95 protein-coding genes and 1 riboswitch (2 of these 96 only partly in view) are annotated in these 115,343 nt (G+C 62.2%); of the genes, 41 read left to right on the top strand and 54 right to left on the bottom strand.

Annotation, left to right across the window (positions count from 1 at the left end):
• Nucleotides 1-2,129, top strand: the 3' portion of a protein-coding gene (locus EP837_RS15355) for a hypothetical protein (RefSeq protein ID WP_066530522.1). Its footprint begins 316 nt before the window's first position; only the last 2,129 of its 2,445 coding nucleotides appear in the window; the start codon falls outside the window, past its left edge; its stop codon occupies nt 2,127-2,129.
• Nucleotides 2,130-2,191: 62 nt separating this feature from the next.
• Here the strand turns inward: EP837_RS15355 and nhaA are convergent, their stop codons facing one another.
• Complete coding sequence (gene nhaA, locus EP837_RS15350; protein ID WP_066530513.1) at nt 2,192-3,379, bottom strand: Na+/H+ antiporter NhaA; 1,188 nt, start codon at nt 3,377-3,379, stop codon at nt 2,192-2,194.
• Nucleotides 3,380-3,475: 96 nt separating this feature from the next.
• Here nhaA and EP837_RS21890 point away from each other — a divergent pair, with 96 nt between their 5' ends.
• Nucleotides 3,476-3,607: a hypothetical protein gene (locus EP837_RS21890; RefSeq protein WP_257784379.1), complete on the top strand. Its 132-nt coding sequence runs from the start codon at nt 3,476-3,478 to the stop codon at nt 3,605-3,607.
• Between the two features lie 25 nt (nt 3,608-3,632).
• Here the strand turns inward: EP837_RS21890 and EP837_RS15345 are convergent, their stop codons facing one another.
• The 7 genes from EP837_RS15345 to EP837_RS15315 all read right to left on the bottom strand — a co-directional run bounded on the left by EP837_RS15345 (nt 3,633) and on the right by EP837_RS15315 (nt 10,534).
• Nucleotides 3,633-4,520 carry a mechanosensitive ion channel family protein gene (locus EP837_RS15345; protein ID WP_066530511.1) on the bottom strand — a complete coding sequence of 296 codons (888 nt, stop codon included), beginning with the start codon at nt 4,518-4,520 and terminating at the stop codon, nt 3,633-3,635.
• A 94-nt stretch (nt 4,521-4,614) separates the two neighbouring features.
• A complete protein-coding gene (locus EP837_RS15340; protein WP_066530509.1) occupies nt 4,615-5,511 on the bottom strand; it encodes a hypothetical protein in 897 nt (298 codons plus the stop codon).
• Complete coding sequence (locus EP837_RS15335; protein ID WP_066530502.1) at nt 5,508-8,042, bottom strand: fimbria/pilus outer membrane usher protein; 2,535 nt, start codon at nt 8,040-8,042, stop codon at nt 5,508-5,510. The genes EP837_RS15340 and EP837_RS15335 overlap by 4 nt, the downstream gene beginning before the upstream one ends.
• Nucleotides 8,026-8,793 (bottom strand): fimbria/pilus periplasmic chaperone, encoded by a 768-nt coding sequence (locus EP837_RS15330; protein WP_066530493.1) that lies wholly within the window; start codon nt 8,791-8,793, stop codon nt 8,026-8,028. The genes EP837_RS15335 and EP837_RS15330 overlap by 17 nt, the downstream gene beginning before the upstream one ends.
• 25 nt (nt 8,794-8,818) lie before the next feature.
• Entirely contained in the window at nt 8,819-9,382 is a 564-nt protein-coding gene (locus EP837_RS15325; RefSeq protein WP_066530490.1) for a hypothetical protein, read from the bottom strand.
• A gap of 26 nt (nt 9,383-9,408) precedes the next feature.
• A complete protein-coding gene (locus EP837_RS15320) occupies nt 9,409-9,891 on the bottom strand; it encodes a hypothetical protein (RefSeq protein ID WP_066530488.1) in 483 nt (160 codons plus the stop codon).
• A 103-nt stretch (nt 9,892-9,994) separates the two neighbouring features.
• On the bottom strand, nt 9,995-10,534 hold the full coding sequence (locus EP837_RS15315; protein ID WP_156518629.1) for a hypothetical protein: 540 nt from the start codon (nt 10,532-10,534) through the stop codon (nt 9,995-9,997).
• A 955-nt stretch (nt 10,535-11,489) separates the two neighbouring features.
• On the opposite strand from EP837_RS15315, the gene EP837_RS15310 reads away from it, so the two are divergent.
• Nucleotides 11,490-12,356 (top strand): OmpA family protein, encoded by an 867-nt coding sequence (locus tag EP837_RS15310; RefSeq protein WP_066530484.1) that lies wholly within the window; start codon nt 11,490-11,492, stop codon nt 12,354-12,356.
• Between the two features lie 137 nt (nt 12,357-12,493).
• Here EP837_RS15310 and EP837_RS15305 read toward each other — a convergent pair whose 3' ends face one another.
• The 4 genes from EP837_RS15305 to EP837_RS15290 all read right to left on the bottom strand — a co-directional run bounded on the left by EP837_RS15305 (nt 12,494) and on the right by EP837_RS15290 (nt 17,809).
• The gene (locus EP837_RS15305; protein ID WP_066531659.1) at nt 12,494-13,384 is read right to left on the bottom strand and encodes a Coq4 family protein; all 891 of its coding nucleotides are present in this window, start codon (nt 13,382-13,384) and stop codon (nt 12,494-12,496) included.
• 25 nt (nt 13,385-13,409) lie between these two features.
• Nucleotides 13,410-15,878, bottom strand: coding sequence for a TonB-dependent receptor (locus EP837_RS15300; RefSeq protein WP_066530481.1), 2,469 nt, complete (start codon nt 15,876-15,878; stop codon nt 13,410-13,412).
• A gap of 293 nt (nt 15,879-16,171) precedes the next feature.
• Nucleotides 16,172-16,921, bottom strand: a complete 750-nt coding sequence (locus tag EP837_RS15295) for a helix-turn-helix domain-containing protein (protein ID WP_066530479.1) — start codon at nt 16,919-16,921, stop codon at nt 16,172-16,174.
• Nucleotides 16,922-17,182: 261 nt separating this feature from the next.
• Nucleotides 17,183-17,809 (bottom strand): TetR/AcrR family transcriptional regulator, encoded by a 627-nt coding sequence (locus EP837_RS15290; protein ID WP_066530477.1) that lies wholly within the window; start codon nt 17,807-17,809, stop codon nt 17,183-17,185.
• A gap of 174 nt (nt 17,810-17,983) precedes the next feature.
• Between EP837_RS15290 and EP837_RS15285 the strand changes: the two genes are divergently transcribed.
• From EP837_RS15285 to EP837_RS21420, 12 genes are all read left to right on the top strand, one after another.
• Nucleotides 17,984-20,143 carry a TonB-dependent receptor gene (locus EP837_RS15285; RefSeq protein ID WP_225870666.1) on the top strand — a complete coding sequence of 720 codons (2,160 nt, stop codon included), beginning with the start codon at nt 17,984-17,986 and terminating at the stop codon, nt 20,141-20,143.
• Nucleotides 20,144-20,155: 12 nt separating this feature from the next.
• A complete protein-coding gene (locus EP837_RS20665; protein ID WP_082919738.1) occupies nt 20,156-21,178 on the top strand; it encodes a metallophosphoesterase family protein in 1,023 nt (340 codons plus the stop codon).
• Between the two features lie 22 nt (nt 21,179-21,200).
• Nucleotides 21,201-21,977: an SDR family NAD(P)-dependent oxidoreductase gene (locus tag EP837_RS15275; protein ID WP_066530472.1), complete on the top strand. Its 777-nt coding sequence runs from the start codon at nt 21,201-21,203 to the stop codon at nt 21,975-21,977.
• A gap of 2 nt (nt 21,978-21,979) precedes the next feature.
• Entirely contained in the window at nt 21,980-23,113 is a 1,134-nt protein-coding gene (locus tag EP837_RS15270) for a tyrosine-protein phosphatase (protein WP_066530469.1), read from the top strand.
• Between the two features lie 80 nt (nt 23,114-23,193).
• Nucleotides 23,194-23,646: a MaoC family dehydratase gene (locus EP837_RS15265; protein WP_066530466.1), complete on the top strand. Its 453-nt coding sequence runs from the start codon at nt 23,194-23,196 to the stop codon at nt 23,644-23,646.
• 55 nt (nt 23,647-23,701) lie between these two features.
• Nucleotides 23,702-25,996, top strand: a complete 2,295-nt coding sequence (locus EP837_RS15260; protein WP_066530464.1) for an FdhF/YdeP family oxidoreductase — start codon at nt 23,702-23,704, stop codon at nt 25,994-25,996.
• Nucleotides 25,997-26,011: 15 nt separating this feature from the next.
• Complete coding sequence (locus EP837_RS21430) at nt 26,012-26,434, top strand: hypothetical protein (RefSeq protein WP_066530461.1); 423 nt, start codon at nt 26,012-26,014, stop codon at nt 26,432-26,434.
• On the top strand, nt 26,431-27,390 hold the full coding sequence (locus EP837_RS15250; RefSeq protein ID WP_066530458.1) for a cytochrome c oxidase subunit II: 960 nt from the start codon (nt 26,431-26,433) through the stop codon (nt 27,388-27,390). The genes EP837_RS21430 and EP837_RS15250 overlap by 4 nt, the downstream gene beginning before the upstream one ends.
• Complete coding sequence (locus tag EP837_RS15245; protein WP_066530456.1) at nt 27,387-29,261, top strand: cbb3-type cytochrome c oxidase subunit I; 1,875 nt, start codon at nt 27,387-27,389, stop codon at nt 29,259-29,261. The genes EP837_RS15250 and EP837_RS15245 overlap by 4 nt, the downstream gene beginning before the upstream one ends.
• The gene (locus tag EP837_RS15240; protein ID WP_066530453.1) at nt 29,258-29,872 is read left to right on the top strand and encodes a cytochrome c oxidase subunit 3; all 615 of its coding nucleotides are present in this window, start codon (nt 29,258-29,260) and stop codon (nt 29,870-29,872) included. Before EP837_RS15245 ends, EP837_RS15240 begins: the two co-directional genes overlap by 4 nt.
• On the top strand, nt 29,869-30,153 hold the full coding sequence (locus EP837_RS21425; RefSeq protein WP_066530449.1) for a hypothetical protein: 285 nt from the start codon (nt 29,869-29,871) through the stop codon (nt 30,151-30,153). The genes EP837_RS15240 and EP837_RS21425 overlap by 4 nt, the downstream gene beginning before the upstream one ends.
• Complete coding sequence (locus EP837_RS21420; RefSeq protein WP_066530445.1) at nt 30,150-30,578, top strand: c-type cytochrome; 429 nt, start codon at nt 30,150-30,152, stop codon at nt 30,576-30,578. The genes EP837_RS21425 and EP837_RS21420 overlap by 4 nt, the downstream gene beginning before the upstream one ends.
• Here EP837_RS21420 and EP837_RS15225 read toward each other — a convergent pair.
• The 6 genes from EP837_RS15225 to EP837_RS15200 form a co-directional block, all read right to left on the bottom strand.
• On the bottom strand, nt 30,551-31,297 hold the full coding sequence (locus EP837_RS15225) for a cytochrome c oxidase assembly protein (protein WP_066530442.1): 747 nt from the start codon (nt 31,295-31,297) through the stop codon (nt 30,551-30,553). The genes EP837_RS21420 and EP837_RS15225 overlap by 28 nt on opposite strands.
• A 69-nt stretch (nt 31,298-31,366) precedes the next feature.
• Entirely contained in the window at nt 31,367-32,548 is a 1,182-nt protein-coding gene (locus tag EP837_RS15220) for an acetyl-CoA C-acyltransferase (protein ID WP_066530437.1), read from the bottom strand.
• Between the two features lie 165 nt (nt 32,549-32,713).
• Nucleotides 32,714-32,956: a hypothetical protein gene (locus EP837_RS15215; protein WP_066530435.1), complete on the bottom strand. Its 243-nt coding sequence runs from the start codon at nt 32,954-32,956 to the stop codon at nt 32,714-32,716.
• Nucleotides 32,957-33,189: 233 nt separating this feature from the next.
• Nucleotides 33,190-35,211 (bottom strand): TonB-dependent receptor, encoded by a 2,022-nt coding sequence (locus EP837_RS15210; protein WP_066530433.1) that lies wholly within the window; start codon nt 35,209-35,211, stop codon nt 33,190-33,192.
• A 181-nt stretch (nt 35,212-35,392) separates the two neighbouring features.
• Nucleotides 35,393-35,638: riboswitch (cobalamin riboswitch) on the bottom strand.
• A 278-nt stretch (nt 35,639-35,916) separates the two neighbouring features.
• Nucleotides 35,917-36,096 (bottom strand): hypothetical protein, encoded by a 180-nt coding sequence (locus tag EP837_RS15205; RefSeq protein WP_066530430.1) that lies wholly within the window; start codon nt 36,094-36,096, stop codon nt 35,917-35,919.
• 117 nt (nt 36,097-36,213) lie between these two features.
• Nucleotides 36,214-37,119, bottom strand: coding sequence for a LysR family transcriptional regulator (locus tag EP837_RS15200; protein ID WP_066531652.1), 906 nt, complete (start codon nt 37,117-37,119; stop codon nt 36,214-36,216).
• Between the two features lie 105 nt (nt 37,120-37,224).
• Between EP837_RS15200 and EP837_RS15195 the strand changes: the two genes are divergently transcribed.
• Nucleotides 37,225-39,327, top strand: a complete 2,103-nt coding sequence (locus tag EP837_RS15195; RefSeq protein WP_066530423.1) for a malate synthase G — start codon at nt 37,225-37,227, stop codon at nt 39,325-39,327.
• A gap of 129 nt (nt 39,328-39,456) precedes the next feature.
• Here the strand turns inward: EP837_RS15195 and chrA are convergent, their stop codons facing one another.
• The 5 genes from chrA to EP837_RS21885 form a co-directional block, all read right to left on the bottom strand.
• The gene (chrA, locus tag EP837_RS15190) at nt 39,457-40,857 is read right to left on the bottom strand and encodes a chromate efflux transporter (protein WP_066530420.1); all 1,401 of its coding nucleotides are present in this window, start codon (nt 40,855-40,857) and stop codon (nt 39,457-39,459) included.
• Nucleotides 40,854-41,795 carry a chromate resistance protein ChrB domain-containing protein gene (locus tag EP837_RS15185; RefSeq protein WP_066530417.1) on the bottom strand — a complete coding sequence of 314 codons (942 nt, stop codon included), beginning with the start codon at nt 41,793-41,795 and terminating at the stop codon, nt 40,854-40,856. Before EP837_RS15185 ends, chrA begins: the two co-directional genes overlap by 4 nt.
• 153 nt (nt 41,796-41,948) lie before the next feature.
• Nucleotides 41,949-42,416 carry a low molecular weight protein-tyrosine-phosphatase gene (locus tag EP837_RS15180; RefSeq protein WP_066530415.1) on the bottom strand — a complete coding sequence of 156 codons (468 nt, stop codon included), beginning with the start codon at nt 42,414-42,416 and terminating at the stop codon, nt 41,949-41,951.
• Nucleotides 42,413-43,867 carry an ATP-binding protein gene (locus EP837_RS15175; protein WP_066531650.1) on the bottom strand — a complete coding sequence of 485 codons (1,455 nt, stop codon included), beginning with the start codon at nt 43,865-43,867 and terminating at the stop codon, nt 42,413-42,415. The genes EP837_RS15180 and EP837_RS15175 overlap by 4 nt, the downstream gene beginning before the upstream one ends.
• Nucleotides 43,868-43,916: 49 nt before the next feature.
• Nucleotides 43,917-44,039, bottom strand: a complete 123-nt coding sequence (locus EP837_RS21885; protein ID WP_257784378.1) for a hypothetical protein — start codon at nt 44,037-44,039, stop codon at nt 43,917-43,919.
• On the opposite strand from EP837_RS21885, the gene ppc reads away from it, so the two are divergent.
• From ppc to EP837_RS15160, 3 genes are all read left to right on the top strand, one after another.
• Nucleotides 44,038-46,734, top strand: a complete 2,697-nt coding sequence (gene ppc, locus EP837_RS15170; protein ID WP_066531649.1) for a phosphoenolpyruvate carboxylase — start codon at nt 44,038-44,040, stop codon at nt 46,732-46,734. The genes EP837_RS21885 and ppc overlap by 2 nt on opposite strands.
• A gap of 241 nt (nt 46,735-46,975) precedes the next feature.
• Nucleotides 46,976-47,551: a hypothetical protein gene (locus tag EP837_RS20655; RefSeq protein WP_082919735.1), complete on the top strand. Its 576-nt coding sequence runs from the start codon at nt 46,976-46,978 to the stop codon at nt 47,549-47,551.
• Entirely contained in the window at nt 47,551-48,207 is a 657-nt protein-coding gene (locus EP837_RS15160) for a hypothetical protein (RefSeq protein WP_066530413.1), read from the top strand. The genes EP837_RS20655 and EP837_RS15160 overlap by 1 nt, the downstream gene beginning before the upstream one ends.
• Nucleotides 48,208-48,324: 117 nt before the next feature.
• Here the strand turns inward: EP837_RS15160 and EP837_RS15155 are convergent, their stop codons facing one another.
• Nucleotides 48,325-48,777: a peptidylprolyl isomerase gene (locus EP837_RS15155; protein ID WP_066530411.1), complete on the bottom strand. Its 453-nt coding sequence runs from the start codon at nt 48,775-48,777 to the stop codon at nt 48,325-48,327.
• Nucleotides 48,778-48,934: 157 nt separating this feature from the next.
• Here EP837_RS15155 and mgtE point away from each other — a divergent pair, with 157 nt between their 5' ends.
• A complete protein-coding gene (gene mgtE, locus EP837_RS15150) occupies nt 48,935-50,368 on the top strand; it encodes a magnesium transporter (RefSeq protein WP_066530409.1) in 1,434 nt (477 codons plus the stop codon).
• 47 nt (nt 50,369-50,415) lie between these two features.
• Nucleotides 50,416-50,814: a DUF1489 family protein gene (locus EP837_RS15145; RefSeq protein WP_066530407.1), complete on the top strand. Its 399-nt coding sequence runs from the start codon at nt 50,416-50,418 to the stop codon at nt 50,812-50,814.
• Nucleotides 50,815-50,941: 127 nt separating this feature from the next.
• Here the strand turns inward: EP837_RS15145 and rpoN are convergent, their stop codons facing one another.
• The gene (gene rpoN, locus EP837_RS15140; protein ID WP_066530404.1) at nt 50,942-52,447 is read right to left on the bottom strand and encodes an RNA polymerase factor sigma-54; all 1,506 of its coding nucleotides are present in this window, start codon (nt 52,445-52,447) and stop codon (nt 50,942-50,944) included.
• A 49-nt stretch (nt 52,448-52,496) separates the two neighbouring features.
• Complete coding sequence (gene lptB, locus EP837_RS15135) at nt 52,497-53,282, bottom strand: LPS export ABC transporter ATP-binding protein (protein ID WP_066530401.1); 786 nt, start codon at nt 53,280-53,282, stop codon at nt 52,497-52,499.
• 245 nt (nt 53,283-53,527) lie between these two features.
• Here lptB and cofH point away from each other — a divergent pair, with 245 nt between their 5' ends.
• From cofH to EP837_RS15090, 9 genes are all read left to right on the top strand, one after another.
• Nucleotides 53,528-55,831 carry a 5-amino-6-(D-ribitylamino)uracil--L-tyrosine 4-hydroxyphenyl transferase CofH gene (gene cofH, locus EP837_RS15130; protein ID WP_066530399.1) on the top strand — a complete coding sequence of 768 codons (2,304 nt, stop codon included), beginning with the start codon at nt 53,528-53,530 and terminating at the stop codon, nt 55,829-55,831.
• The gene (locus EP837_RS15125; protein ID WP_066530398.1) at nt 55,831-57,033 is read left to right on the top strand and encodes a CoA transferase; all 1,203 of its coding nucleotides are present in this window, start codon (nt 55,831-55,833) and stop codon (nt 57,031-57,033) included. Before cofH ends, EP837_RS15125 begins: the two co-directional genes overlap by 1 nt.
• Nucleotides 57,030-57,848 (top strand): hypothetical protein, encoded by an 819-nt coding sequence (locus EP837_RS15120; protein ID WP_066530397.1) that lies wholly within the window; start codon nt 57,030-57,032, stop codon nt 57,846-57,848. Before EP837_RS15125 ends, EP837_RS15120 begins: the two co-directional genes overlap by 4 nt.
• The gene (locus EP837_RS15115; protein WP_066530394.1) at nt 57,845-58,699 is read left to right on the top strand and encodes an HpcH/HpaI aldolase/citrate lyase family protein; all 855 of its coding nucleotides are present in this window, start codon (nt 57,845-57,847) and stop codon (nt 58,697-58,699) included. The genes EP837_RS15120 and EP837_RS15115 overlap by 4 nt, the downstream gene beginning before the upstream one ends.
• A gap of 44 nt (nt 58,700-58,743) precedes the next feature.
• Nucleotides 58,744-59,856: a helix-turn-helix transcriptional regulator gene (locus EP837_RS15110; protein WP_066530390.1), complete on the top strand. Its 1,113-nt coding sequence runs from the start codon at nt 58,744-58,746 to the stop codon at nt 59,854-59,856.
• A gap of 155 nt (nt 59,857-60,011) precedes the next feature.
• Nucleotides 60,012-61,253 carry a CaiB/BaiF CoA transferase family protein gene (locus EP837_RS15105; protein ID WP_066530387.1) on the top strand — a complete coding sequence of 414 codons (1,242 nt, stop codon included), beginning with the start codon at nt 60,012-60,014 and terminating at the stop codon, nt 61,251-61,253.
• A gap of 176 nt (nt 61,254-61,429) precedes the next feature.
• On the top strand, nt 61,430-61,945 hold the full coding sequence (locus EP837_RS22080; RefSeq protein WP_082919734.1) for a sugar phosphate isomerase/epimerase family protein: 516 nt from the start codon (nt 61,430-61,432) through the stop codon (nt 61,943-61,945).
• A gap of 235 nt (nt 61,946-62,180) precedes the next feature.
• On the top strand, nt 62,181-62,663 hold the full coding sequence (locus EP837_RS15095) for an Lrp/AsnC family transcriptional regulator (RefSeq protein ID WP_066530382.1): 483 nt from the start codon (nt 62,181-62,183) through the stop codon (nt 62,661-62,663).
• A complete protein-coding gene (locus tag EP837_RS15090) occupies nt 62,660-63,148 on the top strand; it encodes an Lrp/AsnC family transcriptional regulator (RefSeq protein WP_082919732.1) in 489 nt (162 codons plus the stop codon). Before EP837_RS15095 ends, EP837_RS15090 begins: the two co-directional genes overlap by 4 nt.
• A 183-nt stretch (nt 63,149-63,331) precedes the next feature.
• Here EP837_RS15090 and EP837_RS15085 read toward each other — a convergent pair whose 3' ends face one another.
• The 17 genes from EP837_RS15085 to EP837_RS15005 form a co-directional block, all read right to left on the bottom strand.
• Entirely contained in the window at nt 63,332-64,555 is a 1,224-nt protein-coding gene (locus EP837_RS15085) for a dicarboxylate/amino acid:cation symporter (protein ID WP_197486423.1), read from the bottom strand.
• A complete protein-coding gene (locus EP837_RS15080; protein WP_066530380.1) occupies nt 64,552-65,523 on the bottom strand; it encodes a methyltransferase in 972 nt (323 codons plus the stop codon). The genes EP837_RS15085 and EP837_RS15080 overlap by 4 nt, the downstream gene beginning before the upstream one ends.
• Nucleotides 65,524-65,731: 208 nt before the next feature.
• A complete protein-coding gene (locus EP837_RS15075; RefSeq protein ID WP_066530378.1) occupies nt 65,732-69,064 on the bottom strand; it encodes a glycosyl hydrolase in 3,333 nt (1,110 codons plus the stop codon).
• Nucleotides 69,065-69,081: 17 nt separating this feature from the next.
• Complete coding sequence (locus tag EP837_RS15070) at nt 69,082-69,996, bottom strand: alpha/beta hydrolase (RefSeq protein WP_066530376.1); 915 nt, start codon at nt 69,994-69,996, stop codon at nt 69,082-69,084.
• 31 nt (nt 69,997-70,027) lie between these two features.
• On the bottom strand, nt 70,028-71,338 hold the full coding sequence (locus tag EP837_RS15065; RefSeq protein WP_066530374.1) for a family 1 glycosylhydrolase: 1,311 nt from the start codon (nt 71,336-71,338) through the stop codon (nt 70,028-70,030).
• A 21-nt stretch (nt 71,339-71,359) separates the two neighbouring features.
• On the bottom strand, nt 71,360-72,199 hold the full coding sequence (locus EP837_RS15060; protein ID WP_066530372.1) for an alpha/beta hydrolase: 840 nt from the start codon (nt 72,197-72,199) through the stop codon (nt 71,360-71,362).
• 65 nt (nt 72,200-72,264) lie between these two features.
• Nucleotides 72,265-74,613, bottom strand: a complete 2,349-nt coding sequence (locus EP837_RS15055; protein ID WP_066530368.1) for a TonB-dependent receptor — start codon at nt 74,611-74,613, stop codon at nt 72,265-72,267.
• A 23-nt stretch (nt 74,614-74,636) separates the two neighbouring features.
• Nucleotides 74,637-75,461, bottom strand: coding sequence for a fumarylacetoacetate hydrolase family protein (locus tag EP837_RS15050; RefSeq protein WP_066530365.1), 825 nt, complete (start codon nt 75,459-75,461; stop codon nt 74,637-74,639).
• Nucleotides 75,461-76,360, bottom strand: coding sequence for a VOC family protein (locus EP837_RS15045; RefSeq protein ID WP_066530363.1), 900 nt, complete (start codon nt 76,358-76,360; stop codon nt 75,461-75,463). Before EP837_RS15045 ends, EP837_RS15050 begins: the two co-directional genes overlap by 1 nt.
• On the bottom strand, nt 76,357-76,788 hold the full coding sequence (locus EP837_RS15040; protein ID WP_066530361.1) for a GlcG/HbpS family heme-binding protein: 432 nt from the start codon (nt 76,786-76,788) through the stop codon (nt 76,357-76,359). The genes EP837_RS15045 and EP837_RS15040 overlap by 4 nt, the downstream gene beginning before the upstream one ends.
• Nucleotides 76,785-78,251: a bifunctional 3-(3-hydroxy-phenyl)propionate/3-hydroxycinnamic acid hydroxylase gene (locus EP837_RS15035; protein ID WP_066530358.1), complete on the bottom strand. Its 1,467-nt coding sequence runs from the start codon at nt 78,249-78,251 to the stop codon at nt 76,785-76,787. Before EP837_RS15035 ends, EP837_RS15040 begins: the two co-directional genes overlap by 4 nt.
• Before the next feature lie 16 nt (nt 78,252-78,267).
• Nucleotides 78,268-79,503: an amidohydrolase family protein gene (locus tag EP837_RS15030; protein WP_066530356.1), complete on the bottom strand. Its 1,236-nt coding sequence runs from the start codon at nt 79,501-79,503 to the stop codon at nt 78,268-78,270.
• A gap of 88 nt (nt 79,504-79,591) precedes the next feature.
• Nucleotides 79,592-80,482: a LysR family transcriptional regulator gene (locus EP837_RS15025; protein ID WP_066530352.1), complete on the bottom strand. Its 891-nt coding sequence runs from the start codon at nt 80,480-80,482 to the stop codon at nt 79,592-79,594.
• 260 nt (nt 80,483-80,742) lie between these two features.
• Nucleotides 80,743-81,627, bottom strand: coding sequence for a 3-hydroxyisobutyrate dehydrogenase (gene mmsB, locus EP837_RS15020; RefSeq protein ID WP_066530350.1), 885 nt, complete (start codon nt 81,625-81,627; stop codon nt 80,743-80,745).
• A 22-nt stretch (nt 81,628-81,649) separates the two neighbouring features.
• Entirely contained in the window at nt 81,650-82,732 is a 1,083-nt protein-coding gene (locus EP837_RS15015) for an enoyl-CoA hydratase/isomerase family protein (protein WP_066531646.1), read from the bottom strand.
• Nucleotides 82,733-82,742: 10 nt separating this feature from the next.
• A complete protein-coding gene (locus tag EP837_RS15010) occupies nt 82,743-83,885 on the bottom strand; it encodes an acyl-CoA dehydrogenase family protein (protein WP_066530348.1) in 1,143 nt (380 codons plus the stop codon).
• Nucleotides 83,886-84,000: 115 nt separating this feature from the next.
• Nucleotides 84,001-85,497, bottom strand: coding sequence for a CoA-acylating methylmalonate-semialdehyde dehydrogenase (locus EP837_RS15005; RefSeq protein WP_066530343.1), 1,497 nt, complete (start codon nt 85,495-85,497; stop codon nt 84,001-84,003).
• A 102-nt stretch (nt 85,498-85,599) separates the two neighbouring features.
• Between EP837_RS15005 and EP837_RS15000 the strand changes: the two genes are divergently transcribed.
• The 3 genes from EP837_RS15000 (at nt 85,600) to EP837_RS14990 (ending at nt 88,661) form a co-directional block, all read left to right on the top strand.
• Nucleotides 85,600-86,484, top strand: coding sequence for a LysR family transcriptional regulator (locus EP837_RS15000; protein WP_066530342.1), 885 nt, complete (start codon nt 85,600-85,602; stop codon nt 86,482-86,484).
• A 1,163-nt stretch (nt 86,485-87,647) separates the two neighbouring features.
• Nucleotides 87,648-87,998 (top strand): hypothetical protein, encoded by a 351-nt coding sequence (locus EP837_RS21415; protein WP_082919805.1) that lies wholly within the window; start codon nt 87,648-87,650, stop codon nt 87,996-87,998.
• A gap of 330 nt (nt 87,999-88,328) precedes the next feature.
• Nucleotides 88,329-88,661 (top strand): hypothetical protein, encoded by a 333-nt coding sequence (locus tag EP837_RS14990; protein WP_225870665.1) that lies wholly within the window; start codon nt 88,329-88,331, stop codon nt 88,659-88,661.
• A 317-nt stretch (nt 88,662-88,978) separates the two neighbouring features.
• On the opposite strand, the gene EP837_RS21410 is transcribed toward EP837_RS14990, so the two are convergent.
• From EP837_RS21410 to EP837_RS14980, 3 genes are all read right to left on the bottom strand, one after another.
• Complete coding sequence (locus EP837_RS21410) at nt 88,979-89,152, bottom strand: hypothetical protein (protein ID WP_197486405.1); 174 nt, start codon at nt 89,150-89,152, stop codon at nt 88,979-88,981.
• Nucleotides 89,153-89,611: 459 nt separating this feature from the next.
• A complete protein-coding gene (locus EP837_RS21080; protein ID WP_156518625.1) occupies nt 89,612-89,788 on the bottom strand; it encodes a hypothetical protein in 177 nt (58 codons plus the stop codon).
• A gap of 120 nt (nt 89,789-89,908) precedes the next feature.
• A complete protein-coding gene (locus EP837_RS14980) occupies nt 89,909-90,202 on the bottom strand; it encodes a hypothetical protein (RefSeq protein ID WP_066530334.1) in 294 nt (97 codons plus the stop codon).
• Nucleotides 90,203-90,375: 173 nt separating this feature from the next.
• Here EP837_RS14980 and EP837_RS14975 point away from each other — a divergent pair, with 173 nt between their 5' ends.
• The gene (locus EP837_RS14975; RefSeq protein ID WP_066530332.1) at nt 90,376-91,098 is read left to right on the top strand and encodes a Crp/Fnr family transcriptional regulator; all 723 of its coding nucleotides are present in this window, start codon (nt 90,376-90,378) and stop codon (nt 91,096-91,098) included.
• Nucleotides 91,099-91,615: 517 nt separating this feature from the next.
• Here EP837_RS14975 and EP837_RS14970 read toward each other — a convergent pair.
• From EP837_RS14970 to EP837_RS21900, 3 genes are all read right to left on the bottom strand, one after another.
• Nucleotides 91,616-93,712, bottom strand: a complete 2,097-nt coding sequence (locus tag EP837_RS14970) for a response regulator (RefSeq protein ID WP_066530327.1) — start codon at nt 93,710-93,712, stop codon at nt 91,616-91,618.
• A complete protein-coding gene (locus EP837_RS14965; RefSeq protein ID WP_066530324.1) occupies nt 93,709-99,102 on the bottom strand; it encodes a HAMP domain-containing protein in 5,394 nt (1,797 codons plus the stop codon). The genes EP837_RS14970 and EP837_RS14965 overlap by 4 nt, the downstream gene beginning before the upstream one ends.
• 437 nt (nt 99,103-99,539) lie before the next feature.
• A complete protein-coding gene (locus EP837_RS21900) occupies nt 99,540-102,476 on the bottom strand; it encodes a M10 family metallopeptidase C-terminal domain-containing protein (protein WP_066530322.1) in 2,937 nt (978 codons plus the stop codon).
• A gap of 157 nt (nt 102,477-102,633) precedes the next feature.
• Between EP837_RS21900 and EP837_RS14955 the strand changes: the two genes are divergently transcribed.
• Nucleotides 102,634-103,746: an App1 family protein gene (locus EP837_RS14955; RefSeq protein ID WP_066530316.1), complete on the top strand. Its 1,113-nt coding sequence runs from the start codon at nt 102,634-102,636 to the stop codon at nt 103,744-103,746.
• A 231-nt stretch (nt 103,747-103,977) separates the two neighbouring features.
• Nucleotides 103,978-105,432: a cell envelope integrity protein CreD gene (creD, locus tag EP837_RS14950; protein ID WP_225870664.1), complete on the top strand. Its 1,455-nt coding sequence runs from the start codon at nt 103,978-103,980 to the stop codon at nt 105,430-105,432.
• Nucleotides 105,433-105,538: 106 nt separating this feature from the next.
• Here creD and EP837_RS14945 read toward each other — a convergent pair whose 3' ends face one another.
• Nucleotides 105,539-106,240, bottom strand: coding sequence for an arylesterase (locus EP837_RS14945; protein ID WP_066530314.1), 702 nt, complete (start codon nt 106,238-106,240; stop codon nt 105,539-105,541).
• Between the two features lie 18 nt (nt 106,241-106,258).
• Between EP837_RS14945 and EP837_RS14940 the strand changes: the two genes are divergently transcribed.
• Both EP837_RS14940 and EP837_RS14935 read left to right on the top strand, forming a co-directional pair.
• Nucleotides 106,259-106,948, top strand: a complete 690-nt coding sequence (locus tag EP837_RS14940) for an ABC transporter ATP-binding protein (RefSeq protein ID WP_066530312.1) — start codon at nt 106,259-106,261, stop codon at nt 106,946-106,948.
• A complete protein-coding gene (locus tag EP837_RS14935) occupies nt 106,945-109,485 on the top strand; it encodes an ABC transporter permease (protein WP_066530309.1) in 2,541 nt (846 codons plus the stop codon). Before EP837_RS14940 ends, EP837_RS14935 begins: the two co-directional genes overlap by 4 nt.
• A gap of 274 nt (nt 109,486-109,759) precedes the next feature.
• On the opposite strand, the gene EP837_RS14930 is transcribed toward EP837_RS14935, so the two are convergent.
• Together EP837_RS14930 and EP837_RS14925 are read right to left on the bottom strand one after the other, a co-directional pair.
• Nucleotides 109,760-110,263 carry an Hsp20/alpha crystallin family protein gene (locus tag EP837_RS14930; RefSeq protein ID WP_066530306.1) on the bottom strand — a complete coding sequence of 168 codons (504 nt, stop codon included), beginning with the start codon at nt 110,261-110,263 and terminating at the stop codon, nt 109,760-109,762.
• A gap of 57 nt (nt 110,264-110,320) precedes the next feature.
• Nucleotides 110,321-110,818, bottom strand: a complete 498-nt coding sequence (locus tag EP837_RS14925) for an Hsp20 family protein (protein ID WP_066531644.1) — start codon at nt 110,816-110,818, stop codon at nt 110,321-110,323.
• 965 nt (nt 110,819-111,783) lie between these two features.
• Between EP837_RS14925 and EP837_RS14920 the strand changes: the two genes are divergently transcribed.
• The 3 genes from EP837_RS14920 to EP837_RS21400 all read left to right on the top strand — a co-directional run bounded on the left by EP837_RS14920 (nt 111,784) and on the right by EP837_RS21400 (nt 112,713).
• Complete coding sequence (locus EP837_RS14920) at nt 111,784-112,017, top strand: hypothetical protein (protein WP_066530304.1); 234 nt, start codon at nt 111,784-111,786, stop codon at nt 112,015-112,017.
• 145 nt (nt 112,018-112,162) lie between these two features.
• Nucleotides 112,163-112,426: a type II toxin-antitoxin system Phd/YefM family antitoxin gene (locus EP837_RS14915; protein ID WP_066530302.1), complete on the top strand. Its 264-nt coding sequence runs from the start codon at nt 112,163-112,165 to the stop codon at nt 112,424-112,426.
• A gap of 143 nt (nt 112,427-112,569) precedes the next feature.
• Complete coding sequence (locus EP837_RS21400; RefSeq protein WP_197486404.1) at nt 112,570-112,713, top strand: hypothetical protein; 144 nt, start codon at nt 112,570-112,572, stop codon at nt 112,711-112,713.
• A gap of 1,189 nt (nt 112,714-113,902) precedes the next feature.
• Here the strand turns inward: EP837_RS21400 and EP837_RS20635 are convergent.
• Together EP837_RS20635 and EP837_RS14900 are read right to left on the bottom strand one after the other, a co-directional pair.
• The gene (locus tag EP837_RS20635; protein WP_082919730.1) at nt 113,903-115,102 is read right to left on the bottom strand and encodes an META domain-containing protein; all 1,200 of its coding nucleotides are present in this window, start codon (nt 115,100-115,102) and stop codon (nt 113,903-113,905) included.
• A 48-nt stretch (nt 115,103-115,150) separates the two neighbouring features.
• A protein-coding gene (locus EP837_RS14900; RefSeq protein ID WP_197486403.1) for a hypothetical protein crosses the window boundary here: on the bottom strand, nt 115,151-115,343 show its 3' portion. Its footprint extends 95 nt past the window's final position; only the last 193 of its 288 coding nucleotides appear in the window; its start codon lies off the right edge, out of view — the gene reads right to left on this strand; it ends in the stop codon at nt 115,151-115,153.

Genomic DNA, 115,343 nt, shown 5'->3' with positions numbered 1-115,343 from the left:
CTCTTACCGGGATTACGACACTCGCTGGCGAAAGCCTTTACGTCCATGTCGATGTCACTGGAAATTATGCGACATTGTGGACGACCTCGGACAATAGCGGCCGCATCGTCGGCGCATTGGCGCTGACGGGCGAGACGATTGACAACGTCACCACCCATATCGCGAGCGCCGGGGTGCAGATGCTGTTCTTTGAGGCCATCAAGCACACGAACACGGCGAGCGCCGATGAAACATTGTCGCTAAGCGATGTGCTCCAGGTCGGCGTCGATACGGCAGTGTCGTTTGATTTCGATCAGTTGGATGCAGGCAATTTCCTGTGGGCCGCGGTCGGCACTGCTGGCGCGGCCATGCTGATTACGGGTCAGGACCTGAACGTGAAGGACAGTGGAAAGCCTTCTGCGATCGGCACGATCGAAAAGGGTGGAACTGATCCGAGCGATGCGGTGAATACAAGCAAGGCGACGGACACCACCATCGGTATCAATGCCCAGCATTTCGCGCCTACGAACAGCGCAGACGGCGCTACGGGCGTGTTCACTTTCGTGACCGGATATAAGCCGATCTCCGCCGCAACGCCGACCTTTACCGGGCAAAATGTCAAGCAAATCGACTATGACGATTATATCAACGTCAGCAGCGCGTCCGTCTTCATATCGCAGCTGACCGGCGGATCATCGGCCAAGATCCACTTCTCCTTCTTCGAAGCAGGCGGCGGGGGCGTCGATAAGGCTCCGGCCGACCTGTTGCCGGAGGAAGGCTATGCCGACGTTCCGGGCGCATCCTACAGCTACATCGGCAATCAGGACAATGATACGCACCTGACCGACGATACCGACGTTGCGATTGCAAGCGTCGTGATCGGCGGGTTCACCTGGAATTTCAATGACGCCAGCAACGGAACGGCCCAAGGTGGGATAACGGTCACGATCACCGGCAACGATGTGATCGTCGATGGTGCGAAGGCCAATGACCTCATCACCTTTACGGCGTTCAATGGCGCAAGCGCTGTAGATGGCACCTTCAATCGCATCGACATCCAGGCCCTGCAGGGCAGCGCGTCATTCGATATCGGCCATATCGATCTGACTTCGGGTGGCCTGACGGGCTTTGGCCTGGGTTCCCATCTTTTCGTCGATGACGACGGCCCTTCGCTGACGCCGCAAGCAGTGATTGGCGCAAACGATCTGAAGGTGGATAACGACCTCAGCGGTGGCGATCCATCGGTCGCCTCGAGTTCCTACGGGCTGTTGCCGGGCACGGACGGGCTGGCCAGCTATACGATCCTGGGACCCGAAGATAATGTCGGCGCCTTCCAATGGACCTATGACGACACATCGCACATGTCGATTACCGGCACCTATCTGGGCAAAGACCTTTATACTTTGGTGCTCAACAGCTCGACAGGCGGTTATACTTTCACCATGATCGATGAACTGCCGGGTTCGACATTGGATCTCAGCCCGGCCGAAGTTATCAAGGCAGGTTCGCCGGACAATCCCATTCTCGAGATCGGAGCCGCACAGAATGATGATTTCGTGCGGATGACTGCTGACAGTAGTGTTTCAGGCGCGAACGGCAATATCAACGAAAGCCACGGGTTCGTCGGCGTGGACAACGGCAATCTGGATGCCGGAGAGTCCTTGACCTTCACGCTGCACGAGGCAGACGGCACGCTAATCACCTTTGAGGGGATACAGATCGGCACCAAGTCGGCGCAGGGCGGCACCTATAGCTGGGTGGCGACGATAGCGGGAGGCGGCACCATTTCCAGTAGCGACCCCGGCCACACCGCGGAAGTCGTTGGGAAGAACGGAACGATCGATATTTCCGCCACCGATCTGGAGGGCGCGACGATAGAGTCGATCACGATCACCAAAATAAGCGGACCCGCCACAAAGATAGGAGTAGGCGACATTCACATCATCGTGCCCCCTGATGACGTGCAGCTGGGCTTTACCGTCGAATTGAAGGACGGCGATGGTGACGCGGCGACGCAGAGCTTCGTCGTGGATATCGACGCCAATAATGACGGCGTCTATGACGCGACAGTCAATGCCGCTCTGGCGCCCTTGGAACTGCTTGGGGTGCAGTCATTCAACCTGCAGTCACCATGGCTGACTTTTGTTTGAACATATGAGGAAGCTAGGCGGCGTTCATCCCTCAGCTGGACGCCGCCTTGTTTCTCGCCCGCTTAATGCGCCGCCTTCACGCCCGGTACTATTCGCAGCACGGCGTAGCCGGCGATTGCCGATGTCAGTGAACCGAGCAATATGCCGAGCTTGGCCGCATCACTCTCATGGGCATGCCCAGCGAAGGCGAGGCCGCTGATGAAGAGGCTCATCGTAAAACCGATGCCGCACAGCAGCGCCACGCCATAGACCTGCGGCCAGGTAGAATGGCTCGGCCGCTCCGCCCATCCCAGGCGGGACAGCAGCCAGATCGTGCTGAATATGCCCAGCTGCTTGCCCGCAAATAGCCCAAGCGCGATCCCCAGCGGCACGGGTGCGGCAAGGTCAGGCAACGCAAATCCGCTCAGCGACACGCCTGCATTCGCAAAGCCGAAGAGGGGAACGATCGCATAAGCAATCCAGGGGTGAAGGCCATGTTCCAGCCGGTATAGCGGGGAATGCCTGTCGTCCGGCGTGCCCGGCGTTTTCCTCAGCGGCACGGTCATCGCAACCGCAACGCCAGCCAAAGTCGCGTGTATCCCGGACTGCAACACGCAGAACCAGATGAAAAGGCCAATCAGCAAATAGGGCCAGAGGCTGTTAACGCCCGCACGATTGCAAAGCGCCAGTCCCACAAGCCCGCCCCCTGCAAGGGCGAGCGGCAGCATGTTGAGTTGCGCGCTGTAAAATAAAGCGATGATGAGCACCGCGATCAGGTCATCAATGATCGCCACTGCCGTCAGCAATATCTTGAGCGACCCCGGTATCCGCCGCCCCAGCAAAGCCAGAACGCCCAATGCGAAGGCGATGTCAGTGGCCGCCGGGATCGCCCAGCCGCGCAGCCCGGTCGCGTCTCCTCGATTGACCGCAATATAGATGAGCGCGGGCAGCACCACGCCCGCACCGGCCGCTACGCCCGGCAGCAGGCGGTCCGGCCATCGGGAGAGTTGCCCGTCCAACAGCTCGCGCTTCACCTCCAGCCCCACGATCAGAAAGAACAGGGCCATCAAACCATCATTGATCCAGTGCAGGATGCTGAGCCCCCCCGCCTCCACATGCAACATATGGAAATAACCGCCCGCCAGTGCCGAGTTGGCGACAAGCATTCCCGCCGCCGCCGCCGCCATCAGGATGATGCCGCCCGCAGCTTCGGCCGCAAGAAAGGCGCGCATCATCGAAAATGGGCGGCTGATCAGTGGCGTAACGCTCATGCAGCGGTCCTAACCGCCGAACAAGCTGCCCGCCACCCAGGGAAGCGCTAAAATATCATCTCACCGCGCTCTCCGCCAATTCCGCTCGCCTATCGCGTGATTTATGCGGCCATCGCGCGCTATCTGGGCTTCGGTTCGGCCACCGGCGCCGCGTGGGAAGGCGATTGGGAGGAGCTGAAACAGGATCTGGGCGCCATGTGCGCCGCCTTTCTGCTGTCGGCCGACTGAAGGGCGGCCCGCTAAGCGAGCGTGATCAGGCGCTCTCTTCGCCCTTGCTAGGCCCGTTGGGCACAGGCTGTATCGGCATGGGTTCCTTGAATATGTTCGTGACATAGGGATAGGGAATTTCGATGCCCGCGTCGTCGAGCGCGCGCTTGATGGCCCGGATTACGGCGTCGCGGCTCGCATGCATGTCGGAAGGTTTGGAACCCGCCCACCAGCGCACGGTGAAATCGACCGAGCTGGCGCTGAATTCCTGCGCGAAGATGTCGACAGGCCGTTCCTTGCTGACCTGTTCGACCCCCTCGACCGCCTTTCGCAAGACAGCGGCGGCCAGGTCCAGATCCGCATCATAGGCGATGCCGACCACGATCTCATGCCGCCGCTCTGCGCCGTCGGTCAGTATCTCCACCGGATTTTTGAACAGGGTGGAATTGGGCACGATGGTCAGTTCATTGGACAGCTTGCGCAAATGCGTTTCGCGCAGCGAGATATGCTCGACCCGGCCGATGATCCCTTCGCATTCGATCACATCGCCGATGCGCATCTTCTTGCGCACCATGATGATGATCCCGGACAGAAAATTCTGGAAGAAATCCTGAAAGGCAAAGCCGATTGCAATGGTCCCTATGCCGAGGCCCGCGACAAGGCTGGCGGGCGTCAGCCCCGGCAGCACGACCGTCGCCGCGATCAGCAACCCCACGATCCAGATCGCGATGGAAACGATCGTGTCGATCAGTTCCTTTAGGCTGGGACGCAAATTGACCTGAGCGGTCAGACGGTCGGCAATCCGCTTGGCATAGCGCGCGGCCAGCCAGGTGAGCATGATGATCGCCAAAGCGATGATGATGCTCGGTATCGCCGCGACAAAGCCTTGCCACATTCGGACAAGCTGCCGCAGCAATATATTGACCGTGTCCATCCGGAAGAAACGCGCTGCGGACCGCTTGGTTCGCAGTATGGCGCGGGTCAGGGGGCGTACTAATCAGAACGCCTCCGGCAGGGGGGCAAGCTCCTCAGGTCCCCGGCGTCAGCGTCAAGGTGATGGTGTCTGAGTAAGTGCCAGCAATCTTGCCGGAGGGCAGACCGCCGGTCAGATTGAGGATCAGCGGCCAGTTCATCCCCGCAACCCCTGCGCGGGTCTGGTTGGTGAGGCTTGTACCGTTCGAAACCGTCGTACCGTTGAGCGTCATCGTGTAAGGGATCGACGAGTTCGCCGGATAAGGCGAAACAGCGCCCGCGAGGACCATCTGATTGGTGTTCGCGGTTTGCACATTCACATTGATGGAACTGGTGCTCTTCACGCCCACCTGAAGCTGCTGCGACGTTGTCGTGAAATTCCCAAAATTGATCGTCTGCGGGCCCGCAGTGGTGATGCTAACTATCTTCGCGATAGTGACTGACGCGTTGAAGGCTGTTACTTCTAAATTGCTGCTTTGCGAATTTCCATTACCCGTCGTGTTTTTGAAACAGGAGATGGAATATGTCAAAGGCTCTGAATAGGCTGTTCCTCCTGTGAAATCACTTGTTGTGTTCGGGATAGTGAACGTAAAGTTGGCCGTGTTTGATGAAGCGAACAATATCAGTGCGCCCTCATTGTTCTGCACGAGATGGTGCGCTTCGTACACAGCTTGATTGCCACCAGTAGTGATATTGTAAATAGGGCCGTTTTGAGAAAGCTTGAGCGCTCCTGCGTCATTATCGAGCAGGATCAAACGAGCGGAGTCTGCGTTGCTGTCTAACCTGGTCACCGTCGCGGTGATCGTCTGCCCAGGATAATTTCCGTTGATCGGGTCGAATTGAGAAGAGCTGTTAAACGGCGAAAAACTCACCGTCGCGCAGTTCGCCGCCATCGCCGGTTGCGCAATTCCAAAGGCGAGCGCCACCCCCGCCAGCTTCGTCCACTTGCTCATCGCTCACCCCTTCTTGCTGTCACCGGATGCAGGTCGCCGACGCGAACGGTTCCGGTTGGATCATCCTGAATCTGAATCTCGTAAATCGTCGGCGGCTCGGTGGGCATTTCGATCCGCCACCGGCCGGGCCGCAGGCCCTGCGCGCCAAACTTGCCCGCGCGCGATGTGAAGATGGTCGTGGCGGGCCGCTTGGGCGCGCCAAGGTCAATCGCCTTGCCCGCCAGCAGCGATATCGGATCGCCATCGCTCCTCAACAGGCGGCCGATCACCAGCAGATGATAGTCCGACCCCACCGTCAGCTTGTAGCCAGCGCGATAGGGGGGCAGCAGGCCGACATTGCCCGCGCCCAGATCATATCCCGCGGGCGCTTCGGGTACGTCATAGATGAGCAGCCGCGGCGAATGGGCGCTCAAGCCCCCTTCCAACGCCGCGCCGAGCAGCCCCGACCGCGCATGTTCGCTCCTGTCCTGCGGGTCTAGCCGCACCGGCTTGCCGCGAAGGCTGCTGTGCGTGCTGGCGATCAGGAAACTGTCCTGAATGGGGCGGCCAAGCGCAAGCGCGCCATCCGCGAAGGCGAGGGAGGTGCCGACGCGCAAGGATGTGCGCATGTCCCGGATCGACCCGCCGCCCGTATCATAAGTGGCGATCTGGCTGACGCCCAGTTCCGCCCGGTTCGCCGTATAGGTGCCATTGCCGTTGAACGAGGCCCCCCTCGAATCGCGAGTGAGATCGAGGCTACCGCTCCACGCGCCGATCCCCCGCCCGCCGGAGCTTTGGAAAGTGGACTTGACGACGCCCCGGCTGTCCGCGTCCACCTGCCCATAGGAACGCCCGCCAAACCGCTTGCGCAATCCGAAGCGGATGAGCGCGCTATGTCCGCTTCGTCCGCGCTCGAACTGGATGTCGCTGACCAGCGACAGCCCCTCCGCGATGCCGATCCCGCCGCTCGCCCGCAGGCTGTAGCGATGTTCCTTCTGCACCCGGTCCTTGGAATATTGGCCGTCCAGCGTCAGAAACGCGTCTCGCCCGAAGGTCATCGAATATCCCGCCGACACGCGCATCGCCATGGGCTCGCGGACCAGCAGGACGCCGGGGATGGCGAAATCCGCGCTGCGCACTTCGACCAGACCCCGCAGCGACTGCGATCCTTCCCCGCTTCCCTCCTGGATCAGCTTTTCGAAACTGGCCGACGCCGCATAGCCGGTCCGCCCGTCCCGCTGGCTGACCGCGACTTCCGCGCCGATCAGGCCAAGGCCGCTGCCACCCAGCAGTTCCAGCCCCGCCTGCTGCGCATTGCGATCGGCCTGGAAGTTCAGCCCGGTGGTCAGCCGCTGGCTCAACCCTCGCCGCACGAAGCCCGACGCCGACCAGTCATTGGAATAGGCGATGCCCGCGCGCGTGGGCCGCGCATAAACGCCCGCAAAGGCGGAAAATTCCGTCAGCCCCGGATCGAGCAGCGATCGGTTCGAATAGAGATTGAACTCGACGAGGCGGCGCTTGCCCGTCTCATCCTCGATCTGCAGCCGGACATCGTTGGCGCCCTCGGCCAGCGGAAAGTCCTGCAGCGTGTAATTGCCCGGCTGCAGCAGCTTGCGCTCAACCGTGCGGCCGTTGACGATCGTTTCGACGGTGCTCGGCGCAAACAGCGAAAAGCTCTGCGATCCGGTCGACCGGACCTCTCGTTGCGGTTGGAGGATGCTGTAGATGCGCGACACGGACAGGCCGCCCACCGTCGGCGTACTCTGAAAACTCGTGCCGAAGGGCCGGACATCGCCCAACGCCCAGCGCATCGTCCTATCGATATCGTCATAGACCAGCCGCGTGCCGGTGCGGCGCAGCAGCGGTTCGCCCTCTCGCAGCGACAGATAGCCTTCGCCTTCCGCGACGACGCCAAACAGCCTGGCTGCGCCGTCGATCAGCGAAACCGGCGGCATCAGCCCCCGCTGCGGGCCTCGTTCAATAACGTCGATGGCCGACCGCAAATTGATATAGCCGCTCGCGCTCGCGGGCTGCAGCGTCTCGCCGCCTGCGTCGTTTGCCGCCCTCAGGCTCATTGCGCTGGTCCGCCGCGCCGTGACGGGAATGGCGAGGGACAGGGCCAGCTTCTGGCTGTCATAGCTGAGCAAGATTTTCTCGGCCGCGAGCTGCTGCGCGGTCACGCTGTCCGACGCGCCAATCGCCGCCTTGAGCCGCGCCAGCACATCCGGCTTCAGGATCGGCTCCAGCATCTGCATCAACCGTGGCGTCGCGACGGACAGGCTGTCATCGGGCGCTACCGCCAGGTCGATGTCGCCCAAATAGGTCGGGCCGTCCGTCACCGGCACGATGAAGCGCAATATGCGCTTGGTCGGGTTGATCTTGACCGGAACCGGCGCGGGCGCGACTTCAGCCGCCATCGCTTGAGGCATCGCGTCTGTTGCCAACGTCAATGCAACCCCCCGGCCCCTGATCAGGAGGGATATGGACGCGCCGGTCCGCAGCGCGGGATCGCGCGGCCCGGAAGCAAGGGCGAGTTCATTGCGCGCGCTCATCCAGCAGCGCGGCGCTGAACGTGCCGCCCTTCGGTGCGCCCTCGACAGGGACGGTGACGGTGCGGGTCTGGCCGGTGGCGACCAGGCCATAGCCGACCATCTGCTGGAATTCGGCCCCGCTGATCGTCTTGGAGAAGATTTCCGCCCCCGCGGCGTTCGTCTCGCTGATCTTCAGCCGGTGCTGGCTGATATAGCCATGCGCTTCGCCGCCATTGGCGACCTGCACGGCGATGGCGGGCTTGTCGCCTTCGCCCTTGGCCGCATCGACCGACTTGATGGTCAGTTCCGGCTTCTTGTTCGGCGACGATACGCTGACGAGCACCTGGAAATTATAGACGATCTGGACCGCCGACTGACCTTCGGGCAGCTTCACCGGCAGCTGGTTGACGCTGACATAATAATGTTTGCTCGTCGCTAGGTCGGGATCGCCGATCCACTGGACGCGGAAGGTCTGCGTCTGTCCGGCGGGGATCAGCGCCGTGGGCGGAGCGACCAGCAGGTCGTCCGCGCTGCCATTGCCTGGCTGGAACCCGCTCGGCGTGGGATCGAGCGCGGTGACCGTGATCTCGACCGGAAGCGGGCCTGCGCCGGTATTGGTGACCGAAATATTCGCGACCACGCCGCGCCCGGCGGTCTGCAGATCGACCATAACCGGCGAAACCGTGGTGGCCAGCGCCGACGATGCGCCAAGCGCACCCACCAGCCCGGCGGCCGCAGCGCCCAGGGTCAGGAAATTTCTGTAAAGGCGCATGTTCGAAAACCCCCGCAAGTCTCGACTAATTCGGTGACAGTGAAACGGTGATGGTGGCCGAATAGGGGCCATCCACAAGCTTGCTGCCGTTGCCGTTCGATCCGACGACGGACGTGAAGTTGTTCACCGTGACGGTGATGTTGCCTGCCTTGGCCGAATTTTGCGTCTGCGCGGGGCTGGTAAAGGTCGCGCCCGTTCCGATCGGCAGCGTTTCTGATGTCGTGACGCTCGCGGGTGTGAGCGACCATCCGCTTGCGGTGGCGGTGAAGTTCGCGGTCTGGCTTTGGCCGTTCGGAACGCTCACATTGGCCGGATTGCGTCGCAGCGCCTTGGCCGAGATTTTGATGCTCGACGGAGCGCTGCACATGACGTTGGGGATGGTCCAGCTTTTGTTGTTGAGACTGGTGTCGAGCTTGCCGTTTGCTCCGACCGTGGTGGAGATCGTGATCGGCGTGTTGTTGCTGCCTAGCGAGCAGCTGGAGCTGACCCGCCCGGTAACCGTGAATGTGCGTGGCTGGGGGGCGGCATGGGCGGGCGAGAACCCCGTCCATGCCAGAATGACCAATATAAATACTGATTTACGCACCATTCTTGATCCCCTCAGCACAGCTTTCTTTAAAGGCTGGGAGAAACGGTCACGGTAATCGAGCCGCTGTAGCTTCCCGCCAAGGGTTTGGCGCTGGCCGTCAGGTCATTCGCCGAGACGACTAGAGACCCCGACATCGCGCCAAGCGTCTGACTTGTGCCTTCGCCGAAATGCGTGCCAGCAAAATTGACGTCGGTGGTGAAGTCGATCGTCTTGGTGAAGTTCGACGGAGCACCCGTGCCATCGCCGATCTTCATGGCGGTGTGCGCAACGGTGATCTTGGAACCAGCGCCATTGCAGTAAACGTTCTGTGGCGCAGACGATTGGGACTGGCCCGAAGTGAGCGTGCCATCCGTTCCAGTAGCAATGCCGCTGCTGAACGTGATCGTGCCGTCGCTGATCGCGCCGCAGGTGGCAGCAACATCCCCTGAAACCGTGAATACACCAGCAGCCATCGCAGGCGTCGCGCCGAGGGCGGTGAGGGCCACCGCCGCCATCAGAATCTTCTTCATGCTCTCTTCCTTCTCACAGACTGATTGACATTTGGTGACCCGGAAAGGCCGGGACAGCAGCCCCCTGTTTGGAGAGCATGGCTGTGGGTGAGGATCGGGCGCGTCATGGCACGCTAGCGATCGAAACGGTGATGGTGTCGCTATAGCTGCCTGCGATCAGGCGCGGCGCGGGCAGCGACCAGCTGGCGGTGAGCGTCGCGGTCTTGTTGTTGGCTGTTTTTCCGTTTGAGGAAAGACCAGCGCTGTTGCCGGGCGACAATGCGCAGCCTGACTGACCGGCCACCAACTCCGAAGAATTGCAGGTCGCGCTCACGTTGCCGCCAACGTCCAGCGGAACGGTCATCGCCAGTGAATAGGGCACTGCATTGGTGAAGTTTGCCGGTGCAACGGTGTTGGTCTTGATCGCGCCATTGGCGGACGTCGCGTTGATCTTGAACCCGGCATTGCAATTGACGGTGGCGGTCCCGGTGACATTGCCGCCCGCGCTGAGATTGGCGGGTCCAAAATTGCTGCCCACCGTGATCCCGCAACCGCCCACGATCGTGCCGGTCGCGGTGATCGTCAGGCTTTGCGCCTTCGCCGATGCAGACGCGCTGAAAGCAAGCGCGCACGCCACCATCGCCCCCTGAAACCGAGCCCCCACGCGCTTCCCCCCGAAATCGCCTCTGCGAATCTGATAAGTAAAATATAACTTACGATTTTCAGATGGCAATAAACCTATGACAAATGTCTTATCATCATCGTTCCAATTTGAGACTCTATTGGTTAACCTCGATCCAGTTTACTTGATACTTATGAACTATATCGTTAGGTATATTCAATGGAGTTGCTTTTTCACTCGTGCGTCGGGCCGTGGGTAATATTCCCTTAGATACAAGGGCATATCGCCAAGGAGGTGCGCGGCCGCTGGAGGGGTTGAACCATCCTATGCGACCCAGGCCATGGCCGGGTCGCAACCCGTTCAAATGCAGCGAGGCGCATTTTCTCGCATAGATCGATCGATTTTTTGCCACAGGCTGTGTAGCGGCCGGGAAGAATCGCATGGCAAGTATCGCAAGTGTGTGGAAGCGGCGCGTGAATGCTGCGGCGCGGGAGGCAGAGATTTCCAGTTGATTTTCCAGCGCTTTGGCTCCGGGCCAATCTCTGCCGTTCGACTCGAAGAAGCGTCAAATACTGATGTAAAAGAGGAGGCAAGCGACTGTTTTAGACTAGTAAAGATGGTCTCCTGCGATTGTTCAAAGCATAGGCATGCTCCATTCGGGACAAATCTGACCCCCGCTCCGGCTCTGTTGAAGTCTATGGGGCGCCCCGCCAGCACATGAAGCTGCTTGGCCCGGCCCATTTGGATCGGTTCGTCGCAAGACGCGCTCTAATTGTCTGCACAAATCCAGAGGCGGTCCAGCCCGTTCATGTGGGAGAAAGGTTAACATGAACAGGCAGGACATTCATGGCGCTCATCAGCAGCGCCGTGGGGCATATTTTTGCGGATTTAAATGGAGGGGGTTCTGACAGCCGAATACGCCATTACGCCGGCGGCGGTCGGACGAAAAGCTGCGGTTATGCAGGCCCGACTAGTCGAATTTCGAAGGAGTAGCGTGATGAGTGCAATTTCCAAAAGCCCAAAATATCTGTTGATGCTTGCCCTGCTTGGCGGGGCATCGTCGGGCAGCCTTTCTGCGCAGACACAGGAGCAGCCGGCAGCCGACGTTTCGGCGACCGCCTATTTGGCCCCTGAGAAGAGTGAAGGGCCCGAGATCAAGGGCATTATTTCCGCGCGCAGCGGCGACAAGATGCAGGTTACCGCTGCCGATGGCAGCAAATCCGTGATCACGATCAATGACGCGACCCGGATTAGCGCGAGCAAGGGCTTTTTCGGCCTGAACCGCAGCAAACTCCCTGCAACCTCGCTGCTCAATGGCGTGCCCGTGACCGTCAAGACATTGCAGTCGGGCGGCGAGCTGGTGGCGAGCCGGATCAATCTTCAGAACAAGGATCTTCGGACCGCGTCGATGATCCATAACGGCACCGCGCAGGGCTTTGAGGAGCAGACCGCTGCCACTGCGGCGCTCCGCGGACGCATGGGCGAGATCGATCAATATAATGTCAAAAGCACGACAAACGTGAATTTCGACACGGGCAAGGCAGTGCTGTCCGAGCAGGCGAAGAACGACCTGTGCGCCGCGGCGACCGCTGCCGAGGGGATGAGCAACGCGCTGCTGCTCGTTGTGGGCTACACGGATTCCACGGGCGGTGATGAATTCAACCAGGAGTTGAGCGAAAAGCGCGCCGGCCGTGTCGTCAACTACCTTCAGCAAGCCTGCGGCTGGAAGCCCTACCGCATGTTGACGCCCACCGGCATGTCGGAAGCCGATCCTGTGGCGAGCAATGACACCGTTGAAGGCAAGGCCCAGAATCGTCGCGTTGCGGTGAATATCCTGGTCAGCAAGGCCGTTGACGGTTTGTAAGAGGCGCGCGGCGCCTCAAGGTCCTGGCCCAAGCCAATTTGGGTGAGGCGGCCAGTTCTTTGAACGGGCGTTGAGGCGAAACCGCGATGGTCTGGGGTGAGAGGAGGCGTAAACCTCCTCTCACCCCAGAGCCAGCTTTACTCCGCCGCCATAGACGTCATCCCCTGATGACTCGGCCGTGGGTCCTCGCTCACCGCGGTGGTCCATGCCCACTCACCCGCCTTGGGCGGATTGGTGATCCCGAACTCCTCGCGAATATCCTGTACCTGCCAGTCGAGATAATCGCGATAGGGGATTAGGAACAGGGGATGCTTCCAGTTCCGGCCCTGCGCAGCGCCGATATCCTCCGCATCCAGTTCGACCTTTACGGCTTCGGGATAGAAAAGGCCGCTCTTCATGACGGTCTTAGCTTTCAAATAGGAGCTGACCCGATTGAAGAAGGACGCGAGTTCCGGCACGAAATATTTATAGAGAGCTCGCATGTTCGCGGCGAGCAGCGCGACTTCGCCGGCGTGATTAGTCTCAAAGCCCGTGATCATATGTTCGATGTCATGGGTATGGGTCCGTTCCTTCATGTAGAAGTCGAAGTCTGTCTTGATCTCCATGCCCTGGAAGAAGTGATCCATATTATAGCCGCTGTTGACGACGAAATCATAGATCACCGCGCGAAGAGTGCCCGGTTCCGCGCCAGCAAGTTCCTCATTCTTGAACAGCGACACCTTCTTACCGTCGAGCCAGCTCTTGAATTCGGGCAGACGCGCCTTTTCCTCCTCGAACAGCTGGAAGATGCGGGGCCAATCCTCCAGTTCCATCAGGATCTTCACCACGTCGGGAATATAGGCGGTATTGGGCAGCTCCGCGCCATTCCGGCGCAGCATTTCCTGCGCAATCAGCGCGCGCAGTTGCGGATGGTTGAGATAGGGCGAAGAACTGATCAGGACGGAGCTGTCGGTCGTGATCGGCGGTCCTGATCCATTATAATAGGCAAAATCCGCGCTGCTTACGCGCGCTGAAATCTCGTTTTCCATCATCTCTCTCCTTCATTTCCGTCTTTTAAAATTTGAAGCCCAGCTCCACCCCGTACGTCCGCCCGCGCTCATAGCTTGTCACCAGTTGCAGCACTGGCGCTCCGAACGGATTATAATGTTCGTTGAAAAGGTTCTGCCCGAACACGGATAGTGAGACCTTCCCGCCGCCAAGCGGCATGTCCATCCAACCGATCCGGCCATCGACCAGCCAATAGGCTTTGGTGAAAGCATAGTTTTCCAGGCTCGCTATATTGCCGGACAAGTCCCGGAAAGGCGTTGAAACAAGCGGGGCCTTGCTGCGATAGCGGGCGTCCACACGTGCGGAGAGATGGCCGCCCATGCCCAAGTCTTCGCTGTCATATTGGGCAGATGCACGTCCCTGCCATTTGGAGGCGTAGGTGGTGCGGGCGACATCCGCGACATCGACGCCGTTCAGGATGAAGCTCTTATAGTTGAAGTCGGTGTAGCTAAGATTGCCGCTTAGCGTCAGCCCACGCACCGGCACGAGATCGACTTCGGCCTCGAAGCCCTTGATGCTCGCCTTGCCCGCATTGTCGAAGAACTGGCGGCCGTTGATGAAGTTCTGCGTTTGCAGGTCCTTATAGTCGCTATAATAGACCGCGACATTGGCGCGCAGGCGGTTGCCCCAGCTTTGCGTTTTCAGCCCTAGCTCGTATGCGGTCAGCGTTTCCGGCTTGTAGGGAATGCCGCTCAATATGCCGCCCGCGACATAGCCGGTCGACACCTTGCCATAGGCGGTCACGCGGTCGCTCGGCCGCCAGGTGACGATCGCGGCCCAGGTCGCCTTCTTGTAATCGACCTTATAGTCGCCAATGCCCAACTGCCCGCCTTGCCCACCGGCGATTGCGGTGATGCGGTTTTCGCGCTTGTCGATCGTGTAGCGAATGCCGCCGGTCAGATCGATCGTGTCCGTCAGATGATAGGTCAGCTGGCCATAGGCGGCATAGCTGTCGTTGATCGCCCGCGTGCGTGTGATGCCGCTGCCGAAGATGCTATCGAGCGAGGGATTGCTGTCCGCCGCATCGACAACGCCGTCGCCGTTAATGTCGAAGGGTAGCTGGCCCACCGGCAGGCCGGGAATGACGCCGACCGCGGAAGTATCGACGACCACGCCATTTGCCACCGGCTGGAAAATGCCCAATATGTCGGTTGCGGGTGAATTTTCATGGAAGTAGAAAAGCCCGGTCGTCAGGTCGATGGCGTCGGACGTCAACTGCAGCTGAAACTCCTGACTGAATTGCTTCTGGCTCGTCGATCGCGAGGTGAGAAGCGAGAAGAAGGAGTCGTTCGGTCCCGGCGCATTGGCAGGGTCAAGTACGCCCGCCACATTCCCGGCGAGCAGTGCCTGGAGCTGCGCGGTCGTGAAGCGCAGGCCGCCGGACGCCGCGAGGTCATAGATGTTCGGGTTCTGCCGGAACTTGCGATAGGCGCTGATGCTCTTGAGCGTGATCGCATCGCTAAGGGGATAGGTCAGCGTCAGGCTATGGCCCTGTGTCACCACATGTTCGGTACTGCTGGCGTTGGCGACGGTGGTCAACCGATCGGTCGAGATATTGGTGACGCCACCGAACAGCGGCTGCAAGGCGATGATCGGGCCCAACAGCTGACCTGAAGCATCAGGAATAACGCCGAAGCTCTGCACAGCACGGCCAGTTGCGCGCGCATCGGTATAGTCGAAGCGATAGTCGGCGGTAAGGTCGCCCAAGTCGAGGCGCGCAGCCACGCCTACGCCATCGACATTGCGCTCACCCAGCCGGTCGGCGATGCGCTGCACGCCGAAGGCCGGATCACGCTGACGCAGGTCGATCGTGCGGCCGCCCAGTAGGTTGCGGTAATCGCCTTCGATCTCGTCATGCAAATAAGAGACTTTGAGCGACAGCGGTCCGAATGCGGGCAGATCAACGGAGACCTTCGCCCGTTTCGCATCATAGTTGCCGTAGGAAACCGAGCCGCGCACGCCAAACTCCCCGGATGGCGCTGCGGTGACGAGGCTGATCGCGCCACTGGTCGCATTGCGTCCGAACAGCGTGCCTTGAGGACCGCGCAGCACCTCCACCCGCTGAATGTCCGACAGGTCGAATATCGATCCCACCGTCCGGCCAATATAGACGCCATCAAGGTAGATGCCGACCTTGGGATCGACTGCATTGTTTGACGTGCCCGACGCCACGCCGCGAATGATGATCGTGGGATTGGATTGCAGGCCCTGCGTGTTGATCTGAAGGCTGGGCGCGAGGCCCGCCAGGTTGCGGACATTGGTGACGCGAAGCTGGTCGAGCTGTTCCGCACCGATGGCGGTCACGGCCACGGGCACCTTTTGCAGGCTCTCCTCGCGGCGTTGCGCCGTCACGATGATGTCGGCCAGCTGCCCCTGAACCGCGGCCTGCGGGGCCGGGTCGGCAGTCTGAGCCAGAGCCGCTGTCGTGGCGAACGATGATATGCCCGCTAACGCAACGGCAATAGATGAACGCATGGCAATCCCCTTCCTTTCGTCGGGCGATGGCCATCCCTCGATACGGGCCGGGTTCTTTGAGGAACTCGGTCCCCGCCCGTTTTCGCACGCGTCAAACGCGTCCGATTACGGACGTTCGGCGGTTTGCCGCCATTATCTTCTTCATGATGCAGCTTGACCCGCGGCGCATGTCCGCGATCCCTTTCTGCATCCTCTCCTAATAGCTCCGGTCACAGCTCATGGCGTCGGTCCGGGCTACCTTCTTTGGACGTAGCGTGTCTTGAAATGATCCTTTCGTCAAGCGCGATCGGCAATCAGCGCGATTTGAGCGGCGCGACCGGGCAGGCAACCGCAAGGATGGCGTGCCATTCGCCGGGGAGGGCGGATGTGCGCCGGTCCGCCTGGGCGATCTCGCGCAACTCTGCGCGGAACCGCTCGATCCTCTCGGCCACGCGGGCAACCCCGACCGGCGATAATTTCACCGTTTCCACGCCAAAGATCGTGTCCGGGTCGCCATAGTTGAGCGTGAAGAACAGATGCTTCATATGCTGTTCGAAATGCCGCCGCATCGGCTCGCGCTGCCACACATGCGCGGGGTCCAGACGCGCGCGCAGCCTTCCGCCGGGGAGCCGGTCGATCAGCGCCAGCCTTTCCAGTCTATCAACATGCTGGGCGATGTGGTCGGCTGGAATGCCAAAGCCCTCTTCGGCCTCCGATACCGGCCAGCCGGTGACGATGATGAAGAAGATGGTGGACAGTTCCGGGCTGCTCGTCAGAGCTTTTTCCTGCGCCAATGTCAGCTTGTCGGACGAGCGATCGCGCACCGCGGCTTCCTCAGCGATTTCGGTGAGCGTCGTATCGGCTAGCGCGCAAAGCTGCGACAGCGTACGCAATCCAAGCCCTCGTCCGTGCAGCCACCGCTTGACGGTCGCTGTCCCGACCTCCAGCTTTTTTGCGACGTCGGCCTGCGTTAGCCCCGCGGCGCGCAGACGCCGCCGCAGCGCCGCCAGCAGCAGTTCATGTTCCATGCCGAAAGGGTCGTTGGACGGAGGCGCGGGGCTCATCAGATGATCCCCTTTGCCGCTGTACGGATGGCGTGGTTCCAGGTGCACGCTAAACTGGGGTCTGCGATGTTTGATCGCGGACATTTCCGGGATCGATATCCATCCCTCGACTCTTCGGCTGCACGGCTTTCGTGCAGCCGAAGCTTGTTGCCTCTCACCGCCATGACCTCTCCCTTATTGGTTGGCGGCCATGGTAGATGTTGTCGTGCAGCTTACAAGATCATGCCGTCATCAGAACTTGATACTGAGGCAGTCGTGCCATCAGCTTACCGCCGCACGGGCAAGCTTGTGGATGAGCGCTCGGTAGCTTTCGAGTTCGGCGGGGTCGGCCGGGTCATAAGCCCGTTCTTCGCCGATTTGTCCGCCGTTGCAGACATAAAAGAGCGCGCCGCCTGCCACGCTGTTCAATATGTGCATGGCGGATACAGGACGGAAAGCGCCTGAACTGACGCCCGCCGCGATCACTGTTTCAATGTCGCGCAGCGCGGTTTCGGAAAAGCGGACGGGATTGTCGCCGCGGGGGCGGAAATCGGCGATCAAGCGCTGGATGATCCGGGCCGCCGTGGGGCGGGACACGAGGAAATCCAGCCAGGCGTCGAGCAGCGCCAGGAGGCGCGCCATCGGATCATCGACACTCGCCACCCGCTTCAGCACGAAATCGTGCATCGATGCGAAGATGTCGGATTCCACCTCATCATAAAGCTGCTGCTTGCCGGGAAAATAATAGACGATCGAAGGCCGCCGGATGCCGACAGCCTGTGCCACATCCTCCAGCCGTGCCGCCGCATAGCCAAGATCAGCGAACACCTGTTCCGCCGCGTCCAGGATGGATTGCCGGGTGGCGTCCCCACGCGGCTGCCGCGCCACCTGCCTGCTTTCCTCCGCCACCGTTGCTCCTCTGTCCGGCCGTCGCGGCCATTCTGTTGAACCCTATCGGGCAAGCCGATCGGTAAATGCAATCTTCAATCTTGATATTCTACCGCCATGTAGGTAGGAAATCTACCAGGACGTAGAAAACGCCGCGCAAGAATGCGGTGAAAAGCCTGGTTTGAGGGAGAGAACATGCCGAATCACGTTATGGCCTATGCCATTCTCACGCCGCTGCTCGCATCGGTGGCGCTACCCGCGCTGGCGCAGAGCAGTGCGCCCGAGGGCATCGAAGAAATCGTCGTCACCGCGCAGAAGCGCGAGGAGTCGCTTCAGGATACGCCGGTTTCCATCGCTGCGTTCAGCGCGAAAGACTTAGAGGCGAAGGGGATCAGCGGCCTGACCGATCTGCGCGCCAACGTACCTGCGCTGCAGCTGACGCCTTTCCCCAACAATGCCGCGACGACACAGATCTTCATGCGCGGCGTCGGGTTGTCCGATGACCAGATCACGCAGGATGGCGGCGTCGCGGTGTATATGGACGGCGTTTATATCGCGCGCAGCCAGGGATTAGCGGTGGAAGTCGCCGATCTGGAACGGATCGAAGTGCTGCGTGGGCCGCAGGGTACGCTATATGGACGTAACGCCACGGGCGGCGCGATCAACTTCATCACCCGCAAGCCCGATCTTGGCGATTTTGGCTTCAAGGGGCAGGTGACGCTGGGCAACTATGACAATCGGCGCTTCAAGGCGGCGGTCAATGTCCCGATCGGCCAAACCATCGCCGCGCGGCTTTCCTATGTGAACCAGCAGCAGGATGGCTTCATCCGCAATCCGGGGACGGGTATAAAGCGGTGGGGCGACAAGGACCGGCAGGCGATGCGCGCCGACGTGCTGTGGCAGCCGTCCGACGCGTTCAACCTGCGCTACAGCTATGACCGGACCGAAATTGGCGACACGCCCGCTTATGTAGCCGTGTCTCCCTTGTTCCCGCTGGTGGCGCCCAGGCCCAAGGCGAGCAGTCCGCTGGTCCGCGACGTATTGCCCAACGACATCGTGTCACAGGGGCACAGCCTGATCGGCGAATGGGAGCCTTCCGATGCGCTGACGGTCCGGTCGATCACCGGCTATCGCAAGCTCTTCAATTTCCAGAACCAGGATTATCTGACTGGTGTCACCGGGCCCAATCCGCTGCAGAAGAATAGCAGCCGGACCAAGCAGGACCAGTGGAGCGAAGAATTGCAACTGGTCGGCGATGCGTTCGACGGCCTGGTGCAATATGTCGCCGGCTTTTACTATTTCACCGAAGAAGGCCGCAACTTCAGCAACAGCTACAGCCCACCAACGCTGACGCGCAGCTTCACCACCGCGACGATCAAGAACAGGTCCTATGCGGTGTTCGGTCAGGCGACGGTAACGCCCGATTGGCTGGACAGCCGGCTGCATTTCACCGTCGGCGTGCGCCAAAGCTGGGACAAGCGCGATGCCACCCTGGCACGGCAGACGCAGATTAATGGCGGGCCTATCACCAGCGTGCCGGGCGTTGGCGACGGCAGCCGCAAGTTCAAGGATTTCAGCCCGAGCTTCGTGATCGGCTTTGATGCTTCACGCGATGTGCATCTCTACGCCAAGGCAGTGAAGGGCTATAAAAGCGGCGGCTTCAACATACGCGCCAGTTCGATCGCGCGGTTCAATGAAGGCTTCGCTCCCGAAACGCTGTGGTCCTATGAAGCGGGCATGAAGAGCCAGTGGCTCGACAATCGTCTGCGCTTCAATGTCGCGGGCTTCATTTCCAAATATCGCGACATTCAGGTCAATGTGCAGTCGGACCCGACCAATGCGCGCATCACCGACGTGCTGAACGCCGGTAGCGCCACGGTGAAGGGGATCGAGATGGACCTGACGCTCGCCCCCACCCGCGCGTTGCGTGTCACGGCGAACTACAGCTATCTAAAGGCGCGCTATGACAGCATCATCAGCGCGACGGGCGCGGACATTTCCAGCAACTACCGCTTCACCAACGCGCCTGAGCATACGATCGCGCTGGATGTGACCTATGACTTGCCGCGGCTGCCGATCGGTCAGTTGACGGCCAACGCCAATTACACGGCGCAGAGCGACAAGTTCACCAATGCGACCATCAGCGGCGGCAAATATATTGTCGGCGACTATGGACTGATCAATGCGCGGCTGGCGCTGAGCGACATTCCGGGACTGCCGGGGGTGCGGGCCGCTGTGTGGGGCCGCAACCTAGCCGACAAGGAATATTATCTGATGCAGTTCAACATCGGCCGCCCCGGCGCGATCTTCGGTGAGCCGCGCACCTATGGTATTGACCTGAGCGTCGAATTCTAAAGGGAGGCGGGAATGAAGCACCGCGCGTTGCTGACCGGAGCGCTCGCGCTGCTGCTATGCGGCGCGAGTGACCCGGCCCGGGATTACTGGCCGGGAGCGCCTGATGTGGCGCGCACGGCGAAGGACTTTGCCGGGGGCAAGGATGAGTTCCGCTTCGCCGTCATCGGGGATCGTACGGGCCAGCACCGGCCCGGCGTGTTCGAGGATGCGCTGCGCAAGGTGAACGGACTGCGGCCTGACTTCATCATCAACATCGGCGACCTGATCGAGGGCAATAGCGAAGATCTGCGTCAAATCGATGCGGAATGGAAAGAGGTGGAGAGTGCGACGGCGGGGCTCGACATGCCCTTCTTCTATGTTCCCGGCAATCACGACCTGACCAATGATGTGCAGTTGAAGGAATGGCGCAGGCGGATCGGGGCGGACTATTACAGCTTCACCTATAAAAATGTGCTGTTCCTGGTGCTGAACACGGAAGACCCGCCGCAGCCCAAGATTGCGCGGCGCAAGCTGCTCGACGAATATGGCCCGCAGGCCATGGGCGAAGCGCTGCAGGCGTTGCAGGACGATCCGGAAGAAGCAAAAGCTTTGTTCGCGCGGGAAGCGCGGATCGGTGAGTTGGCGGGCAAGCTGAAGGCGTCGGAAAATGTCGCCTTCAGCCCGGCACAGGTGGCGCTGGTGCGGGCGGCGCTCGCGCGCAACCGCGATGTGCGCTGGACTTTCCTGTTGATGCACCGGCCTGCGTGGAAGGTGGACTCGCCCGCCTTCCGCGAGATTGAGGGGATGCTGAAGGGCCGCGACTACACCGTGCTAGCGGGGCATTTCCATAAATACGACCATCAGTTGCGGGCCGGCCATGACTATGTGCAACTAGGCGTGACCGGCGGCATGCCGGGCGGGCCGGCGAGCGACCCAGCCGTGCTCGACCATGTCATGTGGGTGTCCGTCGCCAAGGGCGCACCCAGCATCACCAACGTCCGGCTGGACGGCTTTTTCCCCAAGGAAGGGCCTGCGAGTTTAGCTTCCCGGCCCTGAATTTTTGAAGAGGATATTTGCGATGACTATTTCACCTGCTTTGGGAAGTCCCGGAACCGCTGTTGTTGTTACCGGCGGCGCGTCGGGCATTGGGCTTGCTTGCGCCGAGGCGCTGGCGGTGGTCGGCCGTGCGGTCGCGCTGTGGGACATTAACGGCGAGGCGGCGGAGGCTGCGGCGAAGCGGATTGCTGCGGAATATGGGGTCAAGGCAGTCGGGGTGCGGGTGGACCTGCGCGATCCTGCCGCCATCGGTCCGGCCTTGGACGCGAGCCGGGGTGGCATAGGTGCTTTGGGCGGGCTGGTGCATGCGGCCGGGACGGTCGATACAGCCTCGATCGACGGACTAACGGTCGAAAGCTGGGACGCGGGGATGGCGGTGCATCTGCGGTCCTTCGCCTTTGTGACCCAGGCGATCCATGCTGACCTTGCGGCGCAGCCGGGTTCGGCGATCGTCGCGATTGCTTCTATCAACGCGACGCTGGGCAATGCGATGAACCCGATCTACTCGGCGGCGAAGGGCGGCATGCTGTCGCTGGTGCGCTCCTTCGCGGATCGGCTGGCGCGCGATGGCATTCGCATCAACTCGGTGTCGCCGGGGCAGATATTGACGCCAATGATGCGTCCGGCGATCGAGGCGCTGCCCGATGGTTTCTTCGAAAAGCGTATCCTTCTTGAAAGGATCGGGGATCCCATGGAAATAGGGCGGGTGGTGCGCTTCCTGCTTTCCGAGGAAGCAAGCTATATCACCGCCAGCGAAATTGTGGTGGATGGCGGCAATATCTCATCCCAGCGAGGTTGATCATGAAGCGCGACTTTGTCCTGACAATCCTTGCGGCAATGCTTGCCGGATGCGCGGCTACGAGCGAGCGGCCGCTGGCGAGCGCGCCTCATGCTGCTGTTGGGCAAGTCGCGCAAAGTCCGTTCACAGCCGCCTCTGTCGAAAAGGGTTCCGACGGAAGCTATCGTGTCGCCTGGCAGGCCCCGGCTGCGAGCCGCGTTCGTGTTTATGCGGGAACGGACCCGGCCGGAAACGTGACCGGCGCTGTTGCGGCAGAGGGCGTCGCCGGTGGCAGCGCGGTCATCAAGGGGCTGGACGCAGCGCAGCGCTGGTATTTCACCCTGGTGCCGGATCGCGGCGCGCCGCTGACTGTTGCGGATAAGGGGCTGCATCTGGCGACCGCTCCCAATTTCAGGGACGTTGGCGGCTATCGGACCGCTGATGGGCATTGGGTGAAGCCAGGGCTTATCTTCCGGTCCGATCAGCTCAACCGGCTGAGCGACAAGGATCTTGCCGCTATCGATGGGCTGGGGCCGTCGCTGGTGGTTGATCTGCGCACGCAGTCAGAACGGGATCGCGAGCCGGATCGCATTCCGCCGCGCGGACGGGGGCTGGTGCTGGATGTGGCGGCCGATGCGAACGGAACGCTCGGCGGCGATATGCGCCAGGCGCAAGCGGCGATCGCCTCTGGCAAGGGTGCGGAGATGCTGGTCAGCGCCAATCGCGATTTCGTCACGCTGCGCAGCGCACGCGCGGCCTACAGCGCGCTGCTGCGCCGCCTGATCGATGGGGGGCAGGAGCCAATCATCTATCACTGCACCGCGGGCAAGGATCGCACGGGCTGGGCGACGGCGGTGATCCTGACGCTGCTCGGCGTGCCGCGCGAGACGGTGATGGCGGATTATCTGCAGAGCAATGCTTATCTGCGGACGAAGAATGACGCGACGATGAAGGCGCTGGCGGCGTCGGGCGCGGCGATCAACCCAGCCTTTCTGGAGCCGGTGCTGACGGTCCGGCCTGAATATCTGCAGAGCGCCTTTGATGAAGTCGATCGCACTTATGGCTCGATGGAAGCCTATGCGCGGGACGGGTTGGGCTTGACGGCATTGGACATCGCCGTGCTGCGCCGCAAATATTTGAGCGGCTCGCCAGGGTAAGCCTTCCCTATTTTCCTGTCGCAATCCCCCTCGGTTGGTCATAGTCTTTCCACTAACTCGAACCGGAGGGGGCCACGATCATGAGCCAGTTTTTCGATTATCTCCAATCCAAAGCTGACAAGGAAGATGTGTCGGACTGGCTCTTGGTCAGTCAGGAGATGATCGATCAGTTCGCCGATGCGACCAAGGATCACCAATATATTCATGTTGATCCTGAAGCTGCCAAGCAATCACCCTTTGGCGGGACGATTGCCCACGGCTTTTTGACGCTGTCGCTCTTGTCCTGTCTTTGCGCCGATGCGCGAGGGGACATCATTCCCGAGGGCGCGACCGAGATCAATTATGGCAGCAACAAGCTGCGGTTCCTGTCCCCTGTGCGGTCGGGCAAGCGCGTGCGGGGGCGGTTCAAGCCTTTGGAAATCGTCGAAAAGCGACCGGGGCAGATCCAGCTGACTACGGAGGCGACGGTGGAGATCGAGGGCGAGGATAAGCCCGCGCTCATCTGCGAATGGATTACTCAATTTAAACTTTGAACCAAAGCATCGCCCCGTCCGTTGCGTGCCGTAGAGACACAAAGCGGAAACAATCATGGCGGCCACCAAAGGAAGCAAACCCCGTATCAAGCCGTTTCGGGGTCCTGCCGGAGGCTGGGGTTCCGTGCGCTCGCTCGCCGAAATACTGCCGCGCGAGCATTTCCCCCTTGAAGGCATGCGGGAGTTGGCCCGTCAGAATAAGCCCGATGGGTTCATGTGCGTCAGCTGCGCCTGGGCAAAGCCCGGCGAGCCCCACCCGGCGGAGTTTTGTGAGGAAGGCGCGAAGGCAACCGCGTGGGAATTGACGAAATTACGGACAACGCCGGACTTTTTCCGGGATCATAGCGTCACCGCCCTGCGGGAATGGCGGGACTATGATCTGGAACAGCATGGGCGCTTGACCCACCCGCTGCGCTATGACGCGGCGGCGGACAAATATGTCGCCTGTTCATGGGACGAAGCCTTTGACGCCATCGCGGCCAGCCTGCGGCCGATGGACCCCAAGAGGGTGGTTTTCTACTCATCCGGGCGCACCAGTCTGGAGGCATCCTATATGTACGGCCTGATGGCGCGCATGTACGGCAACCAGAATCTGCCCGACAGTTCCAACATGTGTCATGAATCCACTTCGGTGGGATTGAAGGCCGCCATCGGCGTGCCCGTCGGAACGACACAGTTGAAGGACTTCGACGAGTGCGACGCGATTTTCTTCTTCGGCCAGAATGTCGGGTCCAATTCCCCGCGCATGCTGCACGACTTGCGCCGTGTGCGGAAGCGGGGGGTGGAGATCATCACCTTCAACCCGCTGCGCGAACGCGGACTTGAACGCTTTACCGATCCGCAAAACCCGATCGAGATGGCGACGCTCCAGGAAACGGGCATTTCCACCCAATATCATCAGGTGAAAACCGGCGGTGACATCGCCGCCATGATGGGCCTCGCGAAGTTCCTCATCGAATGGGACGATGCGGCCAAAGCGGTCGGCGATCCCCCGGTGCTGGATCATCATTTTATCGAGCAGCATACCAAGGATTTCCATGCCTTTGCGGAGAAAGTGCGGGCGTCATCCTGGGAGGAAATAGAAGCGGAGTCGGGCCTTACCCGCTGGGCGCTGGAGCAAGCGGCGCGCGTCTATGCCCGGTCCAAGGCCGTGCTGGCCATTTACGGCATGGGGCTGACCCAGCATGTGAAGGGGGTCGAGAATGTCCGGATGGTCGTCAACCTGCTGCTATTGCGTGGAAACATCGGCAAGCCTGGCGCAGGACCTATGCCGGTGCGCGGCCACAGCAATGTGCAGGGGCAGCGCACGGTCGGCATCACGGAAAAAACCGAACTTGCGCCCGTCGAGAAGCTGAAAGAGCTATATGGGTTCAATCCGCCGACGGAAAAAGGGCTCGACACGGTCGAGACATGCCAGGGCATCGTCGATGGATCGGTGAGGGCGTTCATCGGTCTGGGCGGCAATTTCCTGCGCGCGATTCCCGATACCGAAAAGATGGAGACGGCATGGCCGCGACTGGACCTGACAGTGCATGTCGCGACCAAGCTAAACCGCAGCCACCTATTTCCCGGACGGCAAGCCTATCTGCTCCCCTGCCTTGGTCGCATAGAAAGGGACATGCAGCAAAGCGGTCCGCAGGCGGTATCGATGGAGGATTCCACCAGCTGCATTCATGGATCGCTGGGCAAGGCGGAGCCAGCCAGCGAGTATCTGCTGTCCGAACCGGCGATCGTGGCTGCGCTGGCCAGACGGCTCCTGCCGCCCAATCCACGCGTCGATTGGGACAGTTGGGTTGAGGATTACGGCCGTATCAGGGACGCAATCGAGGCGACCTATCCGGACAAGTTCAAGGACTTCAACCAGCGCCTGTTCCAGCCTGGCGGCTTCTGGAAGGGGAATAAGGCGGCGGAGCGGATTTGGGAGACGCCGAGCGGAAAGGCGGAATTCCTGCCTCCCTCGGGCATGTCGGCGACCGGCTTTACGGACAAGGGCGGGCAGTATCGGCTGATGACACTGCGGTCCAACGATCAGTTCAACACGACCATCTATGGCTATCATGATCGTTTCCGCGGCGTGAAGGGAACGCGCGATGTGCTTTTCATGAATGCAGAAGACATGATGCAGGAAGGTTTGCGCGAAGGTGATGTGGTGACGCTGGAAGGCGCATCGCAGGACGGGCGGGTGCGGCGCCGGCCGGGCTTGATCGCCACCGTTTATAATATCCCGCGCGGCTGCCTGGGCGCCTATTATCCCGAATGCAATGTGCTCATCCCGATCGAGCATCATGCCGAGGAGAGCCATGTTCCGGCGGCAAAGTCCGTACCGGTGACGATCAGCCGGGCCTCCTGAGGGGGCAGGCGCGGCATGCGACTGCGGACCGGCGCGATCATCACGAGCCTGCTTCTGGCGGGGGGCTGCAGTTCTGAACAGCGCACATTGACAGCGCCGCAGCCGACCTCAGCCCCGAACGGGCCAGGCGACCCGCGCATTGCGGCCATCAAGGACAATTTTTATCAGATCTCGCAGGGGGGGCGCTATTTCACCTGGTATGGCTGTACCAATTGCCATGGCGAGCCGAAAGCGGGATGGCCTCCGCGCCTGCCCTTCGTGACCTATTATGCGCGGATCGGGCACAAGGGCTATGACCGCAGGATCGCTGCCGAACAAAGATGGCAGATCAGCGCCTACCTCAATTCGCTACCCGCCACCGACACGGCGAAGCGGCACCGGCAGGCGGTGGACCAGCAGGGAGAGCCAACGGCGAAGCAATGGCAGGGGCCGCTATGAGCCGCTGGCAGTTGCTGCTGGCGCTGGCCACACTGCCGGGATGCGGGCAGCGGCAATCCGCCTTGCACCCTGCGGCCGACCATGCGGCGACGCTGATGTCGCTGTTTCAACTCATGCTGTGGGTGTGCGGCATCGCCTATCTGCTCGTCATCCTTTTCCTTGGCTGGAGCCTGGTCCGGCGGCGCGCCGTGGCGGAGACTGGTGAAACGGGCGTGCGGGCAATGTTGGGAATTTGGATCGGCCTTATCCTGTTGGGGCTGGTCATCCTGGCTGTGGGCAGTTTCCTTGCCGACAGGACGCTGGGCGCGGCGTCGCAAAAGGCGCTGCGCGTGCGGGTTACCGGGCATCAATGGTGGTGGCGCATCGAATATGAGGCGGGGCGGGGGCGGTGGATCGAGACCGCGAACGAACTGCATCTTCCCATGGGCGTGCCCGTGACGCTGGAACTGCGGGCGGCGGATGTGATCCACAGCTTTTGGGTCCCCAATCTGGCGGGCAAGATGGACATGATACCGGGGCGGATAAACAGCATGACGGTGACGCCGGGCAAGACCGGCTGGTTCAGGGGGCAGTGCGCGGAATTTTGCGGGACGCAGCATGCCAATATGGCGCTGGTGGCGAAGGTCGAACGGCCCGGCGAGTTTACGCGCTGGCTGGCGCATCAAGCGGAACCTGTGGCAGGCGAGGCAGCAGGGCGGGCGATTGTGGAGAAAGGTAGTTGCGCGGTTTGTCACCATATAAGGGGAACGGGCGCGCAGGGACGCGTCGGGCCTGATCTGACCCATCTGGCGTCGCGCCGCACGATCGCTGCAGGCGCGGCGCCACTGACGCGAGGCAGCCTGCGTGGCTGGATCATACAGCCACAGGCGATCAAGCCGGGAACGTCCATGCCGCCGAGCGACCTTTCGCCGCAGGATGCCGATGCAGTGGCGCGCTATCTGGAAGCGCTACGATGAGCGTGGAGCATGACATGCTGCGCGCAACCTGGTCGGACCCGCCGGGGCTGTGGGGTTTCCTGACGAGCGTGAACCCCCATCGGATTGCGGGGCGCTACATCCTAACGGCGATGGCGCTGTTGATCCTGTCCGGGCTGCTGGCGCTCGACATGCGCGTGCAGCTAAGCCAGCCGCAGATGCACCGGATGACGGCGCAGCTCTATAATGAATCCTTCGCCCTGCATGGATCGACCATGTTGTTCCTGGTGTCGGTGCCGGTGATGGAGGCCATGGCGATGTGGCTGGTGCCGTTGATGCTGGGACAGCGCACGATGGCGTTCCCGCGCCTCAACGCGTTCAGTTTTTGGCTGTATCTGGGCGGGGTCCTGATGCTGTGGCTGCCGCATATGGTGGGGGTGACGCCCGACCTTGGCTGGTTCGAATATCCGCCGCTATCAGGTCTATCCTATTCGCCAGGACATCGCGCGGACATTTGGGCGCAGATGATCACCTTTACCGAGGTCGCCGCGCTTTCCGTGTCGGTCAATGTCGCCGTCACTATTTTGAAGATGCGCCCGCCCGGCATGACGCTAGCGCGGATGCCTGCTTTCCTGTGGGCGATGCTGGTGTCGGCGGTGATGACCATTTTGGCGCTCCCCGCGGTCATGCTGGTGACGTCCATGCTGATTGCCGACCGCCTCGTATCGACGCATTTCTTCAGTCCAGCGAGCGGCGGCGACGTGCTGTTGTTCCAGCACCTATTCTGGTTCTTCGGTCATCCGGAAGTTTACATCATCTTCCTACCGGGGTTGGGTTTTGTTTCCGCGATCGTCGAGACATTTTCACGGCGACGGCTGTTTGGTCATGTGCCGGTCGTGCTGTCGATGCTGGCCATCGCCTTCCTCGCCTTTGGCCTATGGGTGCATCATATGTTCGCGGTCGGCCTACCCAAGGTCGGGAACGCGCTCTATACGGCGGCGAGCATGGCGATCGCACTGCCCGCTGGTATCCAGATATTCTGCTTCATCGCGACGATTGCCCTGGGACGGCCGAGCTTTCGCACGCCGCTGCTGTGGATCGTAGCGTTCATCCTGACGTTCGTCATCGGCGGGTTGTCCGGCGTGATGACCGCGTCCGCGCCGCTCGACCTGCAGCTGACCGATAGCTATTTCGTTGTCGCGCACCTGCATTATGTGCTGATCGGCGGTGCGATGTTCCCGCTTTTTGGCGCCTTCACCTATTGGTATCCCAAGGCGACCGGGCGGATGATGTCGGATGGCTGGGGGATCGTCAGCTGCGCGCTGATCGTCGCGGGGTTCAACATCGCCTTCTTTCCCATGCACATATTGGGCCTGATGGGCATGCCGCGGCGCATCTACACCTATGGGCCGGAGATGGGCTGGGGCGATCTGAACCTGGTTGCGACAGGGGGAACGGTTATCGCTTCGGCGGGAGCGACGATCTTCGTGGCCAATGCCTTTCTTAGCTATTGGCGGGGGAAGCATGCGGGAGCTGACCCCTGGGGCGGATCGACGCTTGAATGGGCGAGCAGTTCGCCGCCGCCCGCCTATGGCTTTGCCTATGTGCCGGTGGTCACAAGCGCCGCGCCGATGTGGGATGCTGTGCTGGAGCCCTTCCCCGTGCTGCGCGGGCTGTCGAGCCAATGCCGGGAGGTGCTCGTCACATCGCTGCTCGATGCAAGGCCGCAATATCGTCAGCTGAGTCCTGGACCGTCCATCTGGCCGTTGATCGCGGCGCTTGTGACGTCGGCATTGTTCGTCGGAAGCATCTTCACGCCTTGGGCGCTGATATGGGGGGCGCTGCCACTGGCTGTGGCGCTCACCATCTGGTTCTGGCCGACGCGCCCCCGTCGCAAGGAGGCGAAGGCATGAGCGACCGGCCGATCTCCATCCATGGCGATGTGTCGGACCTGCCCACGAGCAGGGACGGCCCGGCGAGCCTCGCCTGGTGGGGCAATGTCGGCTTCATGGCGATCGAAGGCACCGCCTTCCTGCTGGCGGGCGGGTCTTACCTGTATCTGATGGTGGCCAGCCCGTCCTGGCCGCCGAAGGGTTTTGCTCCGCCGGAACTTCTATGGGGCATCATCTTTACGGCGGGGCTGCTGCTCAGCGAGATACCCAATGGTTGGCTTATCAAGAAGGCGAAAGCGCGGAACGAGCGGGCCGTCAGGATCGGCATCGTCATCATGACGGCGGTCGCGTTCCTGCTGTTCGTGCCGCGCGCCTTGGAGTTCACGGTGCTGGGGTTGCGATGGGACGAGAATGCCTATGGCTCCGTCCTGTGGATGCTGATGATCCTGCACACCGTTCATCTGGTGACCGACTGGGGCGACACGCTGGTGCTGGCGCTGTGGCTGCACACGCATGAGGTGGGTGACCGGCAGTTCGCCGATGTCGAGGATAATGGCAATTACTGGCGGTTCGTCGAGCTGAGCTGGCTGCCGATCTATGCGCTGGTCTATTGGGCGCCGAGGATGGCATGAGCAGGAACGCGCGTTACGCCATCCTCTTCGCCGCGCCGCCGCTCTTGTGGTTCGCGAGCCAGCAGGCTTTGGGCTTCATCCTGCATGCGGCTTGTCCATCGGGGCCGCCTTGGCCAGGGGTGGGCATGGCGCTGTTTCTGCTGGTGATCGGTCTGGCCAGCTGGGCTCTGGTGCGGCTTGCGGCGCACAAATGGGGCGCGTTTTTGTGGGTGGGGATATTCTTCCTGGCGCTGCTGTTCCAGGCGCTGGCGGTGCTGATCCTGACAGGGTGCAGGCCATGAGGCGCCTTCCATCAAGCCTTTGGTTCGTAACCTGGTTGGGCGGCTTCGGCGTGCTTGGATCCCTCGCCAGCTTTGTGGTGCAGCAGCGACAGGAAACCGCCCAGCAGGAAACGCATGCGCAGGCGCTGACCGACGGCGTCGTGGAACGGGGCGAGCGCGCGATCATCGCGCGGCAATGCAACGCTTGTCACGAGATACCGGGCATGGCCGGAGCGCGGGGTGCTGCTGCTCCTTCGCTGGGGGGATTTGCTGCGCGCAAGACGGTGGCGGGTGTGCTGCGCAACGATCCCGTGGCCTTGGTGCGCTGGGTCCGCTTCCCGCAATCCGTGGTCCCGGGCAACGCCATGCCGAACATGGGGATCGGCGATCAGGAGGCGCGGGACATAGCCGCTTATCTCTATACCCTGTCGCCCAGACCGACATAGGTCAGGGGCTGTTCATCCGGCTCGGCCAATATGTGCCAAGCGTAAAAGAGGGCTGCCGCGAGGTAGAGCGTGCCGCCCGGAATCCACATGAGGATGCCCGCCATCTGCTGATCGGCCAATGGGCTGAGGTCCCAGGCTTGGGTGGTCAGCCAGTGCGGCCGGTAAAGCGCTGTCCCAGAAAAGGCGATCAGCGCGCCGAGCAGGCTCATTTGCATCATGGTCGCGAAGAGCGCGATGATCTTAGCAGGCATCGCCGAACGCGCGAGCACATGCCAGAAGCCGGCGGCGGAGACGAGGATAGTCAGTTGCATCGTCCAAAAGACAAGCGAGGAGGACAGGGCCCAGTCATAGGCGGCCGGGGCGTGCCAGAACCAGAGGATGAGCGCCTGGAGGATCGTCCAGGCGGGCAGCGATCCTCTGATGTTCAAGGCTCCTGATGCGCGGGCGAGCAGAGGTGCGGCGATCAGGATGAGGGCGAGGTGGTGGAGAGCGCGGGCTGAAAAAAGGGCCGAGCCCAAGGCGCAAAAGGGGGATACATAGAGGAGCGCCCAAAGGCCGATGAGACCAAACGCGGCATTTCGGCGGGGGGGCGCAAGCCGCAGGGCGATGAGCAGCCAGATGGCAAGGGAAAGAAGGAGGAGCGGGTCCCAGTTCCACCGCGTCCAGAACTCATCGGGAAGAGGCGCGCCGCCGCAATAGGGAACCGGGCTATGATGCAAGGGGGAACCTCATCCTCTCTTCCCCCTGTCCAAGTCATGAAGACGGGGATCGTTCCCCCCGTCAACCGGTCAAGCGAGTTCGACAGCCATGGCGGTTGCTTCACCGCCGCCGATGCACAGGCTGGCGATGCCGCGCTTAAGGCCGCGATTCTCCAGCGCGGCGATCAAGGTGGTGAGAATGCGTGCGCCGCTCGCGCCGATCGGGTGTCCGAGCGCGGTCGCACCTCCGTTGACGTTGAGCTTGTCAGCGGGAATGCCCAGTTCCTTAGCGGCGATCATCGCCACGACGGCGAAGGCTTCGTTGACTTCGAAGAGATCGACGTTGGCCACCGACCAGCCCGCGCGGTTCAGCAGCTTGGTGATGGCGGGAACGGGCGCGGTGGTGAAGCGCGAGGGTTCATGGGCGTGGGCGGCGCTCGCTACGACGGTGGCGATGACGGGCAAGCCGAGGCGATCTGCGACGCTGCGCCGGGTCATCGCCAGCGCTGCCGCGCCGTCGGAGATGGATGAGGAATTTGCGGCTGTGATCGTCCCGTCCTTGACGAAGGCGGGCTTTAGCGTGGGGATCTTTTCCGGGCGCGCTTTGCCGGGCTGCTCGTCACTCTCGACCAGCGTTTCGCCGGAGCGGCCCGGGACGGACAGCGGGGTGATCTCGCGCTCGAACGCGCCGCTGGCGATGGCGGCCTGCGCCCGTTCGAGCGAGCGGACGGCATAGGCGTCCTGCTCTTGGCGGGTGAACTGATAGTCGCGGACGGCGTCTTCGGCAAAGACGCCCATCGCCTTGCCCGGTTCATAGGCATCCTCCAGCCCGTCCATCATCATCGTGTCGATAATGCGGTCATGGCCGATGCGGGCGCCGGAGCGATGCTTGGGTAGCGCGTAGGGCGCGTTGGTCATGCTTTCCATGCCGCCCGCGACGATGATGTCGGCGCTTCCAGCCAGCAGCGCTTCCTGCGCCATGATCGCGGCCTGCATGCCCGAGCCGCACATCTTATTGACGGTTGTCGCCTCGACGGAGCGGGGGAGGCCGGCGCCCAGTGCGGCTTGGCGGGCGGGAGCCTGCCCCAGTCCGGCGGCCAGGACGCAGCCCATATAGATGCGGTCGATGGCCTCGGGGGAGACGGCTGAACGCTCGACTGCGGCCTTGACGGCGGCAGCGCCGAGTTCCGTTGCCTTAAGGGGAGAAAGGACGCCCTGGAACCCGCCCATCGGGGTTCTGGCGTAGCCCACAATGACAACTGGATCCTGCATCGTTCATCCCGTCCCGCAATTGTTTTAAGACCCTAATATGAGAGCTGGGACAAAATAATGAAGAGAAAAACGCGCTCGGGCAGGAAGGCCATGAAGGGAGGACATGGCGGGCCTGCCCGAGCACTTCCGGGGGAGCACGGGTAATTTTAGTCTATAGTATAGATTTCAGGCAGCGGTGTTGGCCGCGTGGATGCCGAAAGCCATCCGGGCCGCATTGAGGGTATATTCATATTCCTCGCTACCGGGTATGAGGTCATGCCAGTCTTTATTTGAGATGGCGGCGAAACTGTCTTGCCAGATCTTACAAGCGATCAGTTGTATTTCGGTTTCTTTAGGAGCGCGCTGCGCTTCCAGGCAGTCCCGCAGGATTGCGTGGAAGACGGCACCCCGCACTGGTGCATGTTTCATGGGCATCCTCTCCAGCAGCCGATTCTTTGTTCAGCTTGCCGTAGCGGAAAGTTGCATAGGTCGCGCACTGCGTCAACAGGTCTCCACATTTTTCAACGGCTTAACCTAAGTAAAGTGCGATATATATCCAAATTGACCGGTTCCTTTACTTTAAGAACATGACCGTTCTTTTAGTAAGTAGTTGAAAGAAAGGCCGTAGCGATCAGTTTCCGCCGTGGCCTTCCCAATGCTCATTAGAAGCTAAACTTTGCCCCTACACGGAGCAAGCGCGGTTCCACCACGCGGCTCAGGCGTCCCTCGACCGGCCCGCCAGCGTCAAAAGAAGGAACATAGGATTCATAAAAATAGGCGATGTCCTTGTCCCGGCTGGCGAGGATGTTGAGCAGCTCTCCATAAATTTGGATGTTTTTGCCCTTCCATGCGGCGCGGGCGTTGACGATGCTGCTACCGGGGTCGCGCACGCTATTGTCCTCGATCAGTGGCGATGGGCCGAGATGGCGGACGCGGATGCTGGCTTCCCAGGGATCGAGGACCAGTGCGGCTCCTGCGGAGGCGGCGTTTTTGAACGCATTGGGGATATGGTCGCCATTGTCGAAGCGCGAATGGCTGGCGGTGTAATTGCCGTCGAAAGCGAGCCAGGGGAAGGGCCGCCAGAACGCGACAAGCTCATAGCCATGGCGGCTGCTGGCGCCGCTAGGCTCAACCGCATTGGAATCGCCTACAAAGCGCAACTCGCTGCCGACATTCAGCCACCAATAGGTGGCGGTGAAAGAGAAGCCGGGCAGTTGCAGGCGCGCGCCCAATTCCTTGCCGGTGCCGCGGACGAGCAGGGGAACCGGCGTGGTGACGTTCACTGCGCCGCGCGCGTCGTTGGAATGGAAGCCCCGGCCCCAATTGGCGTAAACTTCGATGCGGGGACTGAGTTGATAAGCGATCGCGGCCTTGGGTGAAACGAGGGTGTCCGACCCGCTGCCTTCCCCGAGCGCGGCGGCGGCGGCGTCCCTTGCCGTGACCGAATAATGATAATAGTCGCCCCGCAGGCCACCGGTCAGGCGCAGGCCGGGTAGCGGGGTAAGGGTCGCTTCACCATAGAGGGCGGCGGAGGCTTCGTTCACCCGGTAGCGCCCGAGCGAGGAGAGGAAGACCCGATCGGCGGTGCGGTCGACCCCGACATTGCCGATCGCGTCATAGCGATTTTCGGTGCCGATCTTCAGTTGTACCGCGGGATTGACGTCCCAGCGCTTTTCGCCGGTAAGGCCAAGGACCCACCGGCGATCGAATTGCTCGATCTGCGCGCTGGTCCCGTCCGGGTCGGCGTAGGTGGGGTTGGAGAACATCGTCCAGTCATAAAATTGAGCGTAGAGATTGGCGCGCCATGTCGGCTGGACGGCGGCGAGATTGCCGATGATGCGCGTCGTTTCGCCGCGCGCGGAAGGGTCTGGCGAGCAGAAGACGTCCGGACATTGGAGCGTGCCGATGATCCGTTCGGGAATCTGCTCGGTAGGGCGCCAGGTCGAGCGATAGGCGTGGAGCGAGGCTTCGAGCTTTCCGGCCCCGGCCGGGATCGCATATTTGGCGAAGCCCGCATAATGGCGCAGATGTTCCGGCTCTTCCCAGGGACCATCATAAGCCTTGGCCTGGGCGACGAGCGTGAGATCGCCTCCACCGGCCTTGACCGTGCCGCCTGCCGCCAGCCTGCGCCAGCCATAGGAGCCGCCCTCCGCCGATATCCAGGGCCGGTCATAGCCGTCGATCGTGGTCATATAGGCTGCGCCCGCCAGCGCGAAGTCGCCGCCATCGGCGCGATAGGGACCTTTGCGAAAATCCTCCCGCGCGACGATTTCCGGGATGAGGCCGTTGAGGTCGAGATAGCCATGGCCATGCCCGTGGGTGCGGAAGTTCATCTGCACGCCGTCAATGTAAGTGGTGAAGTCCGACCCATGGTCGAGGTTGAAGCCACGCAGGAAATATTGATTGGCCTTGCCGCTGCCCGAATGTTGGGCGGCGACCATGCCGGGCACGGCTTCGAGTAGTTCGGCGACGCGCAGCAGCGGGCGGACAAGCAGGTCCGCGCCGCCGACGCTGCCTTCGCTCGCCGCATGGGCGGTGCCGATCTTGTCCTCTCCCCGGCCGAAAACGATGATGGTGGCGGCCGCTTCGGCGGCTGCCGCATCATCGGCGGCAGTGGCGGGAGAAGCCGAAAGGCTGGCGGTGAGGGCGCAGGCGACCCAGGCCAAATCGCTGTGAGATTTCATGTCGTTCACTCCGGGCGTCTGGCGACATCCGGTAAGAGACCTGCCGCCCTAGCGAACGGCCGGCGCACGCAGGCAGCCGGACGCCCCCAAGGCGGCCGCCAACGTCACCGAAGCGGCCTCCACCGCTCGTTCGTCGCTCAGACGGAAATCACCGTGCCGCGGCCATCCCCTGGGCCAAGGCAAGAGCGACCATACGCCGGCAGGTCTCCTGGCTCGCGGGTCGTCGCTTGATGCACGGCCTTCCCGGAGCTCGCATGACTTAGCGTCCGCCCAGTGACTTGCACCCTCCTGCTTGTGAGGTGGGGCGATGTGCATCGCGCTCGCCGCTTACAGTTGCAGGGACAGCCTCGGCTTCGGGAGGCGGATGCCCCCCTTACCGTGTTCCCTTTTAAGCCTCTTTCGAGGCACCGGCGCGATCTTTGTCCGGGTGAACCGGACGGGGTGGCGATAGCGAGGGTGCGGGGGAGAGGCAAGGGGGTGGTTGGGTGGGGAGAAGTGGAGGGGGACTTGGAAGGGCTGTTGAGGACCAATGACGGTCGCCAGTTCTGGTCACCCCGGACTTGGTCCGGGGTCTCGCTTAACTTTGCCGATCAGAGGAAGCGGGATGCAGGCTCAAGGCCGGGATGACGGAGGAGTTGTCGGTCGGAGCGCTTCTTTCGCCCCGGCTCTCTGCCTGAAGGGGGGAGGGGGAATGGCTGTCGTTGCTCAGTTCAGCGCGTTGCCGGAGTTGCGCTTGAGGCGCAAGGCCATGGCCTGGTAGCGGACGGCGCGTTCGTTATGCAGTGCGATGGTCGCCTGGTCTGCTCCGCGCTGCCGGGCTTCTCTGGCCTGCCGCGCTTCCAGTGCCGCGCAGGCGGAAAAATGTGATGCGTCGTGGGGGCGCATGGCCCAATCCTCTCTCTGATTTCTTATGGCCGTCCCTATATCACTGGGCCGGTCGCGGCGGCAATAAAACAGATTAGAGTTGAAAAAGCATCAACTTTTGAAGCTATTTTGGCCGTCTCAGTGCTTGGATGCCGGCACGTTCCAGGGGGCATTGCGGAAGGTTTGGCGGAGAAAGGCGATGAAGGCATCGACCGCGGGGGGACGGCCCGCCGCGCGGGGATGGACGGCATAGACGGCGAGGTCAGAGGGGCCTTCCCAGCCATCGAGCAGGCGGACGAGCTTTCCCTCGGCGAGAAGCGGGCCAACGTCCCAGAGCGAGCGGAGTGCAATGCCGGCACCGGTCACGGCGAGTTCGCGGACGATCTCGCTGCTGTTGGTGCGCACATGACTACGGCCGTCGATCTGCCGGCGCATGCGGCCGTTGTCGAGCCGCCAGGGCAGTTGTCCTTCCGCGGCGAGCAGGCGGTGGCGGGAAAGGTCGGCGATCTTTTGCGGCGCGCCATGTTCCGAGAGATAGGCGGGGCTGGCGCAGAGGATGCGTTGGTTGGCGGCGAGATAATGGCCCTCCAGATGCGCGGGAACGTCGCTGGTGATGCGGATGGCGAGATCGACCCGCTGCGAGAGCAGGTCCTCATAGGCGTCGGAAAGATTGAGCTCCAGATCGACTTTGGGATGGCTCTGCAGGAAGCGCTGGACATGCGGGGCGATGTGGAGGCGGCCGAAGGAGGTGGGGGCGGAGACCCGCAGCGCGCCGGATATCGCGCGGTGGCGGTTGGTGGCGCGGTCCTCCGCCTGCTGGATCGCTTCCAGGATGCCGGTGATGTCGCGATGAAGGCTGGCGCCTTCCTCCGTCAGCGCGAGGCGGCGGGTGGTACGGTGGATGAGGCGCACGCCGAGGCGGGCTTCTAAGCGAGAGATGCGCTTCGACATCATCGCTGGGGAAATGTTGAGCATCCGTCCGGCGGCCGAGAGGCTGCCGGCGTCGACGGCGCGGGTGAAGAGGAGATAGTCCGGGTCCATCATGATCTTTTCCAATGCGGAAAATATCTTTCAACTTTTTCTTGTCTAGTGCGAGGATGGCGGGCGGGTCTATGCTTGGCCGCAGTTATTTTCGCGCGGAGTGGATGCATGCCCGACCTGATCGAGAAATCTGGCCTGAAGGTCGCCGCCGAGCTGGCGGGCTTCATCGATGAGAAGGTGTTGCCCGGCACCGGGATCGAGGCGGATGATTTCTGGGGCGGGGTGGCCGGCATTTTCGAGCGCTTTGGCCCGCGTAATGCCGCGCTGCTGGCGAAGCGGGACGCGATGCAGGATCAGATCGATAAGTGGCATGAGGCTCACGCGGGGCAAGCGGTGGATGGGACGGCTTACCGGGCTTTCCTGACCGAGATTGGCTATCTGGCGCCGGAGCCTGCTCCCTTTGCCATCGGATCGACGCGGGTGGATGACGAGCTGGCGAGGCTGGCGGGGCCGCAGCTGGTCGTGCCGATCCTCAATGCGCGCTTCCTGCTGAACGCGGCTAATGCGCGGTGGGGGAGCCTCTATGATGCGCTCTATGGGACCGATGCGATTGGGAGCGTTCCGGCGGGGAAGGGCTATGATGCGGCGCGCGGGGCGCAGGTGATTGGCTGGGCCAAGGAGTTTCTGGACCGGGCCGTCCCGCTGGCCGATGGGAGCTGGGCGGACTGGCGAGGGGAAGCGCCGGTGTTGCGGAATGCTTCGCAATTGGTGGGACGGGCGGGGGATAATTTCCTGCTGCGCAATAATGGGCTTCATATCGAGCTGGTGATCGATGCTGGGCATGCCGTGGGGCGGGATGATCCGGCGCATTTGGCGGATGTCGTGCTGGAGTCCGCATTATCGACCATTTGCGACCTGGAGGACTCGGTCGCGGCGGTGGATGCCGCCGATAAGGTTGCGGCTTATGCCAACTGGCTGGGCCTGATGAAGGGCGATCTGGAGGATAGTTTCGAGAAGAATGGCGCGATGATGACGCGGCGGTTGAACGGCGACCGCAGCTATGTCGCGCCCGATGGGAGCAGCTTTACCCTGCCGGGGCGGTCGCTGCTGTTCGTGCGCAATGTCGGGCATTTGATGACGACGCCTGCCGTCCGGATGAGCGACGGGGCGGAGGCGCCGGAGGGGATTCTTGACGGGATTGTCACCAGCCTGATCGCCTTGCACGACCTTCGGCGGGAGGGGCGCTTCGTCAACAGCCGGGCGGGCAGTATCTATATCGTCAAGCCCAAGATGCATGGCCCGGAGGAGGTCGCCTTCACCAACGATTTATTCGACGCGATCGAGGATCTGCTGGGGCTGAAGCGGCATCAGCTGAAGGTCGGGGTGATGGATGAGGAGCGGCGGACTTCGGCGAACCTCGCCGCCTGCATCCATGCGGTGCGGGACCGGATCGTCTTCATCAATACCGGCTTCCTGGATCGCACAGGCGACGAGATCCATACGTCGATGCGCGCGGGGCCGATGGTCCGCAAGGGCGAGATGAAGGATGCCGCCTGGATCAAAGCCTATGAGGATCGCAATGTGCAGATCGGGCTTGCCTGCGGACTGTCCGGCAAGGCGCAGATCGGCAAGGGCATGTGGGCCGCGCCGGACCGGATGGCGGACATGCTGGAGCAGAAGATCGGGCATGTGATGACGGGGGCGAATACGGCCTGGGTGCCTTCCCCGACGGCCGCGACCTTGCACGCGACGCACTATCATGCCGTCGACGTGTTTGCGCGCCAGGAGGAGCGGAAGGCGGAGCCGGTCGCGGGTCTGGACGCGCTGCTGACGATCCCGCTGGCGGCTGGGGTGAACTGGTCGGCGGAGGATATTCGCGACGAGCTGGACAATAATGCGCAGGGGATATTGGGTTATGTCGTGCGCTGGGTGGATCAGGGCGTCGGTTGCTCCAAGGTACCGGACATTCATGACATCGGGCTGATGGAGGACCGGGCGACGTTGCGGATTTCTTCGCAGCATATCGCCAGTTGGCTACTGCATGGGGTGTGTTCCGCCGACGAGGTCGATGCAGCGCTCAAGCGGATGGCGGCGAAGGTGGATGCGCAGAATAAGGGCGATCCGCTTTACCAGCCGATGAGGGGGCGGGAGGAGGAGAGCCTGGCTTTCCAGGCGGCGCGGGCGCTGGTGTTTGAGGGCGTGGTGCAGCCTAACGGCTATACCGAGCCCTTGTTGCATGCGTTCAGGGCTCGGGTGAAAGCGCTAGCCTAGAGTAACATGATTGGGGGTTGATCCGTTCGTTTCGGTCCAAATCGGAAAAACGTTAACGTCGCGCTCTCCGCTTCGCGACTATGTTGGTAGCGAGCGGACGCAGACGGTGCGTTCCAACATCATCGTGCGCTAGGTCAGCAGGATAAAAGCGGCGCCTGCTGCGGCGGAGCAGAGGAGGACGGGGAGGACCCCGGCCTTGAAGCGCAGGACGGCGATGAGCGCTGCGGTGGAGAGGATCAGGGCCGGGAGATTGATCGAGGCGAGGACCGGGACGTCGAGCGATCCGGTCGGCGTCGCTACGGCCTGAACCTTCCCGAAGAGCGTGTGGATCGCGAACCAGAGGGCGAGGTTCAGGATCACGCCCACCACCGCTGCGGTGATGGCGGTAAGCGCTGAGGAGAGGGCGCGGTTGCCGCGCAGGCGTTCGATGAAGGGCGCTCCCGCGAAGATCCACAGGAAACAGGGGACGAAGGTCACCCAGGTGGTGAGGATCGCGCCGATCGTCGCGGCGAGCAGTGGCGGGAGCGTCCCGGCGTCGCGGAAGGCAGCGAGGAAACCGACGAACTGCGTTACCATGATCAACGGGCCCGGCGTGGTTTCAGCCATGCCGAGGCCGTCGAGCATCTCACCCGGACGGAGCCAGCCGAAAGTGCCGACCGCCTCCTGCGCGACATAAGCGAGGACGGCATAGGCCCCGCCGAAAGTAACGACCGCCATCTGGCTGAAGAAGCTGGCGATGCGGGCGAATACATCGTCGGGGCCGAGCGCGAGGAAGAGGGTCAGGACAGGCGCCAGCCAAAGCAGCAACAGGACGGTCGAAATCTGGAGCGACCAGCGCAGGTTCGGGCGGGCGTGATCGGGAAGCGCTTCGCCGAGCGCGGTGTCGCGGTCGTGGATGATGTTTCCGGAGGCCGGGCCATGGCCGCCGCCGCCCTTGAACTGGGCGATGCCGCTGCGGCCGCCGAGATAGCCGATGAGGCCCGCCGCCAGCACGATCAGCGGGAAGGGGGCGTCGAGGAAGAAAATGGCGACAAAGGCGGCGGCGGCGATGCCGCGCATCACGCCGTTCTTGAGCGCGCGGGAGCCGACGCGGATGACGGCTTGCACGACCACGGCAAGGACGGCGGCCTTGAGGCCGAAGAAGAGCCCTTCAACAAGCGGCACTTTGCCGAGGAGGACGTAGATGTAGCTTAGCGCCAGGATCGACAAGAAACCGGGGAGCACGAAGAGGATACCCGCGATGAGGCCGCCTTTCGTCTTGTGGAGGAGCCAGCCGATATAGACGGCGAGCTGCTGCGCTTCTGGGCCAGGAAGCAGCATGCAATAGTTGAGGGCGTGGAGGAAACGCTCCTCGCCGATCCACTTCTTTTCCTCGACCAAGATGCGGTGCATCACCGCGATCTGTCCTGCGGGGCCGCCGAAGCTGAGCGCCGCGATCTTCGTCCATTGACGGGTGGCTTCGCCGAGCGAGATGCCGTGGTCGGGGGCAGAAGTGGCGGCGGCGGAGAGGGTCGATGCGTTGCTGCTCATCGATCGGCCTTTCGATTGCTGAAGAAGGCGTGGAATTGATTGAGGGCGTCGCTGGCGAGGGCGATGCGTTGGAGATCGTCGTCAGTCGAGGCGCAGACGCCCGACAGGATCGCGCCGAGGCCCGCGGTTTCCGGGCGGGCGAACTTACCGTCGGCTATGTCGAGTTCGTGGATGATCTCGCCGATGGCGCAGAGGGCGGGATCTTCAGTGAGGGCGGCGCGGAGCAGCAGGGTTTCGAAGCTGCAACGGTCCCCTTCATGGGTAAATTCGGCGTCGGCCATGTCGAAGCGCAGCTCGCCCGGTTCCGGATCATGGGAGCGGCTATCGACGAAGCGGAAGCGCGCCTTGGGATCGATGAAGCGCTGGATCAGCCAGGCGCAGGCGATGCGATCGACATGGACGCCGCTGCGCGTGACCCAGATGCGGTCGGTGAGGTTCTGCGGCACGGGGGTCTGGGCAGGCTCGGCGCGGCTGACATCGGGATGCTGATAGCGGTGGCGCTCGAGTTCGGCGAGGGCTGCTGCCGCCTCCTGGCGGCCGTGCGCGCCGAAAAAGTCGATCCGGCCGATCTCTTCTAGGCGCTTCTGGAGCTTGGCGATGTCGGCGGGGGTGGCGGGGCCGGTTTCGAGCAGGCGGTAGGCAGACTGGGCCAGTTCGTCATAATCGGCGTCGCGGGCGGTGTCGAAAAGGCTGCGGACTTCGGCATCCGACTGGCCAGCGAGCAGGCGGGTTTCGGTGAGGATGGCTTCGCCGCCGCTGCTGGTGATTTCTTCGAGCAGGGCGTGGAAGGCAGCTTCAGAGTCGCCCGAATGCGGAAGGACGTGGACGGCGTTTTTGAGCGGAACCGCGCCAATGGATTGGAGGCGGCGCCAGATCTTGACGCGCAGATAGGGGGGCTTGGCGGGGAGCTGGTGGAGGAGGGCTAACCACGAAGTCATGATGCAGGTGTATCATGAGATTGGCGGGTAGGAAATAGCTATATCTTCTCGGGCGGAGGGGGAGCGCCTGCGGATGGAAGGGGTATGCCGTGCCAGAGCCACCCCAACCCTTCAAACGAGTCACATGCCTCGTTTGAACCTGAAGTGGAGGGGCTATAAGGAGCCCTTTAGCCGTTCGATGAGGGCCTTTGCCGCTCTGGTTACATCTCCCCAGGTTTCGTCAAAGCCTGCATCCTCACCGAAATAGGGGTCGGTGACGCTGGTGCCTTCTCGGCCGGGGACGAGGTCCATGAGGAGGCGGAGGTCGGCGGTGCCGTCGGAGGGGCGGATGCGGCGGAGGTTTTGCAGATTGTCCGCGTCGAGGGCGAAGATGTGGTCGAAACGGTGGAAATCCTGCGCGGTGACCTGGCGGCCCCTATAGTTGGATATGTCTATGCCGTTGCGGAGGGCGACGGCTTGTGCGCGTTTGTCGGGTGGGCAATCGACATGCCAGTCGCCGGTGCCCGCCGAGTCCACTTTGATGGACAGTCCCGCACGTTCGGCTTCGGCGCGCAAGGCCGCTTCCGCGAGGGGTGAGCGGCAGATATTGCCAAGGCAGACGAAGAGGACGGAGATGCTCATCCTTCGGCCGCTGCGGTGGAGAGGCCGAGTTGAGGCACGCCAATCGAGCGTCGGCCGCCAAAATCGGTGCGGGCGACGATGACGCCGATCTTTTCCATATAGTCGATGAGGCGGCGGACGCGGCCGGGCGAGCTGGTGCCATAGGCTCGGGCGAGGGCGGCATCGTCGGGGCAGGGCAGGCCCTGCATCGCCGCGCGCGCGATGAGGAGGAAGGGCGCGAGCATGTCTTCGGGCAGGGGTTGTGCGGCCTTCATCGCATCGTCCCAACGCGGATCAGCGGCGTCGAACATGCCCGCCTGCGCCATCGCGAAACGCTTGCGGAAGGCGGAGAGGTCGAGCGGGGGCGTGCGCAGCCCCTTCATGCGGCAGCGGACGCCGAAATCCTGATAGAGGGTCGAGACGCTGGGCTGCGCGTCGCCAAGGTCGGCGACGATCTCTCCGAGGACGGCGATGACCACGGGCTCATTCTGGCCGAAGTCGAGTTCGGGCGCGGCGGGCTTGGCCGAAGGGGCGTTGGCGAGCGCGCGCATCAGTTCCTCGGCCGGTAGCGGCGGCGGGTCGGCGCGGGGCGGCGGAGGCGGCAGCGCGTCGTCCTCGCCTGCGCTGGCGAAGAGCAGTTCCTGCATATTTTCGGTTGCTGCGGCAGGCGGCGGCATCAGCTTGTGGGTGCCGCCGCGCGTGCTGGTTTTGACCGTGCCAATCTTCACCGCGACCGGGCGGCGGCAGATGGCGGGGCCGAGCGCGAGGAAGCGGCCGCGTTCCAGGTCACGTATCTGTTCGGCCTGGCGGCGCTCCATGCCCAGCAAGTCGGCGGCGCGGGCCATGTCGATGTCGAGGAAGGTGCGGCCCATCAGGAAATTCGACGCTTCGGCCGCGACATTCTTGGCGAGCTTGGCAAGGCGCTGGGTGGCGATGACGCCCGCAAGGCCGCGCTTGCGGCCCCGGCACATGAGGTTGGTCATGGCGGCGAGGCTGAGGCGGCGGGCTTCGTCGGACACGTCTCCCGCGGCGACCGGGGCGAACATTTGTGCTTCGTCCACCACGACGAGGGCGGGATACCAATGGTCGCGCGGGGCGTCGAACAGGGTGGAGAGGAAGGTCGCGGCGCATTTCATCTGCGCCTCCAACTCCAGGCTTTCGAGGCTGAGGACCACCGACGCGCGATGTTCGCGGATGCGCGCGGCCATCTTGACGATCTCGCGCTCATTATAATCGCCCGCGTCGATGACGACGTGGCCGTATTCGTCGGCGAGGGTGACGAAATCGCCTTCGGGATCGATGACTACCTGCTGGACCAGGGACGCGCTTTCCTCCAGCAAACGGCGGAGGAGGTGCGACTTGCCGGAGCCCGAATTGCCCTGAACGAGCAGGCGGGTGGCGAGCAATTCCTCGACGTCGATCGGAACGGGGTTGCCGTTGCCGTCGGTTCCTATGCTGATGGTGGCGGTCACATATGTCCTTTGGCCCAGGCGGTGGGATTCGCGCAAGGATTGTGTGGCGTCAGCACAGCTTCGGGGTGAACTTGTGAAGGTGGTGCGCGGGCATCGCCAGGCTCAGCCCGAACGAGGGTGGGGCGTTACGAGGCTTGACCCGGCGATTGTTGCGGCGCAGCATCGATTTCATGGCGACTCTTTCCTCCCCCGTTCCGGCGGTTACGCAAAATCCGGACATTCGGTATCTCGGCCGCCTGCTCGGCGATGTGATCCGGGCCTATGGCGGAGATCGGCTGTATCGGCAGACGGAATATATCCGGTCCGCGTCGGTCGATCGGGCGCGGGGGCTGCACGGCGCGGATGTGGTGGATACCGGGCTGGAGGCGCTGAGCCTGGATGATACGCTATCCTTCGTTCGGGGGTTCATGCTGTTTTCGATGCTCGCCAATCTGGCCGAGGACCGGCAAGGCGTGGCGGCCGATCCGGACGCCGATGTGGCTTCGGCCATCGAGCGGCTGGAGGGGCATGGGGTCGATCGGGATGCTGTGCTTTCGCTGCTCAACCATTCGCTGATCGTCCCGGTGCTGACCGCCCACCCGACCGAGGTGCGGCGCAAGAGCATGATCGATCATAAGAACCGCATCGCCGACCTGATGCTGCTGAAGGATGCGGGGCGCAGCGAGACGGAAGATGGCGAGAATCTGGACGAAGCGATCGCCCGGCAGATTGCGCTGTTGTGGCAGACGCGGCCGCTGCGGCGGCAGAAGCTGTTCGTGCAGGACGAGATCGACAATGTCCTGACCTATTTCCGCGACGTGTTCCTGCCGGTGCTGCCTGCGCTTTATGCGCGATGGGAGCGGGTATTGGGCGTGCGGCCGCCGAGCTTCCTGCGGGTGGGCAACTGGATTGGCGGGGACCGGGACGGCAATCCCTTCGTCCAGGCGCCGCAATTGCGATCAGCATTGGCGCGGGGATGCGAGGCGGCGGTCGCCTTTTATCTCGACGCGCTGCATGCGCTGGGGGCGGAACTGTCGTTGTCCACCGAGTTGGCGCATGTGCCGGACGGCGTGCTGGCACTGGCGGAGGCAAGCGGGGATAGCTCGCCCAGCCGACAGGATGAGCCCTATCGGCGGGCGATTTCGGGCATTTATGCGCGGCTGGCGGCGACCTATCGCACGCTGGTGGGCAAGGAGCCGCCACGCCCTTCGCGACTGGACGGCGAGCCCTATGCGCAGCCGGGCGACTTGCGGCGCGATCTGGTGACGGTAGCGCAGGGGCTAGCGAGCGAGGGTGACGGCGCGCTGGCGACGGGGGGCGCACTGGGGCGGCTGATCCGGGCGGTGGAAACATTCGGCTTCCATCTCGCCACGCTCGACATGCGGCAGAATAGCGATGTGCATGAGCGCGTCGTTGCGGAGCTGCTGAAGGTGGCGGACGTGCAGGAAGATTATGCCGCGCTCGATGAATATGCGCGGATCGCGCTGCTGCGGCGGGAGCTGGCAAGCAACCGGCCTTTAGGGTCGCGCTTTTCGGAATATTCTGAGGAGACCGCGTCCGAACTGGCGATCGTGCAGGCGGCGGCGGAGGCGCATCGCATCTACGGTCCGGCCTGCATTAGTCATTATATCATCTCCAAGGCGGAGAGCGTTTCTGATCTGTTGGAGGTCAACCTGCTGCTGAAGGAGGCGGGGTTGTGGCGCGCGACGAAGGGTGATGCCCCTGCGCAGGCGGCGATCATGGCGGTGCCGCTATTCGAGACGATCGCCGACCTTGAGGCCGCGCCCAGCATCATGGCGGCCTATTTCGGGCTACCCGAGATTGCGGGCGTGGTGCGCGAGCGGGGCCATCAAGAAGTGATGATCGGCTATTCCGACAGCAACAAGGATGGTGGGTACATCACCTCTACCTGGTCGCTTTATCAGGCGAGCAAGGCGCTGGCGCCGGTGTTCGAGAAGGCGGGGACGGCGATGCAGCTGTTCCATGGCCGGGGCGGCGCGGTGGGGCGCGGTGGCGGGTCATCCTTTGCCGCGATCCAGGCGCAGCCCAAGGGCACGGTGCAGGGACGCATCCGCATCACCGAACAGGGCGAGGTGATCGCGGCGAAATTCGGCACGCGCGATGTCGCAATGACCAATTTGGAGGCGATGACGAGCGCGACGCTGCTCGCCAGCCTAGAACCGGAGGGGATTTCGGACCGGGATGCGGCGCGCTTTGCGGCGGCGATGGATGAGCTGTCGAAGACCGCTTTCGCCGCCTATCGCGACCTTGTTTATGGGACGCAGGGGTTCAAGGAGTTCTTCCGCGAGCTGACGCCGATTCAGGAGATTTCCGGCTTGAAGATCGGCTCGCGGCCCGCCAGCCGGACGAAGAGCACCCGGATCGAGGATCTGCGCGCCATCCCCTGGGTGTTCAGCTGGTCGCAGGCGCGGGTGATGCTGCCGGGCTGGTATGGCATGGGGCAGGCGTTCGACGCTTTCCGTGACAAGGCGCTGCTGGCGGACATGGCGCAGAGCTGGGCGTTCCTGCAGTCGGCGCTCGCCAATCTGGAGATGGTGCTGGCGAAGTCGGACCTCGGGATCGCCGCCCATTATCTGCCGCTGGTCGAGGATCAGGCGGGCGGTGCTGCGATATTCGAACGTATTCGCGAGGGGTGGCAGCTGACCCATGACGGGCTGCTGGCGGCAACGGGGCAGTCGCGACTGCTGGAGAAGAATCCCAAGTTGGATGAATCGATCCGACTGCGCCTGCCCTATATCGAGCCGCTCAACCTGCTGCAGGTGGAACTGATGAAGCGGCATCGCGGCGGGGAGGATGATGCGCGGATCAAGGAGGGCATCGAGCTGTCGATCAACGCGATCGCGACGGCGCTGCGCAACAGCGGGTAAGATAAGGGAATTCGGGACGGCTGCAGTCCAACGCCGCCCCGAACCCCTGGCCTCCTGGAAGGAAGGCCGAAGCGGATAAGACAGCGCGCCAGGCGGTCTGTCCAGCGCTTATGCAAACGGTTCATCCCTTTCCGACGATGAAGCATGGATGAACGCGAAGTGAGCTTCTTCGTCTCTTCATTCACAACCAATTCAACCGGGAGACGTTATCCTGCCCATATTGGAGAAAAGGAGAGAGGCGATGACGTGGTCCGGACAGAAGTTTCTGGCTGCGATTGGCCTTGCAGGTGCGGTCGCCTTGGGCGGCTGCGCCTATGACGATGGCTATTATGGCGGCGTGAGTGTGGGTTCGGGTTATTATGGCAGCGGCTATTATGGCGGCTATTATGATGATTATTGGGGCCCCGGCTATTACGGCCCCACTTATGGCTGGTATGGCGATTATTATTATCCCGGCAGCGGCTACTATGTCTTCGACCGGGGCGGTCGCCGCCACCGTTGGAACGACAGCCAGCGCCGTTATTGGGAAGGCAGGCGCGGACAGGCTCAGCAGGGCGGGCATTGGCGCGGCAGCCTGGCGCAGCCTGATCAAGGCCGCACTTGGCAGGGTCAGCGCCGGCAGGAGCAGTCTTGGCAGGGCCGCCGCTGGCGCGACCGCGATGGCGCGGGTGCTACGGCCAGTCCGCCGGTGACGCGCAGTGAACCGCGTGCGGGCAGCCCGCGCGGCAGCTGGGGCGGTGGCCGGTCGGGTGATTCCGGTGAGACGCGAGACAGGCGATCCGATGGGGATCATTGGCGCGGGACGTTGCGCCGCTGATGCGGGTTGGAACCGGCGCAGCAGCGCTTATCGCATGCCTCTCGCTCGCCGCTTGTGACGGGCGGGAGGAAAGCGCGATCGACAATCTCGCCAACGGCGCCAATGCCGTCCAGGTAGAGAACAGCTTCCGCGCCGAGGCGCAGGCGGCCTTGGAGCCGCTCAAGCCGCCGGCACCCGGAACGCCGGGCGGCCTGCCGGACGACAGAACGCCGCTGGAGGAAGGGTCGAACGATCCCAAGGGGCCGCAAGGCGCTGCCCAGGTGGTGCAGGGCTATTATGGCCTGTTGGAGGCGCGGCGTTTCGACGACGCGCAGGACCTGTGGAACGACGAGAGCGCGGTGGGCGCCGAGGAAGACGAGGTCTTCGCCCGGCGATTCCGCAATTTCAGTGAGATCCACGCGAATGTCGGTGCGCCCGGACAGATGGAGGGCGCGGCAGGGTCGCTCTATGTCGTCGTGCCGGTGCAAGTCTATGGGCGGATCGCGGCCAATGGGAAGCCCTGGTACAGGCTGCGGCAGGTCACGTTGCGGCGCGCCAATGATGTGCCGGGGTCGAGCAAAGCCGACCGGCGCTGGCATATCGAGGCGATCGGGCCTTATGTGGCCCCGGTTGAGGGTGAGACCGATAATGCGGTCGTGGGGAATGGTTCGGAGTGACGATTAGCTGAAAGGGCGAGCCTTGTGCCTCTCGACTTTGTTCGAAGCGAACGGGTGGTCAGGATTACGCTCTAACGAAGAAGGGGGCTGATCTTTGGATCGGCCCCCTCCGCTTTATCAGGAAATTGTCGCCTTCAGGATCTTGCCTGGGGTCCGGGGCGGTTCGCCCTTGGGCAGGGCATCGACATGTTCCATGCCCGAGGTGACTTCGCCCCAGACGGTATATTGGCCGTCGAGGAAGGTGGCGTCGTCGAAGCAGATGAAGAACTGGCTGTTGGCGCTGTTCGGGTTCGACGAACGAGCCATGGAGCAAACGCCGCGCACATGGGGTTCGCGGCTGAATTCAGCCTTCAGGTCAGGCAGCTTGGACCCACCCATGCCGGTGCCGGTCGGGTCGCCGCCCTGCGCCATGAAGCCGGGGATGACGCGGTGGAAGACCACGCCGTCATAAAAGCCTTCCTTGGCGAGTTGGGCGATGCGTTCCACATGGCCGGGAGCGAGGTCGGGGCGCAGCTTGATGACGACATCGCCGCCGCTGTCGAGGGTGAGGGTGAGCGTTTCGTCGGCCATGAAAATCTCCTCTTTCGGGGGAGTGGGGAAATGTTGGTCCATATAGAGCGTTAGGCGGGGGATGGAAGCGCCTCAATCAACCTTTGAGGCATTGCATTTATCCCTTCCATCGGCAAAAGCAGCGAAATGTTACAGGAACCGGACAGTAGGGGACGCGATGAGCGAGCGAGCCGATATGGCCGAACCCCGGCCGGACGACCTAGCTGCTGACGACAAGACCGTCGAGCAGCCGGAATCCCGTCATGACGAGGATGACCGGCTGAGGCCGGACTTTGTTTCCGCCGTTCTAGACGCGGTGGAAGAGGATGACCGGGACCGGGCGCGCGATCTGGTTTCGCCGCTGCACCCGGCGGATATCGCCGACCTTCTGGAACTGACCCCATCCGACCGGCGTGGCGATGTTGCGGCGGCGCTGGGCGATCTGGTGGGCGCGGAGGTTCTGTCCGAGCTCAACGACTATGTGCGCGACGACCTGCTCGACGCGCTTGAGCCGCAGCAGGTCGCCGACTTCGCCGCGGAACTGGATACAGACGACGCGGTGGCGATCATCGAGGATATGGAGGCGGCCGATCAGCAGGCCGTGCTCGATGCGCTGGACCCGGAAGATCGCGCTGCGATCGAAAGCGCGCTGTCCTATCCGGAGGAATCCGCCGGTCGTTTGATGCAGCGCGACCTGGTCGCGGTGCCCGAGCATATGACGGTCGGGCAGGTGATTGACTATCTGCGCGACAATCGCGACCTGACGACCGATTTCTGGGAAATCTTCGTGGTGGACGAGGCGCATAAGCCGATCGGCACCTGCCAGCTGAGCTGGATCCTTACCTGCCCGCGGTCGATCGCGATTGCGGACGTCATGAAGCGCGAGCAGACGCTGATCCCGGTCGATATGGATCAGGAGGAAGTGGCGCTGCGTTTCCAGAAATATGCGCTGATTTCGGCTGCGGTAGTGGATGCGAGTGGGCGGCTGGTGGGCATGATCACGGTCGATGACGTGGTCCACATCATTTCGGAAGAAGCGGGCGAGGACATATTGCGCCTGTCCGGTGCGGGCGAGGGCGACATCAACCAGCCGATCCTGGAGACGGTTCGGACGCGCCTTTCCTGGCTGGTCGTGAATCTGGGGACGGCGGTGCTGGCCGCTTCTGTCGTCGGATTGTTCCAGTCCACTATCTCAAAATATGTCGTGCTGGCCGTGCTGATGCCGATCGTGTCGGGCATGGGCGGCAATGCGGGAACGCAGACCATGGCGGTGGCGGTGCGTGCACTGGCGACCAATCAACTGACCAGTTCCAATACGATCCGGCAGATTGTGCGCGAGTTCCGGATCGCCAGCGCCAATGGAACGGCATTGGGGATCTTGATCGGGATCGCGGTGGGGCTGATCTATGGCAATCATGATTTGGGGATCGTGATCGCGCTGGCGATGCTGACGAACAATCTGGTGGCTGGGCTGGCCGGGATATTGGTGCCGGTGACGCTGGACCGGTTCAATATCGATCCTGCGGTTTCGTCGGCCGTGTTTGTCACCGCTATGACCGATGTGATGGGGTTCTTTTCCTTTTTGGGGCTGGCGACGATCTGGGGGCTTTAGGGTCGCCCTATCTTGACCAGTGTGCGCAAGCGCCCATCTTCTCGCTCATGCCGCTTCATATCACCAAGATAGCCTTTGGCAGCGAAAGTCCTGCGACATTGCGGGCGTGGCTGGAAAGCCATGCGGGTGAGGCGCGGTTGACGACGCGTTACCTGCCCAAGCGTGTGGCGGAGATGGAGGGCGGTTCGCTTTACTGGGTTCACCAGCATCGGCTCGTGGGGCGCAGCCCGTTGATTGGATTTCAGGAGACGGGGCAGGGGCGCTTCTGGATCAGGCTGGAACCCAGATTGATCGCGGTGCGGGGCGCGCCCAAGCGGGCGCACCAGGGGTGGCGGTATCTGGAGGGGAAGGATGCGCCGCCGGACCTTGGCGCGGATGAGGCAGATGATCTGGATGCGATGCCGCCCGCGATGCTGGGGGAGTTGACGCGGTTAGGGTTGGTTTGAGGGGGGGTGAGTGTGTCTCTTAGCGCCGCTCGCTTTGAGCGAAGTTGAGAAGCAGGCGCTTTCCGTTTCTCGACTTCGCTTGAAACGAACGGGGGTATGGGCATTTGACATGAACAGGCGGCGCGGATCAGGCCGCTTTGCCTTGCAGCGCCTTTTGGCGGCGCCTTTGGACGGAGGAGCCTATGCCTAAGGCTTCTCGGTATTTGGCGACCGTGCGTCGGGCTATATCCATGCCCTTGGCGCGAAGCAGATCGACTAGCGTGTCGTCGGACAGGATGGCGTCGCGCGCTTCTGCGGCGATCAGGGCCTTGATGTGGCTCTTCACGGCCTCGGCCGACACCGCGCCTTCGCCGTCCGAGGCCGAGACGCCGCTAGTGAAGAAATATTTGAGTTCATAGATGCCGCGCGGGCAGGCGAGATATTTGTTCGAGGTGACGCGGCTGACCGTAGATTCATGCATGTTGATCGCTTCGGCGACCATCTTGAGCGTCAGTGGCTTCAGATGTGCGACGCCCTTGCGGAAAAATTCCTCCTGGCAGCGGACGATCTCGGTCGCGACCTTGATGATCGTCTTCTGCCGCTGATCGAGTGCCTTGACCAGCCAGTTGGCGCTGGCGAGGCAATCGGCGAGCCACGCCTTTGAGGCGCGGCTCTGCGGGCCGGAGGCAAGCTCCACATAATAGCTGCGATTGATGAGCAGGCGCGGAAGGGTCCCGCTATTAATCTCGATCGACCAGCCAGCGCCGGTGGGATTGACGAAGAGGTCGGGCGTGACCGGTGGCGCGCGATCGGTGGAGAAGCGAAGGCCGGGCTTGGGATTATAGGCCCGCAGTTCGCGGATCATGTCGGCCATGTCCTCCTCATCCACGCCGCAGATGCGGCGCAGCTGGGGGAGGGCGCCGCGGGCGAGCAGGTCGAGATTGGCGAGCAGCTTCGCCATGCAGGGGTCGTAGCGGTTGGCTTCCTTGGCCTGGAGCGTCAGACATTCGGCGAGCGAGCGCGCCCCCACGCCAGTGGGGTCGAAGCCGTGGATGACGCCCAGCACCTCCTCCGCCTGCGCGAGCGGTACGCCGAGGCCATGGGCGGTTTCGAGGAGATTGGCTTCGAGATAGCCTGCTTCGTCGATCTGGCCGATCAGCTGGGTAGCAATGAGCAGGTCCATGCCCGACAGCGCGCTGCGCGCCTGGTCCATCAGATGTTCCTGCAAGCCCTGTTCGGGATTAGCGAAGCTGTCAAAATCGGGCGCTTCGCCGCTGCCGGAGAGCAAGTCTAAGCTGCCTGAGCCAATCGCGCTCGTAGCCCGATCGGCGGGGCCGTCGTCGATGAAGGTTTCCGCACCATAATCGACGTCGAGCGGAGCGTCGGTTTCGCCCAGTCCCTGGCCGATAAGATCGTCGGTCGCGCCGGTCTCGGCGGCAAGAGCAGGGCGATCGATCTCAGCCTCGATCTCGCCGGGCGCAACGGCTTCGACTGGCGCGCCGGTTTCCAGCAGGGGGTTCTTTTCCAGCTCAGCCGCGACGAAGGCGTCGATTTCGAGGTTGGAGAGCGCCAGCAGCTTGATCGCCTGCTGGAGCTGCGGCGTCATTACCAGTGACTGGCTTTGCCGCAGGTCGAGGCGGGGCGCGAGGGCCATTAGCTGGCGCCTTGGCCGTCAGGTCGCAGGGAGGCGGGCGGGCCGCTCATCAGAGCGAGAAATTCTCGCCCAGATAGAGGCGGCGGACATCGGCGTTGGCGACCAGTTCGGTCGGGCTGCCCGCGAAGAGGACCTGACCGCCATAGATGATGCAGGCGCGATCAACGATTTCCAGCGTTTCCCGGACATTATGGTCGGTGATGAGGACGCCGATGCCGCGCGTCTTCAATTGCTTCACCAGATCGCGAATGTCGGCGATGGAAAGGGGGTCGATGCCCGCAAAGGGCTCATCGAGGAGGACAATCGAGGGATTGGCGGCCAGCGCCCGGGCGATTTCGCAGCGGCGGCGCTCACCGCCCGACAGCGCCATGGCGGGGGAATGGGCGAGGCGGGTGAGGCCGAATTCTTCGAGCAGCTGGGTAAGCCGCGCTTGGCGCGCTGCCTTGTCCGGCTCGGCCAGTTCCAGCACGGCGCTGATATTCTGGGCGACGGTGAGGCCGCGGAAGATCGAGGTTTCCTGTGGCAGATAGCCAAGGCCCAGGATCGCGCGGCGGTACATGGGGAGGCCGGTAATGTCCTGGCCATCCAGAATGATGCGGCCTTGATCGGGACGGACGAGTCCCATCACCGAATAAAAGCAGGTCGTCTTGCCCGCGCCATTGGGGCCAAGCAGGCCGACCACCTCGCCCTTGCCCACGGTCAGCGACACGTCGGTCAGGACGGCGCGTTTGTCATAGCTCTTGGCGATGGAGATGACGGATAGCCCTTCGCCCACTTCCTGCGGCGAAAAGGGCGATCGGGCGCCCTGTCTATCCTGGATCATGAGGTCGTCCATTATCCGTCCTTGCTGCTCCGCGGTGCGGAGGTAAAACACCAGCTCTGCCAAGGCAATTGGCAAGCTTTGTGCATGGGATCGCCGCGGGGGCAAGGGGAAAATGGGCAACCGTGCTTCTGCTGCCGTCAAAAGCTTGATTTAAAGCCCCGGAGGGGTCAGGGCAGGGATGGGCCGCGGCTGAAGCTTGCGCTCAACGAAAACTATCCGCTATTGTAAAATTCAGTGGCGAGAATAAGAGGCGAGGAATGAGGATCGAGGACGTGGATTCGGCCGTGTCATGGGCAAAAGCGCTTGGGCGTGAACCGCTCGGCGCGCTGCTTGACCAGGCCGAGGCGATGACGCTGGCGTCATTTGGCGCGACCGTCACCTATTCGCGCAAGGTCTTCATTCCCCTGACTCACCTATGTCGCGACGTTTGCCATTATTGCACCTTCGCCAAAGCGCCGCGCAATGCCGGATCGCCCTATCTGTCGATCGACGAAGTGCTGAAGATTGCCCGGGCGGGTGAGGCGGCGGGATGCCGAGAGGCGCTATTTACGCTCGGGGACCGGCCGGAGGATCGCTATGCCGTGGCGCGGACGGCGCTGGAGGTGTTGGGGCATGGCTCGACGCTGCGCTATTTGCGGGAGGCGGCGGCGGCGGTACTGGTGGAAACGAACCTGTTGCCCCACCTGAACCCCGGCATCATGGGGGACGCCGATCTGGCGATGCTGCGCCCAGTGGCCGCGTCGATGGGCCTGATGCTGGAAAGCACGTCCGATCGGCTGTGCGCAAAAGGGGGGCCGCATCATGGATCGCCGGACAAGGTTCCTGCGGTGCGGCTGGAGGCGATCGAGGCAGCGGGGCGGGCGCGGGTGCCCTTCACCACCGGTTTGCTGATCGGCATCGGCGAGACGCGGATGGAGCGCATCGAGGCGCTGCTGGCGATTCGCGATGCACATGCGCGGCATGGGCATGTGCAGGAAGTGATCGTCCAAAATTTCCGGGCCAAACCGGACACGCGCATGGCGGATCATGCAGAACCGCCGCTGGAGGAGCATCTGTGGACCATCGCGGCGGCGCGATTGATCCTGGGGCCGGAAATGACGATCCAGGCGCCGCCCAATCTGCAGCCGGATGGTTTGGCTGCGCTGATGCGTGCGGGGGTGAATGACTGGGGCGGCGTCTCGCCAGTGACGCCCGACCATGTGAACCCCGAAGCGCCCTGGCCGCATCTGATGGCGCTGGCGGCTGCGACAGCGGCGGCGGGACGGGTGCTGACGGAGCGGCTGGCGGTAGGGCCTGCCTATGCAAAGGAGCCGGAGCGGTGGCTGGAGCCCGAAGTTGCGCTAAAGGTACGGCGAGCGGTGGATGCGCGCGGTCTGCCGATCGTCGAGCGCTGGCGCGCGGGCGCGGGAGAAGCGCCGCCGGTGCTGCCTCTGGTGGGACGGACGCTGATTGGCGGACGGATCGACGAGATTATCGCCAAGGCGGGTGAAGGGCTGGACGATAGCGAGATTATCACGCTGTTCGAAGCCGCCGGGCCGGATGCCGGGCGGGTGATGGAAGCGGCGGATACGCTGCGGCATGAGGCGGTGGGTGACGCGATTACTTATGTGATCAACCGCAACATCAACTACACGAATATCTGCAGCTATCGCTGCGGCTTCTGCGCCTTTTCCAAGGGGACGGCGAAGGCTTTGCGCGGCCCTGCCTATAAGCTGGACCTGGAAGAGGTGGGACGCAGGGCGGCTGAGGCTCATGCGCGTGGCGCGACCGAAGTCTGCCTGCAGGGCGGCATTCATCCGGACTATGATGGGCATACCTATCTGTCGATCGTCCGGACGGTGCGGGATGCCGCGCCGGGGATCCATGTCCACGCCTTTTCCCCGCTGGAGATCGCGCATGGCGCCTCCACCCTTGGCATGGAGTTGGAACCCTATCTGGCGATGCTGAAGGAGGCGGGGCTTTCGACGCTGCCAGGGACGGCGGCCGAAGTGCTGCATGAGGAAGTGCGGGCCATCATCTGCCCCGACAAGGTTTCGACGGATGAATGGGTGGCGGTGATGCGGGCGGCGCATCGCGTTGGCCTGAAAAGCACGGCGACGATTATGTTTGGCCATGTCGATGAGTATCGCCACTGGGCACGGCACTTGAACGTCGTGCGCGGCCTGCAGGAGGAGACGGGCGGCTTTACTGAGTTTGTGCCGCTGCCCTTCGTGCATATGGAAGCGCCGATGTGGCGCAAGGGCAAGGCGCGGTCGGGCCCGAGCTTCCGCGAAGCGCTGCTGATGCAGGCAGTGGCGCGTATCGCGCTGCATGGCGCGATCGGCAACATCCAGGCGAGCTGGGTGAAGCTGGGCGAGCAGGGCGTGATCGCGGCGCTGGGCGCGGGGGTCAATGACCTCGGCGGAGTGCTGATGGACGAATCCATCACGCGCGCAGCGGGCGGAGCGCATGGGCAGTGTTTCGATGTGGAGCGGATGCACCGCACGGCCGAAACAGCGGGCCGATACGCCCGGCAGCGGACCACGCTTTACGGATCGGTCGAACAGGAGGTCGCGGCCTGATGTATGGATTGCTCAAAGGACTGACGGTTGTCGAAGGCGCGGCTTTTATCGCCGGGCCGTCCTGCGGGCTGCATCTGGCGCAGATGGGCGCGACCGTGATCCGTTTCGACCAGATCGGCGGGGGCCCCGACAGCGCGCGCTGGCCGATCGGTCCCAAGGCGCAGAGCCTTTATTGGGAGGGGTTGAACAAGGGCAAGAAATCACTGGCGATTGATCTTGGCCGACCCGAAGGACGGGAGTTGGCGCAGCGGGTGGCGACCAGCGGCGACGGATTGTTCGTCACCAATTTCCCGGTGCAGGGGTTCCTGTCCTATGAAAAGCTGTCCGCGCTGCGGGTCGATCTGGTCTGCCTGCGGGTGATGGGCTGGGCCGATGGCACGCCGGCGGTCGATTATACGGTGAATGCCAGCGTCGGGATGCCTTATCTAACCGGGCATCCAGATGATCCGCGTCCTGTCAATCATGTGCTGCCCGCGTGGGATCTGCTCGCGGGGGCCTATGGTGCCTTTGCGCTGCTGGCGGCGGAGCGGGAGCGGCAAGCGAGCGGCAAGGGGCGTGAGGTGCGACTGGCGCTTTCCGATCTGGCAGCGGCGACGATGGGCAATCTGGGCAATGTCGCCGAGGTGACGCTGAGCGGGCAGGACCGGCCGAGGAGCGGCAATAATCTGTTCGGCGCGTTCGGTCGCGACTTCGCAACGGCGGATGGCGAGCGGGTGATGCTGGTCGCGATCACTCCGCGCCAGTGGACAGGGCTAATCAAAGCGCTGGGCCTGGGAGAAGCGATTGCCGATCTGGAGGCGCGCTTGGGCGTTGATTTCGCCGCCGATGAGGGTACACGTTTTGTCCACCGCACGGAGGTAGACGCTTTGGTGGCCAGCGCGATTGCCGAGCGGCCTCTGGCGAAATGCGCGGAACTGTTCGAAGCGACGGGCGTGACCTGGTCGATCTATCGCACGCTCGCCGAGGCGCTGGAGCGAGAGCCTCGTTTGTTTGCGGACAATCCCATTTATGGCGAGGCGACCCATGGGGGCGGGGATAGCTATCCAACGCCGCGGGCGGCAGCGCGCATTCCCGGCGAGGATCTGGGCGAGCCGTTCGCATCGCCGCGCATCGGCCAGCATAGCGATGAGGTGCTGTCGGATCTTCTGGGCCTGTCGAGCGGCGAGATCGGCAAGCTGCATGATGCGGGGATCGTGGCATGAGCGATCTGGATCCGGCGGCGTTGGAGGAGTGGAAGGGCAGCGTCGGGCGTAGCGAGACGCGCGCAGAGGTATTGGAGCATGAGAGCCTGCGTCGTTATGCGCTGGCGGTCGGCTCCGACCCGAAGGTGGAGCAGGTCCTGCCGCCGCTTGCTCATTGGGCCTTTTTCCTGCCGCAACCGGAAGATGGCGACATAGGCGAGGATGGGCACCCCCGGAGAGGCGGCTTCCTGCCTGCGGTCAGCCTGCCGCGCCGCATGTTCGCCGCCGCAGACATCAGTTTCGAGGCGCCGCTGCTCCTCGGGCGTGAGGCGGAGATGCTGAGCAGCGTCGCGAGCGTCACGCACAAGAGCGGGCAGTCGGGTGACCTGATCTTCGTCGATGTCGATCGGGCGATCAGCCAGGATGGCGACGTGCGCGTGCGGGAGCGTCAAACCTATGTCTATCGGGACATGGGTTCGCCCGCGCCAATGCCGGTGCCAGGGGGTGGGCCTGTCGAAGGGGAGCTATGGGAGCCCGGTCCCGTCAATCTGTTCCGCTTTTCCGCGGTCACCTTTAACAGCCATCGCATCCATTATGACCTGCCCTATGCACAAGAGGCAGAGGGCTATCCGGCGCTGGTCGTCCATGGGCCGTTCACCGCTGCAAAACTTGCAGCTTTCGCGGAGCTCGAGGGCAGATTAGCGCGCTTCAGTTTCCGGGCTCAGTCGCCGCTGTTCCTCGGGCAGCCGATCCGGTTGCAGCGCGGAGAGGGCGAGGTACGGGCTGTTCGCTGCGACGGGGCGACAGCTATGACTGCAAGGGTGGCATATCAATGAGCGGACTACGCCTGCGTTCCTTGTTGTTCGTGCCTGGCGACCGGCCGGAACGGATGCGTAAGGCGCTGGGCAGCGGCGCTGATGCCTTGATCCTGGACCTGGAGGATTCCGTTGCGATCGATGCGAAATCGCGGGCGCGCAAGGAGGTTTCGGCGTTCCTGACAGAAGCGGCGGGTAGCCAAGCGATGCTGTTCGTCCGGGTGAACCCGCTTGATGGCGGGCTGACCGATGCGGATCTGGACGCGATCGTTGAAGCGCGCCCCGCCGGGATCATGCTGCCCAAGGCTGAAGGCGCGGCCTCGATCGCAGACCTGGACGAGCGGCTGCGGATGAGGGGCGATGCGCAGGCGCGGATCCTGCCGATTGCGACGGAAACGCCCAAGGCGCTGTTCCGCCTCGGTGAATATGTGGAGGTCCGCGAGCGGCTCGCGGGGCTTACATGGGGCGCGGAAGATTTGCCTGCGGCGGTGGGAGCGTTGACCGCCCGTCAGGCGGACGGCGGCTATACCCCGCCTTATGAAATAGCGCGGGCGCTCACTCTGTTTGCGGCGGCCGCTGCGGAGGTGACGCCGATCGAGACGGTCTATCCGGCGATCCGCGATCTGGAGGGCCTGGCCGCCTATGCGGCGCGGGGGGCGCGCGACGGCTTTCTGGGTATGATGGCGGTGCATCCCGATCAGGTGCAGGTAATCAACGCCGCCTTTACGCCCGCGCCGGAGGAGATTGCGCATGCGCAGGCGGTGGTTGATGCCTTCGCCGCCAATCCGGGTGCGGGTGTGCTGACGCTCGACGGCAAGATGATCGATTGGCCGCATTTGAAGAAGGCGCAGGCGCTTCTCGCTCGCTGCTAGGAGCATGGCTTGACCCTTTATCTCCCATATGGGAGAGCGGATACATGCCATCGCTCTGGGCCGATCAGAATGAATTGTTCCTGCCGCTGGTGGACGGCATCCATGAAAGCCCCCCCTTTGGCGCCTTTCTGCGCAATCTCGTCGGGCGAACCTATGCCCGGCGCGCCTTCCTGATTGTTTCGCTGGCCAATGCCATGCCGGAGCAGGAGCCGACGGTAATCCATGTTGCGGCACCACGGGCATCGCAGGAGCCGCCGCTGGATTTTCGGCGGCTGGAGGCGCTGCGGCTGCATCCCTACGGCTCGTTGCGGCCAGGGCGCGTCTATGCGCTGGATGAGATGCTGAACTATGATAATGCTGAAGAGTTGGGGCGGCAGCGCGAAGCGTTGAACGAGATGAATATCCGCTATGGCCGCTGGCTGCGTGTCGCGGCGGGCGGCGTTGCAGACGCGCATTTCCTGCTGGTGCGGGAACGGGAGGATTTTTCTGCGTCGGCGGTGGCCGTCCTGTCGAGCATCGTGCCCCATTTTGCAGCGGCGCTACGGACGTTGGTCGCGCTAATCGAGGCGCAGCTACAGGTGGCAATGGCGCAGGGAGCGTTGGCGCGGCTGGGTGTGGCGCAACTGGCGCTCGATTGGGGCGGGCGGGTGATGGCGGCCGATCCAGCGGCGGAGGCGATGCTGGCCTTCACGGTCAAGCCGGGGCCTAGCCCGGAGAGGCGGCTGCAATTGCTGCCGGAGGTGGCGCATGCGCTCAACCGGGCTTGCGCGGAAATGGCGTCGGCCGCGCCCGGGGTGACGCGTGTGATCCGTATCGATGAAGCGCGGGAACTGGACCTGTTGCTGCGCAAGTCGGATGTAGCGCTAAGCGAACCGTGCGCTTTGCCCGCGGTGATCGGAATATTGCGCACGCCCCGGCGAGAGCCCGCCCTGGCGGCAACCGGTACCCTTGCGGCCTTGCATGGATTATCGGCGAGCGAGGCGGCGCTGGCCCACGCGCTGAGCAAAGGGGAGAGCATCGTCAGTGCGGGCGAGCAACTGCGCCTGACGAGTGAGACGGCGCGAAATTACTCCAAGCGGGTTTATGAAAAGACGGGGGCGAAGGGGCAGGCGGATCTGGTGCGGCTGATCCTGACCGGGCTGGCGCCTTTCGCCTGATGAGGCAGGCGGTGCTCTGATTTCCGTAGCCTCGAAACTGTAGAAATTTTGCTTCCTTCCTGCAACTTTCGGGGGCGCTCGTCTGGCGTTTTGACAGAAAAGGGAGTAAAGCGCCGCCCCACGCTACGCATATCAATCTGGACCAGCAGACGACTATGACCACTAGAAATGCTGCCCTTGGGGGCATCCGCGTTATTGACATGAGCCGCGTGTTAGCTGGCCCTGTTGGCGGGCAGATATTGGGCGACCTGGGCGCCGATGTGATCAAGGTGGAACGTCCTGGCGTCGGTGACGACGGCCGGGTGTACGGCCTGGCCGAGGTTCAGGGTAAGGATGGGATGAGCCTCCGCCAAGGGGGGTTCTTCGCGGCGGCAAACCGTAACAAGCGGTCCATCACACTTAACCATTCCAGGCCCGAGGGCCAGGAAATCCTCCTCAGGCTGGTGCGGACCGCCGATGTTCTGATCGAAAATTACAAGGTCGGCGATCTGAAGCGTTTCGGGCTTGATTATGAGAGCCTGAAGGCGGTCAACCCCGGCCTGATCTATTGCTCCGTTACTGGTTTCGGCCAGACTGGACCGATGGCCGCGCGCCCCGGCTATGACGGGCTTTTCCAGGCGACAGGCGGCATGATGGCGGTGACCGGCATTCCGGACGGGCAGCCAGGAGCCGGGCCTCTCAAGGCGGGACCCAGCCTGGTTGATTTTATCACTGGCCATAATACCGCGATCGCTGTCCTGGCCGCGCTGCAACATCGTAACCGCACCGGTGAAGGGCAGCATATCGATATAGCCTTGCTGGATAGTTCGGTGGCGATGCTGAGCCATATCATGCAGGATTATCTGCTCAACGGTGTTCCGCCACCGCGCCTCGGCAATGGCGGCAATGGCGGCGGGCCGGCGGATCTGGTTCATACCAAGGACGGCATGCTGTATCTGACGGCAGGCGGCGACGAACATTGGCGCCGTCTTACCGTTCTGATGGGCCAACCTGAACTGTATCAGGACCCGCGCTTCGACGAGAACTACAAGCGTGGCAAGTTGAACCGCTTGGAGTTGATGGACATCATCAACGAATGGAGCCGTGGCTTCACTTCGGAAGAACTTCAGGCAATGTTCGATGAAGTCAGCATCCCTGCCGCGCGCTACAATGAATTGCCTGAAGTCTGGGAAGACCCGCAGGTCCAGCACCGGGGCCTACGTGTCACGACGCCGCATTCCTGGGCCGCGACGGGCTCGGTCGATCTCATCGCCAGCCCTTTGGCTAATATGTCAGCGTCTCCGGCCACGATCCGCAGGGCGCCGCCGCTGCTCGGCGAGCATACCGCCGAAGTGCTGGGCGAGTTGGGCTATGACGAAGCCCGCATTGCTGAGCTGCAAGAGCTGAAGGTGATCTAATCCAGAGGGCTCCGGCGGCATTTATCAGGCCGCCGAAGCCCTTCTTCAGTTCGAGGTGACTAGGTTTGCGTGGCATACCGAGGGCTCGTTCGGAGATGATGTTGCGCTGGATTTGGTCTGTACTGGGGTAGAGTACCGACCCCGCGTTCGCCCCCGCGCTCTAGGCCTGCGCAACCCTGGGCGCCCCCCTCGCCAACGTCCTTTGCTACGATCGCGATCCTGTCCGTCGCACCGAAAGGCTCGTCGAACTGGCCGAGCTCGCCGCAACTTATGGCATCGCGCTCGCCATCGAATTTTATCCACCCTCCCAGGTCAAGACCCTCAGCGAAGCCCTCGGCGAAATCGACAAGACCGGCCGCAGCGACGTCGGTGTCACCCTCGACCTCCTCCACGTCATGCGCGGCGGCGATGTCGACGCCAGCTTCGTCCTCCTCAACCACCCTGCCATAGCCGTTGCCCAACTCGCCGACGGACCCGCCACCATCGATCCCGCCCAAATCGAATGGGAAGCCGGCATCCAGCGCCTCATCCCCGGACAAGGCGCGTTCCCCATCCCCGCCTTCCTCAACGCCCTCAATCCCAACACACCCCTCAGCATCGAAATACCGCAGCAAAACGCCATCGACAAAGGACTATCCCCTCAAACGCGCCCGAAATGCCGTCAAAGCAGTAAGGGGATTCCTTCAGACTAAACTGCGCTGATCGAAAACGCAGCGTGCTGAAATTTTTTCTCCTCGGTAAAAAGCCCTATTTTTTACGCATCGCCGTAAAGAGAGGCTCGAAACAATCAGGACATTCGCCAAGTTGCGATCGATTGCTGTGCATTGCCGAAGGCGGCGCATAAAGTCGAATAAGGCCGGGCTGAGGGCTCAGTGGCACTCTCTATTTTCGCGCGCTATGGGTTTCCCAGACGGGAGGCATTGTGGAATGCAGATAAGAAATGGGCGCATAGTACCACCGCCCTCATTGGACGCCCTGGACAATAACATCATTGAAATCCTGCGGAAGAATGGCCGTGCGACCAACCAGGATATAGCGCAGCAGCTTTCGGTGACCGCAGCGACCGTTTCCGCGCGCTTGCAGAAGATGGAGGATGCGCGTGCGATGCGGGTGGTCGCTGTCACGGATTTCGCGGCGCGGGGTTATAATGTGATCATTGCAGTTGGCGTGCGGGTGCAGGGACGCAGCATCCAGGATGTGGGCCGGGACCTAGCGAAATTCCCTGAAGTGCTGAGCGTCAATGCCATGAACGGGGGCTATGACCTGGAGCTGATGGTCGCGTTGCATGATTTTTCCGAGGTTCAGGAATTTCTCTACGACCATATCTCGGGCATCGAGGGTGTAGCGCAGATCGATTCCGGTGTGGCTGTCGATATCGTGAAATATGAATTCAACGTGGTTCCACTATGACTGATATGAGCCGCCACCGGCTCGACCCGCTGGACCGCAAGATCGTCGAAAAGCTGTCGCGCGACGCCCGCATTTCCAATCGGGCGATTGCGGCAGAACTGAACGTGACGGAGGGCACCATCCGGTCGCGCATCAAGCGTCTGCAGAAGGAAGGGTTGATACACTTTACGGTCGTGACGGATTTCCGCCTGGCCGGATCGCCGAACCTTTGCATGATGGGGATCGACGCGGATCCGTCGCGTGTTACCGAACTTGCCGAGCAGATAAGGCGAATGCCGGAGATTAATTGCGTCGTGCTGCTGCTGGGCCGATACAATTTGCTGGCGATGGGGCTTTTCACCAACATCGAGCAGCTGAATGAATTGGTGACGAAGAAGGTACGGAGCCTGCCCGGCGTGCAACGGGTGGTGACAAACGTTTCCGTCCACAATCTCAAATATGAAGCTGGGGTGGCGAAGATCACTCGGGCGTCTGAGCCCAGTTGAAGCGCTTCCGAGGGACGGCATAGGCGGTTCCTTCCGGGAATCGATAACTATGTCGATGCCGACGGTGGGCAAAGGGGAAGAGGGTTCGAGAGATCCTGTCTGGATTTAATGGATGAGGTAGCGAATCAAACCAGTTTTGGGGATCTCCTATCCGCTTGGAGGGGGCCGAAGGGGAGGGGTCGCCTATTCAAATTCTTTTTTGCAGGTGGAAGTGCGTCCGGCTGCGCAGGCGATGGCAATGTCGTTGGTGACGTTGCCAACCGTACGGAAAAGGTCCGGTATCGCTTCGATCGCGAGGAGTAGGGGTAGCGCGGTGACGGGCACGCCGGCGGCGATGCAGACGGGCGCGATGGTTGCGAAGAAGGAGACCTGCGCCGGAAGGCCGACTGCGCCTAAGCTGACCGGCACGGCGACTAGCGCGATCAGCGCGAGTTGGCCCAGGCCGATGGGCACGGCATGGAGATGGGCGAGATAAAGGGTGACGGCGACGTTGGCGGCGACGCTTGCCGTGCGGAAGAGCGAGACGGCCATTGGCAGGACGATAGCGGTCCTTGCTTCCGGAACGTCAAGGGTGCGCGCGGCTTCGACCATGACCGGAAGGGTCGCAAGCGAGGATTGCGTGCCGAGCGCGACCGCCTGGGCCGACAAGGATGCGCGGGCGAAGCGCAGGGGCGAGACTCGGCCCAAGATTGCGGCCCAAAGATAGGCGACCAGCGTCGCGGCAAGGCAGCAGGCGGCGACGATCGCGACATATTGAGCGAAGGCGCCCAGCACCCCGGCGCCCAGCCGCGCGCCCGCGCTAAAAGCCAGCGCGGCTATGCCGATTGGCGCAACGGCCAGGACCCAGCCAACGATCACCAGCATGGTTTCGACAAGGCCACTCAGCAGTTTCAGTAACGCTTCGGCCAAGGCCTCGCTGATCCGGGCGACCGCAAAGCCGAAGAAGAGCGCGAACACGACCAGCGGCACCATCGCGGTTTCGGCGGCCGCCCTGATGGGATTTGCGGGGATGATCGCGTGATACCATTCACCCGGCGAGGCAGGGGCAGGCGGCGCGCCCGCAGCCTGCGCCATGCCCTGTGCAACGGGCCAGAGCCGCAGCAACCCATCCGCCAATATCGCCGCCATGACGGAGGCGACTGTCAGCATAAGCGCAAAGAGGATGAGAGTGCGCATAGCGATGCTGCCCGCCGAGGCGCTGCGGGAGGCGGAGGCGACGCCAGTGACCAGCAGGCCGAAGACCAGCGGCACTACCGTCATGGTCAAGGCGTCGAGCCACAGGCTGCCGATGGGCAGGAGGACATGACCCAATGCCTTTTGCGGTGCTCCGCTGGTGACCATGCCTGCAATGAGCCCGGCGGCCAGACCGGCGAGCAATTGCAGCGGGCGCGCCTTAACCGCGATCAAGGCAGGCTCGCCCGTCGCTCGATCACTGCGGCGACCACCGCAATGCGCTCGACGTCGGCATAGGCATCGCTCTCCAGTTCCTCCCCGAAGACATCGGGGTCGATCTCTTCGTAATGGAGCAGGCATTGCTGCTGCTGTGCAAGATCGGAGAGCTGCTCGCGCAACTTGTCCCTGCCATCGACAATCGCGCTGCCGGTATAGAGGATGCACCGGCCACCCGCCGCCAATCGAGGGATGGCCTGCCGCGCCATGTCCAACGACAGCTTGCCGCCATGCATGCCGCCGCCGTCGCGATAGGCGCGGCCTGCGGCGTCCGCGATATAGGGCGGGTTTGCGAGCAGCAGGTCGAATTGGCCCCCAATCTCCGCCAGGTCGCCGGTCTCGACAAAATGCGCGTCCACGCCCGCCGCCCGCGCATTGATCCGCGCCAGATGCAGGGCGAAGGGGTTGATGTCGGTCATGACTATGTCGGCCGATGGGCACAGATGCGCGGCGACAATCGCGCCTGCTCCGGCGCCAGTGCCAATGTCCACCAGCCGCGCGCCTGCCTTTTGAGGATGATTGGAAAGCTGCTGGCGTATCAGCCGGGCGAAACGGTAGCTGTCGGGACCGAAGAATACCGCGTCCTGGCCGTCAGTGGGATAGGCGGAATGGAGGATGAGATCATCGCCAAGGGAAGAGACGCGGAGGCGGCTCTTAAGACCATCGCCCTGCTGCTTCACCATTTCGGCGTCCCGCAGGATGCGGAGCAGCAGCGGGTCGATCTGCTGCGGATCGAAGGGAAGCGACCAGCCGAAAATGTCGCGGAGGTCATGGGCTCGGGACTGGGAGGCGCGCGCGAGGACGCGGGCATGGGTAGCAGGCGTGGGCGTGACGAAGTGATAGTCACCTTCTTTCAGGAAGGTGATGAGATCGAGGAGCGCGGCTTCCTTGTCGCTGGTCCCTGCTTTGCCCGATAGGTGGACCATGCGTTCTTCTCCATTTGTTGAAGCTTTGAACGCTGTTGGCGGGCTTTGGTTGTCGGGAGCTGTGCGCTTTTTGGAAGAAGAAGGCTTCGACAAGCTCAGCCCGAACGGGTGGGGTGGCATTCCACTCCGTCATCCTGCACCTGTTTCAGCATGACGGAGTGGGGAAACGGGCCGGGTGGAGGTCATCCTGCCCACCCGTAACGCGATTTTACTCAGCCCAGAACGTCACCGGACCGATCAGGCCGCTTGGGCGCAGCGGCGCGCCGGCTTTGTAGGTGGGGACAGCGGTGTAGGTGATCTTCTGCGCGCCGGGCTGCTGATCGCCGATGAGCCGGTTGACCCAGAGATTGGCGACCTTGACTTCCAGCCGGTTGGTGCCGGATTTGACGTAGCGGCCGATGTCGAGGCGGTAGGGCGCGAACCAGGTCGTTCCTGCAAGCTGGCCATTGACCCGGACTTCGGCAAGGTCGCCGACCTTGCCCAAGTCCAGCCAAAGGGGCTGGCCGCGCTTTGCGCCCTTGGGCAGGGTGAAGCGGCTGCTATAGGTCGTGACGCCGGAGAAATAACGGACGCCCTTATCCTCTGCCTCGTTGAGGGGGGAGAGTTGGGCCATGCCGAGGGAGGCAGGCGCGCCACGGCCGGGCTGGAAGCTGAGCTGCCAGGGTTGGTCCAGCGTTGCCAACTGGCGCGGCGCGGGTGCCGGGAGCGTGGCCGATGACGCGGTGGCAGGCTTGCGGAAGAGGATGAAGAAAGCATCCTCTGCGCCCACATCGAGCGGAATGACGGTTTCCTGGCCCTCGGTCCGATAAGAGACGGGTGCGGCGGTGCCGTCGATGGCGCGCCAGATTTCGGGCTGGCGGCCGGTGATGCGGAAGCGGGCCTCGACCTTCTCGGCACGGTTCTGGCGGTTGTTGACGAAATAAAGGTCGCCGTCGGGCAGTTTGCGGTGGACGAAACGATAGTCGCTGTCGGATGCGCCGCCGGTGACACGGAAGTCGGGCGCGATGCCGATACGGGCGAGCGCGGCGTCCGGGTCCGCACCGGGAATGATGCGCGGCTTGGCCGTGGTCGTGCCTTTCCAGAGGCGGTCGACAAGCGCGGTGAAGGCGGCCGGATCGTCCTTAAACGCGGGGTCGCGCTGCGGCGCTTCGCCGATGATGGGAACGCCTGCGTCAGCCAGCGCGGCGATGCGGCGCAGGGTCGGCAGCGTCATGACGCGGCTCGACCCTCCGAGATAGACCGCGCGGTAACGGGCTCCGCCAGGCGCGACGAGCTGTCCATCCTCTACCTTCAGCACGTTGGACAGGATGTCCGCATTGATGAAGTCATAGGCATAACCCTTCGGCAGGCCAGCGGGCGCGCCGGTGAGGAAGAGGGCGGTGATGGGCGCATCTTCGCCAGGGAACCAGGCGAGGTCGGCATGGTCGCGGCCCTGCTGGAGCAGATAGCCGGTGCGCGCCATATAATCGACCCAGGGCTTGGCCATGTCCGCCCAGCTTTCATGCCGGTTGAAATATTGGCCGAAGATCATCAGCGACAGGCCGGGCAGCTTGTCATCGACCGGCTGATGGACCGAAGTGTGAACGATCGGCCGGTTGACGCCGGACGCAAATTCCAGGTCGATGATGCGCTTCAAGTCGGAAGGCGCGAACGCCCAGGGAGAAAAGACGGACGTCATCGATTCCGCCGAGACGATGTTCTGGCCATAGATATGGGCGACCGACGCCGCGCCCTTCATGTCGCCGAGCAGGGTCGGGCGCGGAGTGCTGTCCCGGTTCCAGGTCCAGAGCGCCGCCATCGGCACATCGGCGTAGCGGCGCATGGTGAGGTCATCGCCCAATACCGGGCGGCCATCCTCCAGCGCTTCGCCATAGACCTTCATGCCGTTTTCGTGCGCGACCTTGGCGATGGTGCCATAATGGGAGTCGGCCAACAGATCGGCGAGGGTGCGGCGGAAATCATAGAGGAACGCCTCGCTGCGGGCGGGCGAACCGACGATCGTGCCGGTGAGTACGGGAAGGTAGGGCAGCGGGTCATAGCCGCGCCGTGCGGTGAACTCCTCGACCATGCGGGGCGTCCAGTTGGATGCGCCGACCTCTATGCTGTCGGTAAGGAGCGCGCGGATGCCCTTTGCGCCGATCCAGTCCGGGCCGACCGCATCGCGATACATGGACAGGTAGGTTTCCATGTAGCGGCGGACGGCGGCGGGATCATATTTATCGACCTCCAGGCCGGTCGCTTCGACGGTGGCGGGATGATTGACCTTGCCGGTGGGCGAATAGCCGAGGCGGAGGACGCGCCAGTCGCTGCCCGAGGGCGCGGTCCAGTCGAGCGTGCCGTCAGGGCGGAGATGGCTGCTGATGTCGATCACCTTGGCTGGATCGACTGCGCCCGCGGTCGAGGATGCCGGGACCGGCAGGCTGCTATAGTCGCGCAGCACGGTGAAGCCTGCCTTGGCTTCGACACGATCGATACGCGGCTCGGCCGACAGGCGCAGTTCGCCGATGGGGAGCGTCGCCTTTCGGGCGCGGGCAAAAATATCCATGGAGATCGCGCCGGGCACGCCTTCGCCGAGGCCCGGCGCGGGTCGTGCGTCATTCGGGCGCAGAACGACGCGGAACCGGCGGGCGGTCGTTGCCGGGAAGGCGATGGTGGTCGCTGCTTCGGACAGGGCGAAGTCGCCCAGCGCGCGCCAGCTGCCGCCCTGTTCCGCCTCCAGCACGGGCCGGTAGGCGGGGTCGCGGAAGGGGGGCTTGGCGTTGGGGATGAAGATGGTGGCGGAGCGGACTGTAACCGGCTTGCCATAATCGAGGGTCAGCGTGCCGGGCTGCTCCGTGGTTCCAGTGGAAACTTTCAAAGCGCTGTCGAGGTCGGCGTCGGTGAGTGCGGCCGCGTCGAGGGCGCTGCCGTCAGGAAGGCGCAGCTGAGGGACGGGCAAAGCGACAGGCTTTACCGGATATACGAGGACGCGCGCGTCGCGATAGAGCGGGGCGAGCGGCTTTGCGCCTTCGACCGCGCCGGGCATGGCTTCGGTAAGATGCGCGTTCTGGAACGGGCCTGCGACACCGGGCGGCACCGGCAGCGGGCCGGTGAAGCGGCGGCCGCCCTTTACATCGGCTTCCGCCCAGACGAGCTTCTTCATCGCGTCCTCGGGCTTGACCCAGGGGCCGCCCGTTTCGCTCCAGCCGGGAGAGGAAGCGATAGCGAATTCAAGACCCTTAGCATCGGCGGTCCGGACGGCGTGGGCGAACGCGTCCTTCCACTCAGGCGTCATGTAGGACAGGCGCTTGGGCACGATCTGGGGGGTGAGGAGGCTGGCGTCGAAATTCTGCACGCCCCCGATGCCCATGCGCGCCATCCAGTCGAGATCCTTGTCGATCCCTTCCTTCGTGACATTGCCGTTCATCCAATGCCACCAGACGCGTGGACGGGCGCTCTGTGGCGGGTTGCGGAAGCCGTCGGCCAGTTCGTCGGCGAGCAGAGGGCTGGCGAAGGCGGTGCAGGCGAGGAGCAGCGCGAGGCGCAGGGTGCGGGTCTTCATTGAGAGGTCCTCGAGGATCAGCGAGAGGCGGTCAGCAGGCCGTGCATGCGCAGCCAGTCGGTGAATTGCGGCAGTAGGCCGGTGGTGGTGGTGCCGGGGCGGCCGATGCCAAAGCCGTGGTCGCCACGCTCATAGGCGTGCAGTTCGACCGGGCGGCGGGCGTTGCGCCAGGCTTCGGCGATGGCGAAGCCCTGCTTCCTGAACAGGCCGTCGTCCATCGCGATGGCCGCGAACATGGGCGGCGCGTCGGTGGGCACGGTGACGGTGGTCATGGGGCCGTAGATATAGCCGATGAAGGCGGGGCGAGCGCTCCCTTGTCCTTCCAGCGCAGCGTTGAGGGCGGTCATGGCGCCGGCGGAGAAGCCGATCATGCCGACGCGGGCGGGATCGACGCGGAATTCCTTGGCGCGGGTGCGGATCAAGGCGAGGGCGGCGAGCGCATCCTGGGTGGCGCGGGGTTCCTTGATGTCCGCGCCGGGCAGGTTGCGGGCGGCCTGGCCCATGCGTTGGCCCAAGGCGCTCATGAACGCCTTGGAATCGCGGGGCGTTTCGTTGAGGCGATATTTGAGCACGAAGGCAGCGATGCCCTGTTCCGTGAGCCAGCGGGCGATGACTTCGCCCTCGCTCGACATGGAAAGCGACATGAAGGCTCCGCCGGGCGCGACGACCACGGCTGCGCCGGTCGCCTTGGCCGGGTCGGGCAGATAGGGGGTGATGGTGGGACGGGTGACGTTGCGGACGGTGTCATTGTCGATGACGATCTGGCCATATTTGCCGCTGACATGCTCCCACTGTTCCTTGTCCGCGTCCTTCGCGGCCGGGTAGAGCGGGATTTCGGCGAGCTTGGGCTTTGCGATCGGGGTGATCTGCATTTGCGCGGCGGCGGGCGTTGCAATGGCAAGGGCCAGCGCGGTCAGGGCCAGATGCTTCATCGAACGGGTCTCCTCTCTTCTGTTCTATTCTTCAGATCGCGTTGGCGCGAGCGATGGCACCATAGACGGCTGCGCTCGGCTTGGGAATGCGGGCGAAGGTCGTGGGATCAACGCTGTGCAGGCCGAACTTGGGACGATAGCCGAAGATCCATTCGAAATTGTCGATCAGCGACCAGTGGCAGTAGCCCATGACGGGCACTCCGGAGGCCATCGTCTTTTGCAGTTCGGCGAGCGCGGCCGGGATGAAGCGGGCGCGGATGCTGTCGTCGGCGGCGCCGACGCCATGTTCTGTGACGAAGATGGGCACGCCGCTCGCCTGATGGGCGTAGCGGACGGCGCCCGCGAGGGACGGGGCATAGACTTCCGCGCCGCTATAGTTGAGCGGCGCGCCCTTGGGCGGAGGGAGCTTGCCCTTGTCGCTCCACATGTTGCGCTCGTAGTTCTGGACGCCGAGGAAATCGTCGGCGCGGGCGGTTTCGAGCCAGTTGCCGTAAAGCTCCCGCCGCTTGGCGTCGCGGAGGCTGTTGCGGCCGATGGCTTGATCATCGAACATGGAGAGGGAGAGGCCAACCGGCAAGTCGCCGCGCACGGCCTTTATCGCTGCCTTGGCGGCCTTGTGCGCGGGGACGAGGTTCGCCTGCATGGCGTCGAGGTCGTCCAGATTGGCGGCGTTGAGCGCCGTGAATTTGGGCGTGCCCATGCGACGGGCGGCTTCGGCGAGCATGGTCTTTTGCGCTTCCAACACCTGCGGGGGGAGGATGACGGCGCGCAGGACGAGGAGGATGTTGGGTTCGTTGAAGGTGATGGCGTGGCTGATGCCGTCCGCCAGATGCCGGGCGGCGCGGTCGCAGAAGCGAGCGAAGAGCTGGATGCTTTCGCCGTTCGTCCAGCCGCCCATGGCGCTGAACCAGCGGGGCGCGGAGAAATGGTTGAAGGTGACGACGGGATTGAGGCCCCGCTCGCGTGCGCCCGCTATCATGCGCTTGTAATGATCGAGCATGGCGACGGAGAAGAGGCCGGGTTCGGGCTCAATGCGTGCCCATTCGATGGAGAAGCGATAGCTGTTGAGGCCCATGCCCCTGGCGAGGTCCATATCCTGCGGCCAAAGCGCGAAGCTGTTGGCGGCGTCGCCCGATGGCACCGAATAGATGGTCGGTTTGATATTTTCGAGCAGCCACTGGTCGCTGGCGATATTATTGCCTTCGATCTGATGCCCGGCTGTGGAAGCGCCCCAGAGGAAGCCCTTGGGGAAGCTGCGGCTGCTCAGCCGGTCGGCGGCCGCGAGCGCGGGGCTGGCCGCAAGCGCCGCGCCAGTGGCGAGCAGGGTCCGGCGGTCGATCATGTCTCTCTCTCCCTTTTTGGGTTAGTTTGTTGTGTCCTGGATGAAGGCGCAGATTTCGTCGGCAAGGCGGCCGTCCGCTGTGCCGAGGTGCATGGGCAGGCTGTAGTGATTATGTCCGCTGACGATCATCGCGCGGGGCATGACGCCGTGGCGGGTGAGCCTGTCCTGGAGCAGGGCGAGGAATTCCTGCTGAAAACGGGCGGGGTCATGCTGGGCGCAGGCGATGAAAAGGGGGAGGTTAGTGGAAGCGATGGCTTCGAGCGGCATGCGCTCGGGGTAAAGAGACGGGTCGCCATAATAGAGCGTGTCTCGCTCATCGAGCGGGGTGTAGCCGTAAAGGCCCGAGAGCAGGATGGCGGCGCGGATGTCGGCGGTGCCGGAGCGCTTGATATAGCCGGCGACATGGACGGCCCCGGCTGAGGTTCCGGCAAGGACGATGCGGGTCGGGTCGCCGCCATGCTGCGCGGCGTTGGCCTTTGTCCAGGCGATGAGGGCGGCGACGTCTTCGGGGCCAGCGGGCCATTGGTGATCAGGCGCCAGGCGGTAGTTGGGAACGATGCCGACAAAGCCCGCCTGCGCGGCCATGCGGCCGACATTGGCGTTGGGCCAGTTCTGATCGTCGCCCTTGTCGCCTTTCAGGAAGCCGCCGCCATGGAAGAATATGAGGATGGGGGCGTTTGAGGCGCCTTGCGGGGCGTATAGGTCGAGGCGATGGCGTTCGTGGGGGCCGTAAGGGAGGTCTGTGGCGGAAGCGCGCACGCGTTCCGCAAATGCGCTCTGTTCCGCACCAAAGAGCGCCTTGACCTGATCGAGAATGGCAGGACCCAGGGTCTGACCCATGGCTGCGATGCTGTCCTTCATCCTCTCCCTTTCCTCACCGCCGGGGCGAGATGGGCGGTCCTGCACGAACCGCCCGCCCACCTGATTTAGAACCGTGCCTCGAACGACACACCGAAGGTGCGTTCAGCTTCGCGCGTCCGCCAGTTCACATAGCCGCCATCCGAGAAGGGCAAGCCGAGGATCGCCGAGTTGAAATCAACGTCGAACAGGTTACGCACGAACCCACCGACGCGCCATGCGCCGTCCGCATCGCCGATGCCCAGGTTGACGTTTACCACCTCATAGGCTGGCTGAATGGTGTTCTTATCGCCGACAGCATTCTGCGTCTTCGACCGGAAGGACAGGTTGCTGGACGCGTCGAAGGTCAGCCGGTCGGTAATCGGATACTCCCAGTTTGCGCCCAGGACGATGCTATATTTGGGGGAGCCCGGCAGGACTTCGCCGCTGGCGTCGAACAACTGGCCCGGCGTGGCCGACGCGTTGCAGACGGTCGCGGCCGTTCCAGCGACGACGAACACGGTCGGACAGGCGGTGATGTAATCGGTGAATTTCGCGTCCGAATAAGTGAAGGACGCGTTGACCGAGAAGGTCTTGGATGGCCGGGCGACCAGTTCCACTTCGAAGCCCTTCACTTCTGCGCCACCGGCATTTTCGGTGAGAAATTCCTGACCATCGAACACCGACGTCTGAAGATCCTTATACTTATCCCAGAAGGCATTGAGGTTCACGGTCAGCGTGCGATCGAGAAACTGCATTTTTGCGCCAGCCGTGATGTCGTCCACCGTCTGCGGCGCCACGGTGCTGCGCGTACCGCTGAGACCGGAGAAAGTGACCGTCGGCCCCAGATAGCCGCGCGCGTAGGTGGCGTAGAAAAGGAGGTCGCGATCGGGCTTATATTCCAGGCCCAAGCGGCCCGAAATGTCGGTCTTCTTGGCACGGCCGGTCTGCGGTGCGCGGACCGCGTAGGGTAGGGTGCCCGAGGGCGTGAAGTTGTTGGCGGGCGTCGGCGGGACGAACGGCTCCAGTTCGGGATCGACATAGGAGTAGTTCAGTGCCGTCACCTTGTCGCGGGTCAGACGCGCGCCGCCGAGCAGGCTTAGCGTGTCGGTGATGTGATATTTGCCGTCGAAGAACAGCGCGGCACTGTCCGACTTGGTGCGCGTTACATTGTAGCCAGCCGTGATTGAAATAGTCGGGAAGGTCGAATAGGGCAGCGCCGGACGCAGGATTGCGCTCTGCCCGCCGCCAAGGCCGGTCTTCTGGCGCGAGAAGAAGAGCCCGGCGATATATTCAAGCGGCTGACCCTGGGGAGACGTTAACCGCAGTTCTTGCGAATAGAAGCGCTTGGTTTCGCCCTTCGACTTGGCGAAGAATTTTTCATAGGGCAGACCGTCGATCGCGTAGGTGAAAGGCGCTTCGTTGAATTCGCGCCAGGCGGAGACGGAGGTCAGTGTGTAGTCGCCCAATTCCAGGTCCAGCTGAAGCGAAGCGCCGTAATTTTCGACGTCGTAGAAGCCCGCGCCATCCTCGATCGACACTTCATTGTGCAGGCCGGGCGTGACGCCCAGCGCGGCGAGATTGACAAAGGGAACACCCGCGATGCCGCCAGGCGCGGTCTGCGCGGCGGACAGCTTGTTGAGCGTCCAGGTTTGCCCCGGCCCCTTCTGCTTCTGGCGGGAATAGTCGCCGATCAGCGTGACAGACAGCCCTTCGGTCGGCTCCACCAGCAGCTTGGCGCGGGTGCCGTAATAATGCTGGCCGCCCCAGGTTTCGTCGCGGACGACATTCTTGATGAAGCCGTCATAGGCGCGGTCGAAGGCATAGATGTTGAGCGCGGCCTTGCTGCCGATGGGCACGTTGACCGCGCCATGAATGTCACGTTCGTCAAACGAGCCATAGGAGCCATAGATATTGCCGCTGAATTCGCCCAGCTCGGGTTTTTTGGTCGTGATGTTGATGACGCCCGACGAGGCGTTCTTCCCGAACTGGGTGCCCTGAGGCCCCTTGAGCACTTCGATGCGTTCGAGATCGCCCAGGCTGTTGACCGGGCTGCCGAAGCCGATGACGACGTTGTCCACGACCAAGCCGACCGGCGCTTCCGATGCGCTGGTAAAGCCGCCCAACGTCCCGACGCCGCGCACGCGGAAGCCCGCGTCATTGGGCGTCGTCCCGAACTGCACGCCCGAGAAGGTATAGGCGATGTTAGTCAGATCCTTGAAACCAGTCGCGGCGAGTTGTTCGCCCCCGAGCGCGGATACGGCGAGGGGCACGTCCTGCAGACGTTCGGCGCGGCGCGTGGCAGTGACGACGATGTCCGCGCTGGAGCCGGAGGCTTGCTCGGCCGCCTGCTCGGGCGCGGTGGCTTCCTGTGCGAAGGCGGGCGTGGCGAGGGCCAGCAGGCTGGCGCCTGTCAAAGCTTTGGTGATCTTACGCATGATGTTTCCTCTCCCCTTTTTAATTACTGTTCGTCGATGATGCGGTTGGTGAGCGTGCCGATGACGCCGATGCTGATTTCGACCTTGTCGCCAGCCTTCATGTAGAGAGGCGGGGTGCGCTTATCGCCGACGCCGCCGGGGGTGCCGGTGGCGATGACGTCGCCGGGCGCGAGGGGCGTGAAGGCCGAGATATATTCGATGACCGTGGGGATATCCCAGATCATGTCGCTGACCGGCTGGTCCTGGACCAGTTCGCCGTTGAGGCGGGTCTGGACGCGCTGGGACGCGAGGTCGCCCGCCTCGTCGGGCGTCACCAGCGTGGGGCCGAAGCCGCCTGTGCCGGGGAAGGTCTTGCCGGGCGTGAATTGGATATTGTGGCGCTGCCAGTCGCGGGCGGAGCCGTCGTTGAAGCAGGCGTAACCGGCGATGTAGGCCATAGCGTCGGCGCGGGCGACCTTGTGCGCGGGCTTGCCGATGATGACGGCCAATTCGCCTTCATAGTCGAAGCGGGTCGTGACGGAGGGCTTCACCATTGGCTGGCCGTCCGCGACGAGGCTGTCGGCATAGCGGACGAAGATTGCCGGATGCTCCTTCTGCTCGCGGCCGGTTTCCTTCACATGTTCGGCATAGTTGAGACCGACGCAAAGGATCTTGGCCGGGTCCGGGATGACGGGCAGCAAGACGATGTCGTTGCGGTTGAAGCTCGCGCCGTCGGTGAGGCCCGCAAGATTGCCTGCGGCGAGCGCAGCCTTGAGGCTGGGCGCGCCGGTCAGTTCGACGATCGCCTCGTCGTCCAGGCGGCCGAAGCTGGGGGTGCCGTCGGGGCGGCGGAAGCTCACATAACGCATTAGGCTTGTTCCTCATTGAGCGGTTGCGGGCCCCAGTCGCGGCGGTGGCGGAATTTTTCCTCGGCCGCGCGGAGCCCTGCGAAATCCTTGTCCGACATGCCCCATTGGTCGATGCGGCCTTCGGGCCAGGTCCAGTCTTCGGGCGCGCCGGGTTGATAGTCCTCCGGGACCTTCTCGACGGCGGTCGAGAATTCGATCACCGGGCCGAAGGGGGCGATGAAATAGGCAAAGACATTGGCGCCCGGACCGTGTCGACCGGGGCCCCAGGCGGGGACCATGCCATGGTCGCGCAGGCGGCCGATGCCGCGCATCACTGCGTCCATGTCCGCCATTTCGAAGGCGATATGGTTGAGGGAGGAGAAACCCGCGCGGGCGAAGGCGGTCGAGTGGTGGGATTCGTTGCAGCGGACGAAGACCATGCCCTTGGTGCGGTCGGAGACGCGGAAGCCCAGCGCCTGCTCGATCAGCGTTCCGGTGGCTTCAGCATCGGTCGCGTTGAAGACGATATGGGTCAGCTTGACGGGTAAGTCCTTGCCCTCGATCGGGGCGACTTCGCTCGTGTCGGTGAGGAAGCGGAGCAATTCGCCTTCGGCCAGTTCGACGATGATGCCACGGCCGCCGCCCGGATCGTCCGAAGTGACCGGGCGCGCGGGGAGATTGGCTCGGGTGACGCTGACCTTCAGTTCCTCCAGCCGCTCGCGCGCGCAGGTGAAGGTGGTGGAGCGGACATAGGCCTCCGCCGACTCTTCGAGCGCGACGAGATAGGGGAAGGGGCCTGAGCCGCGCAGATAATGGGTCTGCCCACGGACTTCAGCGGAGGCCATGCCCCATATGCCGGTCAGGAAGGCAGCGGCCTCTGCGGCGTGGGGCAGCGCCAGTTCGATGCTGCGTAATTTCATGATGCGGCTCCGTGGGTAAGGCCGGCGGCGGTGATCCCGGCGATGGCGCAGGCTTCGTCTATGTCGCCCGTGTCGCCGCTGGTCCCGACGGCGCCGATTAGCCGCCATTCCGAGTCACGGATGATGACGCCGCCGGGTGACAGAGCGAGCTGGCCGCCGGTGACGGCCACCACGCTCTGGAAGAAGGCGGGGTTGGCGACGGCGCGGGTCGCGATGACCCGTGTATCCGCTCCCAACCCCAATGCGCCCGAGGCCTTTGCCCTGGCTATGTCGAAGCGGAAGAGACTGGCGCCGTCCTCGCGCGCGAAGGCGACGGGGTGCGCGCCTGCGTCGAGGATGACGATCGCGAGCGGCTGCGCATCCTGCGCGCGGGCGTGGGTGAGCGCGGCGTCGAGGATGGAGCGTGCCTGGGCGAGTGTGATGGTCATGGCCGGAGCTTTCCTTCGAGCTGGGCGAGGAGGTCGGCGGGTGCGCCGGTGCCAAAGACATAATGGTCCGGGCGGACGAGGACGGCTTGCGCGTCATGGGCGGTGAGCCAATCCTCGATCGCGCCTTCGGTTATGAGGACGACGGTGATCTCGGTGGGGGCGTCGATGGGCGCGCGGGAGAAGAGACGCCAGCCGCTGCCGGTGATGTCGTCGAGTAACTGGCCATTGACGCAGGGCTGGATGAAGCGTTCACCTGCACCGGGCATGCCAGTGGCAACGATGCCCTGCGCGATGGGCGGGATGAGGTCGGCGGCGGTGCCTTGACTAACGCTCTTGGCGGCCTCGCGCATCTGCGTGTCGCGGGCGGCGGCCTGTGCGGGGTCGAGCATGCAGATGTAGCGGCCAGCGGCGACGGCGGCGGAGATGACCGCGCGGACATGGGGGTCACGCTCTGTCTGGTAGCTGTCGAGGAGGGTGGCGGGGGCGCGATCGGCCAGCGCCAGTTCGAGTTTCCAGGCGAGGTTCGCGATGTCGCGCAGGCCGTGGCACATGCCCTGACCGAAGAAGGGCGGCGTCTGATGCGCAGCGTCTCCGGCAAGGAAGACGCGGCCCTGCCGCCATTGTTCGGCGATGAGGCCGTGGAAGCGGTAGGTGGCGGCGCGTACGATCTTGTGCGGGACGTCGGTCAGATAGGGAGCGACGAGCGCGGCGACATTGTCCGGCTGCATCAGGACGCTGTCATCCTCACCGGGGAGGAGCATGAATTCCCAGCGGCGGTGATTACCACGGCCCGGCACGATGGTCGCGGGACGCTTTGGGTCGCAGATCATGACCGAGAGCTTCTGCAGATCGGCAGCTTTCGGCACGCCCCAGAGATCGGGGAAACGGACCGGGCCATCGACTTCGGCATCGACGACGAGCCAGGGTTCCTCAAAATCGAGATCGTCAAGCGCGATGCCGAGCGCCTTGCGAACAGCGCTGCGGGAACCGTCGCAGGCGATGACATAGCGGGCGCGTTCGGTGCGGTTGCCCGAGAGGCGGAGGGTGACGGCTTCGTCGTCCTGTTCCAGCCCTTCGAACGCGGTGCCGAGCTGCACGGCGACATTGGGATAGGCGGCGAGCGCGTTGCGGAGATGCTGTTCCAGTTCGGGCTGGTAGAAGAAATAGTCGTTGGACCAGCTGAACGGGCGGGGGCGGCCGACCGTGCCCATATAGCGGATGACGCCATGGTCCGCGCCGACATGAAGATGACCTTCGGTATCGCGCATGTCGGGGGCGACGCGATCGATGACGCCCGCCGATTGGAACAGGCGCATCATCTCATGATCGAGATGGACGGCACGGGGGAGGGGATAGGGCTGCGCCTCCTGCTCGACGACGAGCACTGACAGGCCCGCCTTGCCGAGGAGATTGGCGGCAAAAGCCCCTACCGGACCGCAACCGATGATCGCTACGTCGAACATTCTGGGATCGGCTCTTTCAGGCGGAAACCGGCTGGGCGGCGGGGGCTTTGTGAAGGCGGCCGCCCTGCATGATCACCGTGAGGCGCGCGGGATCCTGGAGGATGGCAATGTCCTGCGTGGGATCGCCGTCGACCAAGAGGAGGTCGGCAAGATAATTTTCGCGGATGAGGCCGACCTGCTGGCCCATCAACTGGCCGCCGAGCATGGTTGCAGCGCTCAGCGCCTCCGCCGGGGTGAAGCCGTAATAGTCCACGAAGTGCTGGAGATCGCGGGCGTTGCGGCCATGGGGATTGAAGGGGAAGCCATAGTCGCCGCCGATAAGGATGCGCACGCCCCGGCGCTTGAGTTCTGGAACGAGGTTCGCCTCCAGCTGCAGGCGCTGGGTGGCGCTGGCCTTCATCGCTCTCATGTCGATATGCGGCGGCGGCGTGGCTTCGAGCGCGGCGACCGACACGCCGGGGCCGGGAGCATAGAAGAAATCAGCCTTGTGCGCGGCCATCAGGTCGATGGCGGCTTCGTCGGCGAAGGAGCAATGATAGAGGATGCGAGCGCCAGCCCTGATCGCCATCTCGATGGCGCGGGTGGAGTAGGTATGGGCGGCGATCCACAGGCCGTTCGCCTTTGCCGCTTCGCCTGCGGCCTCGATTTCCTCGTCGCTGTAGAGAATGTCCTGGGCTGATCCGGGCTTCAGCGCATCCTCGCCCGAGATGACGAGCTTCACCGACTTGACGCGGGTGTCGCGGCAATGGTCCATGAACGCGCGCATCGCGTCCGGGCCGCGGCCGTTGAAGACATCACCGGTCTCCACGCCCTGTTCGCCTTCGGGGCTGCGTTCGAGGGTGGAGGGGATAAGGCGCGGGCCTGCGGTTTCCCCCGCCTCAATGGCGCAGGCGAGGGCAGCCTCTATATTTTCGCCAAGGGCTCCGGCGGAATAGGCGCTGGTGAAACCATGGTCGAGCAGGACGCGGGCGTTGCGCCAGGCGGCGGTCTTCAGTTCCTCGGGCGGCAGGATGAACTGGTGGTAGATATGCTCGACGGAGCTGCCCCAGGTGAGATGGCAATGGGCGTCAACCATGCCCGGCATGAGGGTGTTGCCTCGCCCATCGATGCGGGTGTCGCTCGTGATCGTCGTGAGGTCTGCGCCTTCGGGAAGAATGGCGGCGATCTGGTCGCCGTCGATCAGCACAGAGCCCGGCGCGCTGGCAGCGCCGCTACCATCGAAAATGCGCACATCATGGATGAGCTGCCGCATGCCTTCCTCTCCCGGTCCTTGTCTTGCCGGGCAGGGAATGCGCCATTATTTCACAAAAGAAAAATAATCATTTTTTCTATTACCATAGTCACCGGCTATGGATGAGTTGGTCAAGCAGGTGTTGAGCCAGAGCGGATAGCCGGGCGCCCTTCAGCTTGCGGATGCCGATGCTGCGGGGAAATATGGCTTCCTGAATCGCGATGGCGCGCAGGACGCCGATGGATAATTCGGCGGCTGCGACCTGCATCGGGAGGATAGTCACGCGGCTGCTGGCCCGCACGATCGCCTTGGTGGTGAGAAGAGAGTCACAGCGGATGCTGTCACGCGGCACGGCAGCGCTCGCGCCCAGGAACAGCGCGTCGATCTGGCGGCGGAATGCGCCGCGTGCTTCGGGGAGGACCCAGCGGAGGTCCGCTACATCCTTGAGCGAGACTTCGCTTGGCAGATGTTCGTTGGCGCGGCCGACTATGAGGGCGAAGGGGTCCTGCGAAAAAGTGATTTCGTCTAGGTCGTCGGGCGGCGTGTCTATGCCGGTGGTGACGAAGGCCAATTCTATGTCGCCCTGACGCAGCAGGGTTGCGAGGTCGGGATCGGGCCGTTCGATGACGTGGAGCGCGAAGCTGCCGATGTCATCTTCCAGGAAGCGGACCGCGCCGGGGAGAAGGCTGACCAGCGCGCCGGGTGTGCCTCCGATGCGCAAAGGGCCGGCGATGCCCTGACGGGACAGTTGCAGCTCTTCCTCGGCGTCTTTCAACAGCCCCTCCATCGCCTGAGCGCGGCGGAGCAGCATGCGTCCTTCGGCGGTGAGCAGGATGCCCGCGCGTGAGCGTTCGAGCAGGGTTGCGCCGATCGATTGTTCGAGCTGCGCAATGGCGATGGAAACGGAGGGCTGAGAAATGTTGAGTAGCCGCGCGCCGCCGCTGATCGAATTAGCGCGGCAGACGGCAAGGAAGGTGCGGAGGGCTCTGGGGTCGATCATTTATCGCGGCTGTTATGCCTGCCCCCTTCGTCATGCTGAAATTGGTTCGGCATCTTTGCTTTGATTGAGCTTCGATGTGTGGGGCGAAATGGATCGTGAAACAAGTTCAGGATGAGGTGCTTGTGGGATGGACGCAAATTCCCTCTCTCCTGAGGGAGAGGGTGGCGAGCGTAATGGTGCCGCGAGAGGGGGAGTGAGTGACCTGCTGTCGCTCCTCTCTCCCCTGCCTCTCATCGACCCCTTAAGGGGAGAGAAGGATGTTATTTCCCCTCCAGCATCTCGATCATCAAGGAGAAGTCGCGGCCCGACTCCCCCTGGTTGGCAAGCAGTTGGTAGAGGGCTTCAGCGGTGCTGCCCATCGGCACTGAGGCGCCCACCGAAGCGGCGGCTTCAGTGGCGAGCTTCAGGTCCTTGAGCATCAGGCCCACCGCGAAGCCGCCCTGATAGCCATTGTCGGACGGGCTTTGCGGGCCGACGCCGGGGACCGGGCAATAGCTGGTCATCGACCAGCTCTGGCCCGAGGACACGCTGGAGATGTCGTAAAAGGTTTGTGGGTCGAGGCCGAGCTTTTTGGCCATGGCGAAGCTTTCGCAGGTGGCGACCATCGTCGCGCCGAGCAACATGTTGTTGCAGATCTTGGCTGCCTGCCCATTGCCTGCGCCGCCTGCGTGGATCACAGCCTTGCCCATGGCGGACAGGATGGGCTTTGCCCTGCCGTAGGCGGCCTCGCTGCCGCCCACCATGAAGGTCAGCGTGCCGCCGGCGGCAGCGGCGATGCCGCCCGAGACGGGGGCATCGACCATTTCGAACCCCTTAGCCTGAGCTGCTTCCTCGACGCGGCGCGCGGTGGCGACGTCGATGGTGGAGCAGTCAACGAAAAGAGCGCCGGGCTTTGCCGCGCCAAAGACCTCGCTGGAATAGACGGCTTCGACATGCTTGCCCGCGGGGAGCATGGAGACCACAGCGTCTGCCTGCTCAACGGCATTGGCGGCGCTGGCGCAATGGACGGCGCCTGCCGCTTCCGCCTTCGCTAATGCGTCCTCTGACAGGTCGAAGGCGCGGACGGCAAAGCCGTTCTTCAGCAGGTTGGCGGCCATGCCGCCGCCCATATTGCCGAGGCCGATGAAGGCGATGGTCTGGCTCATGTCAGGCTCTCCTTTGTTCTTCTCAGCCGCGCAATTGGGGAAGCGGCGTCCATTCCTTTTCCGGCGGCAGCGGGGCGAACAGGCTGTCGATTAGCTCGTCCGTCACCTCTTCGGGCGTGGCCGGGTTCCATCGCGGCGCATTATCCTTGTCAAAGATCACCGCGCGCACGCCTTCGATGAAGTCGGGACGGCGGATGACATGGCAGCCGATGCGATATTCGTTGCGCATATTGTCGGCAAAGTCGGTGAAAGCCGCACCCTCCGCCATTTGCCGCAGTGCGACCTTTATCGTTTGAGGCGATTTGGTGGCGAGGGTTGCGAGTTGCGCTCGCGCCCATTCCGATCCGTCTGCCTGAAGCGCGGCGAGAATATCCTGATAACGGTCCGAAGCGAAGAGGCGATCGATATCTTCGCGCCGCGCTTCCCATTGGGAAGGTGGCGGCGTGTCGCTCATTTCGTCGAGGATTTCGCCAAGGCCGTCCGGGTCGGCGATGATCCGCGCCTTGACGGCGTCGAGCTTGTCCGACGCCATATAATGGGTGGCGATGCCTATCGCGAGGCAGTCCGCGCCCTTGATCCGCGCGCCTGTGGTCGCGAGCCATGCGCCCGCGCGGCCGGGCATGCGGGGGAGGAACCAGCCGCCGCCCACGTCCGGGAACAGGCCGATGCCGGTTTCGGGCATGGCGTAAGTCGTTCGTTCGGTCGCGATGCGGAAACGGGCGGGATCGGAGATGCCGACGCCGCCGCCCATAACGATGCCGTCGATGAAGGCGATGACCGGCTTTTCATAGACGAACAGCAGATGATTGAGGCGATATTCCGTATGGAAAAATTGCTCGGCCTGTGCGCAGTCGCCCTTCGCGCTGCCCGCGAGCATGGCGATGTCGCCGCCTGCGCAGAAGCCGCGCGACAATTTGGGATCGCCATCCGGCGAGGGTGCGTGGTCGAGCATCACCGCGACGACGCTGTCGTCCTGACGCCAGGCCAGCAGCGTATCGATCATCGCGGCGCACATCTCGGTTGTGAGCGCGTGAATTGCCTTTGGCCGATTCAACCGGATGCGGCCGACGCCATTGTCGATCGAAATCAGAAGCTGGTCCGTCATCATCTCTCCCCTATTGCCGCAGCATGTCGCGGGCAACGATCATGCGCATGACCTGATTGGTGCCTTCCAGAATGGAATGGACGCGCAGGTCGCGCCAGAGGCGTTCGATCGGATAATCCATCAGGTAGCCATAGCCGCCGTGCAACTGCAGCGCACGGTCGGCGACAGAAGAGCCGGTGTCCGTAGCGATGCGCTTGGCCATGGCGGCGAAGCGGGTCTTGTCCGGCGCGTTTTCCGTGACCTTGACGGCGGCCATGTAGAGCAGCGCGCGGGCGGCCTGAAGCTCCGTTTCCATGTCGGCCAAGGTGAATTGCGTGTTCTGGAAATCGGCGATGCTCTGGCCGAACTGCTGCCGGTCCTTGGTATAGGCGACCGCTTCGTCGATGCAGCGCTGCGCGCCGCCGAGCGAACAGGCGCCGATATTGAGACGGCCGCCGTCGAGGCCCATCATCGCGATGCGGAAACCTTCGCCTTCTGCCCCGACGAGATTTTCCACCGGCACGCGTACGCCGTCGAAATTGACCTGGGCGGTCGGTTGGGAATGCCAACCGAGCTTGCGTTCCTGCGCGCCGAAGCTGACGCCGGACATGTCCTTTTCGATGACGAGGCAGCTGATGCCCTTCGGCCCATCCTCGCCGGTGCGGACCATGACGACATAGACTTCATTCTCGCCGCCCCCTGAGATGAACTGCTTGGAGCCGGTGACGACATAATGATCGCCATCCTTCACCGCCCTGGTCTTGAGCGCGGCGGCGTCTGACCCTGCGCCCGCTTCGGTAAGGCAATAGCTGCCCATCCGGTCCATCGTCACCATGGAGGGCAGATATTTGTCCTTGACCCCCTGGCCGCCAAAGCGGTCGATCATCCAGGCGGCCATATTGTGGATGGAGATGAAGGCGCTGGTGGAGGGGCAGCCATAGGCCATCGCCTCCATGATCAGCGCCGACTCCAGCCGCCCGAGGCCGATGCCGCCGGACGATTCGGAAACATAGATGGCGCCAAAGCCCAGTTCCGCCGCGGCGCGGATCGTGTCGCGCGGGAAAATATGCTTTTCGTCCCATTCCGCGGCATGGGGGGTGATCGCCTCGGCGGTGAAACGCCGCGCCAGATCCTGAATTTCGCGCTGGTCGTCGGTAAGATCGAACTGGGTCATCGTCTCTCAGCCCTGTTGTGGGGGCGCTTTACGCCACGGCCTGCCTTATTGGACCGCTGGAACCTGTGCGGCCAACCGGCATGTGCGGGGAGCGTGGACGCTCCCCGCACAAATATCACCCCATTGTCGGAATGATGAAGGCACTATCGTCAGACGCACCGCCATCGGGCCAGCGCTGCGTCACGGTCTTTACCTTCGTCCAGAATTTGACGCCTTCCATGCCGTGCTGGTTGGTGTCGCCAAAGGCCGAACGCTTCCAGCCGCCGAAGGTGTGATAGGCGACCGGCACCGGGATCGGGACGTTGATGCCGACCATGCCGACATTCACGCGGGCGGCGAATTCGCGCGCGGCGTGGCCGTTGCGCGTGAAGATCGCAACGCCATTGCCATATTGATGCTGGCTGGGGAGGGCGAGCGCCTCTTCGAAATTCTCTGCACGGACCATCTGCAGGACCGGACCGAAAATCTCTTCCTTGTAGGTGCGCATGGTGGGCTTCACATGGTCGAACAGCGTAGGGCCGACGAAGAAGCCTTCCTCATGCCCCTGCAGCTTGAAGCCGCGCCCATCGACCACCAGCTCCGCGCCTTCATCGACGCCCATCTGGATATAGCTTTCGATCTTCGCCTTATGTGCGGCGGTGACGACCGGGCCATAATGGGCGTCGGGGTCGGTGGAGACGCCTACGCGCAGTGCTTCGATCGCCGGGATCAGCTTTTCGCGCAGGGCAAGGGCGGTCCTATCCCCGATCGGCACGACGACGGGCAGGGCCATGCAGCGTTCGCCGGCCGAGCCAAAGGCAGCGCCTGCAAGATCATTGACGACCTGGTCGAGATCAGCGTCCGGCATGACGATGCCGTGATTTTTGGCGCCACCCATGGCCTGCACGCGCTTGCCCGCGTCCACGCCCCGCTTATAGACATAATGGGCGATGTCGGAGGAACCGACGAAGCTGACCGCCGCGATATCCGGATGGTCGAGGATGGCATCGACCATTTCCTTGTCACCCTGTATGACCTGCATAATGCCTTCGGGCAGACCGGCTTCCAGGAACAGCTCGGCAATGCGGACCGGAACGGACGGGTCACGTTCAGAGGGCTTCAGGATGAAGGCATTGCCGGTGGCGATGGCGACCCCCGACATCCACAGTGGGATCATCGCAGGGAAGTTGAAGGGGGTGATGCCCACGCCGATACCCAAGGGCTGGCGCATCGAATAGACATCGATCCCGGGACCGGCGCCCTGGGTGTACTCACCCTTTAGCACATGCGGGATGCCGCAGCAGAATTCGATGACTTCCAGGCCGCGTTGGATGTCACCCTTGGCATCGGCGACCACCTTGCCATGTTCCGAGCTGAGCAGATGCGCCAGCTCGTCGATATTCTGCTCGACCAGGGCCTTGAAGTTGAACATGACGCGCGCGCGCCGCTGCGGGTTGACCGCAGCCCAGGCGGGCTGTGCTTTCTTCGCGGCCTCCACCGCGCGGTCCAGCAGCGCGGCATCGCCCAGGGCGACGCGGGCCTGAACGGCGCCATTATTGGGATCGAAGACGTCGCTATAGCGATTGGCCGTGCCGTCATGGGCAAAGGCCAGCTTGTGAGTGATTTCGCGCATGGGGCACCTCTCGCTTGGTTGCACGGTTGCATGGCTGATCGTGATTATGCATTCAATAGCTCATTTTTGCATGTATGATCTGCATTTTTGCAGAGGAAGCCGATGTTCGACTGGGATGATCTGCGCCTGTTCCTGACTGTCGCGCGCATGAAGCGGATGGCGCCCGCAGCGCGTGCGCTCGGGATGGATGCGACAACCATTTCCCGGCGTCTTTCCCGGCTCGCTCAAACCCTCGACGCGGAATTGTTCGAGCAGGCCGGGCCGGACCGCGTTCTTACTCATCGAGGCATAGCATTGTTCCGGCATGCTGAAAGCATCGAAGGCGCCGCTCTTGCCGCCGTTGCGGAGGTCAAGGGTGAACGGCAAAGCCTGAACGGCCATGTACGAATTTCGGTAGCGGAAGGATTTGGGACATGGATACTTGCGCCCGGCCTGCCGTCCTTCCATGCGCAGCATCCAGGCATTCACTTGGATGTCGTGACGGCTTCGGGCTTTCTCAATCCATCGAAGCGGGAAGCAGACATGGCCGTCATGCTCGCCCGGCCGCAGCGCGGAAATCTCTCCGTGCAACGGCTCGCCGACTATCGGCTGCATCTCTATGCCTCGCCGGAATATCTGGGGCGCAAGGGTGCTCTGGCAGATCGTCGGGATCTTCAGGATCATGTGCTGGTCGGTTATGTGCCGGAATTCATTTTCGCACCGGAACTCGACTATTTGGACGAAGTTCAGGCAGGTGCGGAGGCCATATTGCGATCTAGCAGCATCGGAATTCAGCGCCGTCTGGTCCTTGATGGCGCTGGCATAGGCGTGCTCCCGGATTTCATGGCTGCAAATCATCCGGGCTTGGTCAGGTTGCTGGGCGATGATGTCGAAATCACGCGCAGCTTCTGGCTGGTGAGCCATCGTGATATGACCAAGCTCGCACGCATCCAGGCGGTATCCGGTCTCATACATAAGCAGGCAGCAACCGTCCTAGCGGTGTCGTGACGGTGCGCCTTGGTCTTCCGACGTGCCGAAATCCTTGCGCAAAAATCCGCCTCCAGTGAGAAGGCGTCCAGCCCCTCCCGCAGCAGGCGCGGACTGGTGTAGAAACTCTGCGTCACGGTGCGCGCAGCGCCGTTTACGTCACCGATCGTCATAGTCACCTCTCCGCCCGTGAACACGGCTAATAATCGATGGGGAAATCACCGGCCTGCACCGCGATGCTCTGGCGGATGCTCGCGGCCGCCAGCTCCACCACCGATGGCAATGCGGACGATCCGGAAAGCCGGGCGGCGTGAAACGGTAGTATTCGTAGCGCCGTTCCAACTGCCGGAATTCGACCAACCTGCCTTCAGGCTCCTAAGAAGTGAAAATGGAAGAGGAGATGCTGGACGGCATTGCTCACATGGCTTTTCACCGGACAGTGATGACGCTTCGTCTTGATAGAGGCACTTGCATTGAAAACCATCCGATCGATCCGGCGCAGCCGCTTCCCGCATAGTGGGAATCCCGACACCGTGCGCGGGGACTTAATCGCATGCAGGCAGAAGGCGACATGTTGGGGGGCGGACGGTGCAGAAGTGCTCTCGTGTGGCTTGATCGGCACAGATCGAAGAACCGGCCGCGGCTTCATCCCACTAGACGATGCACCCCCGGCCAGCCGTGTCGCGATCAGCTTTTCAGGGTAACGATACTCACTGCGCCAGGTTTTTGCGTCGGGTTGGACGCATTCTTTTTAGACTTTTCTGCTTTTGGTTTGCGAACCTCACGGTTCGATCTTTTCTGACTTTTGGCCATCGGGAATTCCTTGGGCTGGGCTGGGCGTTTCGGCAGGCTGTCAGATCATGGCCGAGGATCGACTATTTGCTGGTGCGTTCTCGTAGATCAACGCGCAGTCCGCCATGACCGCCTGCAGGCCTTCGATTTCCCTTGTATCATGAGGGAGCAGCTGCGTCGCTTATATTTAACCGATCATGTGCAATATACAGTTCTCAGTACTCTAAGGCCTTGCCTGTTTGTTGCCTGAACCCGGAAGGCCGCCAATCTGTATCGGCCTCGCCGCGCCAACATCGGTGCCGGTCAACGACTGCAGCTAGCTGGGGAAAGCAGAGCGCAACCTTCTCGCAGCTCGAAACGTTCATCCGATGTGGTTTCAAGGCTCTTAAATGATGAAGACATCGTCTCTCATGCTCACGGCATTGTTTTGGTTGGCGGCATGTGACGGCCCCGCCGAGCAAGCGGGAGAAGAGCAGGATCGGGCTGCGGCCAACGCAGCAGGCCTGCCCTATGGGGGGTCAGGCCCCGCTGAAAAAGCCGGCGAGGCACAGGATCGTGCCAATGCCGCAGCGAGGAAATCGAGAGAGGCCTCTGCAGAGGCTTTGGAGGCTGAGGGCCAAAACTATCAGCGGCAGGCCGACGTTGAGGCCGAGAGGCTGGAGGCGGAGGCAGCAAAGTTACGTGATGAGGCAGATCGCAAAGCCAAGGCTCTCGACCGGAAAGCCGCTGCGATTGAGCGGTGATTCACCTATGGGTTGGTTTGCCTTGCCTCTGCAGCGAGAACTTCTTCCTCACACCTCGAATCATCCGGCGCATCGTTGAGGCGCTGCAGCACAAAGTACCCGCGTGCGAGCACATCAAACTGTGTGAAATTACGTCAACAGCCAACTTCCTAGTGGAATAAGCGCGCTGAAGGAGACAGGGTCAAGAATCCTGCCCTGCCCGCCAATTGGTACACCGCGCGGATAACTCGCCGCGATGGGCAAGCGCAGGCGCAGGATTGGTGGCATCTGGTCGACGGGGATTGGGGCTCGGGTTTCTTCCAGAACATGGTGGACGGATTGGTCCGCTTGATGGAAGCGCCGATGCCGGTTTTGGTCCCGGTCAATCTGGGCAACCCGGAAGAACATCGCATCCTCGATCTGCTCGACCATGTCGTGGCCGAGACGGGCACGATTTCGGACGTGAAGTTCACGCCGCTTCCGGTCGACGATCCGCGACGCCGGCGGCCAGGCATCAAACGGGCACGAAGCATGTTGGGCTGGGAACCTCGCGTCTCGCTCAAGGAAGGATTAGCGATAACCTGCGCTTTCTTTGCCCAGGAACTCGGCGTGCCAACGCAGAGCAAGGACGTGGGCACACGATCGAACGCCATCGGCACGTTCACCTCCGGGGCTGCGGAATGACCCTACCGGTCTGCAATGGCGTTCCTCGCTGTCACTTTTGCGGTCAGTCACGACCAGCACGTTCTGCTGTGCCTTGATTTCGATCTCACCCTGATGGACGCCGGCCACTGCCAGGTCGAAGGTAGCAATCGTCGGTTTGACGGATAATAGTGGAAGGCAATAGCCCTTGCCGACATTTGCGGCCCGGAGGAGCAAGCATGAAGCATACTTCGACTTCACCGCCCGCCCGAGGTAAGCGCCTGGACCACAGCATTGCGGCAGCATCGAGAGACGGCCTGGCGGCGGACGCATTATCGTCGCTTCGGCCTTGATGCGGATTAGCTCTCCCTTAGCTGCAGGCGAGCCTCCGCCGCGGCACGGATTAATTCCCAACCCGTCATTTCGGCAGCTTCCGGGGTCAGGGCGATCGCAATGCCGTCCGGCCCGTCCAGCAGGACCTGTCCCTCCTCCGCGACAGCTTTTCCGACGTCAGAATAGGGCTGGCCGGCCATATCCATCTCCGTTTTGATATGGGATTGAACGACAAAAGGCGATCAGTGTTCCATCACAGCATCATTGATGAAGTGATGGTCCGGATTAAATTCGCTGAGGCGATAGAAGGCGGCAGGATCAGCGAACGTCACCTGATTGGCCCGCATCGTCAGCAGTCGCGATCGCACAGTAGGTGGGCCTGATCCGATCGGCGCCGAGACTCTGCTTCGTCCATGCATCGCCAGCGCGTGCTCATTGCGTGCCCGTGTAGCCGCCCTTCTTCTCCCACATTTGGGTCAGCGCGGTTGTGCCGTGTCGCCTGCTTCCATCGTCGGTTGATAGCCGCCGAGCAGATGCAGACCCGATCTACATTTGCAAAGGCCGTGACTTTGATCATCAGGTGGCGAGGATGCGTGATCTCCGTACAAGCGACCGGTGCTATGCCGACGTCGCAATTCCATGCCAGAAAAGCGCGCGTGTCATGGTTCTCCATGGTTTGCTGCACGGGGCAGCGCCGACCGCATTATGATGGCAGCATAGCGTTCGGCCATGTCTAGGTGGATCGCCGCGATTTTCGGGTCCAATGCCGCCGCGGCAAGCGCCCGCTCTTTCTCTTCCCGAGATTGGTAATATTCCACCGAATCGTAATCGCGCATGTGGCTTACTCCCAACTTGTCAGATACTAGCCAAGAGTGTGAAGCTCATCTGCAACATGGATCATTGTTCGAGGATGGGCGTATTTTTTGTCTTTACGCGGGAGTCTTGTTCAAACGTGCCTATTCGCGCTTGATATCTGGCTTGAGGCTCGCACTGATTGCCCTAAGCAGTGTCACCGATCTTTGCAGGGTCGCGGGTCCATCGCCGAGTTCCAGCCCGATCTCCTGCTTCACTTCCGCTGCAACGGCAACGATCTCGACAGCATCGGCCACGCTGATGACCGATCGCGCGATGAGGGCATGAATCAAACTTTCCACTAACAGCATCGCGGCTTGGCCATAGGCATCGGGCTCTCGGGTTGGCTCTGATCCAGCTCGCTTGCTGTCATTATCGTTGGAGCGTAGATCGGCCATGTCAGCTTTCCCGGTTCAGGCGAGAGTGCCCGTCTCTCAGCCGCCGGTGCCTGTAGACGGTTCGACGATGGGACTGGTATAACGCTCTAGCGCGGGCAAACCAGCACTTACATCAACATTCGACAATAACTTTGAACAATATTAATGTGGGGTATCCTGTGGGATGAGGTTGCGTGGAAAACCGCTTCATCGACAAGCTGCACGGCTTCGGCCCTTTAAGCGACGAGGACGTCGCCGCCCTTACAGCTGCGACTTCCAAGCCGAGGAACGTCGCGGGTCGGCGCGATCTTATTCGCGAAGGCGATCGGCCAGGGCCCGTGTTCGTCGTCCTAGAGGGATGGGCGTGCCGCTACAAGATCTTGCCCAATGGGACTCGTCAGGTTTTGGCATTCCTCATGCCGGGCGACGCATGCGACCTGCACATTGGCCTGCTGGCCGAAATGGATCACAGCATTCAAACCATCACGCCTGCGCTCGTGGCAACGATTGACCGGATGGAGATGGATGAGCTCATGGATCGTCGCCCCGGTATTGCGAAAGCGATGTACGTCGCACAACTGGTCGATGAAGGCACCATGCGGGCCTGGATCACGAGCATGGGGCGGCGAACAAGTATCGAGCGTGTCGCGCACCTCATGTGCGAGTTGTATCTCAGAGCCCGAAACATCGGTTTGACGGATGAACCGGAACTTGCCTTGCCCTTGTCGCAGCTTCTGCTCGCGGACTCGCTTGGCATGACCCCGGTGCATCTGAACAGGGTTCTAAAGGAGTTGCGCGTGAGCGGGGCGATGATTCTAAAACGAGGAAGTCTTCTGGTGGCTGATCCAGGCAAGCTGGTCCAAATTGCCGGATTTGACGAAAACTACCTTCATCGACGATTAAGACGCGCAGCGTAAATAAAGGGCCGCGACCTCACTGTCCAAATTGTGCTGCGAGCATCCAGAATAAAATCTATGTTGCACATGCTCTGGTGAACCGTCAGCCCGACTATTGTGGCGTTTCCGGAGCGGCGCGGCTGCGAACTGGTGAAAATCAGGATCAGAGACATCGTTTCTGATCGAAAAATTCAAACTAGGCCACTGTGATCCAGAAAGGGCCCGGTAGACGGGTTTAGTCTGAGCTGATGGAAGATGTTCGCGTAAGCCTCCTCAACGGCCTAGGACTGTGCAGCTGATCCCTGGAAGATTACGCCTTCCCCAGCGGCACCGGTCACGCTGCTCACATTAGCACAAGGCAAGCCGGGAAAAAAATTGCGCAAGCTCGCATTACCCAGGTCCAACATCGGCGCCCGAGCCAAGCTCTTCCGATAGTTACACGGAAGGGAAGGCCCGCGCCCGACGAGGCCCATTTTTCAATTAAACATTCGAAAAGCGTCGGCAGAGGCGGCAGAGGTGCTCGCCCGCGCTGGATCGATTATTCGGTGTCGCCATGGGGCTGTTCCAAGACTAAGCTGTCCTCCCACACCTTGTTTAGAAATTCGGTCAGATGGTCTGCTTCGAACGGCTTCGTAAGTATCGTAACTTCAGATGATATCGCCTGCTCTGCGTAGCCAGTAACTATCAATGCAGGCGTCCCGGGTCGTAACGCCCGAATATGTCTCACCAAATCAGTCCCGGAAGTTCTGGGCATCGCGTAATCACTCACCACAATATCTATCGCCATAGGGTCAATCCTGAAAAGATCCAGCGCCTCTTCAGCGTCACCGGCTTCCTTCACTGTGTGACCAAGGTCTTGTAGCAGCGCTGCGGTTGTCGCACGAACTGCTATATTGTCGTCCACAAGTAGGATGTTGAACCGGAGCCCGACTGGAGAGGTCAAACCTTTGGAAGGATCATCAAGAAGATGGCGCCGAAGGCTTAACGCGGAAGGCTGCGGCAGCCAAATAGAAACGCTTGTCCCGACGCCGACCTCACTTTCTACTCGAACGGATCCCCCTGACTGCCTTGCGAAACCATAGACCATGCTGAGGCCCAGGCCCGTTCCTTTTCCGACAGCCTTTGTGGTAAAGAACGGTTCAAGAACCTGGTCGAGTATCTCGGGCGAGATGCCTGTCCCTTGGTCCTCGACAGTTAAGACGATGTAATCGCCCGCCACCAAGTCCTTTGATGCATGTGCCTCGTCAATTTGCGCGTTCATTGCCGAGATTGTGACAACACCACCCTCGGGCATTGCGTCGCGAGCGTTAATGATGAGATTCATCAGCGCCAACTCAAGCTGTGTCGGGTCAGCGTAGACGCGGCCGATGTCACTGCGCACATCCCATTTAAGTTCAACCAGGCCGCCGAGTGAATGCTCCAGAAGATCGGCGACCGAGCCGGCGAGCGAGGCCACGTTGATGACTTCCGGTTCGAGCTTTTGACGTCGGGCAAAAGCCAAAAGGCGCTTTACCAATTCAGCCCCTTGTTCGGCGGCATGCCGCGTCATCCCTACGATCTTGAGATGCTCTTCTGTTAAGGGCAAGCGCCGTTCTATCAAGCCGAGTCCGCCTAAGACGGCGGCTAACAGATTATTGAAGTCATGCGCAATCCCGCCGGTGAGTTGTCCGATGGCGTCCATCTTGCGCGCTTGCGTCAGTTGGCTTTCCAGCTCCTTGCGCTCCGTAATGTCGAGCAGGGTGCCAGCATATTCCACGGGATTGCCGGATGGATCGGGTAGCAACACCGCCTGGTCCAGAAAGTGACGATAACTTCCGTCGGCGCATCGCCAGCGATATTCGGTGGAGAATATTGGGCGACTTGGACGGTCAGCCAGCGCGGCCAACACACGATCCCGGTCATCAGGATGCAGACGCTCGGACCACAGGCCAGGTGAGGCCTGCAGTTCGCTCAGTTCAAAACCCGTGAGCGCCGCGAAATTGCCGCTCACGAATTTGGGCACCCGAGCCTGCGCTGCCAGGTCTTCTAGATATAGAATGATCGGCAGGGAGTGGATGATCGCGGCCTGGCGCTGCTCTGCGCGGCGCAGATCCTGCTCGATCCGCAGCCGCTCGGCATTGGCGCGAAGATTGGCATCAAGCAATTGTTGCTCCAGCCGAGCCTTGCGCTGGACTTCCTTGGTCATGTTGAACAGATCAACAAACACGGTCACCTTGGACCGAACGACCATGGGTTCGACTGGCTTGAAGACATAATCGACCGCACCCATCGCATAGCCGCGCAAAAGATGTTCGTCATCCTTGTTCACGGCTGTCAGGAACACGATCGGCACGCGTTTGGTTTGCTCCCGGGACCGAATGATCCTGGCCGTCTCGTAGCCGTCGATGCCGGGCATGTAGACGTCGAGTAGAATGACCGCGAACTCGGCCTTGAGCAGCTGTCGCAGCGCCTCTTCGCCGGAATTGGCGAGCACAACCTCCGCCACGTCCTGCAGCACATGGGACATGGCGAGCAGGTTGCGCTCATCGTCATCGACCACGAGCACGCGAGCCTTTTGCAGCGAAATCTCACTACCTTCCACTGCGGTTGGGTGTGGCGATGCCATCGGGCCGACAGCAAGATCACTGCTTTTCATTCGGAGCCGACCCGCTCGACGAGCTTGAGGTTCGGCGCTTCAAGGCTCGCTTCGCGTGATCGCACAATCCACACGCGGAGCAGCGCCAGCAGGAGGTCGATGTCTACCGGCTTGGCGATATAATCAGAAGCGCCGGCGTCCAGACATTTTTGCCGGTCGCCCTTCATGGCCTTGGCCGTGACGGCGATGAGCGGAAGGCTGGCGAGTGCTGGGCGCATCCGCACCTGCTGCATCGTCTCGTATCCGTCCATATCCGGCATCATGATGTCGATGAGCGCAAGGTCGATCTTTGGCGTCAGCTCCAGAATGAGGATGCCGTCCTTGCCGCTTTCCGCGTGGAGAACCTCCACACCATAGCTTTCAAGGACGCTCGTCAGAGAATAGATGTTGCGAATATCGTCATCGACGATGAGGATCTTTGCGCCCTCCAGCTGCAGCACACCCCGCGCCGGACTGGCTTCCTCGTTCAGACGGTGGGCAATCAGTTCTGCCGAGGTGGCTTTCGTCTCAATGAGCTCCGCAAGCCGCCTGAACACAGTCGACAGGCTTTCCTTGTCTGCCGGCTTTTCGGTCACCCCGTCAGCCCCCAGATCCAGCGCCCTCGCGATCTTGTCGGCGCCCGAGATGATATGAATGGGTAGATGCGCCGTCTGGGGATCGTGCTTCAATAGGTCAAGCAGCACGAAGCCGTCGATATCCGATAGGCCTAGATCAAGGGTGATGGCATGTGGCTGAAGTTTGCGCGCCATCGCCAGCGTCCCCGCTCCAGCGGTCGATACCACGCCCTTCAGGCCCGCGCTTCGCGCTATATCCAGAAGGATGGATGCAAATGTCGGATCATCTTCTACGATCAGCACGAAGGGAGAACCGTCCAACGTGTCGCGATCATCGCTCACCTCGAACGCGCCCGGCAGGGCAGAAGGTACGAGCGCGCCGCCATTATCATAGCGTGCCGGCGTGCCGGCCTGAATGATCGTCGGCGATGCGACCGTTTCGGGAAGGAATAAGGTGAATGTCGATCCTTCATTTGGCGTAGAACGAACCTGCAGCTCACCGCCCAACAAGCGGGCGATCTCGCGGCTGATGGAAAGACCCAGGCCCGTGCCACCATATTTCCGGCTGGTGGTGCCGTCGGCCTGCTGGAACGCCTCGAAAATGAGCTTCTGCTTGTCCTGTGGAATGCCGATGCCCGTATCCGTGACCGCGATCTCGATGGCCTTTTCCGCGCCGCGCAAAATGGGATGGTTGGTGCTCCATCCCTGAAAAGCGGTGCGCACGGACAGGGTCACGCCGCCGACCGCGGTGAATTTGAACGCGTTGGACAGGAGGTTGAGTACGATCTGTTGCAGCCGTTTCTCGTCGGTGCGGATCGTCGCCGGCAATCCTGCGTCGAACTCGACGCTGAAGTTGAGCCTCTTGTCCGCCGCCAGCTGGCGAAAGGTGCGCTCCATATGCAGGCTGAGGCTTTCCATTGGCATCTCGCCGACCTCGATCGACACGGTGCCGGACTCGATCTTGGAGAGATCGAGAATATCGTTGATGAGGTTGAGCAGGTCCGACCCAGCCGAGTTGATGGTGCGCGCGAATTCCACCTGCTTGTCGTTCAAATTGCCCTGAGGATTGTCGGAGAGCAATTTCGAGAGGATCAGGAGCGAGTTGAGCGGCGTGCGTAGCTCATGGCTCATATTGGCAAGGAATTCGGACTTGTATTTAGACGTAAGCGCGAGCTGTTCGGCCTTTTCTTCCAGTGCGCGCCTGGCCATCTCGATTTCCAGGTTCTTGGCTTCCACTTGCCGCTTTTCATTCTCCAGCAACTGCGCCTTTTCCTGTAGCTCCTCGTTGGTGGCGTGCAATTCTTCCTGCTTGGTGGTGAGTTCAGTCTGCCGTGCCTGAAGCTCCTGCGTGAGGAGCTGGGACTGTTTGAGAAGGCCCTCGGTCCGCATTGTCGCGGCAATCGTGTTCAGCACGATGCCGACCGATTCCATGAGCTGGTCGAGAAAGCTCTGATGGGTTTCGCTGAACTCGTTGAACGAGGCGAGCTCGATTACAGCCTTCACCTCATCCTCGAATAACGCGGGGAGGATGGCGACACTGGCGGGGCTTGCGGTGCCAAGGCCAGAGCCGATCCGAATGAAGTCGCCCGGGACATTTTGCAGCAGGATGGGCCGCTTGTCCGCTGCGGCTTGCCCTACCAACCCCTCTCGCAGCCTGAACTTGGCCTTGAGGTCCTCGCGGCTTTCGGCCCCATAGCTGGAAGCAAGCTCGAGCGCCATTTCGTCGCCATCGCGCTCAGTGACATAAAACACGCCATATTGAGCGTTCACCAGCGGCGCCAGTTCCGACATGATGAGATTGGAAACGGTGGTCAGATCCCGCTCGCCCTGCAGCATGCGGCTGAACCGGGCGAGGTTGGTCTTGAGCCAGTCCTGCTCCGCATTCTTCAAGGTCTGGTCCTTGAGGTTGCGGATCATCTCGTTGATATTGTCCTTGAGCGCGGCCATCTCGCCCGAAGCTTCAACGGCGATGGACCGCGTAAGATCGCCCTTTGTAACCGCGGTGGCCACGTCCGCAATTGATCGAACCTGGTTGGTAAGATTGGCGGCGAGCTGGTTTACGTTGTCAGTCAGGTCGCGCCACAAGCCAGCGGCACCCGGCACACGCGCCTGTCCGCCCAGCTTGCCCTCGATACCCACTTCGCGTGCCATGTTAGTCACCTGGTCGGCGAAGGTGGCAAGCGTTTCAATCATGAAGTTGATCGTTTCGGCTAGCGCGGCAATCTCTCCCTTGGCGTCCACGGTGAGCTTGCGCTTGAGGTCGCCCTGCGCCACCGCCGTAACGACCTCGGCAATACCACGCACCTGATTGGTGAGATTGGTCGCCATCAGGTTGACATTGTCAGTCAGGTCCTTCCAGGTGCCCCCCACGCCGGGGACCTGGGCCTGTCCGCCGAGCTTGCCTTCGGTACCGACTTCGCGAGCCACGCGCGTCACCTCGGAGGCGAAGCCGTTCAGCTGATCGACCATCACGTTGATGGTATTCTTCAGCTCCAGGATTTCACCCTTTACATCGACGGTGATTTTCTTCGAAAGGTCGCCACGGGCAACGGCAGTGGTCACGTCCGCGATGTTGCGGACTTGGCCAGTGAGGTTCGCGGCCATCAGGTTCACATTGTCGGTGAGGTCCGCCCATGTCCCGGCCACGCCGCGGACCTGAGCCTGCCCGCCCAACTTGCCCTCGGTGCCCACCTCGCGCGCCACGCGGGTGACCTCCGACGCGAAGCTATTGAGCTGGTCCACCATGGTGTTGATGGTGTTCTTCAGCTCCAGGATTTCGCCCTTCACATCCACCGTGATCTTTTTGGACAAGTCGCCTAAGGCCACCGCGGTCGTCACTTCGGCGATGTTACGGACCTGCCCGGTCAAATTAGCCGCCAGGTCGTTCACATTGTCGGTCAAGTCCTTCCAGGTGCCGCCGACGCCTTCCACCTGTGCCTGGCCCCCAAGCTTACCCTCTGACCCCACTTCGCGCGCCACGCGCGTCACTTCCGAGGCGAAGGAATTGAGCTGATCAACCATCACGTTGATGGTGTCCTTCAGCTCAAGAATTTCCCCCCGCACATCGACGGTGATTTTCTTGGACAGGTCGCCTCTGGCGACGGCGGTTGTGACTTCGGCGATGTTTCGGACCTGCGCGGTCAGGTTGCCCGCCATGAGATTGACAGAATCGGTCAGATCCGCCCAAGTGCCGGCGACCCCTTCCACCTTCGCCTGCCCGCCAAGCTTCCCCTCCGAGCCGACTTCGCGTGCCACGCGTGTCACTTCCGAGGCGAAACCGTTTAGCTGGTCCACCATGGTGTTGATGGTGTTCTTAAGCTCTAGGATTTCGCCCTTCACTTCCACCGTGATTTTTTTCGACAGGTCCCCCTTGGCCACGGCGGTCGTGACGTCCGCGATGTTGCGGACCTGGCCAGTGAGGTTCGCAGCCATGAGGTTCACATTATCGGTGAGGTCCGCCCATGTACCTGCGACGCCGCGCACCTGGGCCTGCCCACCCAGCTTGCCCTCGGTACCCACCTCACGAGCCACGCGGGTCACTTCAGACGCGAAGCTGTTGAGCTGATCCACCATGGTGTTGATCGTGTTCTTCAGCTCCAGGATTTCGCCCTTCACGTCGACGGTGATCTTCTTGGAAAGGTCACCCGAAGCGACCGCCGTCGTCACTTCGGCGATGTTGCGCACCTGGCCGGTGAGATTGTCAGCCATCAGGTTGACGTTATCGGTCAAATCCTTCCAGGTGCCCGCGACGCCGGGCACCTGCGCCTGTCCGCCCAGCTTGCCTTCGGTACCCACCTCGCGGGCGACGCGGGTCACTTCCGATGCGAAGCTGTTGAGCTGGTCCACCATGACGTTGATGGTGTTCTTGAGCTCCAGGATTTCGCCCTTCACATCGACGGTAATCTTCTTGGAAAGGTCACCCGAAGCGACTGCCGTCGTCACTTCCGCGATATTGCGCACCTGGCCAGTGAGATTGTCGGCCATCAGGTTGACGTTATCGGTCAAGTCCTTCCACGTGCCGCCGACGCCTTCGACCTGCGCCTGCCCGCCGAGCTTGCCCTCTGTGCCCACCTCGCGCGCCACGCGCGTCACTTCCGAGGCGAAGCTGTTAAGCTGATCGACCATGACGTTGATCGTGTTCTTCAGCTCAAGGATCTCCCCCTTCACCTCGACCGTGATTTTCTTGGAAAGATCACCCGAGGCAACGGCGGTCGTCACTTCAGCGATGTTGCGCACCTGCCCCGTGAGGTTGGTCGCCATGGCGTTGACGTTGTCGGTAAGGTCTTTCCAGGTGCCGGCGACGCCCTTCACCGTCGCCTGCCCGCCGAGCTTGCCCTCAGTCCCCACCTCACGCGCCACGCGGGTCACTTCCGAGGCAAAGGATGCGAGCTGCTCTACCATCGTATTTACGACCTTGCCGATGCGGAGAAATTCTCCGCGCAGCGGGCGACCATCGATTTCGACTGTCATCGACTGTGACAGGTCCCCCTTGGCCACGGCGCCGATGACACGCGCGACCTCCGCGGTGGGCTGGACCATGTCTTCGATAAGCTCGTTGACCGAGCGAATTTTCGCTTCCCAGCCCCCCATCGCACCCGGGACATGGCCCCTCTGCGTGATCTTGCCGTCCTTGCCTACCACGTGGGAAAGACGCTCAAATTCGCTCGTCATCTGCTCTTCAAGACCAACGACCTGATTGAACAGAAGTGCGATTTCGCCATCCTGTCCATCAAGATCCTCAGGCAGCCGAACGCTGAAGTCGCCTCGGCTAAAGCCCCTCAGCGCTGCCAGCAAGTCGCGACGATCCAAAGCTTTGTGGGACACTTGCTCGTTCACTTCATACTCCTGAACTTCCGATGGACAGCGCCCCCGCCAGCCAGTCTCGCCTCATAGCAGAGCCAACCTCCGTCGCACGCAAAAAAATAACCCTCTGAAAGGGCACTAGCTCGATGTCGTCTTAAGGGCCGGTTCCCGCAGCGGCGGGCAACAATGGCCAAGCGTCCCTTCGAACGATTGCGTCACCAGGCGCCGTACGCGAGGGGGAGAATTCAAGACGCTTGTGACGCTGCTCGACGGCGATGGTAAGACCGCCGAGGCCTATCCTGTCACGATGGACCTTCCCGAAGCAGACATCAGCGACCATCGGCGCGTATGTTCGCTACCCCCACTGATTGGTGGGCCAGCCAGCGACAGGGAACCAAACCGCTACTAAACGTAAGATGTTCGTTTGCAGAAGTTAAGTCCGGCAATATCGTCGCTATAAAAGTCGTTAGTTACAGGATAAAATCGTTGGCAGCAAACTTGACGCTGCCGATTATTTCGATCTGGAAATCAGCGATGGCATCACCGTTTACATCGCCCGACAAATAGCTGTTTCCACCGAACTGATCATAGCGAAGCTGCCCGGCCTCCTTACTGAACGCCTTCGTGCCGATGAACTTAAAAGCATCGTTCGCAACTGTTGACGACTTGGCGTCGATGTTCGCCAGCGAAATGATATCACCCTGTTGTCGGCTGAAGTCAATGATGCGATCGGTCGTGGCCGGTCCGCTGTCTGCGATGCTCGCAAACTCAAAAATATCCGCGCCAAGCCCGCCGGTGAGCATGTCGGCCCCAGCTTCGCCATTCAGGCGGTCATTACCGGCTCCGCCGTCTATAATGTCGTTGCCTCCTCCGCCGGAAATTATATCCGCACCACCTCGACCCTCGATCCGGTCCCCATAGGCTGTCGCAAAAGCTTGTCCGGCGACCGTTTTGCTCGCCGAGATGAGGTCGTTTCCGGCAGTGCCGATGATATAGGCGGCCTCAGTCAGGTCGGTTACGCTGATCAGGAGCGACTGAACGCTGCTCAGACTCCCGTCTGTGGCGGTGACCTGAACCTCATAGGCATTATTGCGATCCACATCGGATGGTGCTTCGAAATCGGGCGCGGATTTGAAACGCAGTTCCCCGGACAACATGTTGATCACGAACATATTGGCATCCGCACCTGCCAATGCATAGGTCACGACAGCGCCGTCGGGGTCGATTGCATTTACGAACGCCGCGCCTTGCTGGTTTTCGCTGATCGCAAGAGAGACGCTGCTGGCTCCGGCATAAGACCGAAATAGAGGTGCTTCATTGGCGTTTTCGACGCGTATTTCGATCATCTGCGTGGCAGACAAAGTTCCATCGCTCGCAGAGACCAGCACGTTATAGACATTGTTGCGGTCAGCGTCTGCAGGCATTTCAAAATCCGGCGCAGCTCTGAACCGCAGTTCACCCGTCGCCGTGTTGATGGTGAACAATGCGGCGTCGGCTCCCCCCGCGATCGCATAGGTTACTGCGCCACTCTCGACGTCCGTCGCCTGGACGAGTGCGCCTGTCTGCTGGTTTTCCATGACGGGGACAGCTGCCGTAGTGGCCCCACCATAGGAGGTGATGCGTGGGGCCTCGTTGACATTTTCAACGAGGATTTCGATCCGCTGGATTGAAGAAAGCGTTCCATCGCTGGCGGCGACCACGACGGTGTAGAAATTATCTTCGGCGAAATCCGTCGGAGCCTCAAAGTCTGGCGCATTGATGAAGGTCAGCACGCCTGTCGCGGCGTCGATGGCAAATAGATGCGCGTCGGGTCCGCCCGCGATCGCATAGGTGACTCCGTCGCCTTCTAAATCGGAAGCAACCACAGTAGTCACTGCGATCGAATTTTCCTGTCGTTGTAGTGAGGCGGTCGTGCCGCCACCATTGGAGATGATGCGGGGCGCTTCATTCACATCGCCGATGCTGACAGTGATTGTCTGGGCATCGCTGTAGTAAATATTGCTCGCCCGGACCCGAACGGTGTAGAGATTGTCGCTCCCCCATGGGCTTTCAAAGTCCGGCGCCATGAGGAAGCTGAGCAGGCCGGACGCGGTATCGATGGTGAACAGTCCCGCATCCTCGCCGCCATCGATCGTGTAGCGAATATCGGCCGACGCACTACCGGCGGTCGCCCCGACCTGGGTGACGCTCAGCTGATTTTCGTTGGCTGTGACGGTGGCATCGTCTGCGCCTCCGTCCGACGTGATCTCGACCGGATATTGCGGGGTGAAGATCCGGGCCTTCACCTGATCGTCATCGGCTCCGGCGCCCGCACTATCTGTCCAGCTGACCATGAAGCCACCCGATCCCAGGGCGGTAATCGTCGGATCGAACTGGTCGCCAAGGGTCTGGCTGTTGGCGAGCATGGGACCGCCGGCTGCCTGACCCATCGCATCGAAGACTTGGACGAACACTGCGCGGCCCGACCCATCGCTCAGCGTCCCAGTGTTGGCAGTCCATGCAAGGGCAAATCCGCCCTCGGCGAGCGCCACCAATTTGGGGCCGACCTGCGTGCCCGACAGGCCGTTTGGCACGTTTATCTGCGATCCGATCCGTCCGCCCGATGCAGAGAAAAGCTGGATTGCATGACCGCTCCCGGCCGTACCGGTCTCATACCAGGCGACGGCGAAGGCACCGCTGGCAAGCACAGTCACCGACGACTCAACCGATGTCGCGCCAGCCCCGCTATTGACGACAAATTCCGATCCGACCGGCGCGCCTGCCGCATCATAGATGCGCGCCTTGATCAGCCAGCTCGAGCCGCCCCGGTCCGTGAAGGTGACGACATAGCCGCCGCCGGGCAGGGCCGCAATCGACGCATCTGCCTGGTTGCCGATTGTGGCAAGGTTGACGAGTGTGTCCGGCTGCAGCGCTGCGCCATATTGGTCGAAGCTGCGGACATGGACGCCGGATCGCGACGTATCGGTGCCGCTGGTTCTTTCATCATGCCAGCTGATTGCGAAGCCGCCGCCATCGAGCGCCGTCACATCGGGGCGGTCGGCGGAGAGACCGGCCGGGCTCACGTTGAAGGCGGCTCCGGCAGCCACACCATTTGCGTCGAAAATTTGCGCCTGGACGGTCATCTGACCTTCCCAGGTGACGACGAAACCGCCACCCGTCAGGCCGGCTACCGCCGGATTTATGAAGCTCGATCCTGATACGAGCGTCAATTCGGCACTCTGCGCGGACCCGTCAGGCGCATAGATTTTCGCCCGGATGTAGCGATTAGCGCTCGTGTTGAAATCGGCGTCCACCCAGATGAAGATCGCGCTGCCATCCGCCAGCGTCGCGGCGTCGGAATGGGCCTGCGTTCTTGCGTAGGTGGAGTTGGCGTCAAACTCCGCCCCTGATGCGGCATAGATCGTCATAGCCCGTCCCCCTCCCGCAGCTCCATGTCCGTGACATGGACGATAACATCAAGCCCGTATCACAGTCGAGACGGAAGCAATGGGGACGGCGCACCATAAAGAGACATAAGCTGCGTGCGAAGGGGAACCGGTCCATCGCCGCCTCGTTGGCTCAGGCATGACCGAGCAGCGCTCCTTTTTTAGCACTTTCCTGCGCGCCGCCGCAGTGGATGTGGAAGCTGACATCGACCGCATCGAGGACCTACTTTTCAGGGATGAGGACCCTGCGCGAAAAATCCGATTGCTCACCTATGCCGGCTATCGCAACGATCGTGAGGTCCGCTTCTCGGGCCGCGTTATCCGATTCAGAGATCCGCTTGATGCGGGCGAGGGAACACTGTCCCGCTTGCGCGCGATGATGGCGATCTACAATAGCGAAGAAGTGCCGGAAATCTGTGTCCGTTGCGACGCTTACGGAGGGACGGCCGAAACGTGGACCGACGAAGAAGGCTATTTCAGCTTCGCGCTCCCGCTCAAAAAGCCGCTGCCGGAGACCACCAGGTGGGAAGAGGCGGTGGTATCAACCCCCGAGCGGGAGGCGCAGCAAGTTAAGATGGCGGTGCCCATCATGGCGCCCGCGTTGGACAGCCATTGGGGCGTCATATCCGACATTGACGATACAGTCGTGGAAACCGGGGCAACGAACTTCGTCAAGAATTGGCGCAGGGTACTGGTGGATCGCCCGCAGGACAGGCTGGCCGTGCCGGGCGCGGCGAAGCTTTACCAGATGATCGCCCATGATCATCAAGCACCCGCCCGGCCTTTCTTCTATGTGTCGTCCAGTCCGTGGAATCTCTACGGCTTCATCGCCGAGTTCATGGAACGAAACGGTATTCCCCATGGACCCATGTTCCTAACAGACTATGGCATCGACCCTGGCAAGCTAATCAAGGCGGCGCATGATACGCACAAGCTCGCTGCCATCGAGGCCATACTCGCTTTTTACCCGCAGCTCCGTTTCCTGCTGATCGGCGACAATGGCCAGCATGACGTCGAGATTTACGCGCGGGTCGTGCGCGATTTCCCTGGGCGGGTGGCTGCGGTCTTCATTAGAGACGTCGAAGGAAGCTGCAAGCAGGGGGCCAAGGGTGCGCTGCTGAACGAGATGGAGGCAAGCGGTATTCCCATATTCTGCGGTGCAGGCTTCAACGATGCTTTGGCCGCCGCGGAACGGCTTGAACTGGATCGACCGTTTGAAGCGGCCAAGGCCATCAGCGCCAAGGCCTCATAGATCCCTTCCAGAATAGGCGGACCGCCAAGGTGCAATAAGGCTCGCAGCCCATGATCTCGACATATGTCAGCCCTGGCGTGAGCGAGTGCCAATCCCCAGATCAACTTGTAGCGCGGCTTTTCATGCCAAATCGCCCGCGCCTTAGTTGGTTGCACCCCGCTGGCCCGTATCCCTCAGCCCTGGCGATAGCTATGGTGGGATCATAATGATCCTATCCTGTGGGAGGAAACATTGATCGAAGGCACAGCCGAAGGATCACGCAAAGCGCGTTCGCCCGGGATCAAGCTTCTATTCGCGGCACTGGTGGCATTGGCGCTCATTGTGCCCTTGATGCTGGTTTATGCACTCGTGTGGGATCGACAGAGCCAGTCACAGACTGCCCAGGATGCGATCAACGCAGGATGGGGCGGGCCTCAGATTATCGCCGGTCCGGTCGTCGCGGTTCCATTCCGCATCGCCCAAGTGCAAGAGGAGCAGGTTGGCGGGCAAACGATTACCCGCACTGTCGAAATCGAAAAGCTGCTCTACATTTCCCCGGTCGAGAATTTCGTCACGACCGTCGTCAGGCCGGAGGAACGCCGCAAATCGATCTATCGCAGCGTCCTCTATGACGCACATATTAAAGGGACCGCCCGTTTCGAGCTGCCGCAGGACTTGCCGCGATTCGGCATCACTGCAGAGCGGTTATTATGGGACCGCGCGGAACTGCGCATTGGAGCGTCCGATGCCCGCGGGCTGACCAACGGTGGTTCGTTTTCTGTTGCCGGAAAGGCGCTTGCGGTGCAGCCGGGCAAAGGTCCTGGGGCCACGGGCGGACAGGGTTTCTTCGCTTTTGTCCCATGGACGGGGGAAGGAAGGCTAGCTGTAACCTATGACTTTGGCTTGCGGGGCAGTCGTTCGCTGAGTCTAGTGCCACGAGGTGGCAAGACCCATTGGGAAGTGAGATCGACATGGCCGAGCCCAAGTTTTGGTGGGGCTTTCCTTCCGGAAAGGCGCACTATCTCGGACCGCGGCTTTACTGCACGTTATGTGATCGACAAGTTGGCGCTCGGCCAGCCTCCCGTGGCTATGGAGGAACTCGGACCGCCACTTCTGAATGACGACTCCGGCTATGCAATGGCACCGGTCATCGACAGTAGGGCATCAGCTGTCAGCCGCGACCCTGGCCGGACTGTAGAAGCCGTCAGTGGCAATTCGCGGGCTGTGACTGTCGGTCTCATCGAGCCGATCAACCTCTATTCGAAGGTAGATCGATCAGTAAAATATGGCTTCCTGTTTATCGGGTTCACCTTTCTGACATTCCTGCTGTTCGACATTGTCGGCGGGGCGAAGGTCGCAGCGGCGGAATATTTGCTGACCGGGGCAGCGCTTGTGCTGTTTTTCGTGTTGCTGCTCGCCTTTGCAGAAGTGATCGGCTTCACCCCGGCTTATCTTTTGGGCGCAGGCGCGATCATCGGCCTGCTATCGGCTTACAGCGCTACGGTGCTGGGGAGCTGGCGACGCGGTCGATTCGTAGGCGCGCTGCTGATTGGATTGTACGCGCTGCTCTTCGTGCTCCTCAGTCTTGAGGCATGGTCGCTATTGATCGGTTCGGTTCTGCTGCTGCTTGCTCTTGCAAGCGTGATGTACGCGACACGAAACGTCGAATGGAGTAGTGTTGGACAGGGAAGTCCACACAGGGACTGAGCGCCGGGCCAATTGGCGTCATGCCGAGTAACTGCTGCGCGAAGCCGAATGGCAGACTGGACTCGCATGCCGCTTCTGTGTCCAGTGCGCACAACGGTGGCAGCTTCTATCGTTGTGAGGCCAAGCGACCAAGGACCTGAGGCGCTATCTTGCCGACGATGATGTCTACGCCGGCCGGATTGGGGTGGATGGAGTCTGGCTGCATATATTTGGCATTGCCAACCACGCCTTCTAGGAAGAAGGGATATAGTGGAACGCCATAGTCCTTCGCCACTGCGGGATAAATAGCGTTGAAACGGTCCGCATAGGCTGCGCCCATGTTCGGCGCGGCCAGCATGCCTGTCAGCATGACAGGCAGTTTCCGCGCCTTCAGCATGTCCAGCATGGCCCGCAGGTTTTTCTCGCTCTGCGCCGGGTCCAGGCCCCGCAACATGTCGTTGCCGCCCAGGCCCAGCAGAACCAGATCGGGTTTCCGCGGCAAGCCGTCCAGGGTGAAGGCTAGCCGCTGAAGACCACCCTGCGTGGTTTCTCCCGACACGCCCGCATTGCGGACTTCAACGGCGTCTCCCCGCGCCTTCAAGGCCTTTTCCAGCTCGTGCGGGAAGCTTTCATTCTGGGCGACGCCATAGCCCGCATAAAGGCTGTCGCCAAATGCCAGGATCAGCTTTCGCTCGCCGATCGACGCCGCGCGGCCTTCCGCGCGCGTGCGTGAGGGGGCGGCATTGTTCGATGCTGGCTCGCCCGAGCAGGCGGCGAGCAATTGCACAATGAGTCCCCAGGCCACATATGTTGGCCATTGTCGCGCCATCGGGATTTTCCTTCATTCATGCACGGTTCGTCTGATCCAACCCATATCGCCATCCAGGCGCGCAATGTCACCCTGTCTCTGGGACAGACAAACATATTGAAGGGCGTTGACCTGTCGATCCGGCGGGGAGAAAGCCTGGGGATCCTGGGGCCATCGGGGTCGGGGAAATCGTCGCTGATGGCAATCCTGTCCGGACTGGAGCGCGCCAGCGCGGGAGAGGTGCGGGTCGCCGACATAGACTATGGCCCGCTCGATGAGGACGGACTGGCGCGGGCACGGCGCGGCCGGATCGGCATCGTCCTGCAGAGCTTTCACTTGCTGCCGACGATGACGGCGATCGAAAATGTCGCCGTGCCGCTGGAGCTTGCCGGTGCAAGGGACGCTTTCGCGCGGGCTGCGGCCGAACTGGAGGCTGTGGGGCTCGGCCGCCGGCTGCACCATTATCCCGCGCAGCTGTCCGGCGGCGAGCAGCAGCGCGTGGCTATCGCCCGTGCCGTTGCGCCCGGCCCCGAAATCTTGTTCGCCGACGAGCCGACAGGCAATCTGGATGGGGTAACAAGCGGCGCAATCATAAACCTGATCTTCGCGCGGCAGGCCGCCAATGGCGCGACACTGGTCATCATCACCCATGATCCCGCCCTTGCCGAACGATGCAGCCGCATCGTTGAAATGCGCGATGGCCTGATCGTGGCCGAAAGACAGACATGAGGCAGGGCCTGGACTGGCGGGGCTGCTGGCGCATCGCACTGCGCGACCTGCGCCGCGGCCTGAGAGGACTGCGCTTGCTATTCATCTGCCTTTTCCTTGGCGTGGCAACATTGGCGACGATCGGCAATTTGACCGCCGCCATCACGGGGGAAATCGCCAGCAGGGGGCAATCGTTGCTGGGTGGCGATCTCGAAGTCGCCATGTCGCAGCGCGAAGCGAGCGGGGAGGAGAAGGTCGCCTTCCGTCGGCTGGGCCAACTGAGCGAAACCATTCGCTTGCGCGCCATGGCGCAACGCTCGAGCAGCGACAGTGGGGCCGCCGCCGTGTTGACGGAACTGAAGGGCGTCGACTGGGCCTATCCGCTTTACGGCACTTTGATGCTGAAGAGAGGCTCGGCCGGGCTGCTGCGGGCCGACGAGCTGGTGATTGGACAAGGACTGGCCGACAGGCTTGCGCTTCGACCAGGGCAGCATCTGCGCTACGGCAGCGCGGATTTCCGCATCCGGGACATCATCGTGGATGAGCCGGATCGCGTGGGGGAAGGTTTCACGCTGGGACCGGTCGCAATCACGTCTCTGGAGGGCCTCCGCCGCGCGGGCTTGCTCCAGCCCGGCAGCCTTTATGAAAGCAAGTATCGTATCCGGGTGGCGCCCGGGACGGATGTCCGCGCGGCGGCCGATGCGTTGAAACGCGCCTTCCCAGCCGCAGGGTTCGAGATCAAGGACCGCGACCGCGCCGCGCCGGGAATCAGCCGCTTTTTCGAGCGCATGGGCCAGTTTCTGTCGCTCATCGGGTTGAGCGCTCTTGCCATTGCGGGGATCGGGGTGGGCAATGGCGTCACCTCCTATCTTGCAATCAAGCGCGACGGCATCGCAACGCTCAAGATATTGGGCGCGACGTCGAGCGACATATCGCGCATCTACCTGATGCAGGTCGGTATAGTCGCCCTCTTGGCGACAGGCTGCGGTCTGCTGGTGGGGGCGGGGCTGCCCGCACTGCTGCTGGCGGCGGCCGGTGACCTGCTGCCCGTCCAGTCTTCCTTCACCTTGACGATCCGGCCCTTCCTGATCAGCGCGGCTTACGGCCTTCTGGTCGCCTTCATGTTCATCGTGCCGGCGCTGGCCCATGCGCGCACCTTGCCCGCCGCGGCCCTGTTCCGGGAGACGGTCGACAGGCGGCGCGGACTGGATAGAGCGAGCGCGGTTGCCGTGGGGATTGCCGCGCTGGCAACCGTCATGCTCGCCGTCGGAACCGCGCGTGAACCGTTGTTTGCAGCCTCGGTGCTGGGCGCCATTGGGACGACGGTGGTGATCCTGCTCGGCATCGGCATGCTCGTGCAAAGGATGGCGCGGCGGATGCGGCGGCCCAGGGCGGCGCTGCTGCGTCTGGCCGTCGCCAACCTGCACCGCCCAGGTGCGCAGACGAGTGCGTTGGTCGTGGCGCTGGGGCTCGGCCTCACCCTATTCGTCACGCTGGCGGCGATCCAGTCGAGCCTCAGTGCCGAAATTCGCAACACTGTGCCGCGCACCGCCCCCGACCAGTTCGTGCTCGACATTCCCGTCGACCAGCAACAGGCTTTCCAGCGCCTGATCGTGCGGGAAGCACCGGGCGCGCAGGTCAACATCGTTCCTACCTTGCGCGGAACCATCGTCGGCTATGGCGGCACGCGGGTCGCGGACCTTGAGGAATTGCCCAGGGACGCTTGGTTCCTGCGCGGCGAGCGCGGGGTCACCTACAGCGACAGCCTGCCGGAAGGGTCCGATCTCGTGGAGGGGCAATGGTGGCCGGGCGGCTATGACGGACCGCCGCTCGTCTCGCTTGATCGCGAAGCGGCAAAGGTCATGGGCGTCGGGATCGGAGACAGGCTGGTGGTTTCCGTTCTTGGGCGGGAGATCGAGGCGCGCATCGCCTCTCTGCGACAGGTGAATTGGGAGACGATGGGCTTCAACTATATCATGGTGTTTTCACCCAGCACCCTGCGGGGCGCTCCCCATAGCCTGGCGGCGACGATCACGGCCTCGCCTTCGACGACCCCGTCGTCCAAACAGTCGGAAGGGCGGCTGACGCGCGCGCTGCTTTCCGCCTTCCCATCGATCTCGATCATCGAGGTCGGTGAGGTGGTGGGACAGGTGACACTCCTGTTAGGTCAGATGGCAACCGCGATAATTCTGGCCGGATCGGTCGCGATCCTTGCCGGCATTGCGGTGCTGATCGGCGCCATCGCGGCATCTCGGCAGACGCGGGCTTATGACAGTGTGATCCTCAAGACGCTGGGCGCGACGCGCTGGCAGATATTGGGTGCCCAAGCGATCGAATATGCGCTGTTGGCGACGATCGTCGCGCTAGTGGCCTTCGGACTGGGTCTCGGCGCGGCCTGGTTCGTGATCGTGCAGATTTTCACATTTGCCTGGTCGCCTGACTGGATATTGGTTACCGCGACGCTGACAGCTGGCGGGATGCTGACCTTGGCTATAGGATTGCTGGGGTCGATACCGCTCATGTCTGTCCGCCCCGCGCGCGCGCTCCGATCGCTTTAACAGTATCCACGACCGGGCTCCCAGTGCACCGGCATTATGTCGGCGCATAAGTTGAAAGGCCGCTTCATGATCGCTGAGCCTGCACGCGACTGCCCTAAAGTTAGCGGCCCGGACTCCGCGGCGACAAATGCAATCAGCGCGAGCCCAAACATCGCTACGATGTTTTCAAGGATGTGGCAGGGCTTGAAAGCTGCGCCGACGTGGCCGACATTGCCTCTACATGCGGCTGCATGCACAAACCAGGCGTGCCGCGCGAGGCGGCACGCCTGAGGAATTAATGCTGCGTCGGCGGCGAACCGATCGGGATCCTGCGCTCCTTCTCGGTTGCCGCCGATTTCGGAAGACGCACGGTCAGCACGCCGTCACTGAAATGGGCATCACAATGTTCTTCGTCCGCGCCCATCGGAAGAACGATGGAGCGGTCGAAGCGGCCGTAGAAGCGTTCGGACCAGCCCCGGTCCTTATCTTGATGCTCGCTCTTCTTTTCACCCTTGAGGGTCAGGACGCCATTATAGATGGAGAGTTCGATATCCTTCTCGTTCAAGCCGGGAAGTTCTGCGGTGATCGTCACCTGGTCCTCACTCTCCTTCACCTCCAGGCTTGGCCAGCCTGGACTGGAAAGAGCGCCCCCACTCAGCATCGGGGTACGGAAGAAGTCGTCAAAAAGCCTGTCCATCTCCCGATGCAGCTGAGCGAAGGGGCTCTGTTCCCTTTGTTGATACATTGCAGGCGCCATATTCTCTTGCCGGCGCCATGGGACCAAATCACGCATTGCCATGATCCATCTCCTTGGGTTGCTGGCACTCATCGCCACATGTTTTCAGCGGCGATGCGTTTATTGTTTCGCCTCTAGCTGAATGCCGTCATCGTTCGCGATTGCGGACCTTGCTTGCGGTTGCTCGGGATCGCCAGTCACAGAACTGATTCGGATTTTCCGGGGCTTCATCGCCTCCGGGATTTCGCGCATCAGTTCAATCGACAGCACGCCGTCCTTCAAGTCCGCGGTCCTAACCTGAACGTGATCGGCCAGGCCAAAGCGGCGCTCAAAGTCGCGCGCGCCGATGCCGCGATAAAGCACATGGCCTTCCTCGCCATCGCTCTTGCGGCCGCTCACGACGAGCATATTCTGCTGCGTCGAGATTTCGATCTCTTCCTGGCGGAAGCCGGCCACCGCCAGGTCGATGCGGTAGCGATCATCACCTTCACGGATGATGTTGAAAGGCGGATAGCCCTCGCCGACATTTGCGGCCAACCCGTTTTCCAGCAGGTCGAACAACCGATCGAAACCCACGGTCGACATTCGAAACGGGGTAAAGTCGAAGTTGGTCCTCATATCCAAGTCCTCCATTGAGCAACAAGTCTATGAAGATGCGCCCGAGAGAGCGGGCGCTCTCCATACCGGACCCTGCCGGCATCCGGCAGCGATTTATCTGGTAAGCTTTAGTGGTTTTTCAAGGCCCTCGGGCGTGCTGAAATCCCCCATTTTTAGCGCGTGGAATGTTTGATCGGGTGAGGCAGGCGGGGCGCGTTCCTCGACGTCGCCCCGCCCACGCTTTTCTTCAAGTGTAAGCTCAAGCCGCCTCTCTTTGTGGGAGGGGATCAGATGCTCACCGACCCATCTGCCGTGCCAGGGCCAGCGTTAGCGTCCGCAAGCGCATTTCCGCTCGGTCACTAATAGCGCTGGCCGTAGCGTGGCACCAGAAATCGGTGCAACATTGCTCAATGCGAGCGCCCGTCGAGGTCGCGCAGCGCTCTCATCACATCATCGACTGAGAATGGACGCCGTACATTGGGTGGCTTTCTCAGGGCGGGCTTGCCCTCAACTGCATGAGCGTCCGATGCCCAGGATGCCAGGATGGATCGCTTTACCTCTGGCTCGAACTGCGGATGATGAACAATGTCCAAGGGGTGCTGAAAATGGGAGAGGGACATTGCTTTGCCTCCTTTCTTCCTATCCTCTTCCTATCGCAGCCGACAACGGCCGGACGTGAAATTAGACACTGACCCGATCCTGTTCAAGATCCTCGCGCCGTCGTTCCTTCATTACTGTTGGCCTCCTCCCTTCCCGGCAAGGGCTGGACCGTCTCGCGGCACTCGCTTGGTGTATTAACCTCGCCACAGGCCACCGCCAGCTCCAACAGAGTTTCCCCAGCTTTCCGCCCTCCGCTTGTACAAGCCGGGCGATCCCCCTCGCCGCCAACCAGCCCTGACATTGCCGGTTCAACCCTCCCGCTTTCGCCAGTGGGCAGAAGTCGATGGCGCCATCGCCTTCGGCTCCAGATTGGAAGGGAAAACATCATGGGACGGAAGAACAACACTAGCGGCAGCAAGACCAGACGGGCAGATATCTATCAGGAGGTCACCCGACCAAATTATTGCGCCTCTGGAAAAAGGGCGTGCGTCCTGGTCGCCAAGCTGGGCGAGCGGCTCCGCCAGCCTGCCGCTGCGCACCCGCGGCAAACAATAACAGGCATTAACATCCTTCTGTTGTGGGCGCAGAGCCTGGCGCGCGGTTATGCCAATCCCACCTGAATGATCTTCAAGAGCGCGTTGGAACTGGCCAGCAATGAGACCTACCAGCGGCTGGCGCAGCCATAGCTGCCTTCACACGCGATAATTTGTGCGACCCCTCGAAGCCTATCCGGAAACTCCGTACTTTCCGGATAGGAGAATCGCAATGGCCCATTCAGTCAGTTCCGTCGAGGCATCCAAGTCGTTCGGCCGCATCAGCCGGCAAGCGCTGGAGAGCCCGCTCACCATTACGCATCATGGGCATGACAGCCTCGTCCTCATGTCGCACGCCGACTATCAGCGGCTCAAGAGCCGCGATCGCGAGCTACTCTCATTCGGCGACTTCAGCGAGGAGGATCGCGCAGCTGTCGCCTCGGCGCGCCCGCCGGTCGAGGCCGCAAATTTCGATGATGAGTTGCGGGATCACTGATGCCGCTACCGAACCCGGTTCCCGGCCTTGTTTATTCGACATTCCTTTCTCTGGAGCCATGAAGCTAAAAGCGGCGTCGAGGACGGCAGCAAGGATCGGCCCTGTGCGTTTTGCTCGCGACAACGACCAAGGATGGCAAGCAGTTGGTTACAGTCCTTCCGGTGACCCACACGCCGCCCACCGACGAACGACTGGCGGTCGAGATTCCCACTAGGACCAAGGCGCGCCTTGGTCTCGATGACGCTCGCTCCTGGATCATCCTCTCGGAAGCCAACCGCTTTCAATAGCCCGGTCCCGACATCCGTCCCGTTCCCGGCGGCAAGGAGGGAAATGTCGCCTACGGCCTGCTTCCGGCCAGCCTGTATGAGGTTGTGAGGACCAAGTGGCTTGCGGCTTTTGACGCACGCCGCGTCGGACAGGTCAATCGTACCTTCTGACATGCGAAGATGCCGAGATCCTCGGAGCGACGCGCGCGGCCGGCTCTTTGGCACCAGAAAGCCGCAGACCCATTTGCTCCCGGACATCCGCGTTGCCGTCAGCGGCCAGAGCTTCGCGACTTCCGCTGTCACCGACAATCTGGTCCTAGCCTAACCGCACGCGGTCCCCCACCACTTCAACATCGGTGTGCTGCACAGTTGCCCTATCCCGCGATGCATCGTCCTGGTCGAAGTCGAACGCAATTGATCGTCATCGCCTTCATGACCGACAGGATGTCGTCGTCGGTTGCGGTGGGGTCCTCGGCCCTGACCAGAGCGTCGAGGACGCGCTGGAACTCACGCTGATCGTGTTGGATCCATTCTTCACGCTTGAATGTTGCCCACGCCGCGGGACGACGTCCAACCAGCGCCGCACGCGCCCCCCTCCACGATCAGGGCGGCGAGGTAATGGCTGGTAACACGCGGTTCGAGGTGGGTTCCGCCCCCTCCGGCGACGTAGACTGGCAAGCTAATGACCTGACGGCAACCTGTTGTTATTCCGCAACGAAATGGCGATTGAAGGGCCTTCTCAAGGCCGCTGCCATCCGTTCGTCCGTGGGTAAAAGATGCCAGCGCAAACCGCGCGCGGCTCGTGTACTTGTGCTGGTTTCCAAGGCAGCCAACCCGGAAGCTGCTAGTCCTCAACCGGCCAGCATAAGTGGCCGGGCTGCACCGTACTGATATTTGTCTTGGGAGATCGCCATTATTCCACCTCGCTGTCAATCCTTTGTACCTGATGGCGCTTAAACTAATTGGGAAGAACAAGGTCACAGTGGTAAGTGAATGAAGCCTCGGAAACTCTTTGCTGGTTCTCATGATCGATATCGGAGCATGCGGTTGCGACGTTTGGGGCCATCACAGTAAACGTTTGAAGGCATCGTCCACCAAAGATGCACTTATTTGTCGGTTGGTTTCCACCCGCGGGGGTTGGCCGGGCGAAAGAGGAATGTCCGAACCTGAAGAGGCAGATAGGTGCGCAGTTGCATCTGCGGCTCCGCTCTCAGCCGCCCAGGGGCAAAGGGGAACCTTTGCGGCACATTTTAAGCAGCCCTCGCATAGTCCTAAGTATCAATCGACCTTGCTCATCAAATCCAAACCCGTCAGGGCGCACGGTCGCCAAGGGCGAAATAGCGCCGCCAATAGCTACTGGCTGTCCCGGTAAAAAGGGTGGAGCAGGGGACGCGCAGGTTGGTCGGTTTTTTTCCAATACAAGCGATATGTGCGGGCCATTTGTGCTGTAGCTGGCGGAGCAGCCGGCATTATCGGCCATGTTGTGACTGTCTATTAGAAGGGTAATTGGCCCTTCATGATAGGCGCCGAGGAGAGTGTCTCCGCACGCGACATATTCGCCTGTAAGCCTTCGATCTGGAGGCGGGGGACGACGCACCACCATGTCTTTGCTACCGGAGAATATCAGCTTGTCACCTTGCAGGTGGAACGCAGTGGCGCTCGTGATTGCCGCAGTCATGAGCGCATCCTCCGCAGCGTCCTCAGCTGAGCATCCAATCAAAGTTGAGACGAAGGGACCGGTTACCTTGATCCGACCAGGTGCAGGAACGGAGAACGTGCCTCCCATTGAATTACAGTCCGCATATACACCAATAGAGTCCATCGAGATCGAAAGCATCGGCGGACGCTCCTCTGTAACCAGTGCCTTGCCGCCGATGCTTTCGACCAGCCATCGCCCCGCGATCTCAGGATGTGGCTCGATTGGTTGCGTGAGCAGCGCGCTCTCACCACCGCTGCCCGTCAGAAGCAGCGTGCGTTCGTCAGGACGGCTCCAACTGACGACCTCATCCAGGAACGAGGCCAAACGGCGCTCACTTTCGATGGCGAGCGGACGGGTTGCCGTGGAGGTGGAGGCGCACTTCCCCACCTGCGCTTTTTCCAGCCTTGTTATCGAAATATGATTCTCCTCAATCCGGTAAAATGCTGGATATCCGCCGCTACAGCCGGCACCATGATTAAGGAAACCGCCGCCGCTGAAGTTTATCCAGCCATTGAACCGCGTGAAGTCTTGCCGCCCGAGCCGTTCTACACGCCATTGCCCACCCAAGGGGTCTATGCGCTGCAGATACGTGCCGTCATCCTCAGCGCTCGCCGCGCTCGGTAACGCTGACGACTGAGGCATAGGCGCATTCACAGGAGAGGCGCAGCCGGCGACGGTCAGCAAGATGGTCAGGCACAATTGACGCGTCATTTGACGGGAACGACCACAAACGAGAATGGCTCCGACCCCTTCGCGCCCTCAAAGCTCCTTCAGCGCGCGCTTCGCGTCGAAGACGGCGTCTGCAGCCTTTCCGCTTACCCGATCGACATCCTTGTCGAATTGTCTGACGATGGCTGGCGCGGTGAGGCCGTCCATGCCCTGCCGCACGAGCCGCTCATATTCCTGTCGATTGTCTGCCTTGGCAAACATTCGCGCCTGATGTTCCCTGATC

This window comes from Sphingobium sp. EP60837, assembly GCF_001658005.1.
GTDB lineage: Bacteria > Pseudomonadota > Alphaproteobacteria > Sphingomonadales > Sphingomonadaceae > Sphingobium > Sphingobium tyrosinilyticum.
Note: the sequence above shows the minus strand (reverse complement) of the source record. Positions and strands in the feature narration are given on the sequence as shown.

What these genes read in the sequence shown, in the direction of transcription:
- nhaA (WP_066530513.1), bottom strand. Translation starts at nt 3,379, where the DNA reads ATGAGCGTTACGCCACTGATCAGCCGCCCATTTTCGATGATGCGCGCC.
- EP837_RS15345 (WP_066530511.1), bottom strand. Translation starts at nt 4,520, where the DNA reads ATGGACACGGTCAATATATTGCTGCGGCAGCTTGTCCGAATGTGGCAA.
- EP837_RS15340 (WP_066530509.1), bottom strand. Translation starts at nt 5,511, where the DNA reads ATGAGCAAGTGGACGAAGCTGGCGGGGGTGGCGCTCGCCTTTGGAATT.
- EP837_RS15335 (WP_066530502.1), bottom strand. Translation starts at nt 8,042, where the DNA reads ATGAGCGCGCGCAATGAACTCGCCCTTGCTTCCGGGCCGCGCGATCCC.
- EP837_RS15330 (WP_066530493.1), bottom strand. Translation starts at nt 8,793, where the DNA reads ATGCGCCTTTACAGAAATTTCCTGACCCTGGGCGCTGCGGCCGCCGGG.
- EP837_RS15325 (WP_066530490.1), bottom strand. Translation starts at nt 9,382, where the DNA reads ATGGTGCGTAAATCAGTATTTATATTGGTCATTCTGGCATGGACGGGG.
- EP837_RS15320 (WP_066530488.1), bottom strand. Translation starts at nt 9,891, where the DNA reads ATGAAGAAGATTCTGATGGCGGCGGTGGCCCTCACCGCCCTCGGCGCG.
- EP837_RS15310 (WP_066530484.1), top strand. Translation starts at nt 11,490, where the DNA reads ATGAGTGCAATTTCCAAAAGCCCAAAATATCTGTTGATGCTTGCCCTG.
- EP837_RS15305 (WP_066531659.1), bottom strand. Translation starts at nt 13,384, where the DNA reads ATGGAAAACGAGATTTCAGCGCGCGTAAGCAGCGCGGATTTTGCCTAT.
- EP837_RS15300 (WP_066530481.1), bottom strand. Translation starts at nt 15,878, where the DNA reads ATGCGTTCATCTATTGCCGTTGCGTTAGCGGGCATATCATCGTTCGCC.
- EP837_RS15295 (WP_066530479.1), bottom strand. Translation starts at nt 16,921, where the DNA reads ATGAGCCCCGCGCCTCCGTCCAACGACCCTTTCGGCATGGAACATGAA.
- EP837_RS15285 (WP_225870666.1), top strand. Translation starts at nt 17,984, where the DNA reads ATGCCGAATCACGTTATGGCCTATGCCATTCTCACGCCGCTGCTCGCA.
- EP837_RS20665 (WP_082919738.1), top strand. Translation starts at nt 20,156, where the DNA reads ATGAAGCACCGCGCGTTGCTGACCGGAGCGCTCGCGCTGCTGCTATGC.
- EP837_RS15275 (WP_066530472.1), top strand. Translation starts at nt 21,201, where the DNA reads ATGACTATTTCACCTGCTTTGGGAAGTCCCGGAACCGCTGTTGTTGTT.
- EP837_RS15270 (WP_066530469.1), top strand. Translation starts at nt 21,980, where the DNA reads ATGAAGCGCGACTTTGTCCTGACAATCCTTGCGGCAATGCTTGCCGGA.
- EP837_RS15265 (WP_066530466.1), top strand. Translation starts at nt 23,194, where the DNA reads ATGAGCCAGTTTTTCGATTATCTCCAATCCAAAGCTGACAAGGAAGAT.
- EP837_RS15260 (WP_066530464.1), top strand. Translation starts at nt 23,702, where the DNA reads ATGGCGGCCACCAAAGGAAGCAAACCCCGTATCAAGCCGTTTCGGGGT.
- EP837_RS21430 (WP_066530461.1), top strand. Translation starts at nt 26,012, where the DNA reads ATGCGACTGCGGACCGGCGCGATCATCACGAGCCTGCTTCTGGCGGGG.
- EP837_RS15250 (WP_066530458.1), top strand. Translation starts at nt 26,431, where the DNA reads ATGAGCCGCTGGCAGTTGCTGCTGGCGCTGGCCACACTGCCGGGATGC.
- EP837_RS15245 (WP_066530456.1), top strand. Translation starts at nt 27,387, where the DNA reads ATGAGCGTGGAGCATGACATGCTGCGCGCAACCTGGTCGGACCCGCCG.
- EP837_RS15240 (WP_066530453.1), top strand. Translation starts at nt 29,258, where the DNA reads ATGAGCGACCGGCCGATCTCCATCCATGGCGATGTGTCGGACCTGCCC.
- EP837_RS21425 (WP_066530449.1), top strand. Translation starts at nt 29,869, where the DNA reads ATGAGCAGGAACGCGCGTTACGCCATCCTCTTCGCCGCGCCGCCGCTC.
- EP837_RS21420 (WP_066530445.1), top strand. Translation starts at nt 30,150, where the DNA reads ATGAGGCGCCTTCCATCAAGCCTTTGGTTCGTAACCTGGTTGGGCGGC.
- EP837_RS15220 (WP_066530437.1), bottom strand. Translation starts at nt 32,548, where the DNA reads ATGCAGGATCCAGTTGTCATTGTGGGCTACGCCAGAACCCCGATGGGC.
- EP837_RS15215 (WP_066530435.1), bottom strand. Translation starts at nt 32,956, where the DNA reads ATGAAACATGCACCAGTGCGGGGTGCCGTCTTCCACGCAATCCTGCGG.
- EP837_RS15210 (WP_066530433.1), bottom strand. Translation starts at nt 35,211, where the DNA reads ATGAAATCTCACAGCGATTTGGCCTGGGTCGCCTGCGCCCTCACCGCC.
- EP837_RS15205 (WP_066530430.1), bottom strand. Translation starts at nt 36,096, where the DNA reads ATGCGCCCCCACGACGCATCACATTTTTCCGCCTGCGCGGCACTGGAA.
- EP837_RS15200 (WP_066531652.1), bottom strand. Translation starts at nt 37,119, where the DNA reads ATGATGGACCCGGACTATCTCCTCTTCACCCGCGCCGTCGACGCCGGC.
- EP837_RS15195 (WP_066530423.1), top strand. Translation starts at nt 37,225, where the DNA reads ATGCCCGACCTGATCGAGAAATCTGGCCTGAAGGTCGCCGCCGAGCTG.
- chrA (WP_066530420.1), bottom strand. Translation starts at nt 40,857, where the DNA reads ATGAGCAGCAACGCATCGACCCTCTCCGCCGCCGCCACTTCTGCCCCC.
- EP837_RS15185 (WP_066530417.1), bottom strand. Translation starts at nt 41,795, where the DNA reads ATGACTTCGTGGTTAGCCCTCCTCCACCAGCTCCCCGCCAAGCCCCCC.
- EP837_RS15180 (WP_066530415.1), bottom strand. Translation starts at nt 42,416, where the DNA reads ATGAGCATCTCCGTCCTCTTCGTCTGCCTTGGCAATATCTGCCGCTCA.
- ppc (WP_066531649.1), top strand. Translation starts at nt 44,038, where the DNA reads ATGGCGACTCTTTCCTCCCCCGTTCCGGCGGTTACGCAAAATCCGGAC.
- EP837_RS21885 (WP_257784378.1), bottom strand. Translation starts at nt 44,039, where the DNA reads ATGAAATCGATGCTGCGCCGCAACAATCGCCGGGTCAAGCCTCGTAAC.
- EP837_RS20655 (WP_082919735.1), top strand. Translation starts at nt 46,976, where the DNA reads ATGACGTGGTCCGGACAGAAGTTTCTGGCTGCGATTGGCCTTGCAGGT.
- EP837_RS15160 (WP_066530413.1), top strand. Translation starts at nt 47,551, where the DNA reads ATGCGGGTTGGAACCGGCGCAGCAGCGCTTATCGCATGCCTCTCGCTC.
- EP837_RS15155 (WP_066530411.1), bottom strand. Translation starts at nt 48,777, where the DNA reads ATGGCCGACGAAACGCTCACCCTCACCCTCGACAGCGGCGGCGATGTC.
- mgtE (WP_066530409.1), top strand. Translation starts at nt 48,935, where the DNA reads ATGAGCGAGCGAGCCGATATGGCCGAACCCCGGCCGGACGACCTAGCT.
- EP837_RS15145 (WP_066530407.1), top strand. Translation starts at nt 50,416, where the DNA reads ATGCCGCTTCATATCACCAAGATAGCCTTTGGCAGCGAAAGTCCTGCG.
- rpoN (WP_066530404.1), bottom strand. Translation starts at nt 52,447, where the DNA reads ATGGCCCTCGCGCCCCGCCTCGACCTGCGGCAAAGCCAGTCACTGGTA.
- lptB (WP_066530401.1), bottom strand. Translation starts at nt 53,282, where the DNA reads ATGGACGACCTCATGATCCAGGATAGACAGGGCGCCCGATCGCCCTTT.
- cofH (WP_066530399.1), top strand. Translation starts at nt 53,528, where the DNA reads ATGAGGATCGAGGACGTGGATTCGGCCGTGTCATGGGCAAAAGCGCTT.
- EP837_RS15125 (WP_066530398.1), top strand. Translation starts at nt 55,831, where the DNA reads ATGTATGGATTGCTCAAAGGACTGACGGTTGTCGAAGGCGCGGCTTTT.
- EP837_RS15120 (WP_066530397.1), top strand. Translation starts at nt 57,030, where the DNA reads ATGAGCGATCTGGATCCGGCGGCGTTGGAGGAGTGGAAGGGCAGCGTC.
- EP837_RS15115 (WP_066530394.1), top strand. Translation starts at nt 57,845, where the DNA reads ATGAGCGGACTACGCCTGCGTTCCTTGTTGTTCGTGCCTGGCGACCGG.
- EP837_RS15110 (WP_066530390.1), top strand. Translation starts at nt 58,744, where the DNA reads ATGCCATCGCTCTGGGCCGATCAGAATGAATTGTTCCTGCCGCTGGTG.
- EP837_RS15105 (WP_066530387.1), top strand. Translation starts at nt 60,012, where the DNA reads ATGACCACTAGAAATGCTGCCCTTGGGGGCATCCGCGTTATTGACATG.
- EP837_RS15095 (WP_066530382.1), top strand. Translation starts at nt 62,181, where the DNA reads ATGCAGATAAGAAATGGGCGCATAGTACCACCGCCCTCATTGGACGCC.
- EP837_RS15090 (WP_082919732.1), top strand. Translation starts at nt 62,660, where the DNA reads ATGACTGATATGAGCCGCCACCGGCTCGACCCGCTGGACCGCAAGATC.
- EP837_RS15080 (WP_066530380.1), bottom strand. Translation starts at nt 65,523, where the DNA reads ATGGTCCACCTATCGGGCAAAGCAGGGACCAGCGACAAGGAAGCCGCG.
- EP837_RS15075 (WP_066530378.1), bottom strand. Translation starts at nt 69,064, where the DNA reads ATGAAGACCCGCACCCTGCGCCTCGCGCTGCTCCTCGCCTGCACCGCC.
- EP837_RS15070 (WP_066530376.1), bottom strand. Translation starts at nt 69,996, where the DNA reads ATGAAGCATCTGGCCCTGACCGCGCTGGCCCTTGCCATTGCAACGCCC.
- EP837_RS15065 (WP_066530374.1), bottom strand. Translation starts at nt 71,338, where the DNA reads ATGATCGACCGCCGGACCCTGCTCGCCACTGGCGCGGCGCTTGCGGCC.
- EP837_RS15060 (WP_066530372.1), bottom strand. Translation starts at nt 72,199, where the DNA reads ATGAAGGACAGCATCGCAGCCATGGGTCAGACCCTGGGTCCTGCCATT.
- EP837_RS15055 (WP_066530368.1), bottom strand. Translation starts at nt 74,613, where the DNA reads ATGCGTAAGATCACCAAAGCTTTGACAGGCGCCAGCCTGCTGGCCCTC.
- EP837_RS15050 (WP_066530365.1), bottom strand. Translation starts at nt 75,461, where the DNA reads ATGCGTTATGTGAGCTTCCGCCGCCCCGACGGCACCCCCAGCTTCGGC.
- EP837_RS15045 (WP_066530363.1), bottom strand. Translation starts at nt 76,360, where the DNA reads ATGAAATTACGCAGCATCGAACTGGCGCTGCCCCACGCCGCAGAGGCC.
- EP837_RS15040 (WP_066530361.1), bottom strand. Translation starts at nt 76,788, where the DNA reads ATGACCATCACACTCGCCCAGGCACGCTCCATCCTCGACGCCGCGCTC.
- EP837_RS15035 (WP_066530358.1), bottom strand. Translation starts at nt 78,251, where the DNA reads ATGTTCGACGTAGCGATCATCGGTTGCGGTCCGGTAGGGGCTTTTGCC.
- EP837_RS15030 (WP_066530356.1), bottom strand. Translation starts at nt 79,503, where the DNA reads ATGCGGCAGCTCATCCATGATGTGCGCATTTTCGATGGTAGCGGCGCT.
- EP837_RS15025 (WP_066530352.1), bottom strand. Translation starts at nt 80,482, where the DNA reads ATGATCGACCCCAGAGCCCTCCGCACCTTCCTTGCCGTCTGCCGCGCT.
- mmsB (WP_066530350.1), bottom strand. Translation starts at nt 81,627, where the DNA reads ATGAGCCAGACCATCGCCTTCATCGGCCTCGGCAATATGGGCGGCGGC.
- EP837_RS15015 (WP_066531646.1), bottom strand. Translation starts at nt 82,732, where the DNA reads ATGACGGACCAGCTTCTGATTTCGATCGACAATGGCGTCGGCCGCATC.
- EP837_RS15010 (WP_066530348.1), bottom strand. Translation starts at nt 83,885, where the DNA reads ATGACCCAGTTCGATCTTACCGACGACCAGCGCGAAATTCAGGATCTG.
- EP837_RS15005 (WP_066530343.1), bottom strand. Translation starts at nt 85,497, where the DNA reads ATGCGCGAAATCACTCACAAGCTGGCCTTTGCCCATGACGGCACGGCC.
- EP837_RS15000 (WP_066530342.1), top strand. Translation starts at nt 85,600, where the DNA reads ATGTTCGACTGGGATGATCTGCGCCTGTTCCTGACTGTCGCGCGCATG.
- EP837_RS21415 (WP_082919805.1), top strand. Translation starts at nt 87,648, where the DNA reads ATGAAGACATCGTCTCTCATGCTCACGGCATTGTTTTGGTTGGCGGCA.
- EP837_RS14990 (WP_225870665.1), top strand. Translation starts at nt 88,329, where the DNA reads ATGGAAGCGCCGATGCCGGTTTTGGTCCCGGTCAATCTGGGCAACCCG.
- EP837_RS21410 (WP_197486405.1), bottom strand. Translation starts at nt 89,152, where the DNA reads ATGGCCGGCCAGCCCTATTCTGACGTCGGAAAAGCTGTCGCGGAGGAG.
- EP837_RS21080 (WP_156518625.1), bottom strand. Translation starts at nt 89,788, where the DNA reads ATGCGCGATTACGATTCGGTGGAATATTACCAATCTCGGGAAGAGAAA.
- EP837_RS14980 (WP_066530334.1), bottom strand. Translation starts at nt 90,202, where the DNA reads ATGGCCGATCTACGCTCCAACGATAATGACAGCAAGCGAGCTGGATCA.
- EP837_RS14970 (WP_066530327.1), bottom strand. Translation starts at nt 93,712, where the DNA reads ATGAAAAGCAGTGATCTTGCTGTCGGCCCGATGGCATCGCCACACCCA.
- EP837_RS21900 (WP_066530322.1), bottom strand. Translation starts at nt 102,476, where the DNA reads ATGACGATCTATGCCGCATCAGGGGCGGAGTTTGACGCCAACTCCACC.
- EP837_RS14955 (WP_066530316.1), top strand. Translation starts at nt 102,634, where the DNA reads ATGACCGAGCAGCGCTCCTTTTTTAGCACTTTCCTGCGCGCCGCCGCA.
- EP837_RS14945 (WP_066530314.1), bottom strand. Translation starts at nt 106,240, where the DNA reads ATGGCGCGACAATGGCCAACATATGTGGCCTGGGGACTCATTGTGCAA.
- EP837_RS14940 (WP_066530312.1), top strand. Translation starts at nt 106,259, where the DNA reads ATGCACGGTTCGTCTGATCCAACCCATATCGCCATCCAGGCGCGCAAT.
- EP837_RS14935 (WP_066530309.1), top strand. Translation starts at nt 106,945, where the DNA reads ATGAGGCAGGGCCTGGACTGGCGGGGCTGCTGGCGCATCGCACTGCGC.
- EP837_RS14930 (WP_066530306.1), bottom strand. Translation starts at nt 110,263, where the DNA reads ATGGCAATGCGTGATTTGGTCCCATGGCGCCGGCAAGAGAATATGGCG.
- EP837_RS14925 (WP_066531644.1), bottom strand. Translation starts at nt 110,818, where the DNA reads ATGAGGACCAACTTCGACTTTACCCCGTTTCGAATGTCGACCGTGGGT.
- EP837_RS14920 (WP_066530304.1), top strand. Translation starts at nt 111,784, where the DNA reads ATGGGACGGAAGAACAACACTAGCGGCAGCAAGACCAGACGGGCAGAT.
- EP837_RS14915 (WP_066530302.1), top strand. Translation starts at nt 112,163, where the DNA reads ATGGCCCATTCAGTCAGTTCCGTCGAGGCATCCAAGTCGTTCGGCCGC.
- EP837_RS20635 (WP_082919730.1), bottom strand. Translation starts at nt 115,102, where the DNA reads ATGACGCGTCAATTGTGCCTGACCATCTTGCTGACCGTCGCCGGCTGC.